The sequence below is a fragment of the Halobacteriovorax sp. HLS genome (genome assembly GCF_004006665.1).
Classification (GTDB): domain Bacteria; phylum Bdellovibrionota; class Bacteriovoracia; order Bacteriovoracales; family Bacteriovoracaceae; genus Halobacteriovorax.
The window spans coordinates 230,686-346,028 of sequence record NZ_QOCL01000002.1 but is presented as its reverse complement, the minus strand read 5'-3'; the positions used below and the strand labels follow the sequence as shown (position 1 = coordinate 346,028).

118 protein-coding genes, 2 tRNA genes and 1 pseudogene (2 of these 121 only partly in view) are annotated in these 115,343 nt (G+C 35.0%); 57 read left to right on the top strand and 64 right to left on the bottom strand.

The window, feature by feature from the left end:
* Positions 1 to 1,746: the 5' portion of a M28 family peptidase gene (locus tag DPQ89_RS04685; RefSeq protein WP_127715713.1), read on the bottom strand. Its footprint begins 42 nt before the window's first position; only the first 1,746 of its 1,788 coding nucleotides appear in the window; its start codon is at positions 1,744 to 1,746; the stop codon falls past the left edge of the window.
* Positions 1,747 to 1,805: 59 nt separating this feature from the next.
* Here DPQ89_RS04685 and DPQ89_RS04680 point away from each other — a divergent pair, with 59 nt between their 5' ends.
* Positions 1,806 to 2,282: a DUF2231 domain-containing protein gene (locus DPQ89_RS04680; protein ID WP_127715711.1), complete on the top strand. Its 477-nt coding sequence runs from the start codon at positions 1,806 to 1,808 to the stop codon at positions 2,280 to 2,282.
* Here the strand turns inward: DPQ89_RS04680 and DPQ89_RS04675 are convergent.
* A complete protein-coding gene (locus DPQ89_RS04675; protein ID WP_127715709.1) occupies positions 2,279 to 3,103 on the bottom strand; it encodes a hypothetical protein in 825 nt (274 codons plus the stop codon). The two genes, DPQ89_RS04680 and DPQ89_RS04675, sit on opposite strands and share 4 nt — an antisense overlap.
* Positions 3,104 to 3,183: 80 nt before the next feature.
* Between DPQ89_RS04675 and DPQ89_RS04670 the strand changes: the two genes are divergently transcribed.
* Positions 3,184 to 4,035, top strand: coding sequence for a hypothetical protein (locus DPQ89_RS04670; protein ID WP_127715707.1), 852 nt, complete (start codon positions 3,184 to 3,186; stop codon positions 4,033 to 4,035).
* 7 nt (positions 4,036 to 4,042) lie between these two features.
* Positions 4,043 to 4,867 (top strand): ChaN family lipoprotein, encoded by an 825-nt coding sequence (locus tag DPQ89_RS04665; RefSeq protein ID WP_127715705.1) that lies wholly within the window; start codon positions 4,043 to 4,045, stop codon positions 4,865 to 4,867.
* Here DPQ89_RS04665 and DPQ89_RS04660 read toward each other — a convergent pair.
* Together DPQ89_RS04660 and DPQ89_RS04655 are read right to left on the bottom strand one after the other, a co-directional pair.
* Positions 4,864 to 5,253, bottom strand: coding sequence for a PleD family two-component system response regulator (locus DPQ89_RS04660; protein ID WP_127715703.1), 390 nt, complete (start codon positions 5,251 to 5,253; stop codon positions 4,864 to 4,866). The two genes, DPQ89_RS04665 and DPQ89_RS04660, sit on opposite strands and share 4 nt — an antisense overlap.
* A gap of 5 nt (positions 5,254 to 5,258) precedes the next feature.
* Positions 5,259 to 5,684 (bottom strand): hotdog fold thioesterase, encoded by a 426-nt coding sequence (locus DPQ89_RS04655; protein WP_127715701.1) that lies wholly within the window; start codon positions 5,682 to 5,684, stop codon positions 5,259 to 5,261.
* 287 nt (positions 5,685 to 5,971) lie between these two features.
* Here DPQ89_RS04655 and lpxC point away from each other — a divergent pair, with 287 nt between their 5' ends.
* Together lpxC and DPQ89_RS04645 are read left to right on the top strand one after the other, a co-directional pair.
* Entirely contained in the window at positions 5,972 to 6,892 is a 921-nt protein-coding gene (gene lpxC / locus DPQ89_RS04650) for a UDP-3-O-acyl-N-acetylglucosamine deacetylase (RefSeq protein ID WP_127715699.1), read from the top strand.
* A gap of 60 nt (positions 6,893 to 6,952) precedes the next feature.
* Positions 6,953 to 7,930 (top strand): substrate-binding domain-containing protein, encoded by a 978-nt coding sequence (locus DPQ89_RS04645; protein ID WP_127715697.1) that lies wholly within the window; start codon positions 6,953 to 6,955, stop codon positions 7,928 to 7,930.
* Here DPQ89_RS04645 and ruvB read toward each other — a convergent pair.
* The 4 genes from ruvB to DPQ89_RS18425 are packed head-to-tail and all read right to left on the bottom strand — an operon-like array spanning position 7,900 to position 10,321.
* Positions 7,900 to 8,904: a Holliday junction branch migration DNA helicase RuvB gene (gene ruvB, locus DPQ89_RS04640; RefSeq protein WP_127715694.1), complete on the bottom strand. Its 1,005-nt coding sequence runs from the start codon at positions 8,902 to 8,904 to the stop codon at positions 7,900 to 7,902. The two genes, DPQ89_RS04645 and ruvB, sit on opposite strands and share 31 nt — an antisense overlap.
* A gap of 2 nt (positions 8,905 to 8,906) precedes the next feature.
* On the bottom strand, positions 8,907 to 9,557 hold the full coding sequence (gene ruvA / locus DPQ89_RS04635; protein WP_127715692.1) for a Holliday junction branch migration protein RuvA: 651 nt from the start codon (positions 9,555 to 9,557) through the stop codon (positions 8,907 to 8,909).
* Positions 9,554 to 10,108 (bottom strand): crossover junction endodeoxyribonuclease RuvC, encoded by a 555-nt coding sequence (ruvC, locus tag DPQ89_RS04630; protein WP_127715690.1) that lies wholly within the window; start codon positions 10,106 to 10,108, stop codon positions 9,554 to 9,556. Before ruvC ends, ruvA begins: the two co-directional genes overlap by 4 nt.
* A gap of 39 nt (positions 10,109 to 10,147) precedes the next feature.
* On the bottom strand, positions 10,148 to 10,321 hold the full coding sequence (locus DPQ89_RS18425) for a hypothetical protein (RefSeq protein ID WP_164848255.1): 174 nt from the start codon (positions 10,319 to 10,321) through the stop codon (positions 10,148 to 10,150).
* A 106-nt stretch (positions 10,322 to 10,427) separates the two neighbouring features.
* Here DPQ89_RS18425 and DPQ89_RS04625 point away from each other — a divergent pair, with 106 nt between their 5' ends.
* The 4 genes from DPQ89_RS04625 to DPQ89_RS04610 all read left to right on the top strand — a co-directional run bounded on the left by DPQ89_RS04625 (position 10,428) and on the right by DPQ89_RS04610 (position 13,371).
* Positions 10,428 to 11,300 carry a bifunctional 5,10-methylenetetrahydrofolate dehydrogenase/5,10-methenyltetrahydrofolate cyclohydrolase gene (locus tag DPQ89_RS04625; RefSeq protein ID WP_127715688.1) on the top strand — a complete coding sequence of 291 codons (873 nt, stop codon included), beginning with the start codon at positions 10,428 to 10,430 and terminating at the stop codon, positions 11,298 to 11,300.
* Positions 11,301 to 11,334: 34 nt separating this feature from the next.
* A complete protein-coding gene (gene gcvT / locus DPQ89_RS04620; RefSeq protein ID WP_127715686.1) occupies positions 11,335 to 12,414 on the top strand; it encodes a glycine cleavage system aminomethyltransferase GcvT in 1,080 nt (359 codons plus the stop codon).
* A complete protein-coding gene (gcvH, locus tag DPQ89_RS04615) occupies positions 12,414 to 12,800 on the top strand; it encodes a glycine cleavage system protein GcvH (protein ID WP_127715684.1) in 387 nt (128 codons plus the stop codon). Before gcvT ends, gcvH begins: the two co-directional genes overlap by 1 nt.
* Positions 12,801 to 13,071: 271 nt before the next feature.
* On the top strand, positions 13,072 to 13,371 hold the full coding sequence (locus DPQ89_RS04610; RefSeq protein ID WP_127715682.1) for a hypothetical protein: 300 nt from the start codon (positions 13,072 to 13,074) through the stop codon (positions 13,369 to 13,371).
* On the opposite strand, the gene DPQ89_RS04605 is transcribed toward DPQ89_RS04610, so the two are convergent.
* From DPQ89_RS04605 to DPQ89_RS04590, 4 genes are all read right to left on the bottom strand, one after another.
* Positions 13,368 to 14,318: an energy transducer TonB gene (locus tag DPQ89_RS04605; RefSeq protein ID WP_127715680.1), complete on the bottom strand. Its 951-nt coding sequence runs from the start codon at positions 14,316 to 14,318 to the stop codon at positions 13,368 to 13,370. The genes DPQ89_RS04610 and DPQ89_RS04605 overlap by 4 nt on opposite strands.
* 65 nt (positions 14,319 to 14,383) lie before the next feature.
* Complete coding sequence (locus DPQ89_RS04600) at positions 14,384 to 17,125, bottom strand: penicillin-binding protein 1A (protein WP_127715678.1); 2,742 nt, start codon at positions 17,123 to 17,125, stop codon at positions 14,384 to 14,386.
* Entirely contained in the window at positions 17,125 to 18,072 is a 948-nt protein-coding gene (locus tag DPQ89_RS04595; RefSeq protein ID WP_127715676.1) for a hypothetical protein, read from the bottom strand. The genes DPQ89_RS04600 and DPQ89_RS04595 overlap by 1 nt, the downstream gene beginning before the upstream one ends.
* Complete coding sequence (locus DPQ89_RS04590) at positions 18,069 to 18,284, bottom strand: exodeoxyribonuclease VII small subunit (RefSeq protein ID WP_127715674.1); 216 nt, start codon at positions 18,282 to 18,284, stop codon at positions 18,069 to 18,071. Before DPQ89_RS04590 ends, DPQ89_RS04595 begins: the two co-directional genes overlap by 4 nt.
* A gap of 251 nt (positions 18,285 to 18,535) precedes the next feature.
* Between DPQ89_RS04590 and flgF the strand changes: the two genes are divergently transcribed.
* The 12 genes from flgF to fliW all read left to right on the top strand — a co-directional run bounded on the left by flgF (position 18,536) and on the right by fliW (position 27,797).
* Positions 18,536 to 19,369, top strand: coding sequence for a flagellar basal-body rod protein FlgF (flgF, locus tag DPQ89_RS04585; protein WP_164848254.1), 834 nt, complete (start codon positions 18,536 to 18,538; stop codon positions 19,367 to 19,369).
* A gap of 8 nt (positions 19,370 to 19,377) precedes the next feature.
* Positions 19,378 to 20,229 (top strand): flagellar basal-body rod protein FlgG, encoded by an 852-nt coding sequence (gene flgG, locus DPQ89_RS04580; RefSeq protein WP_241558782.1) that lies wholly within the window; start codon positions 19,378 to 19,380, stop codon positions 20,227 to 20,229.
* A gap of 3 nt (positions 20,230 to 20,232) precedes the next feature.
* Complete coding sequence (flgA, locus tag DPQ89_RS04575; protein WP_127715670.1) at positions 20,233 to 21,129, top strand: flagellar basal body P-ring formation chaperone FlgA; 897 nt, start codon at positions 20,233 to 20,235, stop codon at positions 21,127 to 21,129.
* Positions 21,126 to 21,881 (top strand): flagellar basal body L-ring protein FlgH, encoded by a 756-nt coding sequence (locus DPQ89_RS04570; RefSeq protein ID WP_127715668.1) that lies wholly within the window; start codon positions 21,126 to 21,128, stop codon positions 21,879 to 21,881. The genes flgA and DPQ89_RS04570 overlap by 4 nt, the downstream gene beginning before the upstream one ends.
* 3 nt (positions 21,882 to 21,884) lie before the next feature.
* On the top strand, positions 21,885 to 22,889 hold the full coding sequence (locus DPQ89_RS04565; protein ID WP_127715666.1) for a flagellar basal body P-ring protein FlgI: 1,005 nt from the start codon (positions 21,885 to 21,887) through the stop codon (positions 22,887 to 22,889).
* 100 nt (positions 22,890 to 22,989) lie between these two features.
* Entirely contained in the window at positions 22,990 to 23,460 is a 471-nt protein-coding gene (locus tag DPQ89_RS04560) for a hypothetical protein (RefSeq protein ID WP_127715664.1), read from the top strand.
* Positions 23,453 to 23,776, top strand: coding sequence for a flagellar biosynthesis anti-sigma factor FlgM (gene flgM / locus DPQ89_RS04555; RefSeq protein ID WP_127715662.1), 324 nt, complete (start codon positions 23,453 to 23,455; stop codon positions 23,774 to 23,776). The genes DPQ89_RS04560 and flgM overlap by 8 nt, the downstream gene beginning before the upstream one ends.
* Before the next feature lie 3 nt (positions 23,777 to 23,779).
* Positions 23,780 to 24,277, top strand: a complete 498-nt coding sequence (gene flgN / locus DPQ89_RS04550) for a flagellar export chaperone FlgN (RefSeq protein ID WP_127715660.1) — start codon at positions 23,780 to 23,782, stop codon at positions 24,275 to 24,277.
* An 8-nt stretch (positions 24,278 to 24,285) separates the two neighbouring features.
* The gene (gene flgK, locus DPQ89_RS04545; RefSeq protein ID WP_127715658.1) at positions 24,286 to 25,749 is read left to right on the top strand and encodes a flagellar hook-associated protein FlgK; all 1,464 of its coding nucleotides are present in this window, start codon (positions 24,286 to 24,288) and stop codon (positions 25,747 to 25,749) included.
* A 4-nt stretch (positions 25,750 to 25,753) separates the two neighbouring features.
* Positions 25,754 to 26,761 carry a flagellar hook-associated protein FlgL gene (gene flgL / locus DPQ89_RS04540; RefSeq protein ID WP_127715656.1) on the top strand — a complete coding sequence of 336 codons (1,008 nt, stop codon included), beginning with the start codon at positions 25,754 to 25,756 and terminating at the stop codon, positions 26,759 to 26,761.
* Positions 26,762 to 26,923: 162 nt separating this feature from the next.
* Positions 26,924 to 27,151, top strand: a complete 228-nt coding sequence (csrA, locus tag DPQ89_RS04535; RefSeq protein ID WP_127715654.1) for a carbon storage regulator CsrA — start codon at positions 26,924 to 26,926, stop codon at positions 27,149 to 27,151.
* An 85-nt stretch (positions 27,152 to 27,236) separates the two neighbouring features.
* The gene (gene fliW, locus DPQ89_RS04530; RefSeq protein WP_127715651.1) at positions 27,237 to 27,797 is read left to right on the top strand and encodes a flagellar assembly protein FliW; all 561 of its coding nucleotides are present in this window, start codon (positions 27,237 to 27,239) and stop codon (positions 27,795 to 27,797) included.
* 292 nt (positions 27,798 to 28,089) lie between these two features.
* Here the strand turns inward: fliW and DPQ89_RS04525 are convergent, their stop codons facing one another.
* From DPQ89_RS04525 to DPQ89_RS04505, 5 genes are all read right to left on the bottom strand, one after another.
* Positions 28,090 to 28,821 (bottom strand): lipopolysaccharide assembly protein LapB, encoded by a 732-nt coding sequence (locus DPQ89_RS04525; protein WP_127715649.1) that lies wholly within the window; start codon positions 28,819 to 28,821, stop codon positions 28,090 to 28,092.
* Between the two features lie 7 nt (positions 28,822 to 28,828).
* Positions 28,829 to 29,569 carry an outer membrane protein assembly factor BamD gene (locus DPQ89_RS04520; RefSeq protein ID WP_164848253.1) on the bottom strand — a complete coding sequence of 247 codons (741 nt, stop codon included), beginning with the start codon at positions 29,567 to 29,569 and terminating at the stop codon, positions 28,829 to 28,831.
* 140 nt (positions 29,570 to 29,709) lie between these two features.
* Complete coding sequence (locus DPQ89_RS04515; RefSeq protein WP_127715645.1) at positions 29,710 to 30,759, bottom strand: AI-2E family transporter; 1,050 nt, start codon at positions 30,757 to 30,759, stop codon at positions 29,710 to 29,712.
* Positions 30,749 to 31,387: a cyclic nucleotide-binding domain-containing protein gene (locus DPQ89_RS04510; RefSeq protein WP_127715643.1), complete on the bottom strand. Its 639-nt coding sequence runs from the start codon at positions 31,385 to 31,387 to the stop codon at positions 30,749 to 30,751. The genes DPQ89_RS04515 and DPQ89_RS04510 overlap by 11 nt, the downstream gene beginning before the upstream one ends.
* 9 nt (positions 31,388 to 31,396) lie before the next feature.
* Positions 31,397 to 32,062: an SH3 domain-containing protein gene (locus DPQ89_RS04505; RefSeq protein WP_127715641.1), complete on the bottom strand. Its 666-nt coding sequence runs from the start codon at positions 32,060 to 32,062 to the stop codon at positions 31,397 to 31,399.
* Positions 32,063 to 32,138: 76 nt separating this feature from the next.
* Here DPQ89_RS04505 and DPQ89_RS04500 point away from each other — a divergent pair, with 76 nt between their 5' ends.
* The 3 genes from DPQ89_RS04500 to DPQ89_RS04490 are packed head-to-tail and all read left to right on the top strand — an operon-like array spanning position 32,139 to position 36,060.
* Positions 32,139 to 33,503 carry an aminotransferase class III-fold pyridoxal phosphate-dependent enzyme gene (locus tag DPQ89_RS04500; RefSeq protein ID WP_127715639.1) on the top strand — a complete coding sequence of 455 codons (1,365 nt, stop codon included), beginning with the start codon at positions 32,139 to 32,141 and terminating at the stop codon, positions 33,501 to 33,503.
* An 8-nt stretch (positions 33,504 to 33,511) separates the two neighbouring features.
* Entirely contained in the window at positions 33,512 to 34,531 is a 1,020-nt protein-coding gene (locus DPQ89_RS04495) for an arginine N-succinyltransferase (RefSeq protein WP_127715637.1), read from the top strand.
* 8 nt (positions 34,532 to 34,539) lie between these two features.
* On the top strand, positions 34,540 to 36,060 hold the full coding sequence (locus DPQ89_RS04490) for an aldehyde dehydrogenase family protein (protein WP_164848252.1): 1,521 nt from the start codon (positions 34,540 to 34,542) through the stop codon (positions 36,058 to 36,060).
* On the opposite strand, the gene DPQ89_RS04485 is transcribed toward DPQ89_RS04490, so the two are convergent.
* Positions 36,057 to 36,572 (bottom strand): hypothetical protein, encoded by a 516-nt coding sequence (locus DPQ89_RS04485; RefSeq protein ID WP_127715633.1) that lies wholly within the window; start codon positions 36,570 to 36,572, stop codon positions 36,057 to 36,059. The genes DPQ89_RS04490 and DPQ89_RS04485 overlap by 4 nt on opposite strands.
* 196 nt (positions 36,573 to 36,768) lie before the next feature.
* On the opposite strand from DPQ89_RS04485, the gene DPQ89_RS04480 reads away from it, so the two are divergent.
* Both DPQ89_RS04480 and DPQ89_RS04475 read left to right on the top strand, forming a co-directional pair.
* Positions 36,769 to 36,843: transfer RNA gene (locus DPQ89_RS04480), tRNA-Asn, on the top strand.
* Positions 36,844 to 36,984: 141 nt separating this feature from the next.
* Entirely contained in the window at positions 36,985 to 38,406 is a 1,422-nt protein-coding gene (locus DPQ89_RS04475; RefSeq protein WP_127715631.1) for an HEXXH motif-containing putative peptide modification protein, read from the top strand.
* A gap of 4 nt (positions 38,407 to 38,410) precedes the next feature.
* Here DPQ89_RS04475 and DPQ89_RS04470 read toward each other — a convergent pair whose 3' ends face one another.
* Positions 38,411 to 39,934, bottom strand: coding sequence for a hypothetical protein (locus DPQ89_RS04470; RefSeq protein ID WP_127715629.1), 1,524 nt, complete (start codon positions 39,932 to 39,934; stop codon positions 38,411 to 38,413).
* Positions 39,935 to 39,944: 10 nt separating this feature from the next.
* Entirely contained in the window at positions 39,945 to 40,286 is a 342-nt protein-coding gene (locus tag DPQ89_RS04465; RefSeq protein ID WP_206611133.1) for an iron-sulfur cluster assembly accessory protein, read from the bottom strand.
* A gap of 132 nt (positions 40,287 to 40,418) precedes the next feature.
* Here DPQ89_RS04465 and DPQ89_RS04460 point away from each other — a divergent pair, with 132 nt between their 5' ends.
* The gene (locus tag DPQ89_RS04460) at positions 40,419 to 41,099 is read left to right on the top strand and encodes an FHA domain-containing protein (RefSeq protein WP_127715627.1); all 681 of its coding nucleotides are present in this window, start codon (positions 40,419 to 40,421) and stop codon (positions 41,097 to 41,099) included.
* On the opposite strand, the gene DPQ89_RS04455 is transcribed toward DPQ89_RS04460, so the two are convergent.
* Both DPQ89_RS04455 and icmF read right to left on the bottom strand, forming a co-directional pair.
* On the bottom strand, positions 41,089 to 41,685 hold the full coding sequence (locus DPQ89_RS04455; protein WP_127715625.1) for a cob(I)yrinic acid a,c-diamide adenosyltransferase: 597 nt from the start codon (positions 41,683 to 41,685) through the stop codon (positions 41,089 to 41,091). The two genes, DPQ89_RS04460 and DPQ89_RS04455, sit on opposite strands and share 11 nt — an antisense overlap.
* Positions 41,685 to 44,840: a fused isobutyryl-CoA mutase/GTPase IcmF gene (gene icmF, locus DPQ89_RS04450; RefSeq protein WP_241558780.1), complete on the bottom strand. Its 3,156-nt coding sequence runs from the start codon at positions 44,838 to 44,840 to the stop codon at positions 41,685 to 41,687. Before icmF ends, DPQ89_RS04455 begins: the two co-directional genes overlap by 1 nt.
* Before the next feature lie 156 nt (positions 44,841 to 44,996).
* Between icmF and DPQ89_RS04445 the strand changes: the two genes are divergently transcribed.
* A complete protein-coding gene (locus tag DPQ89_RS04445) occupies positions 44,997 to 45,419 on the top strand; it encodes a 4Fe-4S dicluster domain-containing protein (RefSeq protein WP_127715621.1) in 423 nt (140 codons plus the stop codon).
* Positions 45,420 to 45,440: 21 nt separating this feature from the next.
* On the opposite strand, the gene lspA is transcribed toward DPQ89_RS04445, so the two are convergent.
* Genes lspA through DPQ89_RS04425 form a run of 4 tightly spaced genes read right to left on the bottom strand, consistent with a single transcriptional unit; the run spans position 45,441 to position 50,142 of the window.
* Positions 45,441 to 45,956 (bottom strand): signal peptidase II, encoded by a 516-nt coding sequence (lspA, locus tag DPQ89_RS04440; RefSeq protein ID WP_127715619.1) that lies wholly within the window; start codon positions 45,954 to 45,956, stop codon positions 45,441 to 45,443.
* Between the two features lie 9 nt (positions 45,957 to 45,965).
* Complete coding sequence (locus tag DPQ89_RS04435) at positions 45,966 to 47,462, bottom strand: sigma-54 dependent transcriptional regulator (protein ID WP_127715617.1); 1,497 nt, start codon at positions 47,460 to 47,462, stop codon at positions 45,966 to 45,968.
* Between the two features lie 17 nt (positions 47,463 to 47,479).
* Complete coding sequence (locus tag DPQ89_RS04430; RefSeq protein WP_127715615.1) at positions 47,480 to 49,366, bottom strand: ATP-binding protein; 1,887 nt, start codon at positions 49,364 to 49,366, stop codon at positions 47,480 to 47,482.
* Positions 49,367 to 49,383: 17 nt separating this feature from the next.
* Positions 49,384 to 50,142 (bottom strand): hypothetical protein, encoded by a 759-nt coding sequence (locus tag DPQ89_RS04425; RefSeq protein WP_127715613.1) that lies wholly within the window; start codon positions 50,140 to 50,142, stop codon positions 49,384 to 49,386.
* 231 nt (positions 50,143 to 50,373) lie between these two features.
* Between DPQ89_RS04425 and DPQ89_RS04420 the strand changes: the two genes are divergently transcribed.
* Entirely contained in the window at positions 50,374 to 51,213 is an 840-nt protein-coding gene (locus DPQ89_RS04420) for a TIM barrel protein (RefSeq protein WP_127715611.1), read from the top strand.
* A 6-nt stretch (positions 51,214 to 51,219) separates the two neighbouring features.
* On the opposite strand, the gene DPQ89_RS04415 is transcribed toward DPQ89_RS04420, so the two are convergent.
* The 3 genes from DPQ89_RS04415 to DPQ89_RS04405 all read right to left on the bottom strand — a co-directional run bounded on the left by DPQ89_RS04415 (position 51,220) and on the right by DPQ89_RS04405 (position 52,996).
* Entirely contained in the window at positions 51,220 to 51,729 is a 510-nt protein-coding gene (locus tag DPQ89_RS04415; RefSeq protein WP_127715609.1) for a hypothetical protein, read from the bottom strand.
* A 64-nt stretch (positions 51,730 to 51,793) separates the two neighbouring features.
* Positions 51,794 to 52,270, bottom strand: coding sequence for a hypothetical protein (locus DPQ89_RS04410; protein WP_127715607.1), 477 nt, complete (start codon positions 52,268 to 52,270; stop codon positions 51,794 to 51,796).
* Positions 52,271 to 52,282: 12 nt separating this feature from the next.
* Entirely contained in the window at positions 52,283 to 52,996 is a 714-nt protein-coding gene (locus tag DPQ89_RS04405; protein ID WP_127715605.1) for a hypothetical protein, read from the bottom strand.
* Positions 52,997 to 53,073: 77 nt separating this feature from the next.
* Here DPQ89_RS04405 and DPQ89_RS04400 point away from each other — a divergent pair, with 77 nt between their 5' ends.
* Entirely contained in the window at positions 53,074 to 53,280 is a 207-nt protein-coding gene (locus DPQ89_RS04400) for a 4Fe-4S dicluster-binding protein (protein WP_127715603.1), read from the top strand.
* On the opposite strand, the gene DPQ89_RS04395 is transcribed toward DPQ89_RS04400, so the two are convergent.
* From DPQ89_RS04395 to DPQ89_RS04380, 4 genes are all read right to left on the bottom strand, one after another.
* Entirely contained in the window at positions 53,277 to 54,182 is a 906-nt protein-coding gene (locus tag DPQ89_RS04395) for a sugar phosphate nucleotidyltransferase (RefSeq protein WP_127715601.1), read from the bottom strand. The genes DPQ89_RS04400 and DPQ89_RS04395 overlap by 4 nt on opposite strands.
* A complete protein-coding gene (locus tag DPQ89_RS04390) occupies positions 54,172 to 55,203 on the bottom strand; it encodes an aminoglycoside phosphotransferase family protein (protein WP_127715599.1) in 1,032 nt (343 codons plus the stop codon). Before DPQ89_RS04390 ends, DPQ89_RS04395 begins: the two co-directional genes overlap by 11 nt.
* Positions 55,200 to 55,976, bottom strand: a complete 777-nt coding sequence (locus DPQ89_RS04385; RefSeq protein WP_127715597.1) for a hypothetical protein — start codon at positions 55,974 to 55,976, stop codon at positions 55,200 to 55,202. The genes DPQ89_RS04390 and DPQ89_RS04385 overlap by 4 nt, the downstream gene beginning before the upstream one ends.
* Positions 55,977 to 56,042: 66 nt before the next feature.
* Entirely contained in the window at positions 56,043 to 56,699 is a 657-nt protein-coding gene (locus tag DPQ89_RS04380; RefSeq protein ID WP_127715595.1) for a LysM peptidoglycan-binding domain-containing protein, read from the bottom strand.
* Between the two features lie 265 nt (positions 56,700 to 56,964).
* Here DPQ89_RS04380 and DPQ89_RS04375 point away from each other — a divergent pair, with 265 nt between their 5' ends.
* From DPQ89_RS04375 to DPQ89_RS04345, 7 genes are all read left to right on the top strand, one after another.
* Complete coding sequence (locus tag DPQ89_RS04375) at positions 56,965 to 57,939, top strand: hypothetical protein (protein ID WP_127715593.1); 975 nt, start codon at positions 56,965 to 56,967, stop codon at positions 57,937 to 57,939.
* Positions 57,929 to 58,120: a hypothetical protein gene (locus DPQ89_RS04370; RefSeq protein ID WP_127715591.1), complete on the top strand. Its 192-nt coding sequence runs from the start codon at positions 57,929 to 57,931 to the stop codon at positions 58,118 to 58,120. The genes DPQ89_RS04375 and DPQ89_RS04370 overlap by 11 nt, the downstream gene beginning before the upstream one ends.
* Entirely contained in the window at positions 58,120 to 58,581 is a 462-nt protein-coding gene (gene folK, locus DPQ89_RS04365) for a 2-amino-4-hydroxy-6-hydroxymethyldihydropteridine diphosphokinase (RefSeq protein ID WP_127715589.1), read from the top strand. Before DPQ89_RS04370 ends, folK begins: the two co-directional genes overlap by 1 nt.
* Positions 58,582 to 58,678: 97 nt before the next feature.
* Entirely contained in the window at positions 58,679 to 59,827 is a 1,149-nt protein-coding gene (locus tag DPQ89_RS04360; protein ID WP_127715587.1) for an acyl-CoA dehydrogenase family protein, read from the top strand.
* A gap of 2 nt (positions 59,828 to 59,829) precedes the next feature.
* Positions 59,830 to 60,618, top strand: a complete 789-nt coding sequence (locus DPQ89_RS04355; protein WP_127715586.1) for an electron transfer flavoprotein subunit beta/FixA family protein — start codon at positions 59,830 to 59,832, stop codon at positions 60,616 to 60,618.
* Positions 60,619 to 60,628: 10 nt separating this feature from the next.
* On the top strand, positions 60,629 to 61,585 hold the full coding sequence (locus tag DPQ89_RS18645; protein WP_127715584.1) for an electron transfer flavoprotein subunit alpha/FixB family protein: 957 nt from the start codon (positions 60,629 to 60,631) through the stop codon (positions 61,583 to 61,585).
* A 64-nt stretch (positions 61,586 to 61,649) separates the two neighbouring features.
* The gene (locus tag DPQ89_RS04345; protein ID WP_127715582.1) at positions 61,650 to 62,822 is read left to right on the top strand and encodes a twitch domain-containing radical SAM protein; all 1,173 of its coding nucleotides are present in this window, start codon (positions 61,650 to 61,652) and stop codon (positions 62,820 to 62,822) included.
* 4 nt (positions 62,823 to 62,826) lie between these two features.
* Here DPQ89_RS04345 and DPQ89_RS04340 read toward each other — a convergent pair whose 3' ends face one another.
* The 4 genes from DPQ89_RS04340 to DPQ89_RS04325 all read right to left on the bottom strand — a co-directional run bounded on the left by DPQ89_RS04340 (position 62,827) and on the right by DPQ89_RS04325 (position 66,295).
* The gene (locus DPQ89_RS04340) at positions 62,827 to 63,999 is read right to left on the bottom strand and encodes a hypothetical protein (RefSeq protein WP_127715580.1); all 1,173 of its coding nucleotides are present in this window, start codon (positions 63,997 to 63,999) and stop codon (positions 62,827 to 62,829) included.
* A 378-nt stretch (positions 64,000 to 64,377) separates the two neighbouring features.
* Positions 64,378 to 64,569 carry a hypothetical protein gene (locus tag DPQ89_RS04335; RefSeq protein ID WP_127715578.1) on the bottom strand — a complete coding sequence of 64 codons (192 nt, stop codon included), beginning with the start codon at positions 64,567 to 64,569 and terminating at the stop codon, positions 64,378 to 64,380.
* Between the two features lie 22 nt (positions 64,570 to 64,591).
* The gene (locus tag DPQ89_RS04330; protein ID WP_127715576.1) at positions 64,592 to 65,128 is read right to left on the bottom strand and encodes a hypothetical protein; all 537 of its coding nucleotides are present in this window, start codon (positions 65,126 to 65,128) and stop codon (positions 64,592 to 64,594) included.
* A 9-nt stretch (positions 65,129 to 65,137) separates the two neighbouring features.
* Positions 65,138 to 66,295, bottom strand: a complete 1,158-nt coding sequence (locus tag DPQ89_RS04325; protein ID WP_127715574.1) for an Mrp/NBP35 family ATP-binding protein — start codon at positions 66,293 to 66,295, stop codon at positions 65,138 to 65,140.
* Positions 66,296 to 66,465: 170 nt separating this feature from the next.
* Between DPQ89_RS04325 and DPQ89_RS04320 the strand changes: the two genes are divergently transcribed.
* The gene (locus DPQ89_RS04320; RefSeq protein ID WP_127715572.1) at positions 66,466 to 67,038 is read left to right on the top strand and encodes a hypothetical protein; all 573 of its coding nucleotides are present in this window, start codon (positions 66,466 to 66,468) and stop codon (positions 67,036 to 67,038) included.
* Between the two features lie 36 nt (positions 67,039 to 67,074).
* Positions 67,075 to 69,132: a lytic transglycosylase domain-containing protein gene (locus DPQ89_RS04315; RefSeq protein WP_127715570.1), complete on the top strand. Its 2,058-nt coding sequence runs from the start codon at positions 67,075 to 67,077 to the stop codon at positions 69,130 to 69,132.
* On the opposite strand, the gene ychF is transcribed toward DPQ89_RS04315, so the two are convergent.
* The 5 genes from ychF to DPQ89_RS04290 all read right to left on the bottom strand — a co-directional run bounded on the left by ychF (position 69,122) and on the right by DPQ89_RS04290 (position 73,817).
* Complete coding sequence (gene ychF, locus DPQ89_RS04310; protein ID WP_127715568.1) at positions 69,122 to 70,231, bottom strand: redox-regulated ATPase YchF; 1,110 nt, start codon at positions 70,229 to 70,231, stop codon at positions 69,122 to 69,124. The two genes, DPQ89_RS04315 and ychF, sit on opposite strands and share 11 nt — an antisense overlap.
* Before the next feature lie 12 nt (positions 70,232 to 70,243).
* Entirely contained in the window at positions 70,244 to 70,813 is a 570-nt protein-coding gene (pth, locus tag DPQ89_RS04305; protein WP_127715566.1) for an aminoacyl-tRNA hydrolase, read from the bottom strand.
* Positions 70,814 to 70,824: 11 nt separating this feature from the next.
* Complete coding sequence (locus DPQ89_RS04300; RefSeq protein ID WP_127715564.1) at positions 70,825 to 71,769, bottom strand: ribose-phosphate pyrophosphokinase; 945 nt, start codon at positions 71,767 to 71,769, stop codon at positions 70,825 to 70,827.
* A gap of 24 nt (positions 71,770 to 71,793) precedes the next feature.
* A tRNA-Gln gene (locus DPQ89_RS04295) sits at positions 71,794 to 71,868 on the bottom strand.
* A 62-nt stretch (positions 71,869 to 71,930) separates the two neighbouring features.
* Complete coding sequence (locus DPQ89_RS04290; RefSeq protein WP_164848251.1) at positions 71,931 to 73,817, bottom strand: transglycosylase domain-containing protein; 1,887 nt, start codon at positions 73,815 to 73,817, stop codon at positions 71,931 to 71,933.
* A 119-nt stretch (positions 73,818 to 73,936) separates the two neighbouring features.
* Between DPQ89_RS04290 and DPQ89_RS04285 the strand changes: the two genes are divergently transcribed.
* A complete protein-coding gene (locus tag DPQ89_RS04285) occupies positions 73,937 to 75,418 on the top strand; it encodes a hypothetical protein (RefSeq protein WP_127715560.1) in 1,482 nt (493 codons plus the stop codon).
* Between the two features lie 27 nt (positions 75,419 to 75,445).
* On the opposite strand, the gene DPQ89_RS04280 is transcribed toward DPQ89_RS04285, so the two are convergent.
* The 3 genes from DPQ89_RS04280 to galU all read right to left on the bottom strand — a co-directional run bounded on the left by DPQ89_RS04280 (position 75,446) and on the right by galU (position 79,380).
* A complete protein-coding gene (locus DPQ89_RS04280) occupies positions 75,446 to 77,371 on the bottom strand; it encodes a hypothetical protein (RefSeq protein ID WP_127715558.1) in 1,926 nt (641 codons plus the stop codon).
* A gap of 127 nt (positions 77,372 to 77,498) precedes the next feature.
* Positions 77,499 to 78,494 carry a hypothetical protein gene (locus tag DPQ89_RS04275; protein WP_127715556.1) on the bottom strand — a complete coding sequence of 332 codons (996 nt, stop codon included), beginning with the start codon at positions 78,492 to 78,494 and terminating at the stop codon, positions 77,499 to 77,501.
* 1 nt (position 78,495) lies between these two features.
* The gene (gene galU / locus DPQ89_RS04270) at positions 78,496 to 79,380 is read right to left on the bottom strand and encodes a UTP--glucose-1-phosphate uridylyltransferase GalU (protein WP_127715554.1); all 885 of its coding nucleotides are present in this window, start codon (positions 79,378 to 79,380) and stop codon (positions 78,496 to 78,498) included.
* Between the two features lie 37 nt (positions 79,381 to 79,417).
* On the opposite strand from galU, the gene DPQ89_RS04265 reads away from it, so the two are divergent.
* The 10 genes from DPQ89_RS04265 to DPQ89_RS04220 are packed head-to-tail and all read left to right on the top strand — an operon-like array spanning position 79,418 to position 89,123.
* A complete protein-coding gene (locus DPQ89_RS04265) occupies positions 79,418 to 80,305 on the top strand; it encodes a hypothetical protein (protein ID WP_127715552.1) in 888 nt (295 codons plus the stop codon).
* Between the two features lie 3 nt (positions 80,306 to 80,308).
* Positions 80,309 to 81,013, top strand: a complete 705-nt coding sequence (locus tag DPQ89_RS04260) for a CFI-box-CTERM domain-containing protein (protein ID WP_127715550.1) — start codon at positions 80,309 to 80,311, stop codon at positions 81,011 to 81,013.
* A complete protein-coding gene (locus tag DPQ89_RS04255) occupies positions 81,013 to 82,119 on the top strand; it encodes an LptF/LptG family permease (RefSeq protein WP_127715548.1) in 1,107 nt (368 codons plus the stop codon). Before DPQ89_RS04260 ends, DPQ89_RS04255 begins: the two co-directional genes overlap by 1 nt.
* Positions 82,119 to 83,741, top strand: coding sequence for a glycosyltransferase family 39 protein (locus DPQ89_RS04250; RefSeq protein ID WP_127715546.1), 1,623 nt, complete (start codon positions 82,119 to 82,121; stop codon positions 83,739 to 83,741). Before DPQ89_RS04255 ends, DPQ89_RS04250 begins: the two co-directional genes overlap by 1 nt.
* A gap of 32 nt (positions 83,742 to 83,773) precedes the next feature.
* On the top strand, positions 83,774 to 84,367 hold the full coding sequence (gene def, locus DPQ89_RS04245; protein WP_127715544.1) for a peptide deformylase: 594 nt from the start codon (positions 83,774 to 83,776) through the stop codon (positions 84,365 to 84,367).
* Between the two features lies 1 nt (position 84,368).
* Positions 84,369 to 85,310: a methionyl-tRNA formyltransferase gene (gene fmt, locus DPQ89_RS04240; RefSeq protein ID WP_127715542.1), complete on the top strand. Its 942-nt coding sequence runs from the start codon at positions 84,369 to 84,371 to the stop codon at positions 85,308 to 85,310.
* A 7-nt stretch (positions 85,311 to 85,317) separates the two neighbouring features.
* On the top strand, positions 85,318 to 85,971 hold the full coding sequence (gene rpe / locus DPQ89_RS04235; RefSeq protein WP_127715540.1) for a ribulose-phosphate 3-epimerase: 654 nt from the start codon (positions 85,318 to 85,320) through the stop codon (positions 85,969 to 85,971).
* Between the two features lies 1 nt (position 85,972).
* Positions 85,973 to 87,517 (top strand): histidine ammonia-lyase, encoded by a 1,545-nt coding sequence (hutH, locus tag DPQ89_RS04230; RefSeq protein ID WP_127715538.1) that lies wholly within the window; start codon positions 85,973 to 85,975, stop codon positions 87,515 to 87,517.
* 8 nt (positions 87,518 to 87,525) lie between these two features.
* Positions 87,526 to 88,740, top strand: coding sequence for an imidazolonepropionase (hutI, locus tag DPQ89_RS04225; protein ID WP_127715536.1), 1,215 nt, complete (start codon positions 87,526 to 87,528; stop codon positions 88,738 to 88,740).
* Positions 88,741 to 88,757: 17 nt separating this feature from the next.
* Positions 88,758 to 89,123: a Kazal-type serine protease inhibitor domain-containing protein gene (locus DPQ89_RS04220; RefSeq protein WP_127715534.1), complete on the top strand. Its 366-nt coding sequence runs from the start codon at positions 88,758 to 88,760 to the stop codon at positions 89,121 to 89,123.
* Here DPQ89_RS04220 and DPQ89_RS04215 read toward each other — a convergent pair.
* Positions 89,120 to 89,674, bottom strand: coding sequence for a TlpA disulfide reductase family protein (locus tag DPQ89_RS04215; RefSeq protein ID WP_127715532.1), 555 nt, complete (start codon positions 89,672 to 89,674; stop codon positions 89,120 to 89,122). The genes DPQ89_RS04220 and DPQ89_RS04215 overlap by 4 nt on opposite strands.
* 35 nt (positions 89,675 to 89,709) lie before the next feature.
* Here DPQ89_RS04215 and DPQ89_RS04210 point away from each other — a divergent pair, with 35 nt between their 5' ends.
* Together DPQ89_RS04210 and glpK are read left to right on the top strand one after the other, a co-directional pair.
* On the top strand, positions 89,710 to 89,973 hold the full coding sequence (locus tag DPQ89_RS04210) for a hypothetical protein (protein ID WP_127715529.1): 264 nt from the start codon (positions 89,710 to 89,712) through the stop codon (positions 89,971 to 89,973).
* A gap of 24 nt (positions 89,974 to 89,997) precedes the next feature.
* Positions 89,998 to 91,479, top strand: coding sequence for a glycerol kinase GlpK (gene glpK / locus DPQ89_RS04205; protein WP_127715527.1), 1,482 nt, complete (start codon positions 89,998 to 90,000; stop codon positions 91,477 to 91,479).
* Positions 91,480 to 91,496: 17 nt separating this feature from the next.
* Here glpK and radA read toward each other — a convergent pair whose 3' ends face one another.
* Entirely contained in the window at positions 91,497 to 92,876 is a 1,380-nt protein-coding gene (gene radA / locus DPQ89_RS04200) for a DNA repair protein RadA (protein WP_127715525.1), read from the bottom strand.
* 116 nt (positions 92,877 to 92,992) lie between these two features.
* Here radA and DPQ89_RS04195 point away from each other — a divergent pair, with 116 nt between their 5' ends.
* The 3 genes and pseudogenes from DPQ89_RS04195 to DPQ89_RS04185 form a co-directional block, all read left to right on the top strand.
* On the top strand, positions 92,993 to 94,426 hold the full coding sequence (locus DPQ89_RS04195; RefSeq protein WP_127715523.1) for a phosphatidylserine/phosphatidylglycerophosphate/cardiolipin synthase family protein: 1,434 nt from the start codon (positions 92,993 to 92,995) through the stop codon (positions 94,424 to 94,426).
* A 66-nt stretch (positions 94,427 to 94,492) separates the two neighbouring features.
* Positions 94,493 to 94,894: a globin domain-containing protein gene (locus tag DPQ89_RS04190; protein ID WP_127715521.1), complete on the top strand. Its 402-nt coding sequence runs from the start codon at positions 94,493 to 94,495 to the stop codon at positions 94,892 to 94,894.
* Positions 94,884 to 95,333 (top strand): annotated as a pseudogene (locus DPQ89_RS04185) (group 1 truncated hemoglobin); the annotation flags it as partial. The gene DPQ89_RS04190 and the pseudogene DPQ89_RS04185, both read left to right, overlap by 11 nt.
* Here the strand turns inward: DPQ89_RS04185 and ligA are convergent.
* The 3 genes from ligA to DPQ89_RS04170 are packed head-to-tail and all read right to left on the bottom strand — an operon-like array spanning position 95,326 to position 99,002.
* Positions 95,326 to 97,203, bottom strand: a complete 1,878-nt coding sequence (ligA, locus tag DPQ89_RS04180) for an NAD-dependent DNA ligase LigA (protein WP_127715517.1) — start codon at positions 97,201 to 97,203, stop codon at positions 95,326 to 95,328. The pseudogene DPQ89_RS04185 and the gene ligA overlap by 8 nt on opposite strands.
* On the bottom strand, positions 97,204 to 98,670 hold the full coding sequence (locus tag DPQ89_RS04175; RefSeq protein WP_127715515.1) for an outer membrane protein: 1,467 nt from the start codon (positions 98,668 to 98,670) through the stop codon (positions 97,204 to 97,206).
* Positions 98,667 to 99,002, bottom strand: coding sequence for a hypothetical protein (locus DPQ89_RS04170; protein WP_127715513.1), 336 nt, complete (start codon positions 99,000 to 99,002; stop codon positions 98,667 to 98,669). Before DPQ89_RS04170 ends, DPQ89_RS04175 begins: the two co-directional genes overlap by 4 nt.
* Before the next feature lie 128 nt (positions 99,003 to 99,130).
* On the opposite strand from DPQ89_RS04170, the gene DPQ89_RS04165 reads away from it, so the two are divergent.
* Together DPQ89_RS04165 and DPQ89_RS04160 are read left to right on the top strand one after the other, a co-directional pair.
* Positions 99,131 to 100,306 (top strand): patatin-like phospholipase family protein, encoded by a 1,176-nt coding sequence (locus DPQ89_RS04165; protein WP_127715511.1) that lies wholly within the window; start codon positions 99,131 to 99,133, stop codon positions 100,304 to 100,306.
* On the top strand, positions 100,294 to 101,658 hold the full coding sequence (locus tag DPQ89_RS04160) for a lytic transglycosylase domain-containing protein (RefSeq protein WP_127715509.1): 1,365 nt from the start codon (positions 100,294 to 100,296) through the stop codon (positions 101,656 to 101,658). Before DPQ89_RS04165 ends, DPQ89_RS04160 begins: the two co-directional genes overlap by 13 nt.
* A gap of 2 nt (positions 101,659 to 101,660) precedes the next feature.
* On the opposite strand, the gene DPQ89_RS04155 is transcribed toward DPQ89_RS04160, so the two are convergent.
* The 14 genes from DPQ89_RS04155 to DPQ89_RS04090 form a co-directional block, all read right to left on the bottom strand.
* The gene (locus DPQ89_RS04155; protein ID WP_127715507.1) at positions 101,661 to 103,778 is read right to left on the bottom strand and encodes a hypothetical protein; all 2,118 of its coding nucleotides are present in this window, start codon (positions 103,776 to 103,778) and stop codon (positions 101,661 to 101,663) included.
* A gap of 133 nt (positions 103,779 to 103,911) precedes the next feature.
* Positions 103,912 to 104,343 carry an ATP synthase F1 subunit epsilon gene (gene atpC, locus DPQ89_RS04150; RefSeq protein WP_127715505.1) on the bottom strand — a complete coding sequence of 144 codons (432 nt, stop codon included), beginning with the start codon at positions 104,341 to 104,343 and terminating at the stop codon, positions 103,912 to 103,914.
* A 43-nt stretch (positions 104,344 to 104,386) separates the two neighbouring features.
* Positions 104,387 to 105,805: a F0F1 ATP synthase subunit beta gene (atpD, locus tag DPQ89_RS04145; protein WP_127715503.1), complete on the bottom strand. Its 1,419-nt coding sequence runs from the start codon at positions 105,803 to 105,805 to the stop codon at positions 104,387 to 104,389.
* A 10-nt stretch (positions 105,806 to 105,815) separates the two neighbouring features.
* Positions 105,816 to 106,682: an ATP synthase F1 subunit gamma gene (gene atpG, locus DPQ89_RS04140; protein WP_127715501.1), complete on the bottom strand. Its 867-nt coding sequence runs from the start codon at positions 106,680 to 106,682 to the stop codon at positions 105,816 to 105,818.
* A gap of 54 nt (positions 106,683 to 106,736) precedes the next feature.
* Complete coding sequence (gene atpA / locus DPQ89_RS04135; protein ID WP_127715499.1) at positions 106,737 to 108,239, bottom strand: F0F1 ATP synthase subunit alpha; 1,503 nt, start codon at positions 108,237 to 108,239, stop codon at positions 106,737 to 106,739.
* Positions 108,240 to 108,257: 18 nt separating this feature from the next.
* Positions 108,258 to 108,797: a FoF1 ATP synthase subunit delta gene (locus DPQ89_RS04130; protein WP_127715497.1), complete on the bottom strand. Its 540-nt coding sequence runs from the start codon at positions 108,795 to 108,797 to the stop codon at positions 108,258 to 108,260.
* 17 nt (positions 108,798 to 108,814) lie between these two features.
* The gene (locus tag DPQ89_RS04125; RefSeq protein ID WP_127715495.1) at positions 108,815 to 109,339 is read right to left on the bottom strand and encodes an ATP synthase F0 subunit B; all 525 of its coding nucleotides are present in this window, start codon (positions 109,337 to 109,339) and stop codon (positions 108,815 to 108,817) included.
* Between the two features lie 10 nt (positions 109,340 to 109,349).
* Positions 109,350 to 109,793, bottom strand: a complete 444-nt coding sequence (locus DPQ89_RS04120) for a hypothetical protein (protein WP_127715493.1) — start codon at positions 109,791 to 109,793, stop codon at positions 109,350 to 109,352.
* A gap of 166 nt (positions 109,794 to 109,959) precedes the next feature.
* Positions 109,960 to 110,298: a polymer-forming cytoskeletal protein gene (locus tag DPQ89_RS04115; protein ID WP_127715491.1), complete on the bottom strand. Its 339-nt coding sequence runs from the start codon at positions 110,296 to 110,298 to the stop codon at positions 109,960 to 109,962.
* 59 nt (positions 110,299 to 110,357) lie between these two features.
* Positions 110,358 to 111,284 (bottom strand): ParB/RepB/Spo0J family partition protein, encoded by a 927-nt coding sequence (locus DPQ89_RS04110; RefSeq protein ID WP_127715489.1) that lies wholly within the window; start codon positions 111,282 to 111,284, stop codon positions 110,358 to 110,360.
* Between the two features lie 10 nt (positions 111,285 to 111,294).
* Positions 111,295 to 112,167 carry a ParA family protein gene (locus DPQ89_RS04105; protein ID WP_127715486.1) on the bottom strand — a complete coding sequence of 291 codons (873 nt, stop codon included), beginning with the start codon at positions 112,165 to 112,167 and terminating at the stop codon, positions 111,295 to 111,297.
* A 38-nt stretch (positions 112,168 to 112,205) separates the two neighbouring features.
* Positions 112,206 to 112,850: a 16S rRNA (guanine(527)-N(7))-methyltransferase RsmG gene (locus tag DPQ89_RS04100; RefSeq protein WP_127715484.1), complete on the bottom strand. Its 645-nt coding sequence runs from the start codon at positions 112,848 to 112,850 to the stop codon at positions 112,206 to 112,208.
* A complete protein-coding gene (gene mnmG / locus DPQ89_RS04095) occupies positions 112,847 to 114,694 on the bottom strand; it encodes a tRNA uridine-5-carboxymethylaminomethyl(34) synthesis enzyme MnmG (protein WP_127715482.1) in 1,848 nt (615 codons plus the stop codon). The genes DPQ89_RS04100 and mnmG overlap by 4 nt, the downstream gene beginning before the upstream one ends.
* A 154-nt stretch (positions 114,695 to 114,848) precedes the next feature.
* On the bottom strand, positions 114,849 to 115,343 hold the final stretch of the coding sequence (locus tag DPQ89_RS04090; RefSeq protein ID WP_127715480.1) for a tRNA modification GTPase. The gene runs 1,008 nt beyond the window's last position; 495 of the gene's 1,503 nt are visible here — the last part of the coding sequence; its start codon lies beyond the right edge, outside the window — the gene reads right to left on this strand; its stop codon occupies positions 114,849 to 114,851.

The following is a 115,343-nucleotide window of genomic DNA, read 5'->3' as shown; positions in this document are numbered from 1 at the left end:
AATAGTAGATCCCCTTTTCCATCCCAGTTCAACTTTATCACCGGCCCTATAATACTTTAGAGCAAATGCTAGATCATATATTGTCTTAATTTCAATATCTCCGATTTGAACAAGTATATCTCCAGAAACAATTCCGGCACTCATAGCAGGGGAATTATCGCTTGCTCTTACGCAAAGAACTCCAATAATATCATCACTTTGACCAAACTCAGGTACGCACCCTAAGTGAGCACCATAGCCCCTTTGTCTACCACTTCCATCGTCATCAGAGTAATCAGGATTAAAAACTGGAGCTTCATTTCTCTCTAGATTTGCCACAAGGCCAAGTGAATACTTTTCAATTAACTCAAGAGATTCGTAATTAATCTTTTCGGCCGTATCGGTACTACGGTGATAATCTTCATGCGCACCAGTAGTTAGAAATAATGAAGGTATCTTATTTTTAATAAAAGAAGCATGATCACTACTTCCAACTGATGAATCTTTGATTTCAAATTTTAAATTACTTCTTAGAGGATTTAACAAAGCTCTCCACTCAATTGACGTGGCCGCTCCCATAACAGAAATAACATCTTTATATCTTCCAATCATATCGAAGTTTAGCATGGCCTTAATACTTCCATATTCTTGCCCATGACGTTGCCACATATCAACAAAGTGAGCAGAGCCAAGAAGCCCAACTTCTTCAGCATTAAATAAAACAAAAATATGCGTTCTTTTTAAGTTCTTTCTAGATAGCTCTTTTGCAAGTTTTAAAACCATTGCAGTTCCAGAGGCATTATCGTCAGCTCCATTGTGAATTTTTCCATGGCCGTGCGGGTCCATAGAAGATTCACCACCAAGGCCTATATGATCAAAGTGAGCGCCAATAACAATAACTTCACTCTTTAGTGTTTCATCTTGACCTGGAATAACTCCTACTACATTAGAAACACGACCTGTTTTCTTCTTAAGATTTACTGCCAAAGAATACTTTCCAGGAAGATAAAATGAATTTGGTCTGCCCGTTTTTACAATTTTATTCTGAGCACTTAATGAGTTTGTTTTTAAAGGTTTCAATATAGAATTGATCCACTTATTAGTCGCATAGCCTGCAATTGCAGAAAACCTATTCCCACCACCTTCAGAAGGATTAAATATTGGGGCCGGTTCAGATGGGTAATTTGAAAGAGATAAAGGGTTTTCTATAACTATGACACCCTTAGCTCCATGGTTTACGGCGTTACTGAACTTATAAAAAAGAGATCTGTAATTAAGATAGTCTGGATGCCTAAATGGTGAGTTAAGATTGCCTATGGCAGGATCGCCAGTCATAACCACGACGATTTTCCCCTCAACATCTACTCCCTCATAATCATCATAAATAAGATTAGGATCACTCTTAGGAATAGATATTCCATAACCTACAAAAACCATATCAGAATGCTCTAAAGAGCCGCTTAAAGAAGAGGAAATAGGCTCAAAAAGAAGCTCATCACCAAGAGAGCTCTTTAAGAAGTTCTCACCCGTTTTAATCATTTTTGTGAAAATGGTGAAGTCTTGAGTATAGCTTCCAGCAAATTTCTCAACTCCAAACTCTTTTAGTTTTGAAATAGAATAATTTGTTGCTTCAATATTTCCTGAAGTACCTGCTCTTCTGCCTTCAAGCTCATCGCTTGCTAAGTACTGAATAGCATCTTTGTAAAAGCTCGCACTAATTGTTTGAGACAAGGATAGTATTAATAAAATAGAAATGATTTTGGCCATTTTCAATTTCTCCTGTATAAAATATAAATATTACTTATAACTAACGCGGTACAAATTCAATGATATTGATTAGAGATGAACTTTTACACCCAATGATTTCTCATTTTCCAATTGCAATGTTCTTTCTTGCAATGATCTCTAAATCTATTGAACTTGCGACCTTTCTTAAATATCGAGAACTTAGTCATAAATTCAATTTTGTAACTAGGTGCCTAGTCTTTAGCGCACCTCTTTTCTACCTTTTAACAATATACCTAGGTGATATTGCAACAGATGCTATTAAAAATGAGTTTTGCGAGCTGGCCCTAATCTCAAAACATGAACAACTAGGATACTATGCTCTCTATCTCATCATTGCTTCCTTAGTAATGGAATCTCTAAGCGAGATTTTCAAAACAAAGAAGTTCATCTTAAGTATCGCAACTCTTTTTACACTTATTTTTAGTAATTACTTTATATTTGAAACTGCTCACTTAGGTGGCCAGTTAGTTTATGAAAAAGGGGCTGCTGTAAAAGTCGCCCCCAAGTGTAATTAATCGATATCAGTCTCAACGACACCTTTTTCATAATTAAATTCACTTCCCTGCATTGAGTGAGGAATTGAGTAAACACAAAATAAAACGATAGAAGCCAGCATCACAGGCCATCTTAATTTCTTTTTAAAAGTCATAGCTACAGCAAAAACCCAAACAAGTACCCCAACAAGTAATTTATTATCTGTTAAGTCCCAATCATAAGGAAAACCTGCCCAGTAAACTCCAAAGGCAAATTTTTGAACTATAGGACCTAGAAACATGCCACCAAACATTAAACAAGCAAGAGTAACCCTACCTATCTTTACAAAGCTTTCCGTTTTAAAGAGGCACTCAAATAATGCAAGAGCAGATAAGAGCATCGAGAGAAACATACAAAATACATGCGGAGCAAGAATATAAGTCGGAACTTCACCTTTATATCGAATGTAAATAGGATCTTCTTTCGAGTTAAATTGCTGAATTTTTCCATTAAAGTCTAGCTCTAAGAAGTAAGTCAGTTTACCGGCCGGTGGTTGATTTGGAAGTTCAGTATAAAAACGATTCGATTTCTCTTCTAAATATACTTCAGTCCACTCATCGTTAGTTGGATACCTTTTGTATGTAAGCTTTACACTCTTTAAACCTTCCATTTTAGGAATTTCTATAGGTGCACCTATATCTCCCCCCTGACTTCTTGGTAACTTAACTCGAATCTGAGACTCTCTATCGAAACCAATATCTATCTTCTTTGGGTAAGTTGGGCCTGTAGCTCTTTGGTAAATCACTGCAATTAGGGTAATAACGATGGCCAGTGGGATTGTTACTTTAAAATTATTTTTCATAGTTTTTATCAACCTGTACTTTTTGAAAATGAATTGATATGAGTTTGGCATATCAAACACAATAAAGAAATAGGTTTTCTATGTTTAAAGCTTTTGTCATTTTCACTTTTCTTACTTTAAAAACATTTGCGGCCCAAAGTACTTCTACAGCGCAACTCGCACCTAGTTCTTCAAAGAAACTAACGGACTTATTTTCCCTAGAATTCGTTTTATCTGCAGAACAAACAAAGAGCTTTGATTCAAAAGAAACTAACGGTCTATACTCTACTTTAAAAAATTCACTTCTTTATAGAGCATCAAAGAATGACGAGTTTCGTCTATATGCATCTCATGTATGGGAACGCTACGATAAAAATATTCGAAATATGGCATACTGGGAACTTGGTGAAGTCATGTATCGAAGAAAGAATATACTTAATCAAAAAGACCACTTTGTTTCCATGAACTTAGAGCTTAAAAACTATTGGGTCATGGACTCAGATATAAAAGAAATGTGGGGCTTTAACGGAGCTTTTATTCCTCAAGCTATTTTTAAAAAGAGCTTCGGAAGAAGACTAGGAACAAAAGTAAAAGTTAGAAGACACTATTATGATCGAAACAGAGCGACAGCTGGAACTTTAGCAAAAGAAGATAGAATTTATGTCTCAGGCTCATTCTTATTCACGAATAGGTTTATGTTTAATGCTGAACTAAAGTATCGTCATAAAATCTATACTGGTGACCACTTCAGTTATAGAAAGTTTTCTTACGAGAAAAAAGATGTTGAGATCACGACTATTCATCCAGCAATAATAGTATTTCTAAATAGAAAAACTATGTTTGAAGTCTATGCCGAAACGGTTATTAACGACTCTACTGATGAGAGAACAACTTCCAATATTATTAAAGACGAACAAGTTTTTGGAGCAGCACTTTATCTAGCAGCATTTTAGGGTTTATATGAAAATATTATTTGCATTTCTACTTACACTTAATTCTTTTGCGGCGATTAGAGCTGTCTACAATACTCAAACTCGAGACTATATTGAATACGAAAGATTCATAACTCAATTACCTGATGCTGGACATATCGTACTTGGGGAATTTCATAATATTAAAGAGATTCAAAGCGCACAAGCAAAAATCATTAAAGACAAAATTAAGGCCGAAGATGCTTACAGCACTGCTCAGATTATGTGGGAGTTTATTAATTTCACTGATCAGGAAAATATAAATTCAACTTATCAACAATTTCTTAAACGCTCAATTAGCGCTGAAGAGTTTGTAACAAAGATATCGGGCAAACAAAATATTTCCTATACTCCAATTTTAGAGCTAACTGCACTAACAGGAAGAGCCCCGATCGCACTGAACTTACCTAGAGAAATAAAGAAACAGGCCATGGAAGGAGGAATAGATTCAATAGACCCAATATTTGTTCCATCTCACCACTATCTTGGAGGAGATGATTATCTTTCTCGCTTTAGAGAGGCCATGGGCGGACACGCACCAGAAGACATGATTCAAAAATACTTTCTTGCTCAATGTCTTACAGATTCAGTTATGTCTGACAAGGCCAATACTTCTCACTTAGGACTGAGCTTTATTATTGCAGGTTCTTTTCATACTGACTTTTATGATGGAACTGTCGCTCGACTTAAGAAAATTAGTTCTGAGCAAGTTACAACAATCAAACTTACAAACACAGAAATGTTTCAAGAAGATTTTCTTTTAGAAAACCAAAACTATGGATTCTACGCTGACTTTATTGTCATTACCGACTAATGATGCTTGGACCAAGTGAATTCGATCTTAGAGAAAAGCTCTTCTTGAGTCCAAGGTTTTACTAGGTACTCACTTGCTCCTAGCTGAACGGCCTCGAGAATCTTTCCAATTTCATCCACTGTTGTACACATCAGATACGGTATCTCTTTTCCTTTAGGATTTTCTCTAAGAAGCTTTAGCAACTCCACACCTTCTCCATCAGGAAGGTTCCAATCGCAAATAATTAAATCAAACATTTTCCTAGAAAGGGCTATTTTAGAGTCTTTTATTGTCTCACAAAGACGTATCTCTCCGCTGAACCCTAATAGTTTTAAATCGTTAATCATTTGCTCGCTAACTGATTTAGTATCTTCAACTAGAAGTATTGAAATCGTTTTATCTATCATTACTACTAGTTCTTTTTGATAATTGCCATCGTAAGTCTGCTAGCACAAACAATTTCGTCTTCTTCATTATAAATATTGATTTCCCAAACATGGCTCTTTTTTCCAATATGAATGGCAGTACAAACTCCCTTAACTTCACCTTCACTTGCACTTTTGATATGACTGGCGTTAATTGATTGTCCTACCGCTGCGAAGAGATCAGTATCAATAATCATATTTGAAGCAATACTTCCTAGTGTTTCGGCCAAAACACATGAAGCACCTCCATGAAGAAGGCCAAATGGCTGTTTTGTCTTCTCAGAGACCGGCATCTCTCCAACAATTCCATTTTCAAAAATACGGGACACTTCTATTCCTAGATTGCCACTCATACTATTTTTTCCCTTTGCATTGATACTTTCTAGATCATATTGACCAAACCAAATTGACATAAACACCTCTAATTATTGGCTATCATAAGCTCTTTTTATTTACTTTATCTGAAATAACGTCTCATAAGCATACATAACTTGGAAAGATTACATAAGCGTTAAATCATAATTCCAATATAGGGTATAATCTGATAAATCCAGTTCTTTCGAATTGGACGTATTTATATCGGCAAATCTTTCTTAATTAAGGTTTCCTTGAACTTGGTCCTGTATTATTAAGTAATTGAGTTGCCATACTTTATGCATACGGTTAAAATGGTTAACTAATCAAATTGGAAAAGTAGTAAATGATCTATCAACGCACAATAGCTAAGAAAGTTGAAGTAACTGGAATAGGGATTCACTCTGGTCGAAAAGTGACTATGAACCTTTATCCAGCTGAGGCTGACTATGGCATTCAATTCAAGCGAGTTGATTTAAAAGACGCACCTGTTTTAAAAGCAGATGCTATGTCTGTTGGTGCGACTGAGAACAATACTACAATTGGTGCCGGTCTTAACGCTGTTCACACTGTTGAGCATTTATTATCAGTTCTCTACGGTCTTGGTATAAACAATGTCTTTATTGAAATTGATGGTCCAGAAGTCCCAATTATGGATGGCTCAGGAGCATCATTTGTATTTCTACTTAAAGAGACAGGGCTGCAAACACTTAATAAATCTAAGAAATTTCTAGTTGTACTAGAACCTGTAAAAGTACAGGTCGGAGATAAGTGGGCACTTATTGAGCCTGCATCCAAGTTAATAATTGATTCTACTATCGTCTTTACGCACCCTCTAATAAAGAGCCAAACAAAGACTTTTGAGTTTTCTTGTGAAAACTACATTAAAGAAATTGGACGAGCTAGAACATTTGGTCTTTTAAGAGATGTTGATATGCTTAAGAGAAAGGGCCTAATTAAAGGTGGATCTCTTGATAATGCTATTGTTTTGGATGATTTTAAAGTTATGAATAACGATGGTCTACGCTTTAAAGATGAATTTGTAAGACATAAAATCCTGGATACGATTGGCGATATTAGCCTACTAGGTCACGAAGTTGCGGCCAAGATCACGACTTATAAATCTGGTCACAATCTACATAATCTACTTTGTAGAAAGCTACTAGAAACTCCATCAGCTTATGAAATAGTATCTGCAAACTCTCTACAAAAAGAAGCTGTAGAAGCTTTTGATCTTCCTCAAAATATTTTCCCTGTTTTTGCTTAATCCTTATTTTTTAGTTTTAAATTAAGTACCATAAAATGGTTTTTCAACTATAATTAACTTATGAAAGTTAAACTTATATTTCTATTCTTCTGCATTTCTTTAAATATCTCTTCAAAAGAGAAAATTTATAAATTTGCGATTATTGCTAAAAACTCTGAACAAAAATTCTATAAAGAAGTTCAAAAAGGGTGTGAAAGAAGAGCTGCTGAACTAAAGAATGTAGAATGTATATTCCCAAAAACAAAATCGGCCAACCACCTAGTTCAAGAAAGAATACTAATGGAGCTATACAATAGTGATATTGATGGAATTGCTATGGCGGTCATTAATTCTGATTACACCGAAAAGTCTTTGGAAAAGTACTTAAGAAAAGATGTTCCTCTCATTACATTTGATGCTGATTTTTCTAAGAAGGTTTTAACTAAGAATCAGACCATTCGAAAGGCCTATATCGGTACCAACAACTACCAACTAGGAAAAACTTTAGCCGAATTATTTTATAAAGATAAACCTATTCCAAAAGAATACTGTGTTCTTAGTGGAAATAGGATTGCGGACAACTTAAATCAAAGAGTGAAAGGTTTTGTAGAAACTCTAACTAAGCTTGATAAAAAGAAATACTATATTCACAATGAAAGATGCCCTGTTTATAGTTATGAAAAATCAGATAAGTCTCTTAGCTTTTTTAGAAAAATATTGCGTCTACAAACTGAGGACAAGCTTGTACCGAGTGTTATTATAATGGGAACTATAGCTCAAGAGGATGAAGCTAAGTTTAGAGCAATGATCACAGAAAGCGGTAAGAAGAAATCTGAATTGAATATATATTCAATAGATACCATTCAAAACCAATTGAATCTTTTAAAGGATGGTTACCTAAAGGGACTAGTTGGTCAAAAGCCTGAAGAAATGGGAAGTAGATCCATTGATTTACTATTCAGTATAAAAAAGGGAGTTAAAGTCAAAGAACTTAATTATACTGACTTAAATATCTGCACTCGAAGTAACTATTTAACTTGCACAAAATCTTCTAAATGATCCTTTGCTTTTTGCGAAATTTCTCTACCTCGCGGTGTACGAATTAGAAATCCTTCTTTTAAAAGGTAAGGTTCATAGACATCTTCAATCGTTGTCCTATCTTCCGAGAGAGTTGCACACAAAGCTTCAATTCCTACAGGACCACCATTATAATACTCGTGAATTACTTGGATAATTTTTCTATCCATTCGATCTAGTCCGTAAGAATCTATATCCATAAGGTCTAAAGACTTCTCAACAGCATCATCACTTATATAATTATTCTTCGAAACAATTGCATAGTCTCTAACTCGTCTAAGAATTCTATTTGCAATTCTAGGTGTACCTCTAGAGCACTTGGCCATATGAGTTTTCACATCACCTTCTAATGAAATCGATAATTTTTTAGCATTATTTTCTACTATCTGTGATAGTTCTTCATGATTATAGAAATCAAAATGAAGGTGTGCCATAAACCTATCTCTAAGAGGACTTGATAATAAACCTGACCTCGTAGTTGCTCCTATTAGAGTGAAAGGGGCAATTCCAATTTGCATTGTTCTCGCCGATGGCCCCTCTCCAATTAGAATATCTAGTCTATAATCTTCCATAGCAGAATATAGTATCTCTTCAACTGAAATATTCATTCGATGAATTTCATCAATGAATAGAACATCCCTCTCGCCAAGATTGGTTAAGATAGCAGCGATATCACCTTTCTTTTCAATTGCCGGTCCTGAGATTACGTGCAATTCACTTCCAAGGGCCTTTGCAATTATCATTGCAAGTGAAGTTTTACCAAGTCCAGGAGGACCAGAAAGTAGCGCATGATCCATGGCCGCGTTACGAATCTTGGCCGACTCAACCATCACTTCAATATTTTGAACAACTTTTTTTTGTCCTACATATTCACTAAAGTCTTCCGGTCTTAAAAAAATTTCTCTTTGAGACTCTTCGCTTGATATTTCATTAGAGACTATTCTTTCATCATTCATAATTATACTTCTCGAAGCACAAGGTGAATAAGTTGTTCAGGCTTAGTTATTTCGTTAGAGCCTAGTATTTTCTGTGCTATAGGAATAACTTTCTCTTCTTTAAACCCTAATTCTTTACAAGCAAGAATCGTATCGTTGAGAATAAGGTGATCACTTGTACTTTCGACTTCAGTCTCCTGAGTAAACATTTCAGGCTGAATACTTACAGTAGAAGTAGCCGCTATAGGCTGAGCTCCCAGTGTCTTATTAGAATACATTTTAATTTTTGACACTTTATTTTGAAGGTCTAATATCATCTGAGCTGCTGCTTTGGCTCCAATTCCAGGAGCTTTGGTCAATGTTTTTTTATCATCCATAGTGATCGCATTAATAATTTGATCAACTCCAATATTGCTTGCCAGACTGAAGGCAGATTTAGGACCAACACCTTTAACTGAAGTTAGAAGTTCAAACATCTTCTTTTCACGAATAGTTCTAAATCCGTAAAGCTCTTCACTGGCCTCTCTAATAACATGGGAGATAAAAATTGATGTGACATTACCTTCGGGCAAAACTTGATGAAAATAAACTTGATACCCTATTCCCGAATTTGTAAGGATTACGGACTCAACTCCATCGCTAAATAAAACTTCACCTTGTAGATGTCCAATCATGTTGTTCTTTCCTTGTGCTTAAAAACACTTTTTAATGTTCGCCCTTTGCTCGGGCGGCCAGTTGTCTTTGTAGATAATTGCTTTCCACTATTTAAAGCATGACATAGAGCAATTGCAAGAGCATCGGACTCATCGTGAGAGCCGAATTTTAATTCTCCAAATATCATTTGAAGAGTTTTATCAATTGCTGCTTTATCTGCATGACCATATCCACTAATTGTAGATTTTATGAGATTAGGTGCATATTCGAAAACTTTTCCCTTTCTTGTTTGTACAATGGCAGCGACCATAGCGCCTCTGGCCTGAGCCAATTTTGCTAACGAACTCACACTCTTTACAAAGATCAATGCCTCAATAGAAACTTCATCAGGTCTATGCTCAAGCATCAAAGTATTAATAGAGTCATAAATAACTCCAAGCCTATCCACAAAATTGTCGATTTTTGCATACTTCAAAGTTCCCGAATCTAGAAAATTAATTTTCCTGCCATTTACTTCTATTAATGCCCATCCGGCGCTTCTAGAGCCAGGATCAATTCCCAAAATTTTCATAATTAATTGTACATGGATGTTAGAGTAATCGTCTAGAAACTATCCTTGGTGTTTTGATCTTACAAATTGTCCCAGATAGAATACGAGAGAGCCTCCAACCAGTTGTAAGAACTCAAGCTGTCCATAATTTCCCTTATTCATTCCAGAAAAAAGGCATAGACCCACTGAAGCAAATCCTATAAGCTGTAGACCTAGACCCATGTAAAAAACCACTTAGTACTCCCACTTCTTGTAAAATCGTACTATATGGTGAAAGAAGAGAAATTTCAAAAAATATTCTAGCTTCGCTCTGCGGTATTTTTTGAGCAGGATACTTATAATGAATAAGAATGAAACTATAATAATGAAGTCGAAGCCTCTAATTAAAGAGTCTGTCGAGAACTTAAAAAATAGATGCTCAGCACTAAAGCAAGAAGGTATAATTCCTACGATGAAGGTTATTCTCGTAGGCGACAATCCAGCAAGCTTACTTTACACAAGAAATAAGAAGAAATTCATTGAAAACCTTGGTGCAGAATGCGAAATCATTAAGTTACCAAGCGATCTTAAAGAAGACGACTTCTTAGATCATGTAGCAGATATAGTAAGTGACCCAAGTGTTCACGGCTGCTTTGTTCAGCTCCCACTTCCTAAACACCTAGCGCATATAAATGTTGGAGAGCTCATTCCTCCCTATAAAGACGTTGATGGATTTAATAAGTTCAATGTTATGAATCTCTACCAAGGTGAAAAAGGTGAAGGAGCGCTTATTCCTTGTACACCAAAAGGAATTGTAACAATTTGCAATTACTACGGTATTGAAATAGAGAATAAGAATATTACAATTGTTGGTAGATCACTAATTGTCGGTAAACCCTTGAGTCTCCTACTTACTAACCACAATGCCACTGTTAGTTTATGTCACTCTAAGACACAAAACTTAAAAGATCATACCAAACAAGCTGACATTATTATCATGGCCATAGGAAGTGCGAAGTTTCTTACTAGGGACTATCTAAGTGATTCCAAATCCCAGGCCATTATCGATGTTGGAATGAATCAAGACGCCGAGGGCAAACTATGCGGCGACACCGATTTTCACAATATTAAAGATCACGTATCCGCAATCACTCCCGTTCCTGGTGGGATTGGACCGATGACGATTCTTTCTTTGGCCCAAAATCTTTTACAAGCTGCTGAAAAGAGCTTATAAAATTATCTAATAATTAAACTTCACAGGAGAATGTATGGGTCTTTTAACGACTTCTTTACACCAGGTTCATTTGGACTTAGGCGCAAAGATGGCCCCTTTCGCTGGTTATGATATGCCTCTTCAGTATTCGTCAGTAAAAGATGAATCAAATGCAGTTCGAACTAATTGCGGTGTATTTGATGTTTCTCACATGGGTGAATTCTTTGTAACAGGAAAAGATGCAATAAAATTTGTAGACTACCTTATTACAAATGACTTTCTGTCAGCTGACTTACATAAAGCCGTTTACTCACCTCTTTGCAGAGAAGACGGGACCACTATTGATGATTTGATAGCCTACAAGCTCGGACAAGAAAGAGTACTTATTTGCGTGAATGCTTCAAATATTGAAAAAGATTGGAACTGGATTTCTTCACAGACGAATTCTTTTGATATTGAACTTGTAAATAAGTCTTCTGAGTACTCACTATTGGCCGTACAAGGCCCAAAAGTAGTTGAAATCTTTAAAAGTATTGAACTTCTTTCGGATGAAGACAATATGGAATACTACAGTGCTAAAGAGCTTAACAAGCTTGGAGAGCAGGTTATTTTGGCAAGAACTGGTTACACTGGTGAAGATGGATTCGAAGTTTTTTGCTCCCATGATATGGCAAAGAATCTTTGGTCTAAATTACTAGATAAAGGAGCGCTTCCTTGTGGACTAGCTGCTAGAGACGTTCTTCGTCTAGAGGTATGCTACCCACTCTATGGTCACGAACTAAATGACCAACTCACCCCACTTGATGCAGCTCTGAAGTGGACTGTTAAAACTCAAAAAGATAACTTCATTGGAAAAGCCGCTCTTATAGAAAGTAAGCCTAAAAAGCGCCTTGTTAAACTTAGTCTTGAAAAAGGTATTCCAAGAGAAGGGTACAATATTCTGAACTCCAAAGATGAAATAATTGGCGTAGTTACGTCTGGAACTATGTCTGTTGCAACAGGAAAAGGTATCGCACTTGGACTTGTAGATTCGGATAAGTTTCCTAAAGATAAAGCATTTAAAATTAATATAAGAAAGAACAATATTGAAGCTATTTACCATGTAAAAGCATTCGTCACAGGAGGACACAAGTAATGTCTAACAATATTCCAGCTGAGCTTAAATACACAAAAGACCATGAATGGGTACTACTTGAGGGAGATATTGTCTCTGTGGGTATTACCGACTTCGCTCAATCATCACTAGGAGATATTGTCTTCGTTGAGTTACCAGAAATTGGTACAGAGCTTTCGGCCGAAGATACTTTTGGAGTTGTAGAGTCAATTAAATCTGTGAGTGATCTCTACTCGCCTGTATCAGGAGAAGTAGTGGAAGCAAATACTGATCTTGAAGCTGGTCCTGAAGCTTGTAACGAAAATCCATATGGTTCTTGGATGATTAAACTTAAAGTTTCATCATCTGATGAATACAACGCTTTAATGTCTTCAGAAGAATATCAAGAACATTGTTCAAATTTATAAAAGCTAAAAAGGGCCGGATTTGTTCTGGCCCTTTTCGAAATCAAGAAAAAAATAAAAAAAATTTGTTTCCAGAAGTCAATTACGCACCCGCTAAAAAATGGCCTATTTTCATGAAAAAAATCACTTAAAAATATGTCTTTTTTTCACAATGATTTTTTTTTCACATTGAGTTTTTTTCCCTTTACGAAAGGCCCTCTGCCAAGCATACTGACGCTCGTTCTCTACTAAGAACCGGCAATAGAAACTCTTAAATCTTAGGTTATTTAAATATATGATTTCTGAAAATCAAGAATCAATTCAATTATTAAATACTGCAATTATCAAATCTAAAGAAAAGAAAATTGATAATACTTTTGAAGATAGACTTGCTGTAGCTTGTAGTTCTTCTGAAATGGAAGCACTTAGCGTGGCGATTTCTCACCTGTCTGAGAAACAAAAAATATCGAGAGATCAAGCTGCAATTGCTCTGATCGAAAGAATGAGAGAACTTGATTCAATCTGGAATGACTATGTTATGATGGAAGGGATTAGCAATCTGAAAGATCTTCTTGGTAAGTCACAAAAGCACTAAGACTTAACAACGAATCCCCATTCAATTTTTGCGTAGCCATTTTTAACTAAATCCGATGGAGGATTAGGAAATGGTCCAGCTTTATTAAATGATTCTATTGCTGCGTCATCAAGCTCATTTATCCCACTTGTAGACTTCACTTTTACTTCAGTAATATTTCCACTTTTATCAATGGTTATTGTTAGTGACGTTATCTTATTTTCATCACTTGCAATAGATCTCCCCTTTTTCCACATCTTCTTGGCCTGTTTGCGAAGAGAATCTCCCCAATGCTGCTCAAGCTTTTGTCTAATTCTAAAGTAGAAACCGTAGTACTTGTATTCTATTGTATTTAGCTTTGTCATGTCGCCTAAAGGAAGGTCCTCAATAAAATCATTATTCTGAGCAAGGCCAAAAGCTTTAATCTGACCATTCTTTAGACCTAACTTCGGAGCACTCTTAGAGGCTGGTTTTTTAGTAAAAGTACTTCCTAAGCCTAGGTCCGTTAGCTTAATATTCTTAGGATCGAATTTCTTAGTCTTAGTTTTCTTTGCCGCAACTTTCTTAGTTTCATTGCTCTTGCCCTTAGAAGACTGAACAACACTCTGAGAAGCTTCTTTTGATCCTGTTCTAATACCTTTACCGGCAGACTTAAACGAACCTGTCGTGGCCGCCTTGGTTTCTCTGTCAACTTTTTGATTTTGCTTACTTAAATATTTTGCGTCCTTCGGATCTTCTTTAACTTTTTTAAGTTCGCTATTCACAATTTGCATTGGTTTAGTCTTAGACTTTCTTAACTTTAGCTTGATTTTCTTAGGGGTCGACTCCGAAACTTTAACCAAAGGTGATTTCTTTAAATCGATTCGGGATATTAGAAAAGCTCCGTGAAATAAAATAGACACTACAATAGGAAGAAAAAGTAATTTCTTAAAATTATCCTTATCTTTATTCGTCTTATTCTCAATCATGCAGGTTTCCTCGGGAACAATTGTCCTTCACAAACCTATCGGAAGATTTTTTTAAATATTAATCTTTATTGATTATTATAATAATCATCTTCTTCCAAAAACCTAGTTGAACTGTCAGACTTTAGCTTTTCAATATCTTCTTCTTTTTGGCTACCAGGCTCTGTCCCTTCAACAAATGACTCTAAAAATGCATCCGGCTGTCCTGGACGGGCCAATCTACCCGTATTCTTGTCGATCTTTACATTTATAACTCCTAATGGAGCTGTAAAGTCGTATTCTCCGCGCTTTTTGAGCCCTTCTCGCATAAACTCTTTCCAAATTGGTAATGCTGACTTTGCCCCAGTTTCGGCCCAGCCTAGTGTCTTATTATCATCAAAACCTGTCCAAACTCCCGTAACAATATTCGAAGAAAAACCTAGAAACCATGCATCTACATAATTGTTAGTGGTTCCTGTTTTACCACCAAGAAAAGGACTAACTTCTTTAGCAGACTTTCCTGTCCCGTGAAGAACGACACCTCTAAGTAGGTTAGTCATAATATAAGCAAGGCGAGGATCATAAACCTGATCTCCTCCAAGGGCTACGTGGAAAGGGTTAATTTCTTGTTTTTCTTGGTTCTCGTCTATATTTGAAACAGCATCGCTTTCAGCTTGGGCCATCTTTTCTAAAGCTTCATCGTCAACAGTGTCACTATTTTGTTGAACAACCTCTTTACGTTCAACCAATTCATAATTTTTTCCAAACCTATCTACAATTGAAATAATCGACTTTGGATGAACTAACTTTCCACCGTTGGGAAAGATTGCATAGGTTGAAACTATATCCATTAAGGTCACACCAAAAGAGCCTAGCGCTAAACTTAAATCCTTATCAAGCTTAGCATTAAAGCCAATTCTATCTGTAAACTCTAAGATTTTTGGTACGCCAATTTCAGATGCAAGTTTAATAGTAGGAATATTTCTAGACTTCTCAAGAGAGTTTCTAAAAGTCATTGGACCAATAAATTTACCATCATAGTTTCGTGGCTTCCAATTAAGAGTCGAGTCTGATCCGCCTAATGCTTCTGGAGAATCAAGAAGTATACTTGCGGGAGTAAAACCATTTTCAAGCCCAGCTGCAAAGAGAATTGGCTTAAACGATGAGCCTGGCTGACGAGTAGACTGAATAGCTCTATCGAACTGAGATCTACCAAAGTCAGCTCCCCCAACAAAAGAGATTATTTCTCCATTCTTTGGATCTAAAGAAACTAAAGCTCCTTCAGCATCTGGAATTTGGTCTAATTCGAAAAGCACATACCTTTCTTTCTTAACAAGATCATAGTCTTTAGATTTTTTAAAACGTGGTAAGAAGTTCTTCCAAATATACTTCTCTATACCTACTGAGTTTCTAAGCATAGAGACATGAATTATATCTCCTACTTTTAAGATAGAAGTTGGTTTCGTTACATACCCATAATAGGCCCTTTCCTCAGTAATAACTCTTTCGTGGGCCCAGCGAAATTGCTCATATGGAATAATTCCATTGATACCTGCGTAGCTTACGTAAATCATTCTCGAAGAGTTATCTATTCTTCTAACAACCGCTCTATAAATTTCATCTTTTGATAGAAACCCTAAGACAGGATCATTGGGAATATTTCCAGGATAGTACCTTTTGCTAATCAACTTCTCGAAAAAAGCAAAGTGGGACTTTTCTCTTTCCTCAATAAGCTCTTCAGTAGATTCAACTTCGTATTTACGAGATAGATCTTCATTTAATGTGAAGTATAACGACTTATCTTTCAGCAATTCGGTTCTTTGTTTTACTAAATATTCCTCAACCTCTTTAGTTGTTTCAAAATGCCCTAAAGCACCTTTAAACCCTTGTCGCTTATCAATCCCTTTAACACCTTCAAGAACTTGTTTTTCAGCTGTTACTTGAAGATCGTAATCAATAGTCGTTTGAATTCTAAAACCATTTGTCAAAAAGTTCTCGCTTCCTACAAGTTCAATCACTCTTTGCCTAACCCAATCAGTGAAGTGACCCGCTTTGAAATCAGAACTCTTTCTTAATCTAAACTTGATCTTCTCAGCTAAAGCGTCCTTGTACTCTTGTTCAGTAATCTTTCCAGTTGCATACATTCGACCTAAAACATATCCCTGTCTCTTAATTGCATACTGAGGATTAATATATGGTGAGTACTTACCTGGCGCAACCAACAAACCTGCAACCATTGCACTTTCAGCAATTGTCGCCTCATCTAACTCTTTTCCAAAGTATCCTTTAAAAGCAGTCGTCACACCATAATAACCGCCACCAAGGTAGACTTGATTTAAGTATAGAAATAAAATTTCCTCTTTTGAAAACTTCTCTTCGATTCTCTGAGCAAGTAGAAAATCTTTAATCTTACGAGCAATTGATCTCTCCTGAGAAAGAAGCAATGACTTTGCAACCTGCTGAGTTATAGTTGACCCACCCTGAACAACCTTTCCAGCTTTGAGGTTTGCGATAAATGCTCTTACTACACCAAAGTAATCAACTCCTTTGTGTTCATAGAAGTTGTCATCTTCTGCAGAAAGGAAAGCTCCTACGACCCTTTTTGGTATGTCAGAAAATTGTGTAACTTCTCTTCTTTCTTTTCCAATCTCTGCTAAGACAGTTCCATCTTTAGCAAGAATTTGGCTAGGTATCGCTGGATTATAATCAGCTAAAGAAGAAATTTTGGGTAGCCCAAATGAAAAATATATAACGACGGTTGCAACGATTAGCCCTCCAAGAAGTGCTGACCCAAGACCAAACCATAAAAGTTTTATTATAACGTTTTTCATTATTTCTTATATCCCTTTTGCATAAATTCTCTTAATGCGACTATAGACTGGTCATTATCTTCTACCGAGTTTCGCATTAATTGTTGTAGATCTTTAACCTTATCCATATATACCTGCTTAAGGTTGATATTAAACCACCGCAGTTTATCATTAATTACTTCTTTATGGTGAATGGCCAATCCTGCGAGCTTACTATAAATTCCAATTAGAAAGTGATTGCCTTCACTTAGACTTAATTCTTCACCTAGAGAATTAACAACGGCCAATCTATCAATTCCCTTATCCATTAAATCACTGATTTGCAAATCTCCTCTCAATAGAGGTGATTGAAAATATTCTGACTCTTCATTAAAATCAAAATTTATAACTAGGACATTATAAAGATTACCACGAGATAAGTAACGTACTTTGCCTAGCTTTTTGTCATATATTGGAAGAATAAGTGCATACTTAAGTTCTTCGATTCTCTTATCTTCAAACTCACTTTTCAAAAACTTGAAGAACACCTTCTTCCATTCACTCGATAAATAAACAGAATCTTTAAATGATTCCATCAACGAAAAGAACTTCCACTCTGCATGGTCCGGTGATATCCCCATTGCGAGCAACGAAGCAATCACGGCCCCCATTCCGGCACCCGAGTAAACATTTGGAGTTATCTGATACTTTTGTAATTGACTGACAATCCTTAAATAGGACAAAGAGTTAAAACCGGCGGGATAAAGATAGAGTCCAATTACATCGCTTGGTACTGATGCCTCAAAAACCTCTTTGGAATCAACTTCCGGTCCATATCCAGATACTGTCTTCTTACCTTCTATAATCGGAATTTTTTTATAACTTTCTTTTTCTAAATCAACACCAATATATGAATAGCTCTCATTTGTAGAATCAAGCTGACTACATGAGCTAAGAGTTATTAATATAAGGAGTAAAAGAACTTTCATTCTTCTAAGTTTACCTCATTTAATGATTCTGTGAGCTTGGTAATTTTTTTTTCGGCTTTGCCTAACTGGTCTTTACAAAATTTATAGAGCTTTACACCTTCCTCAAATTTTTCAATACTGTCATCAAGGCCAAGCTCCCCATGCTCCAAACTGGATACGAGTTGTTCTAAATCATCTAATGACTGCTCAAAGCTTTTTTTCTCTTTCACCATTTAATTATCCCAATTTATTGACACACAAAGTCGTTTCAAAGGAAATTTTGCCACCTTGGTGGTGCAAAAAATTCCATTATTTTCTGAATTATAACCCATAGAAACACTATAAAGATACAATATCAGACACTTACTTTCTATGGATAAATTTGCCGATGTAGAGAAATTGGCACTCTCATTGCTATGATTACTACAGTGGAGGAATATTTTGTCAGGATGACACTACTTCACATATATCCAGGAGGGATAATTTGAAAGAACTTTGGGTTCCATTATCAGGTGCGATTGCTCAGCAAAGAAAAGTTGAGACCATTGCAAATAATGTTGCCAATGCAAACACTCCAGGATTCAAGAAAGAACAAATAGTTTTTAAAGAATATCTAACACAATTCGAAAAAGGCACTGAACAAGATATAGACCTTCCTCATAAAGAATGGAAACCAGAAGACTTCTACAGAAGCTATGGTGCAGAACATGCAAAAGTAAAAGTAGATGGAACTTTCACTGATTTTGAACAAGGACAACTAACTCCAACAGGAAATTCACTTGATCTAGCGCTTCACGGGAAAGGCTTTTTCGAGATTCTTACTCCAAATGGAGTGAGATATACTAGGCAAGGCGCTTTGACTATAAACAATCAAGGTCAGCTCGTCACTCAGAGCGGGAACCCTGTATTATCTAAAACAGAGCAAAACCCAGATCCAGTAGAGGGCGTTCAGGCTCAACTAACTCCTCCACAAGAAAGAATAATTACTCTTCCACAAGGTCGAATGACTGTAAATCTTCAAGGAGAAGTTTTGGTTAATAATCAAAAATTAACAGATCTATCCGTTGTTGAATTTGAAGATATTCAAGGTTTAAGAAAAGAAGGAAATTCTCATTTTATAAATAAGAGTCCTAACAATATCAAACAAGTTGTTAATACAACGGTACAGCAAGGCTTTATTGAACAGTCTAATGTTAATGCCGTTCAAGAAATGTCTGAACTAATTAAAGCTAATAGACAATTTGAGAGTATACAAAAAGTAATAAAAGTCTATGACACAATAAGTGGCAAAGGCGTAAACGAAATTGGAAAATTCTAAGGATTTAAATGTACAATTTAACTAAGGCCCTTATTCTATCTGTATTCCTACTACAATTGCCAAAAGCAAATGCAATGTTACGTGCTCTAAACACCGCTGCAACAGGCATGGCAGCACAGGAGATGAATGTTTCGACTATTTCCAATAATATTGCCAACGTAAATACTACTGGCTACAAGAAGCAAAGAACAGAAATTCAAGATTTACTTTACGAAACAGTCACAGAAGCGGGATCAAGATCAAGTGTTTCAACACTAAATAATGTTGGCGTTCAGATTGGCTCAGGTGCGAAAGTTGCCGGAGTAAGAAAAGAATTCTCACAAGGTGCTCCACAAATTACAAATAATCCGTTCGATCTAATGATAAACGGGGAAGGCTTCTTTGGGATAGTAATGCCCAACAACGAAGTTCGCTACACTAGAGACGGTGCATTTAATGTTGATAGCACAGGAACTCTTGTTAATAAGCAAGGTTATAAACTATATCCATCATTTGTTTTTCCTCCTGGTGTTAAGAGTGTGAACATTGCTCAAGACGGTAGTATGGAAGCTTACATGTCAAATCAGGTTGAGCCTGTAAACCTAGGACAAGTCCCAATTTTTACTTTCATTAATCCTATCGGGCTGAAGTCTACCGGCATGAACCTTTATGCCATGACCAAGTCTAGTGGACAAGCAATTCAAAATATCGCTGGAGAAAATAGCTCTGGCTCAATCAATCAAGGGCAATTAGAAGGCTCTAACGTAAGTATTATGAATGAGATGACCTCTCTAATAAAGGCCCAAAGGGCTTATGAAATGAATTCCAAAGTAATGGGTGTTGCGGATCAGATGCTACAGACTGTTAATAATATAAGGTAACTAATGAAACTAGTTTTAATAACATTAATTCTTTTTACCACTTTTACAGCATGGTCAAAGCCATGCTCTATAACTGTACATCCAAAAATTTACACAATTTCTGAAAATATTAGCACTCTTACTAAGGATGTTATCAAGGAATCTAATTGTGAACGTAATGTTCAATTAGATTTCGTCAGATTTCTAATAACAACCCAAGGTGTTGTCTCTAGTTCTCAACTAGCGAGAATGTTTAACTCTATAGAGAATAAAAAGGTAACAATTCATCCTAAGAAAATCTCTATTAATAAATTAGAAGATTTCTTAACCGAAAGAATAGCCTTTTCAAAAAACTGGTTCGTAAAAAATATTTCTACAGCAGCAAGAACTTCAGCAGTCATCTTAAGCGAAGAGGAAAGCTTACAAGTTGATTGCCCAAGTTGCAGTTTCCCTGGAAATAAAAGTATTCGCATAATTAGTCAAAACCCAATTAGCAATACAAATAAAGTACAAATCATAAACGCAAAGGTTCTTATAAAGACTGTTGCATTAATACCTAGAGGAATGATTCAAGTGAATAATCAATCTCTAAGTTCTTCAATGTTTAAAGAAGAGGAAGCTTTTGTTGATAACCCAGCCCAGGTCTTTACGAACAAAAAGTCATTAGTATTCTACAAAGTTAACAAGCCACTTAATGGTGAAAAGCCATTACTTATATCAGATCTTGTTCCTGTTTCTATTGTTAAAGCAGGAACACCAGCAAGTATTACTCTTTCGCAAGATGGAATTTCACTTAAAAGTACAGCTATTCCTCTGAGAAATGGTAAATATGGAGAAATGATCCAACTAAGATCATCAAGAAGTAAAAAGATAATTACAGGAAAAGTTATAGACTATAACAAGGTTGCAATTGAGTTATGAAGTTTACAAAGTTACTAATCATTATTTCAACATCACTACTGTTTTCATGCAGTAACTACATTAATAAAATGTATAACGACTTAGATAGAGATCAAGTTAGAAGAAATCCACCAAGACAAGATCAGTTTCAGCGCTTCAGAAACCCGACTGCTCAAAACAACTACCACAATCAACTGAGTAGACCTGTGGCAAATAATTACCAAAACGATCGTAACAGACCACCTCAGGTAAGAAGAAACTATAAGCCTCAAAGTTCAATAAAAAAAAGATATACTGCAGATGACTTAACAGACACTTCAAGAAACGACAGCAGTCTATGGGCAGGAAAAGGAAGACAGAAGCATCTTTTCACAGCTCAAAAGGATAAGAAGCATGGTGATATTATTTTAGTAAATGTTAAGAAAACTCTTAAAAATGATATGACTCTAGAGTTAAAAAAAGCATTTCCAGATTATCCTAAGGTTGCCAAGGCGCCAGAGAAAGATGAAAAGAAAGAGCAGTCAGCTCAGCCAGAAAATGACGATCAAGCAAAGAGTGAAAAAGAAGGAAAAGTTTACGACCGAATTTCAAGTGTCGTAATCGAAGAAATAAACGAAGGGCACCTTCTTTTACGCGGGCAAAAAAGTGTTTTGTTTAAAAAGAGAAAAAGGCTAGTTGAAATTCAGGCCTTAGTATCGAGAAGAGATATAACTGATTCTGACACTATAGACTCTGACAAAATGTTAGAAACTAGCGTACATATTTTAAGGTAATTTATGAAAAAACTTTTTGCTATCATTCTTCTTACACTCAGTCTTTGCTCTTTGGCCTCACCATCTAGGCTAAAAGACCTAGTTACAGTGAAAGGTGTTAGAGACAATCCAATTATTGGATATGGACTTGTTATTGGTTTAAACGGTACTGGTGATGGTGGCGGTGAAATTACGAATAGATCCCTCAAAAGGATGTTTGAAAAACTTGGTTTAAACCCGCAAAATGAAGTGTCCTCTAAAAATGTAGCTGCCGTAATTGTAACCGCAAAGCTTCCCCCATTCGCAAGACAGGGACAGAAACTTGATGTAACAATCTCTTCAATTGGTGATGCCAGCTCTTTGGCCGGAGGAACTCTTCTAGTTACGCCTCTTAAGGCAGGTGATGGAGAGATATATGCAATTGCATCTGGTCCGATGTCTATTGGTGGCCTACAAAAGGGTAAAGCATTTGCAACGACTGGTACTATTCCAAACGGAGCAACAGTTGAAAATGAAGTTCAACTCGACTTTGATAAAAAGAAGTCTTTACGCTTCTCTTTAAATCATCCTGATTTTACAACAGCTGCAAGAGTTGAAAAAATAATTAACCAAGAGCTTGGTGGAAAATATGCAAGTGCAAAAGACGCGGCAACAATAGATATTATTATTCCATTTCAATACCAAAGAGATGTTGTTCAATTATTAGCAATAGTAGAAAATTTTAAAGTTAATGCTGACTCTGCTACAAAAATTGTTATCAATGAAAGAACTGGAACAATTGTGGCCGGTGGAGAAGTCAAACTTACTCCAGTAGCGATAGCTCATGGTGACTTAACAATCGAAGTTAAAGGCGAAGGTGACAAGGGCGCGGAGAAGGCAAATTCGCTCTATTATATAGACCATAAAAGTACACTAAATGACTTGGTTAAAGTATTAAATGCCTTTGGAGCGACTCCAGAGGACCTAATTTCAATATTTAAGGCCTTAAAAAGCAACGGATCACTTGTTGGTGTACTAGAATTAATATAAATAGTATTCGGTGCTAGATTTGAGTACCAAATAGTGCTAGAATTAAGTTATAGAGCGGTAGTCGAGGAATGACAATCGCTAAAACAAGGTCAGGATGACTATGAAAAATATCTCTAATTCCCTATCTGTAAATCCATCAAATGGAAAAGTTTCTAAGGCTGAAAGCAAGAAGTTTATTCCTAAGCCTTATCTTGAGGCCGCTCAAAGTATGGAAAAGCAATTCGTCAAACTCATGATTGATGAGATGAAGAAAACATCTCAATCTGACAAGCCTGCTTCAACAGGTATGGACTACTATATGGACCTTGAAAGCGATGAACGTGCTAAGGCCATGGTTCAAAGAGATCAAATTGGATTACAAGATTTGATTTTAGATAAGATTTATCCAGAAAAATATAGAAATATTCATGCGTTCAACGCCTACCAGGAACAAACTGGTCAACAAGTCAGAAAACCATCTGTTGAAATGAATAATTCTAATACTTCAGAATACGAAGGTATAGAGTTGTATAAAGCCAACTCAAATAATAAAGTTCAAAACGGACTAGGTTCGGAGGCACGTCATGACTAATATTGAATCAACTCGATCAAAGTTTTTCCCAGGAACTAAAACAAATGTTTCAGGAAGTAATGCTGCCAAGATTAACGCCTTAAAGCGTAATGATGCAACTAGAACTACTGAACTTAATGATATGGCAAAGAGAGATACAAATGTTGCCATTCCAGAGGCCATTAAAGATTTCTCTAGGATAAGAAAGGCGGTAGATGCAGCACCAGAGGTAGATAACTCTGAAAAAATTGCTCGTCTAAAAGCGCAAGTTCAAAACGGTACATACAACGTTAACTATGAAGCATTAGCTGATAAGATTCTAAGCGAAGAGTTATAAAAGATGGATACACAAAAAAAGGAACTTTTTTATTTTCAAATAACAGATTTGTGGAAAAAGTTATGTGAAGAACATTCCGTACTCTTTGACCAAACTTGTGATGAGTATTCTTTATTATTAGGAAGTCAGATAGAAGAGCTTGAAGTCAAGATCGAAGAAAAGCAAGAAACTATTGCAAAGATAGGCGCCCTAGAAACTATTAGAGAAGAGCTAATCAGCAATGTAAATAAGCATCTAGGTGCTAAAATCACAAATGTTTCAGAGCTCATAATATTCTTTCAAGATTTTGAACATACTTTAAACCAAAAACATTTAAAGAGTTTCAATGCTCTTTTAATCGATATTATTGAAAAAATTCAAGTTCAAAACAAGAATAATCAACTCTTTATTAATAAAGCGCTAGGCTCACTTAAGAGTATTCGCGAAGAAGCGCTCGGTGAAAAGAGCTACTCTACTTATAATAATAAAGGAAGCGCCAAAGCAAGATCGCTTTCGGTATAGAGGTATAGTTGTCAGATTTACTTAATATTGGTCGTACAGGTTTAAATGCTTCAAAGAAGTCTCTAGAGACTACAGGGCATAACATCGCCAATGTTAATACCGAAGGATATTCTCGTCAAAGAGTTAATCAAACAACAAACACACCAATAACAAAAGGTGGGACAATTCACGGAACAGGTGTTCGTGTAAAGTCTGTTACTCGAATCAATGATGACTTCATCAACAAAAGACTTCAAAAAAGTATAACGAACAGCGAATTCTTTGAACAAAGAATGGATCGAATGTCTCAGGTTGAAAGTATTTTCAATGAAATTGACTCAGAAGGTTTAAATCAAGTTGTTAATAAATTCTTCAACTCTTTTAGAGAACTTGCTAACCAACCAGAAAATGAGACCATAAGATCTGTTGTTAGAGATCAAGCCAATTTAGTCGTTCAGGACTTTAGAAGAATCAATGAGAACCTAGACGCAATCTCGTCTGGTATTGATGCCAATATAAAAACTGAAGTTATAGATATTAATCAAACGGCTGAACATATTGCTAGCTTAAACAAGAAGATTCAATCTCTTGAGGCCGTTCATGAGGAAGTTGGAGACTTACGAGATCAACGAGACCTCGCAATTAGAAAACTTGCTGAGTCTTTTGATGTTAATACCTATGTCGACTCCAAAGGGAAGTATGTTGTTTCCGCTAAAGGTGTTGGAACTTTAGTCACAGGAACGTTAGTTCAAAAGCTTGAAGTTGGTACACGTAATAAAGAAGACTCTGCAAACGGTCTTGCAGGATCTGCTGAAATATATTTTGAAGGTAAGCCAGCCTTTCCTCTAACTCATAAATTCAAAGGTGGAAAACTTTCCTCTATGATAAAAGTTAGAAATGAAGATATTGTTGAAGTTAAAACAAAAGTAAATCACATAGCATATAATTTATCTAAGAGTGTTAATGCAATTCATAGAAGAGGTTATGTTAATAGATCCCTTACTAAAGATGAGGCCGGAAATGTTTCATCTGTAGATAATAAAGGGCTAACAACTGGAATAGATTTCTTTAAAGAACCAACAAGTGAAAAAGATGCAGCTTTAAATATGGATCTAAGCTCTGCTGTCAAAGAAGACTTATCTAATGTTGTTACTGCTCTTTCCCCTAACGCTCCAGGTGATAACAGAGTCTCACTGGCCATTTCGAAACTACAACACGAAAGAATTCTTGGTGAAAACGAAACAACACTTGAAGAGTATTATCTACAAACTGTCGGTAAGATTGGTCTAGAAACAGGAAAGGCAAGATTAGATAGTGAGCAATCTGAAGGCCTAAAGGCCCAGGCAATAGGTCTCAGAGAAAGGCTCGTTGGTGTGTCAATTGATGAAGAAGCAGCAAATATGGTCAGGTATCAACATGCTTACGAAGCTTCTGCTAAAATAATGCAAACCGCCGATGAAATGTTTAAAACAGTCATCGGAATTAAGAGATAAATAAATGTCTAGAGTATCTGAAAATAGTTCTACTGCAGCTCTCAAGTTTTCTCTTGGAAAATCCAAGTCAAAGCTTGAAAACCTGCAGATGAAAGGGTCAACCCTTAAGGATATTACTCGACCTTCAGACAACCCTATAAGTAACGTAGAAGCTCTTTCAATTAATTCGAGAGTCAACGACAATAAACAGTACTTAAGAAACTCAGACTACGCCCTACTGCACTTAAATGTTACAGAAAAGTCCCTCGAGCAATTAACAGATGTACTCACAAAGGCTAAAGAAATTGCAATTTCTCAGTCTTCTGATTTCTACAATGAAGATGTTAGAAAGAATGTTGCCAACGAAGTGACTCAATTAAAAAATCTTGCCCTATCGATCTCTAATAAGAGAGTCGGTCAAAAGTATATTTTTTCAGGATATTCAACACTTACACTTCCTTTTGAAAGTACTGGAGAATACAAGGGTGACAAAGGCCACACTACAGTAGAAGTTGCAAAAGACTTCTTTTTACCTATAAATTTAAATGGTTATGAAGTTTTTTACTCTTCTGACGACACTTCGGACAAGAATGTTGACCCACTTAAATATGTAGATCCTAGCAAGAGCCAGGAAAACCAAGAAGCTCCAGTTCAAAGTAGAGAGCTGGCTTCTGTTAATAATGATAAATTTGAAAAACGTGATAATATATTTGCGCAGCTAGAAAGTTTAGCCGTTGCTTTAGAAACAAATGATTCAGGTCTAATTCAAAATCTTCTTGAAGAATTCGATGACAGTGTCTCCAGACTAATTACCTTGAGAACGAGAATTGGTTCTATTACCAGCTCAGTCATGAATTCCAAATCTAGACTAGAATCAGAGAATATAGACAGTGCGGAGCGCAAAAGCAAGCTTGTGGATGCGGACATTGCTGAAGTCTTTTCAGACATCACAAAACACCAAAATGTTCTTAAATCAACCTACCAATCATCACAAGGACTGATAAATCAGAACCTTATGGATTTCTTGAGATAAACCAACGAAGCTACTGATACTCGCAAAACCGGCAGTATAATTATTTTATAAGGTAAAATAATTGAGTCAATTTGAGCGTTTTTACTTGCCTTTTGATTTTGAAGGTAATATATGAAGCAATGCGGATCGAATCAGGAAGGTTCACAAAGTTGAGGTTTATTTATGCTCGTTTTGACAAGGAAGCTAGGAGAAAGCATCGCAATTGATGATCACATAAAAATTGTTGTGGTTCAAATCAAAGGCAAGCAAGTACGACTAGGTATTAAAGCGCCCAAAGAAACGAAAATTCACAGAGAAGAAGTCTACAAGGCCATTCAGGATCAGAATACTGAAGCGTCTATGGCAGATCTGTCTTCAATTTCAGACTTAGCTGACGAATTAAAGAAATAAGCAATAAATTCCTACTTGCACATCTGGTCCTACGACTGATAGAATCCTAAGGCGGGCTATTGTAGCCTGAATTTGGAGGCCATAAGTGAAAATCAACACAACCAGATTTGGTGAACTCGAAGTAGAGAAAAAAGATATAATTACTTTTAAAGATGGACTACTAGGTTTTGAAAAGCTTACTCAGTTCTTCATCGTCGATCCAGGTGATCAGACTCTTATTCTGTGGATTCAATCAGTTGATGACGCATCAACAGCTTTCCCTATTATCGAACCAAAAATATTTAAGCCTGACTATTCAGTTAAACTTCTTCCAGCTGAGCTTACAAGCTTAAGCCTAGAGAACCTAACTGATGCAAGTATCTATACGATCCTTACTATCCCACAAACAGTTACTGAAATGTCTGCAAACCTTAAAGCTCCTATTGTTATTAACAATAAGACTAAGATCGCAAGACAAATTGTACTTCAAGACTCTAAACTAGAAGTAAGATGTCAAATGTACACTGACTTAAAGAGATATATAGTAGCGTATACTTCAGATGACTCTGTTAGAACAAATGTTGAGCTTACTAAGCAAGACACTGTTACAGATACTGAAAACAGTGCCCCAACAGGTGCTAATCAAGAACTCAACTCAGAAGTTTAATATCAAGGTCAGCTTTTAGCTGACCTTTTTTTTTCCTTTTTAAATTTAATTCAGCTAGATGATTTTCCTCCTAAGGCGACTAAAGTGAGGTGGGGATTTATGGCGGGATCAGTAGATTTTTGTTGCGGAGGAAATGGTTTTGGGAACCTTTAATCGCCTTACAAGAACATATTCTCACTAAAGCAATTAGAAGTTGTCAGCTCTATGTCAACTCGCGGCCAATTCTTAAGCACAAAAAAAGCCTCAAACGAGGCCCTTCTAATATCAGCATAATTTTCTAGTTATATAAGGTCTATAGAGATGTCTCTGTCGCTGTCTGAGATAGATTCAGGTACATTGCAGCTTCAGAATTGTGAGGCTCTAAAGAGAGAACCTTTTCCCACTCTGCTTGAGCCTCAAGTATACTTCCATTTCCATACTGAAGTACGCCTAAAGCAATCCTACCATTTATATAATTTGGAGATTCATTTTTCAAAGTCTTAAGCTCATCAATTGCTTTAGAAATAAAGCCTTTCTTTGCATAGACTTTAGCAACCTTTATTCTAACTTCTAAATCTTCAGGGTTTAATGAAGCTACTTTATTATATTCAAATAATGCTTCATCATATCGGTTATAAGTCATATATAGGTCCGCCAGCTCAAGATGTTTAATTGCAAACTTCTTATTTACATGCTGATCATCAATACCCTCACTTCCGTGGGCCCTTGATTTAACTCTTTCATTTGCTTGGTTAAAAACTTTCTTAGCATCTTCATAGTGACCAATATCATTATAAAGAACTGATAAGCTAATTGCAGCATCTGTATGAGTAGGATCAAGAGAGATAACTTTATTAAATGCCTTAATCGCTTTACCAATTTCACCATTAATATGAAAAATATTCGCGAGATAAAAAAGCGCCTCAATAGCTTTTGGATCTATTTCTATAAGTTCATTAAATATCGCTGCAGCCTTCTTATACTCACCACCGTTGTAGCAAGCTTTACCTTTTTCTAGCAATTCATTTGCATTAAACGTTTCCATATAGCTCCTATAGCTTCACACAGTTTTGATAAGCTTTTTCTAGTTTCTTTGCTTCTGTAGCAATTATCTTTTCTTTAAAACTTGCATAGTAAGAATCACACTTCTCTTTTTCTCTTAACTTAGCTGAGCTAATCAGAACTCGAATCATTGAGTGCGCAACTAGTTCATGGGCATTTTCATATTGAGAAATAATATTCAGATAACGATACCTAGCAGCAGCAAAGACTTCTGTTTTATAGTAGAAATCTCCAATATATTTTTCTTTACCTAAAATCATTTTTTCACAAAGCTTAACTTTTTCGATTGCACCTTTTGCATAATCGGAGTTTGAATGAAAGTTAAGCAGTTCTTGATAATACTTCATTGCTTCAAAGGCGGAAGTTAAATCTCTATCAATGGTATCTGGAATTTGCTTATAAAACGATTCAGCAATTCTCCACACAACATAACCTAAGTCTTTATACTTCGGATGGAAATCTTTAAATAAGATATATGCAGCTGCCGCTTCTACATAACTTTCTTGAGCGTAGAGGACGTCTGCCTGTAAAAGTTCTGCATGTGTAGCATAAAAACTATATGGATACTGTGACCTTAAAGTATTAAGCTTTTCTGTTGCTAGAATATATCTTGAGTCACTAATTAACTCCTGGGCCTCTTTATATAATACTTCTGCTTCGGTCTTTCCTTGTGGTCTTTCAGTGGCACAAGAAAATAGAACTAAACATAATGATAAGACTAACCAACGCACTGTAATTCCTTTGATCTAGATTAGTGTCAGCATATCATTCGCTGCGCGATATCGTCAAAAGGAAGTCGTGGGAAACTTAATAATAGTGATGGTAGGACCTTAGATTTAGATCCAAAGCAGGTGCATCATTTATTTATAAACTATTGGGCCTTAGCAGCGTAGAACTCATTATAAACTTCGCTAAAGATAAGTTTGACTGCTGCTGCAACAGGAATCGATACAACCATACCTAAGACACCGAAAAAAGATGAACCTAGAATTACACTAATTACAACAATTAGAGGGTGTAAGTTAACAATTTTAGAAACCAAAATTGGAAAGACTAGTGCTATATCAATTGCATTAGCTGCAATATAGAGAATCGTAATCGCGCCAAAAGTTGAGCCCATACCATACTCTGCCATTGCAAAAATAATTGCAGGAACAGTTCCAAGTATTGGACCAAGATAAGGAATAATATTTGTGAAGCCTGCAACTAATCCTAAGATCAAAGCAAATCTAACATCTAATACGAGAAGTCCTGCTGTAATAATTGTACAAACAATACTTGCTTCAATAAATTTAGCAAATATGTAGTCACCAAGCTGTTTATTAAACTGGTGAGAGAGGTAGTATACTCGTTCAAAAATAGAGTTTGGAACGATTTTTAAGAATTTACTTTTAAACTTACCACCATCTTTGAGCATGAAAAATACAAATAATGGAACAAGAAAAACCCACTCTAATACTGAACCAAGTATCTGAGGAACCTTCAACAAGATATCAGTTGTCGTATCCTTACTATACTTCAAAGTATCAATAAGAAATTCATTACCAACTTTATAACCTGTTTTAGCTTCTATCTTATCAGTAGCGTAGCTATATTCTTTTTTTAAAAAAACCTCTACCTTAGGAAGATAATATTGAAGATTTTGGGCCTCTTTAGTAATTATAGGAGTTACTCTCACTAAAGGGTAAGTAAATAGAAAGAGTATACCTATGAATACAAGATAGACAGAAGTTGACCTACCTAACCCCAGTCGCATGGCCAAAGGAATCCATGGCTTAAAGATCAGGCTAATAACATAGGCCACTGTGATCGGCACAGCAACTCTAGGAAAAAATGAAAGGGAAAGAAATATCAATACCAAGATAGATATAAAAATAACGATTCTTACCTTTTCTGTTTTTTTGTAGGAGTTACTTGGCATTTTTGGATTCCAGATCCCTAACTTTATACTTCAGTCTTCTAACTTCATTAGTAACAGAAAAAAGTCTATTGGCGGTAATAACCGAAACAGCTTGTAGGATCTTCGTTGCTACAGATGGCTTTGAATCAATTAAGTTCTCTAAGTCAGGCTTAAAGATTCCCAATAACTGACATGACTCTCTAGCAATAGCTGAAGCATTTCTAATACTATTTTGTTGCAATAGTGCAAGCTCTCCAAAGTAATCCATTTTATCTAATGAAACTACATGGTTTAATTTTGGAGACTTTTCAGAGTCTTTTATAATTTGGTCTTCTTCTACAATAATATCTACACGCCCTGTATAGATAAAATAGAAACCGACTCCCACATCATTTTGCTTAAATATTCTTTCTCCATCAGAGAAAGTTCTTAAGTGCATTGCAGAAGCAAGTGTTCTTAATTCATTGTCTGTGAAGTTCTCTAAGACTTTAACTTTCCTTAAAAATCTAGGGATAGAGTTTTTATTTGAGGAAAAAAGAGGGTTTGCCTGCCAGAAATATTTAAGAATTGGTATATCTAACTTCTGTGGTAAAGACTTTCCCTCAAGAGAGTCATTACTTATTTTTTTTTCATAACTATCTTCGGACATTCTAACCTCTTATAACAAACCAATATCTTCTTTTTTAACCCAGCCAGAAATTTCAACAGGATAATCTATGTAGAACCAGCCTTTATCAGATTTTCCAGTAATAAACTTTGCACCACCTGGCATTGTTTGTTTTACATCATATATAGCAGAAGGTCCTTCATATATCTTCATTTCATTAATACTAATTGCAAAAGACTTCCCTGTAATAAAGTACGAATGTAGAGCAATGGGGGTTAACGAGAAGAATATTGAAACGGCTAAAAACTTCTTAGACTTTAATAGCTTAACCCTAAAAAGAATTAGTAGCGTTAAAATCAGTACCAATGCAATACTAAAAGAATAGGCCATTGGAATTGACGAAAACGTATTTAATAACTGGTCATAGAAGTGATCTGAACTCGATATATCTGCCACTTGGATTTGAGACTTAATAACATTTAGATTATTTAAGATATCGCTACCCAGGTAACCCTCTTTCATAGCAAGCTCAAACTGGTAACGCCCTGGACCAAACTGTCCCAACTTCGTGTAAACAACACCTAAATTATAGTGAAAATCGATAGGTGAAAGGACGGGTTTATTCTTTAAAAGAAAATCAACTGCCTCTTCTAACTTACCATCTAAATATAGTGTCTCTAATGACTTTGATAATTCATTTATGCTAGTATTCGCCATATAGGTATTATCAGCAAAGCTTTTTAATAATGCAAGTTAGGGAAATCTATACACTTAATATTTTAGAGGAATAATTATGACAACTGGCGTATCAAATGAAGAAATTCACGACCTTTCTAATAAACTATTTTCAAGTATTTTGTTAGAGCAACAAAAGTATATGGCCGTTAAAGGTCCTGACGAAGATAAGAAAAATATGAACGAAGCTGTTTTAACAGAATACGAGCAGCTAAAAGGTAGGGGCTTTTTCTTCAACTACGTATCCTCTGGAAAAGGACATGGTCCATTTACAGAGTTAGTCGATGGTTCAGTAAAGTACGATCTTATTGGAGCAATTGGTCCTAATCTAGTAGGTCATTCACACCCTTTATATATTAAAGCGCATCTCGAAGCAGCAACAAATGACGTGATGATGTGCGGAAATTTATTAACACACAAAGAAGCTTATAATCTTACAAAAGAACTAGTGGACTCTGTTAAAGGCAGTAGACTAAAACATTTCTGGTTTTCTGGCTCAGGGAGTTTTGCTAATGACACTGCTCTTAAAATGTTATGGCAGAAAAAAGATCCTGCTCATAGGCTAATCGCATTTGAAAAAGCTTTTGCAGGAAGAAGTATTGCAACTCAAGACATCACTTATAATCCTGATTATAGACAAGGGCAGCCGCAGACAATTCAAGTTGATCATGTACCACACTTTGATCAAAACGATCCGGAAAACTCTTTAGAAAATACTTTGAATGCACTTAAAGAGCTTGTTAAGAAAAATAAAGATCAATACTGTGCAATCATGCTCGAACTTATTCAAGGTGAAGCTGGTTTCGTATATGGAACGAAAGAATATTACGAAGGTGTATTTAAGTGGGCCAAAGAAAATAATCTCTATATATGGGTGGATGAAGTTCAATCATTTGCCAGAACAACTGAACTCTATGCTTTCCAAATGTTTGGTCTTGAAGAATATGTTGATATTGTAACTATAGGAAAAGCACTTCAAGCATGTGGAACATTCTTTACTGATGAGCTAAATCCTAAACCTGGTCTTGTTGCTGGAACCTTTAACGGATCAATTGCATCATTAAACGCTGGACAAAAAATAGTTCACTATCTTAAAGAAGGCAACTTCTACGGACAAGATGGAAGAATGAAATATCTCGAGGATCAATTCTTAAATAGACTAAGAGTTATGGCAAAAGGACCTCTGAAAGGAAAGATTGGATATAGTGGTGGAGTAGGAACAATGATTTCTTTTGAAGTTGGTGACTCTACAAAAGAAACTACGATCAAGTTTATTAAAAAACTATATGATAACGGAATTCTCTCGTTCATGGCGGGCAAAGAACCAACGAGAGTTAGATTTCTTCTACCTACTTGCTTATCTGATGAACACATTGAAGAAATTTTTAGGATTATTGATAAAACAGCGAATGAAGTGTTGTAGGAAAAGAAATGTTTAATTTAAGACCAGTAAAATTAGCAGATGCAGAAGACTTATTTAGGCTTAGCCAGTTCTATGTATTCATTAGTCTTCCTTCAGATAAGGCAATTATAACAAAAAAAATTAAAAGCTCTATCCAAGCTTTTAAAAAATCATCAAAGGATTTATCTGAAGATACTTTTATATTCGTCTTAGAAGATTTATCTAAAGGGAAAGTAATAGGTTGTTCAATGATTCATGCTCAACATGGAACAGAAGAAGAACCTCATTTCTATCTAACAGTTTCCCAAGAAAATAAATTCAGTGAATCTATTAATACTGGATTCATCCACGGCACACTCAAGCTTGGCTATGATACCGACGGTCCTACAGAAATAGGAGGACTTATCCTAGATCCAAACTATAGAAATAATAACCAAAAGCTTGGAAAGCAGATTTCATTTGTTCGCTTTCTATATATGGCCTTAAACCAAAAAAAGTTCAAATCGACTATACACTCAGAACTTATGCCTCCATTTGATAAAGACGGGCACTCCCCTCTTTGGGAAGCTATTGGTCGACGCTTTCTTAACATGGACTACCAAGATGCCGACCTTCTAAGTCGCAGCAACAAAGAGTTTATTCTAAGCCTTTACCCTTCTGATACTATTTATGAAACACTACTTCCACTTGAAGCTAGAAATGCTATTGGAAAAGTTGGAAAAGATACCCTTCCGGTTAAAAGAATGCTTGAGTCTATCGGATTTAAGTACACTAAAGAGGTTGATCCTTTCGATGGTGGCCCTCACTATAGAGCGAAGCTAACAGAAATTGAACCTGTAAAAAATCTGTTCTCTGGCCCAATTCATTTTAACAAAGAACTAGACAAGAAAGACTGTTCAAACTTTCTCGTTAGTGCAGATGAGCAAAAAGAATTTTGTGCAATTAGAGTTGTTGGAAAAATAGAAAAAGGAAAATTTCTAACATCACAGGAAGAATTGCAAGACTATAACTTAACAGAAAAATGCATTATCAATGCAATTCCACTTTAGGAGAAAATATGACTTATGAATTGAAAGGTAATTTTTTTAATAATGAATTTATTCAACCTCCAACAACTGGTGCCGACTCAGTTGAAAAGTGGATAACTAGAACTTCTCCTGCAAACACAGATCAAATTCTATGGAAATGCCCACTACACTATGGCCATGTGGACTCAATTCTTGAATCGGCCGTAAAGGGATTTGATACTTGGAAAAAAACAAGTATCGAAGAAAGGATAGAATGCTTAAAAAGATACCAAGAAGAATTAAAGAACAAGAAAGAAGAAATCGCTAAGGCCATCTCTCTCGAAATGGGAAAACCTTACTGGGAAGCTTTAACAGAAGCTGGTGCTTTAATTGCAAAGATTGATGTAACTATTAGTGATTCTCTACCTAGAGTGAAATCAAAAATCTATGAAGAAATCATGCCCGCAACAAATGGGTATATTCACTATAAACCAATTGGGCCATGCTTTATAATAGGTCCTTTCAATTTCCCATGCCACTTAGCCAATGGACAAATAACAAGTGCTTTAATTGCAGGGAACTCAGTCATTTTCAAACCTTCTGAAAAAACGTGCTACTCTGCTCAACTCATGTTCGAATGCCTTGCCTCTTCAGGTTTCCCAAGTGGTGTAATTAACTTGGTACAAGGCGATGGAGAAATTGCAAGAAGGCTACTCAAGAGTAAAAGTATTAAGGGTGTCTTCTTCACTGGTTCAAAAGACATAGGTAAAAATATATTAAAACAAACTCATGAAGACTTAGGGAAACTAGTTTCCCTTGAGCTAGGAGGTAAAAATCCTGCAATTGTTCATCATGATATTGATATGGACTATGTCCTAGCTGAACTTATCAAAGGTTCTTTTTTAACTACTGGTCAAAGATGCACCAGTACCGCAATCGTTCCAATTCACAGAAGTATAATGGATGAATTTGTTTCCAAATTTCATGCTCTAGCAAAGAAGATTATTGTCGACCATCCAATTGAGCATGAAGAAACTCCTTTCATGGGCCCTCTAATTGATCAAAAAGCACTCGACTCCTATATTCTATTTGTAGGTATGGCCAAACGTGAGGGATTAACAGAAGTAATGCGTGGAAAGCAACTTGAAAAGAAATATAAAGGCTACTACGTGAGCCCTTCGATTCATATCGCACAAAAATGGGATCCTAATAGTCACTTTTTAACTAGCGAAATCTTCGGACCAAATTGTACATTTATTCCTTATGATGAAATTGATGAAGCAATTGAAATAGCCAACAGCACTGAGTATGGTCTTGCTGCATCTGTATTTACAAACACTCATTCAATTTATGAACAATGCTTAAGAGACCTAGACCATGGTTATGTAAACCTTAATAGATCTACAGTTGGTGCTAGCTCAAGACTACCGTTTGGTGGTGTTAAAAATTCTGGAAACTACCACCCTGCGGCAGTAACTACGATAGATGCATGTGTTTATCAGCAAGCAAGCTTAGAAATTTTAAAAGAAGAAAAAGTTGATCTTAATTCAATTGTAGGATTGAGTTCTTAATACTGCTTCTTATTTACTAGAACTCCGGTATGGGCCGATTGAGATAAATCATCTTTTAAGGCCCTTACCTGATCTACATCGACCGCGGCATTTTGCCTATATAGACCCAAAACTTCTCTTTGTTTTAGCTTAGATTGTGAGTAAGCAAAACGATCCTTCTCATTGAAAATAAAAGAGGATGTTTCAATTTGATTTCCTTCACTATCAACAGCGGTATCAGTAAGCTTTTTACGAATGAAAAATCGCTCTATAAACTCTTGCGATCTTAGACCACAAAATGTTGGGATGACTTCTTCTAAAACTTCCTCATCTTCTTCAGTCTTTTTAAACGGAAGAATTTTGGCCATCTTCTCAGGATCTCCAAAGTCGTGACCTACACCATCTAGTCTTTGATTAATAATATCAGTAAGAGATACTCTTCTGTCACCAGTTGAAGTCGTTGTTAAGTCACTGATTTCCTCAGGAGTTAGCACACGTAGAATGGTACTTAATAGAAAACTCTTTGCTTGCATTATATATCCTTACAAATAGACCTAGTATTCTTATCGGCAATAATTGAACAAACTTGAGTGATATCCTCCACTTCTATGTAAATACAGGAAGTTAACAGATACCCATCATTCCAACTTACTTTATTTACTAGAAATTCAAAAAAAATCTCTAGACAAAAAAGCTGGATACAATTATAAGTATAATACTAAAAAATACTGGGATGTGGCGCAGTGGTAGCGCAGTAGACTGTTAATCTATTGGTCGTGGGTTCAAATCCCTCCATCCCAGCCATTTTTTTCTTAATCAATCCATGTAAATTCATATTAATCATTCTGTACGTTACGTATTTACGTCCAATTTTAACTCTGTAAAATTTCAATTCTATTTACATAATAACGAACGATAGGATACTAAATCTCTATTGGAGACTTCATGATTACACCAGAAAATATATTTTCAAACTCATTTCAATCGACGATTAAAGATAATGTTAAGCAAAGCTACGCGGAACTTTTGCAAGATATTCGAGAAGATTTAAACTCTGGCTATACGAGTGAATCTTTTAGTGAAGGTTTTTTAGATCGCCTAAAGGAGATCATTAACGACAAGGCCTTAAATGAATATACTGATCTAAATTTTTATTGGTCAAACTTAATGGAAAATTCAATTTATCTTATTCAGTTACATGATGAACTATCAGAGACCAATTCAGGGGATCAGGTTGAGTTTAATGAAATTGAAGACGAGATATTTAACTTCTGGAATGACAGTGACTTTGCAGAAAGCTTCTTAGAGCTAAACTCAGATGGTAAGTCATTAGTGGAAAGCTCTAAAATTTTACAACCTCTAATTGAAAATCAAATTATCTCTTTTTTCTATTTAAATATATCTAAGAACCCTCTATTGGGAGAAGAAAGTTATATCTACAAAGCCACTCCTGAAAAAGGCGATAATGAACAATGCCTCTATCTCGGAAAAAGCAACTCATTAGTTAGGCTAGAGCCTGCCTGTAGTACTTTTCCAACTCTACCTGTCGTTGGTGTTAACAAACATGAGAATCTTATTTTTTTAGAAGATGATATTAGATATATTATTACTGAAGGACTACCTCCAATCAAGCGCACTGATAAAGAACTACATGTATTACCGAATTGTGAAAAAGGGTTTAATACTATTAATGAGATCAAAGCTAATATCAACCTAGCACTAGATGTCATCAATGACGTTGCCCCAAACCTCTATAATACATTTGCCAACTTTACTCATACAATAATTCCAATAGATGAGCCTGGCATTGTAAGCTATTCTCAACAACAACTTCCAGGTTACTCATGTATTAATATCTTTGAAAGAGACTTTATTGACTTACTTGATGATCTTCTTCATGAGAATGGACATCACTATTTAAATACATTCTTAAACTTCGAAGAAGTTATCAATGAAGATGATGACAAGATCTACTACTCGCCTTGGAGAAAAGCTCTAAGACCTATTAGAGGGATTTACCACGCAACATTTACGTTCTACTGGGCGCTTGAACTTTTCGCGAATCTAAACAAACAAGAAACACAATTATATAATTTCAGTAACGAACAAAAAAATAAGATATCTCGCCGTTTTGTCGAAGAGTACCTAATGCTCGAATACTGTTTTACAGATTTAAAACATGCATACGAAAACGACAAAGTTACAGACTTTGGTAATGATCTTATTAATGGTGTTATTAAAATTATAAAGTCTTATAAAAGTGATGTTCAAGATACTATTAATAACCTGGATAAAGAGAATTCACTAATTGTTAGTGAGTTGATCGCGACTCTCAAAGAAAAGCGCCAGCATTACGGACCAAAATAAATAATTAAGATAGCTTCATTAGCCGTGCCTGCATTTCGTTTGCAGGCATTAGCTCACCTTTTGCACTAGCTACCTGAATACCTTTCTTATAAACTTCTCGTGCTTCTGTAGTATTATTTAAAAGCTCTAAATTTTTACCTAACAATAAATAGGCCATTGAGTACTTATCATCTTCAGACAAGACAACTTCAAGATGCTTTTTGGATTTCTCATATTCCTTTCTAAAGAAAAAAATATCTGCCATGCCATAATTAGCAATTGTATCTACAGAGTCTATTTCTAACACCTGCTTAAACATACTTTCTCTTTGAAGCATTTGCTCATTCTTTTCTTTGAGGACTTCGTCATCTTGCTTTTTCTTCTTAGCTTCTTTGCCATACATCGCAAATGACTTCACTGTAGCGAGCCCTTTTTCTTCCTCAGCTTCTTCAATCTTGCCAAGGTTCATTAAATAAAGAGATTTATTTGTATGGGCCAAAACAGAATCTTCATCAACCAATAGCAATTGATTCATCAATTCAATCCCCTCTTCAAACTTTAACTGCCTTCCATAGATAACACCTAAAGCTTCGTATGCGTCAGCAAAAGAGGGGGCAACTTTGATGACAGACATCAGATATAAAATCGCCTCTTCCTCTTTATTACTTTGAAATAACTCAACGGCATAGTGATATAGATCTTTTGCAAACTCATCTTTCGTGAATTGGTTTTTATAAGCTTCAAACTCGCACTCAATACTTCTATCATTTTGAGTTAATGTGAATACTTTATTCTCTAATCTAAACTCTCGAAATACTTTTCCAAAGTAAAACCCATCTTCAACAGCGATTATTGCGCCACCTTTTCGACCATCAATTTCAAATGGACCAAGAGATAGACTCGTTGTTGATTTTGAGATTACGCGCATGGGACCGTAACTGGCACCTCTTCCATTATGTACTTTTGCGACAGTCTCTTGTCCCAAAAAGCAGCCTTTATTATAATTTACACTTAACTCATCTAAGCGTGTTTCATTAATGAGCTGACCTTGTAAAACATCTACTCCTAATCTTGGCCATCCTGTAAAGCTTGCAACGCTAGAAATTTCAGAAGCAGAAATTGTTGGAACCTTTGTTTCTAAGTCATTAAGATAAATAAATGCAGGTAACCCAAAGAGAAAACCTTCAAAATGAGAAGAGCTCAAGCTCGAATGCCCAATGGAAAAATATACTTTCTGCGAGTGTTCAACAATTTCAACTTCATCCATTATAATAAATTTATTAAACTCATCAATGGACTCAGAAGCTATAGAGTTATCAAAAATTAAATATAGAGAGTCTTCACTTTTTAAAGTAAGAAAGAAGAATTGAACCTTTCCAGTTCTATCAACTCTAGAATTTAGATGAAAAGATCCATTTTCAAGAGATATAAGATCATTAGTAGTTTGACCTTGAAAAAACTTTATTCTATCTGCACCAGTAACTTTATAAACATTATGTTCACTAAAGAGACCAACACGTCCTTCTACAAAAAGATCAAATATTTTCATTAATTACTCACTAAACGGAGAAGGATTCACCACAACCGCACGTATTTTTGGCATTTGGGTTTACAAAAACGAGGCCCTTTCCATTTAGTCCGTCTTTATAATCTAGCGTTACACCTTTTAGATAAATAGATGATTTAGGGTCAATAAATACCTTAAAAGATGAAAATTCGATGATATTGTCATTATCTTTAACTTGTCCGAAATCAATACTGTAATTCAAACCCGAACATCCACCGCCCACGACACCAAGTCGAAGACCATAGTCTAAACCCTTGTTTTCTTTAGCGAAAATTTCAGCAATATGATCAATTGCCTTATCAGTTAACTCAACTATTTGACTTATTTCACTCATAAAATCACCACTTTATAGTATATTTTAGTTATATCCTCAGTTTTTATCATACAACACTAAAGAATTAAATGCTCATTAATTCAATATTTGTTCAATTTCAAAAGCTGAATTACAATAAAAGTTGGAGATTATATGCCCATAGTATTGATTATACGAGAAGGCGAAACAATAAGAAAAGCGAAGCTTACTTCTCGACCATTACTTCTTGGAAGAAGCAGCAAGTGTGCTGTTCAGATCGCAGATGGTATGTGTTCAGGACAACACTGTGCCTTTATTGTAAATCAACAATCGAGAGTCTTAGTAAAAGATTTAGATTCGACTAATGGTACATTTTTAAATGACTGTAAGATCATGGACTCTCATCTAATGATCGATGATGTTATCAAAATTGGAGAATGTGAAATCTATATTGACCCAAGTGAATTGTCTCCGAAAGAAAAGAAAGTTCTTACAAGGGATGAACCTACATCTCAAATAAAATTTGTAAATTTAACTCCGGAAAAAAAGAAAGGGATTAAACCTTCGGAAGTTGTGAAAGCCAGAAAAGAGCAAGAACAACAGAGACAAGATGCCTCTCACAAAGAAGAATTAGAGCGACCTAAACAACTAAATAGAGAGGAAGCTCTAAAGCAGAGAATCGCAAATAAAGTTAAAAATAGATCCACAGTTTCTAATACACAGGTAGGCCTTGAGTCTGAACGTCAAATTGACCTTGAAGAATCAACAGGCAGTACAAAGATGATAAAAATAGATAGACCCAAAAAAAGCAAGAAGTCTCTTGGGTCTAAAATTAAAGGTATTTTTAAGAAATAGGATTACCGGGAATCCAATAGATCTCTTTATTCTTACTCGTCATATTTACAAAGCGTGATAAAACAAAAAAGTAGTCCGAGAGTCTATTAATATATTTTAATATCTCTTCTGGAAGCTCTCCAACATTATGTGTTTCATAATGTGTTGCCGCTCGCTCAACTCTTCTACAAACTGTTCTACAAATATGGAACTGACTAGAAATGACATGTCCGCCAGGAAGAACAAAGTACTTGAGACCTTCAAGCTGAGAATCTAAACGATCAAGGTTGTTTTCAAGAGTTGATATTTCAAGTTCGCTTACTTTAGGAATAGAAAATTTATCTCTATTTTCTTTTTCGCAAGCAAAGTTAGAACCTATAACAAAAAGGTAATATTGGATTCCCTTTAAGAAGCTAACTTCCTTGCGAACTTCCTCTAATGAACTTTGCTCTATCATAGAAATTGCCAAACCTAAGTGTGAGTTTAGTTCGTCAACTTCTCCATAGATATGAATTCTCTCATCAGCTTTAGAGACACGACTTCCCCCAACGAGTCCAGTCGTTCCCTTATCCCCACTCTTTGTATAAACATTAGATTTCTTAGTCATTACATATTCCTTCTATATTTTCCACCTACGTCATATAGAACATTTGTAATTTCTCCTAACGAACAATAATTAACTGTAGATAAAAGTTCTTCAAAAATATTTCCATTAGATAAAGCAACGACTTTTAAACTTTCTAAAGCTTTCTTAGATTCATTTTTATTTCTTTGCTTAAAATTATTTAATCTATTTATTTGTTCATTCTTTTCTTCATCAGAACATCTTGAAATTTCAATTTCCTGATTAAGCTGAGCATCAATATCATCTGCAATAAATGTATTCACTCCTATAATAGGAAGTTGTCCATTATCCTTCAAAGTCTCATAATACAAAGACTCCTCCTGAATCTTACCTCTTTGGTACATACTTTCCATTGCACCTAAAACTCCTCCCTTATCAGAGATTCGTTCAAACTCTGCAAGAACAGCTTCTTCGACAATTTCACAAAGCTCTTCATAAATATATGAACCTTGCATAGGGTTATCAGTTTTATTCAATCCAAACTCTCTATTAATAATCATTTGAATTGCCATCGCTCTTCTTACAGATTCTTCAGTAGGAGTCGTGATCGCCTCATCATATGCATTTGTATGAAGAGAATTACAATTATCACTTAAGGCCAAGAAAGCTTGTAACGTTGTACGAATATCATTGAAGTCAATTTCTTGTGCATGTAGTGATCGACCTGATGTTTGAATATGATATTTAAACATTTGTGACTTAGTATTAGCACCATACTTATCTCTCATACAAACTGCCCAAATCTTTCTCGCAACACGACCAATAACTGTGTACTCAGGGTCTAACCCATTAGAGAAAAAGAAAGATAAGTTTCCACTAAAGTCATCTATACTCATACCTCTAGATAAATAATATTCAACAAAAGTAAATCCATTAGAGAGAGTGAATGCTAACTGTGTGATTGGATTAGCTCCAGCTTCAGCAATGTGATATCCACTTATTGAAACTGTGTAATAGTTCTTAATTGCAGCTTTACAGAAAAACTCCTGCACATCACCCATAAGTTTAAGAGCAAATTCTAATGAGAAAATACAAGTATTTTGAGCTTGATCTTCTTTCAAGATATCGGCTTGAACAGTTCCGCGAACCTGCCGCATAATCTCCATTCTCTTTTCGTCATTCCAAAATTCATCTTCACTTAAAGCTTGCTTCATGGCCGTATTCATATACATCGCAAGAATAATTGGAGCAGGACCATTAATAGTCATTGAAACAGAAGTCATAGGGTCAATAAGAGAAAATCCTTTAAAAAGATCTCTCATATCATCTAGCGTTGCTATTGAAACCCCGGCTTCACCTATCTTACCAAAAATATCAGGTCTCTCATCAGGGTCTTCTCCATAGAGAGTAACTGAGTCAAAAGCTGTCGAAAGTCTCTTCGCAGGGTCATTTTCAGAAAGATAATGAAATCTCTTATTCGTTCTAAGAGGACCACCTTCGCCAGCGAACATTCTCTTAGGGTCCTCGTCTGCTCTTTTAAAAGGAAAGATTCCTGCAGCGTAAGGAAAGAAACCAGGTAGATTTGCCTTTTTAATAAAATTATATTTTTCAGATATAGACTCTAGTCTAGGAAAAGCTACTTTAGAAATCTTTGATCCTGAAAGGGACTCAAATTTTGTAGGAACTTTAATCTCGCGACCTCTTACAGTATATGAAAAACTACCTGCTTTATATTGATCAACCGTTGATTGAAATAGCTCTAACTCTTTAAAAACCTCAGCTGGAATTTTAAGTTTAACTTCTTCCAATTTTTCTTTTAAATCTTTATTTTCAGGGAGAATCTCACTTGCCTTTAAAATTGCTTCATAATCCTGTAGTAATAGAAAATTTTCCCTGGCACTTTGGTTATAATTTTTTAAAGTAGATGAAATTTCTCTTAAATATAAACTTCTCTCTGGTGCGATTATTTTCGTTTTATTTATTGGAGCTCTTTCTCTAATAATAGAGTCCACCTCACTCATGTCAAATTCAAAAGTTTTTGCAATTTCGTGAAAGAGAGCATTTACTCCAGAGTCATTAAACTGCGAAGCCATTGTTCCAAAAACAGGTAGCTCATCATCAGTAGGAGCCCCCGGATGACCTGCGAATAATTGGTGATTACGTCTATACTGCTTTCTAATATCCCTTAGTGCGTCTTCTGATCTTGGTTTTTCAAACTTATTTAAAACTATGAAGTCAGCTTGTTCAAGCATTTCAATTTTTTCCAATTGAGTTGCCGCTCCATACTCAGGAGTCATTACATAAATACACTTATCTGCAATTTTTGTAATTGCATCTGAGGCCTGTCCAATTCCAGAGGTCTCAACAATTATCAAATCGAAGTCTTGAGTTTTTAAAAAATTAATTACATTTTCAATCTGTGGAGATAGCTCAGTATTAGAGTTTCTTGTCGCTAGTGAGCGAATATAGAAATTATCATAGCTCGAGCTACCAAGACGAATTCTATCCCCTAGTAAAGCTCCCTGAGTTTTTTTCTTTGTTGGATCAACAGAAATGAGGGCAATATTTTTATCCGGGTAATGTCTATAGAATCTCAGTAGTGTTTCGTCTATTAAAGAAGACTTACCTGCTCCACCAGTTCCTGTGATACCTAAAACAGATGTGTTCTTGCTCTTAGCTTCTACAGGAATTTTTCCACTGTCTTCTATATAAGTAATTGCTCTTGCTATTTCGAGCTTGTTAAAACTTGAGTTATTCAATCCTGAAAAGTCATGGTCTTTAATAGTTGAATAAGTTGATCTTGCGATCATATCTTTTATTATTCCTTCAAGACCTAGCTTCATTCCATCTTCTGGAGAATAAATTCTTGTTATACCTTTCTCGTGTAATGCTTTTATTTCACTTGGAGTAATAACTCCTCCGCCGCCACCAAAGATTCTTACATCCTTAGCACCCGCTTCATCTAACAATTGTCTTATATAAGCAAAATATTCATTATGACCGCCCTGGTACGAGCTAAGGGCCACAGCATTTGCATCTTCTTGTAAGCAAGCATCAACAACATCTTTTGCAGAACGGTTATGTCCTAGATGTATAACCTCAACCCCGTTCGCTTGAAGCAATCTTCTCATAATATTAATTGATACATCGTGGCCATCAAATAAGCTGGCCGCTGTCACGAATCTTAAACGTTCCATAAACGTCATCTCCATAAATTATATTTAACACATAGTCAATTTACACCAGAGGGAATATATCGTATAAACCAGAGGTTGCAAAATCTCTTTATACTGATTAGTTTTTAGGCTATTATTAAGGCTTGAAACTGAATATATGATGAAAAGGCGTTTATAATGAACGATGAAAGAACCGTAATATTAGAGAATCCATTTCACGAAGCGAGACAAAAGCCGCTTAGAAAGGGTAAAAAACCACCTAAACTACTTGCTGTAGTGCACCAAAGTGGCTGTACTGGCTGTGAGGTTTGTATTGCAGGTTGTCCTGTTGACTCGATCGAGCTAGTTCCTGGACCAGTGAGCGAAAACCCTGAATTTAGACAAACTGTAGAAATAGACTTAGCAAGGTGTATTGGTTGTCAGAACTGTTCTCAAGATTGTCCTTGGGAAACTATTACAATGTATAACTCTGACGATGCTTTCATAGCTTGGGGTAGCGAGACTTTGAAGTCGGCCCTCTATGTTACTGAAGACAACTTAGTAGAACTTAATAAACTCCACGGAGTTGAAGATGTTGTACAAGAGGAAGTTGCAGAATAATTTTCAAAAACAAAGGAAGCTTTAAGCTTCCTTTTTTTCTACCTGTAACTCTTTAGACTTTCTCATTTTTTCAAAATATATAAAATCTATAATTAACATCACCGCTGCAATACTAATTGCACTATCTGCAATATTAAAAGCAGCAAAGTGCTTAGTTCCAATATAAAAATCGAACATATCAACAACATATTTAAGCGAGTATCTATCTATCAGATTTCCAACCGCTCCTGCAAATATCAAACTATAAGTAGTACACAGCCAAGCACTAGTGTGCCTCGTCGTCCATATAAGCCACAAAAGCCATAAGCATGCAATCGTAGGTAAGATCAAAAAGAAAGTTATTCGAATAAAGTCCCCTGCTCCAGCTCCCATTCCAAATGCAGCACCAGAGTTTTGAACATAAACTAAATTAAAAAATCCAGGAATAACTGCAAGCGATTCTCCAAGCCTAAAGTTTTGTTGAATAGCACCCTTTGTGAATTGATCAAGTAAAATCACTCCAACAATCATTAGAGACATTTTCCAAATTCTATCCATTCTTATTTCCTAATAATACGATTTTGGATTAATTTCATACTTTTCTATTTTTCTAAGTAGCGTTTTCTTAGGAATATTTGCTTTGAGCGCTGTCTGGTTAATTTTACCCTTATTAAGCTTTAAAGCGTGAATAATGAATTCTTTTTCAAAAAGATCCTTCGCAACTTGGAAATCCATTTTTATTTCATTTTCTTCAGTTACAGTTGCAAATGCAAAAGAGTACTTACTAATTTCATTATCTCCAATAGCTCTATCAACTACAGAGTTTTGAATACCAGCAAAGTCGATTTGAACACTTGAATCTTCCGACTCTTCTGCTTCCGCAGCTATATTTGCAGACTTCTTAACAGAATCAGGAAGAGATGAAATATTTATTTGTTCAGAAGACTCAATGATAAAAGCGTGCTCAATAACATTTCTAAGCTCTCTAATATTTCCTGGCCAACTATAATTCGTTAAAGCTTTTAAAGCGTCAGGTACGCAACCTTTCATATCTAAATTATGAATACCATTAAAGTAAGTCACATAATAATCTATTAAAAATGGTATATCAGACTTTCTCTCTCTTAAAGGTGGAAGATAAACAGGTAGGACATTTAGTCTGTAAAATAAATCTTCTCTAAAGTCCCCTTCTTTAATCATTTCTTCAAATGGCTTATGAGAAGCCGCAATAACTCTTACATCAACTTTAATATCTCTATTAGATCCAATCGGTGTAAAAGACTTTTCTTGTAAAACTCTAAGAAGCTTAACTTGCATTGTAGGAGATACATCTCCAATTTCATCTAAAAATATAGTCCCACCGTCAGCGTATTGAAACTTACCTATCTTTCTCTCACTTGCTCCAGTGAAAGCCCCTTTTTCGTGACCGAAAAGTTCAGACTCAATTAAGTTATCCGGAATTGCAGCTAAATTTATGGTTACAAATTTATCATCTTTTCTAGGTCCATTATAGTGAATGGCCCTTGCAACAAGTTCCTTACCTGTACCAGACTCACCACGAATAAGAACTGGAGTATTTACCTGAGCTAGTTTACTTATAACTCCAAAAACCTTTTGCATGACATCGGACTCACCAACAAACTGATCATCACCTTGCCCTAAAGATAAGGTTGGAGCAGAAAAAACTGATGTCTCAACTAAGCTCCTTGCTTTTAATGCTCTCTTAATAAGAGCAACTAGATTCTCAGATGATATTGGCTTTTCTAGATAATTATATGCACCTTCTTTTACGGCTTTAACAGCATCTCCAACATTAGAATATGCTGTGAGAATTAATACAATAATAGAAGGGTCATATTTCTTTATTTCGACGAGGGCTTCAATTCCACTCATCTCAGGCATATTTACATCCATTACAACTAGATCGTACTTTTCTTTATAAACAGCGCTCAGAGCTTCTTTTCCATTATCTGCCGTGTCTACTCTAAAGTGGTGAAACTCTAGTGCTTGTTTGACTGAGTCTTGTAAAACCTTATCGTCATCTACAACTAGTACTCTATGCATTCAAAATCCTTTTTCAATTATTGATTCTTTAATTTTATATTAAATGTAGTTCCATTTCCAAGTTCTGATTCAGCAGAAATAGTTCCACCATGTAACTCTACAAAGTATTTTACCAGATATAAACCAAGACCGGTTCCTTTAATTGAGTGACTTGCGTCATTCTTTACCCGATAAAATTTCTCAAATATATATTCTACTTCCTCAGCAGGAATTCCAACGCCATTATCACTAATTGAGATATAGACCCATTGTTCATCATCAGTAGTTTTAATTAATACCTCAGATCCCTCTCCAGAGTATTTAATAGCATTTTCAACGAGGTTTGAAAAAACTCGCTTCATTAAATTTATGTCAAACTCAATTGGATACAAAGGTGCAAGATCCTGAACAACATTAACATTCTTTGTAGATGCCTCATAACGTAATCCTTCTACAGTACTTTCTAATATTGTGTTTATATCTTTGGAAACCATATTGAGTGAAATATTTCTAGACTCGACTTTTGTTAAATCTAAGATAGAAGATATAAATTTATTTAATTCTTTTGTCGCAACGATTATAGAGTCAAGTCCTTTTGTTAATTCAATATTACTTGAATTCTTTTGCTTCATAACATCGGCCATTCCTGCAATTTTTGCAACAGGTGTTTTTAAGTCGTGACTCATTAATGAGATGAAGTTCTGTTTTAAGTTTTCTACTTTCTTTAATAATTTTGTTTCTTCTTGAATAGCATAGCGTCTTTGATATTCTCCAATGGCCCTAAATGGAACCCAGATATAGTAAACAACAAAGACTGTTAGTACAATATGAGTTATGTATAACCAAAGACCAAGAAGAGAGAACAGAAAATATGCTAGAAATATAATTCCAAACATAATGGATAATGTCATGGCCAAGCCGGTGGTTGGTCTCATCTTAGTTATAATAATAGACAAGAATAAAGCGACAAGAATCGCAATCACATAAGAGACATCTTTTGGAATTTGCAGAACTGTTTTGTTTTGCATAAATGCTTCAATGATAACAGCATGAATAGCAAGTTTTGAGGAAGTATATTCTTCTCTATTAAACGGTGTTAAGACAGTGTCATTAGTATTAGAAATATAACTTGGTCCAACTAAAACAATCTTGTCTTCAAAGAAACCCTTTGGAAAGTTTCCAACAAGCACCCTATGAAAAGGTATTCTCTTTATTTTAGCTTTTTTGGACACAGGACTTGTGTAGTATCTAAATAGCGCGAATGTAGCATCTGCTTCTTGAAGGTAGTAAGAACCTTGAATAGAAGTTGCATCTAGGGCCTCAAGACCTCGTGTGGCCCTATATTTATTAGCCATCCATAAATGAAATGACTCTTCCCCAGAAATATTAATCAAGGCCCTACGGCTTATATCGTCTTTCGCAAATGTTGCATTATCTACATTTAAAAGCGCAAGGGAATACCCAAGGTCTTTTAAGTCAGTAGGTGGTAGATGCTCATCCCAATCATCCATATTGGTACCGAATCTAAAGACCCCCCCACCTGATTGAAAGGACTTTATCTCTTTTTTAAATTTATACAATGCTAAGTCTTCTCTATCAGAATCCGGCTCTAGCATTCCAACCAAATAACCAATTGATCTTGGACTATCCTTTATTAGTTTTTTTACAAGACCTTCATGAGAAGCATAAGTATAGGGATAACTTTCTCCTAAAAACTGGTCACTTTCTTCATCCATTGTAATTAGAACAATTTCATCTTGATGTGATATTCCCCAGTCGAACTTTATTCTCAAGTCATAAAATATCGACTCTAATGATGAAAATGAATATTGGAAAAGCACAATAATAAATATTACTGTAAATATAAAAGGGTATATTTTTGAGTTATCAAAGTTGAGAAACTTCTTTGATTTTTCTTTAATCAATGCTTATCCAAAAGTTATCAAGTTGTTCTTATATAGTATGATAACTTTTCTTTACTCTCTTGTTCAGTAAGGGAAATTGTTTCAATACATAGATCTAATAATAGATTTCCTGCATAGGCCCTATTCTGTTTTAACTTAAAAGTTGCACCACTCACCGCATGCTTCAACGGATAAAGCTTGTAGAAGTCTTCCATAAGTGAAGCCTCGACTTGTTTATTATCTATAACTGAGCTTTTTAATAAGATAATTGGCATCAAGATGGACTTAATAAGAATTGATATAACAGATAATCTCATTCTATCTAAAAAGTCACAAACAGCTAGAGGCAATAAAGCAACTGAAAAAAGAGTTAAGTAAATACTCTTACGACGTATTTCTCCTGATTTAATTTTGAAACAAGCAAGACTGAAAAGAGAGTTAAGCTCTTCTTTGTTTAAAGACTCTACTGTATTTGGATTAATTATAATCGAGGGACTAGCAAAAGAATTATCTAAAACATGCCATCCTGAAACTCTTTTTGAAACATATAGGCTAATTCTTGGAATTGAAAATTTTAGAGCCACATTTGAAAGCTCATAATTAAGATCATCTTGCCTGGTGTTTAACTTTGCCTGCATAAACCCTAGTAAAATCTTATCACCAAAAATAAAAGCGAATATAATGACGAGACTTAATAGAGATGAAGCATAAATCTCACCAAATGCTGGCAACATTATGAAGCCTAAAGCACTTATCACAGAATATAGAAAAACAAGAAGTCCTAGTAAAATCAACATATTAGAATCAAACAAAGAAGCTTTATGCTTACATTATTACACCTTTTACTAGAAATTATAGACAAGAATTCCTATTAGGGATATAACTCACCCAGTCACAACTAACGAATTTCGCAAATAAGGCGGTAAACCCCTATTAATAAAGGGAATTTCGCACAGCGACTTATGTCTGGTTCTTATTTGTGATATGACAACTTTTCGATAAAGTTTTAAAAGCACACAGGAGATATAATGCAAGCTAATAAGCTATTGTTCGGTACTGCAGGCGTTCCTAATAGTACACAAAAGAAAAATAATCCTATTGAAGGTGTAAAGCAGATTCATGCTCTTGGCCTAGACTGTATGCAACTAGAATTTGCTCATGGTGTAAGAATGAAGGAAGAAGTTTCTTCAGCACTTAGAAAAGTTTCTTACGAACTAGGTGTTCCATTAACTTCTCATGGTCCTTACTACATTAATTTAAATGCTAGAGAACAAGACAAGATTGATTCATCTATTGAAAGAATTATTCAAACTGCAAAAATCTCTGATCTTTGTGGTGCTGAATCAATGACTTTTCACGCTGCTTTTTACATGAAAGATTCGCCTTTTGACGTTTTTGACCTTGTTGAAAAGAGTATGAATGTTATTGAAGAAAGACTTAGTAGACTAGATATTCAAATTGAACTTAGACCAGAACTTACAGGTAAAACAAGTCAATTTGGATCTCTTGATGAGCTAATCTCATTAACTAAGAATGTTTCTTCATGTGCTCCTTGTATGGACTTTTCTCACCTATATGCGAGAACAGGACTCTACAATACAGAACCTGAATTTAAAGAAGTCTTAGAAAGAATTAAAGAAGAGATTGGTGAAACAGCACTATCTAATATGCATATTCATATTTCAGGAATAAGTTCTAACTCTAAAGGTGACTTAAAACACCTTAACCTAGAGAAGTCTGACTTTAACTGGAAAGATCTTTTAAAAAGTCTGAAAGATTTTAACTGCGGTGGATACATTATCTGCAACAGCCCAAATCTTGAAGAAGATGCACTGATGCTAAAGAATTATTACGCGTCTTTATCGTAGAATATATTACGCTGCGAGGTCACTTACCTCGCAGTATTTCTTAAGCCAACCTAGAATATCTTGATTACCTTTAGGCAAAAATATCAAAAAAGCTTTTCCATGCCCCACAAAGCAAATAGACTCATAATCATAACGAACAAAATCACTAAATAGATTCTCAACAAATAATTCACTATTAAATTCATTAATCATTGAAAAGTACTCATTTTCTTTTAGCTGAAATAGTTTTGTAAACTGTCCCCAATTACTCGGACATGAAAAGATTTGTTCATTTAGTTCAAAATTAAAGCAGGAAGTCTGTTCACAATAATTAAGAGTAGAGAATGTTACACCTCTTTTAATCATTGTATCTTCGATAATATGATCTTCGAAAGTATCTTCAATACTTCCGCTTTTCATCTCAAAGTATGTGCTAAGGTCTACTTTATTGGCCTGTTCAACGTCTTCAACACCTTTATAAGTCTCTTCAACAAGGGCCCCAAGAATATTTGAATCTTCTATATTTGATAATTTCATAGTAAAAATATCGGTTATAGAAGGGGATAACTTTAGCTTTCTAGTCAGGATTCAGTAATTACGACTACTTAGATGATCCTGAGGTATCCTCAGTACCTTTAGATTCAATATCTAAAGGGTCTTTAGATTCTAAGTAGCTCTTCACATTTGTTACTTTTTCAATCTTCCAGCTATCTTCAACCTTACTCATTTCTGCTATCTTTTTAGAGTCTACTCTAAAGAAATCCTTCGACTCTTTCAGTTGATCATAACTAATAATATATGTGATAAAACACTTATCAATAGAACAGTTTTCATAGGTAACACTGAATTTTTTCTTTTTAAATGAAGAAAGGTCTGAGTACGAAGAGAAATCTTCGTCAGTCATTGCCATTACTCGTTCTTTCATCTCTCCATTAAGAAACTCGGCCACTTCTAAACGATCAAAGTCACCTCTAAAGCGTCCTTCAATATATGTTCTAAGTACTTCTTGAGCGCCTTTTTCTTTGAAGCATCCATAGCTTAACAACAGGGTACATAGAATTAAAACAATCTTAGACATGTGCCTTTTCCTCTACAAATAAGTGGGGGTAATTCCTCTATCCGTGATTATATCATAGAAATCTAACCAATTAAGAGTGGTCTCTTTTTTCTCATTTAAAGTTTTAATTCCAACACCATGAGCATTAGAGGTCACAGTGATGCCTCGAAAAAAGAAGTTTGTATCTTTATACAGTATTTCGACTTCTACCTCTCCACTAAGCCTCTTAACTTCCTCAGTAGCAACAAAGAGTGTATCGACAGTCCAGTTCGTAATTACTCCTGTTGAGGCCCTATCTCCTACGACTTCATGTAGTTTAACACTCACATCATTCAAGCCTAAAGGACGCAATATTTTTTTATCAAAGAAAGAATTGTAACAAGCTTCATTTAGCTCTAATTTCCAAATCATGCAAAAAAAGTATGAAATAACGATGTAGAGCAAATTATAAAGCAATATAGTTTTATTAAAACTCTCAAGAAATAGTAGAAAAGATATAGTCGAAGCTGTAGCTGAAGTAACGATTAGGACTTTTAAAGAGATTTTCTTAACCATGAATATGAAAAGGATATTTATGAGACATAGGCCAATAAAGCTTAGATTTCCCTCTAAAGAGCGATTTATTGTTGCTAGATCCAAAGAAGAGTAACCGTCAACAAGTGAATAGAGAACATGAAGATATATGACTGAAAATAACTGAAAAATTATTATATTAATGATATTAGAATTTCTCTTTAGTATTTTCATATTATTCTCTTTTTACCTAATTAAGCTTATTCTAGTCTTAATGGGGTAATATTTTCAATCACTATTTATAAGTTGAAATGAGTCATAATACTTATATGACACCAGAGTTAGAAATTAACAATAGATGTATATCCTGTGACGCTTGTAGACTAATATGTCCAGAAGATGCAATTTTAAAATATAAGAATACATATGCTGTAGAAACTTGGTCTTGCACCTTATGCTCAATTTGTATTGAAGTTTGTCCTGTTGACTGTATAAAGTTAATAGAAAAGGACGATTAGTAGCTTATAAGCTCTCCCATCACAACACTATCTTTTGGAGCAGGTTTTTTAGAGTTTTCAATAACAATGGCGCCTGTACCTTGAATCTCTTTTCCAGTAAGGTTTATGCTAAACATTTCCCCCTTACAATCATAACAAAGCTTAGCTGTATTTTGCTTCTTTCTGTCATAAGCTTTATTTGCTAGTAGAAAACTTCTCATCTCAAAGCTATCCCCCGATAGAACCTTTCTCATGCTTTCAATATACCTTTTACAGGTTCCAAAATCTGCATACTCTAATTCTTCAGGAACGATAACCTTCACAGCTTCTTTTTCAAAATTAGCTACAGTGTCGAAGAACTTTGAATAGCCACTAGTTTTTTTTAGTAGATTCAAATTAATAATACTAACTCCACTGTACGTTAGATATGTACCTTCAACATCGTTTGGCTTTTCTATAGATTTTAATAAGTTTTCTTCAATAACTAACCTGTTATAGTTTGACCCAGGCTCAACTTCTAGCCCTAGTAGCGTTGAAACGAAAGACTCAGAGCTAGATATCATTTTTTCAATTGCATCTTCATCGGCAAATAAAAATTGATCTCCATTTAGAATTAATAAGTTTCCTTCATATCCAATTTCGTTTGCACAATTATGAATTCCACCACCAATATCCAATATACTTTCTTCATATAGAGCAATTACCTCTAAGTTTTTCTTAGCTATCTCATCATGTATCAAGTCAGCCTGATAGTGAGTATTAATGTAGATATTATTTCTTGCGAATCTTTTTGCAAAATCAACTTGGAGCTCTAAAAGTGATTTTTCAAATATTGGCCAAAGTAGCTTTGGTAACTGTTCACCAACAGGTCCCATTCGTGTTCCAAATCCAGCCCCCAAAATTAAGACATTATCAACTTGCATAATATACTTTCACTAATAATTTATAAAGAGCTTCATACTCTGGAAAAAGTCTGAGTTTATTACGTACTTTCTCAAAAGCATATCCAATATATTTTACGTATCGAATGTCGCTTCTTGTCTCATAAATATAACAAAAGCTTCCTATCGCTTTTAGTGACCTTTGTATTGTCATTAAATCATAAATCCTACTAAATTCTTCATAACTAGTTTGATCCTTAGAGGTATTTTTTAAGAAGGAGTTAAAATAATGCATCTTCAGTTTTTCAATATTTTCTTCTGATATTTGAAAATAGCAATCTTCTAATAATGAAACGAGATCGTACTGAGGAACACCTTGTCTAGCATCTTGAAAGTCAATATATACAAATTCACCTTCCTTAACCATTATATTTCTAGAGTGAAAATCTCTGTGGTTTAGGACCATATCTTTAGAAGTAATTTCATTTATTATCTTCATATTTATTCTTTCGAAAATCACAGATTCTTCACGTGAAAGTTTTGCATTTAAAAATTTCTCAACAAAGAACTTTTTCGTAAAGTTTATTTCAAACATCAGCTTTTCAACATCAAAGCTCAACTTTCCCCAATTATACTCACTCTCTCTTGGAATACTCTGAATTTTAATGAGTGTATCGACGACCTTTTTATACTCTTCGAATATTTTCTCAGTAGAACTTATAGAAGAAATATATGACAAGAAAGTAAGGTTACCCAGATCCTCTTGTAGCATATACCCCTTTTTCGAATTTTGATCGATTATCTGTGGAACTCTAATTAAGTTATGATGTAATACTTTTTGAACAATCGTAAAATCACTTTTCTCAATATCTTCATGAACCTCTGATAAGCATGATACATAATTACAATCTTTCGTTACAATTCTGTAATATCTTCTAGTCGAAGCATCTCCTGTTAATTTTACAACTTCAACGACTTCATTTTCTTTCAATGAATCTATTCTTCTTTGACTATTTTCAAATAGCTCAGTTATGAGAAGTCTCTCACTATCCTCTGGTTTCATCGCGCACCTCTTTTAACTTCCCTTAGAAAAGAATAAAAATTTTGTGAAGAGTTTTTCCTTCTTTCTGAAAACTCAAATTCCTCTGATTTAATCTTTGATATAAAGCTCTTAAAGAGCTGCTCTTCTTTTGTAATATCTTGAGTACTGCCATATAAAATTGAAAAATCGAGTGTATTCTTATTAAGGCTTTGGAGCCAAATCAAATAGGCATAAGGGTCATGTCCAGATCTCTTTATCACATGGTAAGTCCACTTATTCACTTCAGACTTCACTTCTACAGGTAATCTCACTAGGCCTAAAATGTCAGCACTAGTAATGAAACCTTTTGGAATAATTAGGTTTTTTGGATATATATTTCTTTGACTCTTAACCACTTCACTTGCAAAAGAAGCAAAGAACATTTCTTCATTTTTCACATATTTTAGAATTAATCCACTTGAGAAAAAAAACTGCGCCTTAGGTAGTGAGAAATAAAACGGGAGAGAAGAATTTATGACGTAAAACTTTGGTTCATAAAATTCTTTAAGAAGAAGCTTGTTGTTTGAAAGTATCTTTATATACAGAGAGTTTAAATATTTCTTACTCTTCTTAGTTAATCTAATCTTATTTACACCACTTGTTTTCAGATAGACATCAGTTAAAGAAGAGAGCTGACTTATATACTCAGAATCTTTGGTTTGTGAAAGACTAGAGCTAAAAGAGAATTCGCTTTTCTTAAATAGAGCGCAAGAGCTAATTGTTAATAAGGTTAATATTAATAAATATTTTTTCATTCCTAAAGTATATATACTAAAAAGCCCTCTTGCGAGGGCCTTTTTCAAATTATGTTCTAATATGTATTAGATGTCTTCTGATGCGATATCTCTATCTGGAAGGTAATAAAGTGTGAATCCTGCAAAAATTAAATTTGAGTCATGAATCATTTCTTTATTATTATCCCAAATCTCTTTCCATCTTTTTTGTGTACCGTACTTTTCATTTGAAATTGTTCCAAGAGTATCACCAGTTTTGATTAAGTGTGGAAGTCCCTGAGGGTTGTAATTAAACCCAGGAGAATCATGTCTTAGAGTCATTCCCTCTCTTAGGCTTGATTCTGAGATGCCATTATTAATAGATGAAAGTGTTTGCCACTTTCTATAATCACCATAAACTTTAAATGCTATCCACATTAAAGTATCACCTTTTTGTACTGTATACTCACCACCGGCCGCAATTGCGATTGAAGAACTCTCTTCCATCATAGGTGCGCCTTCTTCCATAACCTGTGCTGGTGCTTCAGACGAAGCAACCTCTTCAACAACTGAGTTATTATCGTCAAGAAAATTATCTTCAAGTAAGTTTTCATCTTCAGAATCTACAATGAAGTCTGCATCTTCAGCACTAACTTCAGTTGAGATATCTGCTGTTTTACTAGCATCATCTTTCTTTCTCTTGCTTGAACAACTTACCCCTAGTGTGAGTAAAGCTAGAACAAGTAAAACTTTTGAAATCTTCATATATTCTCCCTTGATATCTAATATACTTTAGAATTATGTACTAAATATCTATTCGGACAATTATATCAAGTAGTTAAATTTTTTTTACATATATCATCGACTATTTTAGACCTATAAATTTCAAGCACTTAGGCGTGGCAAAATTAGCCAACCATAAATAAAATATCTTGTTTCACACATTATATGGGCACATTTTGTAGAAATAGAAATTTCTCTATTACAAATCTCATCATCAAAAGGTACAATTTTATAGATGAATATCACTATGCGATTTATTATTCTTTTTATTCTTTTTGTACGAGTAACCTTTGCGCAATCAGTAATTGATGACTTCAATGAAAACTCTGAAGCTAATCAAATGGCCTCAGAGCTTGTTACAGAGAAAATAAACCGTGTCTCTGCTTCTAAAAGAACATATATAATCACCAATGAAAATGAGTCTTTCTACAAAGGCGACTTTATAACGATAGTTTTAAACGGACAGCTTGCAGCAAGAGCGATTGTAGCTAAGTCTGTTAATAGAGTTGCTGGCATTAAAATTATAAAAATTTATTCTCTAGACTTGTTTAAATTATTTAGAAATGACCTTGAAATTCAAATCATTCGAGGTGATGACAGTATGTTCGGGGCAAAAAAAGCCGAAGAAAAAGAAGAAAGTGATGCAAGCCTGATTAAGGAAGAAGAAGACCTTTATAATGGAACTCTACTTGAGGATGACCTCTCGCTAGAGTCTAACTCTAAAAGGGCGATAAAAACGGATAATATCGTATCATTAAATGTTGGTCTTCTTGAGGCCCTCAATAATGATGGTTCAGCTCAACGCTACACTCACCTAAATGGAATGTGGATGTACCAAGTTGATGATAATATTTGGGCAGAGCTTAGCTATGGTCAAAATTTAATTAATGATTACCCAGCACCTTCCCTAGACACTAAGCTCACAAACCTCACGATAAGAGCTAAGTACACTGTTGCCGCGCCATTCTTTTCCTATGTTCAACCTTATATCGGGTTTCAAATGATAAATGCATCAAGTCCTCAGGCTGGAGTTGATGATCCAAATGATGGATACACTCCGGGCGAAGGTGAACTTGATCGAGAAATTCAATTAGTGGAAGACCTTAAAAAGAATCAACTTGTTTTTGGTGTTAGTGTTTTAAAAAGACTTGTACCAGGGTGGTTTGTTCGTGCTGATCTAGGCTCAGATATTATGAACGTTGGATTCAGTCTTGAATTTTAAAGTATTATTTTTTATTTCTATTATTTTTGTCTGCTCATCATGTGGTGTAAAAGGTCCTCCTAAGGCACCAAAAGGAACGGAGGTACCATCATTTGTCTCCCCTTACCTTAAAGACGGAAAGTTAAACAAAACCCAGATAAAGAAAAAAGAAAGTAATAATCAAGAAGAAGTAGATGATTAATGTCACTCATTATAGCAATAGGAAGTAATATTGGTGAAACTAGAGACAATCTTAGTAACGCTATCTCTCACCTTGAAAAGTACTTCACATTAAAATCAAAGAGCAGAGTCTATACATCAGAAGCAGTGGACTATGAAAATCAACCAGATTTTTTAAATCAGGTTTTAGAGTTTGAGAAACCTCAAATATCTCCAAGTGAGTGCATGAGCATTGCTCTTAAAATTGAACAAGAACTCGGTAGGCTAAGAGGTGTTCCCAAGGGTCCCAGAATAATCGACATAGATATTCTCTTTTATGAATTATGTACAAGTACTGACCCACATATCCTACTTCCGCATCCAAGACTTTTCGATAGAAGCTTTATTGTTCTTCCTTTAATGGAGCTTCCGTACTTCAGTATTCTACAAAAACACTTCACTTTTACTACAAAGTTTAACAACTCAGCTTTTCCGTTAGATTAAAGTAAATTAAACACTTCCCTGATTGACCAGCATCTATATTACTCATATAATTTCTAGCATACTTAGTTAATGCTCACCAATTTGCAAGGACGCAACAATGGCAAGTTTTGAACTTTCTAGTGAACAGAAAGAAATATATGAAATGGCAATGAAGTTTGCTCGAAACGAAATGATGCCTAAAGCAAATGAATTCGATGAGTCTGGAAAAATGCCAATGGATATTCTCACGAAGGCGTGGGAACTAGGACTTGTAAACACATGCATTGCTCCAGAGTATGGTGGAACAGGATTTACAACTTTAGACTCCATGATTATTACTGAGGCCTTAGCCTATGGTTGTTTAGGAATGAATACAACTCTTATGGCAAATGACCTTGCTTTACTTCCAATCGCAATTGCAGGTAATGATGAGCAAAAAAAGAGATTCTTAACTCCATTTACTGAATCTTATAAAATGGCTTCGTTTTGTTTAACTGAACCAGGAAATGGATCAGACGCTGCGGGAATTAAAACAACGATAAGAGAAGATGGTGATCACTATATACTAAATGGTCAAAAGATGTGGATAACAAATGCAGGTTACGCTGATTTATTTGTTATTTATTGCACTACGGACCCTTCTCTTAAACATAAAGGTATTTCTTGTATTGTCTTAGATGATAAAAATGCAGAAGGTCTAGAGATAGGCGCTAAAGAAAGAAAAATGGGTCATAGAAGTTCTGATACCAGGGCCGTTACGTTTAATAATGTGCGAATCCCTAAAGAAAATTTAATTGGAAACTTAGGAGAGGGCTGGAAAATTGCCATGAAAACTCTTGATCACTCGCGCCCGATGGTTGCTGCTAGCGCAGTGGGTGGAGCGCAGTGTGCATTGGACCATGCTATTAAATATGCTAAAGAAAGAGTACAGTTTAATACTGTCATAGCTAATCACCAAGCAATCCAAATGATGGTTGCCGATATGGCCATGAAAGTTGAAGCTGCAAGGTTACTTGTTCACAAGTCAGCATGGCTTTTAGACGAAGGAATGCCAAACACAAAACTGGCAAGCTACGCTAAAGCATTTAGTGCAGACATGTGCATGGAGGTAACAACTGATGCCGTTCAAGTATTTGGGGGGTATGGCTACTCCAACGAGTATCCAGTAGAAAAGATCATGAGAGATGCCAAGCTTATTCAAATATATGAAGGGACATCTCAGATACAGAGATTAGTAATTGCTAAAGAAATTTTTTCAAGGAGCTAAACGTGAATATCTTTGTTTGTATAAAACAAGTTCCGGACACGGAAACAAAAATCACACCTAACGGTGATGGAACATTTATCGAAACAACTTCGATCAAGTGGATTATGAACCCTTATGACGAATTCGCTGTAGAGCAAGCGCTTTTAACTAAGCAAGCAAACAGTGGTTCAACAGTAACTGTTGTTAGAGTTGGAGGTGTAAAAGACACTGAAGCCCTAAGAACTGCACTAGCAATGGGAGCCGATGAAGCAATTCTAGTTGAGTCTGACGACAATCTAGATTCATTCATGACTGCCAAAGCTTTAAAAGGTGCTATTGAAAAGTCTGGAAAGAGTGCGGACGTTATCTTCACAGGTAAACAAGCAATCGATGATGACTGTCTTCAAGTTCCTCAACTGCTTGCAGGAATGTTAAATATTCCTTCAGTATCTGTTGTTGTAGGATGTGAAGAAGCTGGTGGTACCTATACTCTTAAAAGAGAAGTTGAAGGTGGAGCCCTCGAAGTTTACGAAGTAACTGCTCCAGTTTTAATCGCTTGTAACAAAGGGTTAAACACACCAAGATACGCTTCTTTACCTGGTATTATGAAAGCAAAGAGAAAGCCACTTGCGCAACACTCTCTTGCTGACGTTGGTGTTACTAATGAAGACAGAAGAGTTAAATACTCTAACTTCCAACTTCCACCAGAGAAACCAGCTGGGAAAAAGTTTGATGCAATGGATGAAGCTGCGCAAGCAGGAATTGTTGCTGAAGTAGTCGGGCTTCTTAGAAATGAAGCAAAAGTAATTTAAGGAGTTAACAATGGCAAAAGTATTAGTTTTTACAGAAATTACATCTGATAATGTAAAGTCTGTTACATATGAAATTTTAGGAAAGCTCGCCGGTAATGATGTTGATGTTGCTGCTGTTGGACAAGTTCCAGCTGGAGCAGTTGCAGAATTAGCAAAGTTTGGTGCTGCAAATATTCACTCTCTAAAAGGTGATAATTTAGACAAGTATTCTCCAGAGGGTTATGCAAATGCTCTTAAAGAGTTCATCGGCAATGGTGGATATGATTACGTTTTCGCTGGTTCTACTTCTTTAGCAAAAGATCTATTTCCAAGACTATCTGGAATGTTTGATGCAGGGATGGCCTCTGAAGTAACTAACTTTACAATGGATGGTGGAACTTTCGCTGGAACAAGACCACTTTTTGCGGGTAAGTGTTTAGCAAAAGTTGAAATAGAAGGGCCTAAGCCTCACTTCGTTACTGTTAGACCAAACGCTCTAGGAATGCCTACTTCTGAAAATGCTGCTGCTGGTTCAGCTGCAGATGCTTCTGTAAGTGCTGGTGAAATTAGAGCTGCAATAAAAGAAATTATTAAAGGTGCTTCTGAAAAGCTTGACCTTACTGAAGCAAATATTATCGTTTCAGGTGGTAGAGCAATGAAAGAAGCTGCAAACTTCAAAATTCTTGATGAGCTAGCCGATACAATAGGAGCAACAGTTGGTGCTTCTAGAGCGGCAGTTGATTCTGGATATGCTCCGCACTCGATGCAAGTAGGACAAACAGGTAAAACTGTTGCTCCTTCTTTATATATTGCTTGTGGTATTTCTGGTGCTATTCAACATTTAGCGGGAATGAGAACATCTAAGTGTATTGTTGCAATTAACACTGATCCTGATGCTCCTATCTTCACTAAAGCTGATTATGGAATTGTTGGAGATTTATTTCAAATTGTTCCGATCCTTACTGAAGAATTTAAAAAGATCATGTAATACTAAGGCCACCTTCGGGTGGCTTTTTTTTCTATTTACATGAATTCTCTCTTATACTTACATAATGACAACGAATAAAATATCTTATCACTGTAGTGCTCCATGGATATCATTATCCATTAATGTGGATAGAAGTTTTTCACTTTGTAGCAATACAATGAATTCTGTAAAGATTGGTAACTGGAATGAGCAGTCAATTCTTGAAACTATTAATAGCACTGCCCTTAAAAATTATAGACAAGCATTTTTAAATAATGAGTCTATAGAGATATGTAACCTCTGTTCTTCTCAAGAAGTAAGTGGAATCAATAGTAAGAGATTAGATTATAATAGTAATTATCCTTTGATTTCCTTTACTGATGAAGATCGAAAACTGTCTGATATTAAACATCTTGAAATCTCTCTTTCAAACTTATGCAATCAGAGCTGTCGTACTTGCTCCAGCTTCTTAAGTTCTATGTGGAATAAAGATAGTGATAAACTTCGAAGAGAAATCCATACTTATTCAGAAGTATCTGAAAAACAATTTAATGAATTATTGGAGGTTTCTAAAACTCTAAACTCCTTAGTAATTTCTGGAGGGGAACCTCTCATACAAGAGCAGATTTTTACGTTACTAGAAAATTTAATTGGTACTAATAATGAGTGCAATGTAACGATCAGTACAAGTTTGAGCATCCCTACATCTTCAATAGTCAGACTTATAAGTATATCGAAGTCGCTTCCGAACTTAAGTCTCAATATTTCTTTAGATGGAGTAGGTAAAAAGGGAGAATATATTAGAGCAGGAGTTATCTTTAAAGACTATGAAGATAATATCGAATTAGTCTCATCCTCTAGCATTCCTTGTGCATACCAGGTGACTATTAGCATTTTAAATATTTTCGATATAAGAGAGATTTTGACTTATATAGAGAAAAGTCCTCTTAGTATAATTCATGGAATTGAATTTTACTTAGTAACAAACCCAACCTACTACAATATTCAAATATTGCCTAAGAAGCTGAAGGCAATTCTGCAAGCAGAGTTATATTCTCTTGTGCTTGACTTCAAATCGAGTGAGAAAATAAGACCTTTACTTAGGAAAGTTCTTAGCATTAATACGCATCTTCAGATGGATAATGTTAGTGCAAATTTAAAAGATTTTTTTCGAGAGACGAAGAAAGTTGATCGGTTACGTAACGAAGATTTTAAAAAAATATTCTTTAATACCTATCAACTTCTAAAGTCTTATTGATATATTATTTTGAAGCTGGCGCTCTTTTTGGTTGAGTAAAGTCAAACCCTACTTCTTCAGTTATTCTTGCAAATTCTTCTTCTGTTTCTGGTTCTACAATTTCTTCCTCTTCAACTTCTTCTTCACTTACTTCATATATATTTTGTTCACCTTCTACACCAGCTGATCTTGAGAACTCTGCTTCGTTTTGCTCTTCAACAACTTCGATCTGATCAGAAGTTAACTCTCTAGCTTCTTGCTGTAATAATTGTGACTCTTCAAGTTGAGCAGCCATTTGATCTAACTTAGCTTCAGATACAAAGTTTAACATTGCACCTTGAAGAGGCCCTGTCGCAAATCTGATTCTAAACCCATCTTTTCCATTATTAGTTATTATACCTGTAACTTCACCATGATTTGTTTCAGCAGAAAACTGACCTCCGGCCTTAATCTCAGCTCCACCTAAGAAGCTTAGTGGCTGCTCATAGTTCTTACCGATACCAACAACAACGTTTAATTCCTCTATCAAGTTTGTATCTACTACAATATTTCCTGAGACAACTTCACCACGTAAAATATTAGGATCTTTTACTGGGTGAAGAGCACTTTCAATTACTAAGTCTTGTACTTCTGAAATGAGTACTCCATTCTTTGATTCCTTTACTTCTTCTTTAACAGTAGCTTGAGCGATTACTTCAGATTTCTTTTCAACGGCCTTAACAACTCTTACAGCTTCTAAAATTTCATAACCTTTTCCGAACTGTCTAAATAGCGCGATAGTTCTTCCACTCTCATCTAAATAAGATACTCTGAAATTCATTTCTTCTTCACCGCTAATCTTTACAAGTGAAGTACCAATTAAGTTAAAGTTCATTGGTACATATTCTTCAGAACTATTAGCTTCAAAAACAACTTCATTATTTTCATTTTGAATTCTTCTTACTTCCCATTCTCCATTAATTATAGAAGAGTTCTGGTCATTGATTGGTAAGTATTGAACCGCCGGTCTCGCTGCTTCTGTTGAAGCTACATATCTTACAACATCTTGATCATCTAAACGTTGCACAATCTCAACCTTTGTTTGATTCATGAATTCATTTGAATTAAAGTTCGCATCTTGTACGCCTTTAATACCAACTACTACAGTAGTTGCTGTTAAGAATCCTGTTAATGCTTTAAGAGTCAGTAGTGACTTCATAATCTTCTCCCGATGTTCGTACTTATATATAAGCAAGTACCGTGCCATGCATTAAGTATCAATTCTGCAAGATTTTAAGCCACAGGGAGACATAACTAACTGAAAATAGATGAGATAATTATGACTTGAAAATGAAGGTGTAAAAATATTAAACGGCCTGTATAAAAATTGTATGCTTTATTTTCGGCCTTAAGAGAAAATCTAGGGGATTCTAAATAAATAAATTCAGATAGTTACATGAGACTGGGAACTGGTTCTTAGCGGTAGTATTAAGAGGTATTTGTTAGATAGTGACTGTAGTTTTGACGAAAATGAAGGAAATTTGAGCTCAAAAAGAGTAATTAAGGGGTAGAAACACCCCTTAATCGAGACAACTAATTACTCATTAGGCATCTTTTTTCCTTCGAAGTCACTGTGACTAGCTCTAAATCTCTTTAAAGCAATTACAACTAGATCTTCTAAGTTGTAACCAGTGTTCTCTGCCATTCTTTCAAATGCCTCAACGACATCTTTTTCAACAGATACAGATAATTCTTTAAGTTCACCCTTGTTGTGTTCTTGTGTTTTCAAACAATTCTCCAGTTTTATATTTCTAACTATTACTAATTACTTTAACCGCACCTTTCTTTCTTAAAGAAACTAATGCTTGAGTGACCTCAAAATCAAAGAGCTTACAATTATTATAAATATCGGACACTCTTGAATACTCCGTCAAGGTGGCCATTACTTTAAACTCTTCTTCAGAAACAGTATCCCCTTTTGATATAAAATCTCCATTTAAAATTAGCTTTAAGTGAAGAGGTGGCTTGAGAGACTTAGACTCTCTATGCCTCTGATAATTTTTTTGTGAAGTTATCTTAAACTCATCAAACGAAAGGCCAAATTCTTTCTGCTCTTGTGTCACAACTTCTGGTTCTACTATAAATTTTAAAGGTGTATGCTCCATATCGTCAAACAGGGCAACGTATAAAGACTTTTCTCCTGTTAATCCTCCATATCGAGAATCAACAATCAACCCATCCGCTATCAAGACTAAGCCTAAGAATTGTCCAGTGTTACGATTTAGAATATTAATTCTTCCCGTAAATCCGAAGGTTGTCTGTTCTTCAATAGTACCAAGTAATGACAAAGTATAATCCTATTTACCTAAGATCTTGGAAAAAAAGCCTTTCTTTCCCTTTGCTTCCATGTGTTTATGAACCTGTGCCCCAAGCTCCATGTAGGCCTTCCATACCGGTCTACCTTCATACTCGGACTGAGACATATAAGGAACTCCTTCATCAGAAGATTCTCTTAAGGCTATCTCCATTGGTATCTCACCTAGAAAGCTCGTTGATAATTCATCACATGCGGCCTTAACTCCACCGCTTCCAAATATAAAGTATTTCTTATCTAAGTTATCATCAGGGACGAAGTAGCTCATATTTTCAACCATTCCAATGATTGGAATATTAATCTTCTCAAACATTTTGATACCTTTTTTAGTATCAAGAATTGCTACTTGTTGAGGAGTTGAAACAACAATTGCTGCATCTACTTCAGTTGCCTGGACCATACTAAGTTGCATATCTCCAGTTCCTGGAGGAAGGTCAACTATCAAATAGTCTAGCTCTCCCCAATCAACATCAAAAAGAAATTGATTCAAGACCCCACCTAACATAGGACCACGCCAAATAACGGCATCACCCTCTTCAACGAATAAACCGAATGAGATAAATTTTAGGCCGTGAGTCTCGACTGGAACTATTTTCTTATTATCATTTGCAATTGGCTTTGCTGCACGTTGACCAAGTAGCATAGGCAATGAAGGCCCATAAATATCCGCATCTAGAAGACCTACCTTATGTCCTTGATTTTTTAAAGTCATTGCTAGGTTTACAGATACTGTCGATTTTCCAACACCACCTTTACAAGAAGATACTGCAAGTACTTTCTTTACTCCAGGCACTCTCTTCTTGGCCTGGCCTGTAGGACCGTGTCCAGCGTGAACATGTGCTTGCTCTTGCTTAGGTGGAGCTTCTCTCTTAGGACGATCTTCTTGAGTAAGTACATCTTTAGAGTTTTTTGAAACTGTCATTATTGTAATATTATCTTCATCAAAATTTGCTTTTAAAAGACCATAGATAGAATCTTCAATTGTTCTCTTTTGCATTGGAGAAATATCTTCTCGATCATACTTAATTGTTACAGCATCATCATTAACAATAACCTCTTTAACTCGTCCCTCAACGCCAAGCGTCTTACCTGTTGCAGGATTAGCTATTGTTCCAATTAAATTCTTAATATCATCACTCATATAAACCTCATTTTTTGTATATATATTTATATCCCTAAAAATTCGGTTAAGAAAGTTAGAAGTTTCTATTGTTGAGTGTTTTGGTCATATATAAATAATTCTGGTACAGGATGCTAATCTCTTATATCATATATGTACTTTGGCAATTTTCGTTGGAAGGAATCGACTAAATGGCTACACCATATAAAAGAAGTATTATTTTAATAAATCCAAAATTTCAGATTAAATTTAGCATACTTGTGTGCTTATTCTTATTTATCTCTAGTATTTTTTATCCATTAACAGTATTTGATCTCGTGACGAAGCTTGTAGAGCAAGCCTCTGCAAACTCACCTGAAATGGCATTAAAAATGACTACTTACAAGAATAATCTCATGGTTGTATTGGCCCTTTTTCAAGTGGGTTTCACGGCCATAACATTCATTGCTTGTCTATTATTTAGCCATAAAATTGCCGGTCCAATCTATAAGGTGCAGAAATATCTTTCCGCTATTAGAGACCGTGAAGGTAATGGTAAACTATACTTCAGGAACGGTGATTACTTTACGGAACTCGCCGACGACTTTAACGATACTTTTGAAGTGATCCAAGAAGACTATAAGAAAGATATGGTCTATCTGAGTGAGGTCTCTTCATATATCAACAATCTTAGTATGGTTGTTCCTGAAGATAAAAAAGTGGTTCTCGATGAAATCAATCTTAAACTAGATGAGATTCAGAAGAGATATCACACTTTGTATTAATTAAGTCTTTAATACATTAATGACAGGAGGTCATTTGTGTTAAGAATTTTAACAACGCTAATCTTATTATCATTTTCGATAACAAGTAATGCTGCCAAAAAAACAAATCTTGATTTTTCCTTAAACACTAACAAATACGATACTCGTTTCTCTAAATCTTTCTACCAGTTCTACAAAGGAATTAAGAAAAACAAATTCGACCGAGTAGCTGTTAGACTTATGAAAAATAACTTTAAAAAATCTACAGCTTTTAAAGAATATGCTCCTTTAATGGATGAACTAAATCTTTTTTACAAAAATAGAAAACTAAGAGCTGAGACTTTCCACAAAGTATGTCTACCAAAGAGCAAAGGTCAATCTGACAATCCTGATCTCGTTAAAAGAACATTTAAATACTTAGAAAACTACTGTCGTTCTCAGTTTTTGAAGAATGTAACTAACGCTAAAGAAAACTCATCAATAACATTTAAAAATCTAACCTATCTAAAGTTTGCGCTTCCTTATTACCTTAAAGGACAACATAAGAAGGATTTTATTAGGTATTTATCGAGAATTAATCCTCAATCTGAATTTCATAAGCTCATTTCAGAACTTATGACTGAAGAATATTTAGAAAATAAATTTAAGCCTAATTCTGGCCACTTAAAATATATTAAAATTTCGACTGAGCTTACTAACTATGTACAAAGTGCAGGATTAAAGGACTCATCCGAGAAAAACTATTTTACGAAGGAATTTTATGCTATTCGTTCTGACTTTAGAAAATCGGTTAAGACAGGTGATATAAACCTGGCCTACGAAAAAGGACAACAACTCGTAACCTTCTTCGATTCAAATAAAAAATATATTGATGATAAGAGGGCCTGGATATCTATCCTTACTGCTGGAAAAAGTTTTCTCTACAAACAAGACCCAGAAAAAGCTCGCTTCTTCTTTGAGTACGCACTAACTATAGCAACTAACGATCAGCTAGATGAGACAATATTCCAATTACTATGGTCTAATATATTGTTTGGAAAGTTTTCCAAGGCCGTAACTACAATTGAACAATTCAAGCTTATCAAAAATTACGACAAGTATAATTCTAAAGTTAAATTTTGGATTGCCTACACACTTTATAAAAATGGTGAAGAGGAATTAAGTAAGCACTTATTTACGACTTTAACAGAATCCTCTCCATTAAATTTCTATGCCATAATTTCTTATAAGAAATTACTAGATATATTTGATGTTGAAGATAAGAAGAAGTTACTTAACAAGTATTCTGAAGAGAACTCCCCAGAAATACCAAGAAGTAATAAATATTCTCCAAATTTCGTTGCCTCCATGAAGCGTCTTTCATTATGGCTTGATCAAAATTACGACTCTTTCTCTAATAATGAAATCTCAGAAATAATTTCAAGAGACTCCGCGTACGTTTTCACATCTCCTAGCAAGAAGATAGACAATAAAGAACTTAGAAAACATCTCGTGGTTAAACTTGTTAATATGTTTACGAAAGAGAAAAAGTACCTTCACTCTTTCAAGCTCGTGCATCAATCTCTTGATAAGGAACATTTTGAACTTGATGCCTTTACAATAAGAAACTTATTTCCATTTCAATACTTAAATAAAATTGAAAAGATTGATTCTACAATAGATCCTCTTGTGGTTCTCTCCCTTATTAGACAAGAGTCTGCTTTTAATCCAAGAGCGAAGTCACATGTAGGGGCTCGTGGACTTATGCAATTGATGCCGGCCACAGCAAAACAATATAAGAAGAATGTTAAGACCTCTCACCTTAAGCGACCTGATGTAAATATTAGAATAGGAATCAACTATCTTAAGCGTTTATTAAAAATGTATGACGGTAATTTAATTTATACATTATCTGCTTATAATGCCGGAGAAAGTCGTGTAAGGAGATGGAGAAAAGATATCTTTATTACAGAGGATCCAATGGTAACTATTGAATCTATACCTTTTAAAGAAACCAGAAAGTATGTGAAGTTAATCTATAGAAATATTTTCTTTTATAACTTGTTATCAAATAAATCTGTCCTCGAGAAATCTCTCGAAGACAGTTTTTATGTTAGTTTAAATTCTAAACGTTAAATCTAAAATGTATGATGTCACCATCTTTGACATCATACTCTTTTCCTTCAATCCTAAACTTTCCAGCTTCTTTGACTTTTTGCTCAGATCCAAGAGCAAATAAATCATCACAGTGGTAAATTTCGGCCTTAATAAAGCCTCTTTCAAAATCAGTATGGATTACACCAGCTGCTTGTGGCGCTTTTGCTCCGGCTTTAAAAGTCCAAGCTCTCACTTCTTTTTCACCAGCAGTAAAGTAGGTTCTAAGTCCAAGCATTTCGTAAGCGGTCTTAGTTAGAACCTGTAGTCCTGATTGCTCAAGGCCTGCGGCCTCTAGAAATTCACTCTTCTCTTCTTCAGTTTCAAGTGAAGCAATTTCAGATTCTAACTTCCCACAGATAACACTAACTTGTGCTCCCTCTTTAGAAGCAAACTCTTTAACGCTTTTTACATATTCGTTATCATCGCTAACTCCATCTTCATCAACATTACATAGATAGAGAACGTCTTTCATTGTTATCAAGTTCAACTCAGAAACTAGTTCTCTTTCGTCCTTGCTCATTTCAAAAATTCTTGCAGCGAGACCTTCACTTAAGTGTGCTTCTAGTTTTTCTAAAATTGGTTGAATTGCTTTCGCTTTACTCGAAATATCCTTATTTTGATTCTTCATAAGTTTTGGCAAATTTTGTTGCTTCTTAGTAACAACCTCTGCATCAGCAAGAGCTAACTCGATATTAATTGTTTCAATATCATCAGTTGGATCAATTCTTCCGTGAACATGAACAATATCACCATCATCAAAGCATCTTACAACATGAATAATTGCGTTAACCTGTCTAATATGACCTAAGAACTGGTTTCCAAGTCCTTCACCCTTACTAGCTCCTTTAACTAAACCTGCAATGTCTACAAATTCAACAACAGTTGGAATGGTCTTACTAGGTTTAATCAATTTCGTAATCTGATCTAAACGAGTATCAGCGACACTTACAATCCCAACATTTGGTTCAATTGTACAAAAAGGGTAATTTGCTGCCTCAGCAGGTGCTGAAGTCAACGCTTGAAAGATTGTTGATTTCCCAACGTTTGGAAGCCCAACGATTCCACAGTTTAATGCCATATTTATTTCCTTTTAAATTAATTTCTTCTTACTATAACTTCTTGCCGCACTTTGAAAACCTCTTTCAATATAAGTTTCTACGACCTTGGCAGATTCTTCTAAATATTTATCTATGAAGTCTTTATCTTCACCATGGTATCCTGACAATACCCAACTACTTACTGACCCATGAACTGGTCTACCTATACCAACACGAAGTCTCTTAAACCCCTGATTTCCTAAGCACTGAGCAATAGATTTAAGGCCATTATGACCAGCAAGCCCACCACCATCTTTATAAGCAACAGTACCAAAGTCTAAATCCAACTCATCGTGAATGACTAATATATCTTCCAGTGCAACTTTATAGAAATTTACAAAAGGCGCAACCGACTCACCACTTAGATTCATATAGGTTTGCGGCATAAGAAAGATAAACTTCTCACCGTCTATATCTTTTGTAGCGCAAAGACCTTTATTCTTTTGAAGCCATGTTAGATCATTAAAGAATGATAGTTTCTCTAAAACATCCCAAGCAATATTATGTCGCGTATTCTTATATTCTGAACCAGGGTTTCCCAACCCTACAATTAACTTAGTCATTATTCACCTGATTAAATAAATAGAGAACTTACTGAATCGTTATTAAAAGTTCTATGAATGGCCTTGGCCAAAATCTCTGCAGTATCTAACACATGTATTTTATTAATACCTGTGGCTTCATCAACGAGAGGAATGGTATCGGTTACAATTATTCTATCGAGTTCTTCAGAGCTCGCAATTCTCTCTAAGGCAGGGCCAGAAAACACTGGATGAGTAACACAAGCATAGACCTTAGTTGCTCCATTTTCCTTAAGTGCACGACAGCCTTCAATAAGTGTTCCTGCCGTATCTACCATATCATCTATTATGATACATTCTTTGCCATCAACATTACCTACAATATTCATGGCCTTCGCAATATTCTTTCCTGTTCGACGCTTATCAATCATAGCAATATCTGCTTTCAACTTCTTAGCATAGTGACGAACTCTCTCGACTCCACCAGCATCTGGCGATACGAAAATTGAATTTTCATTAAATATTTCTTTCTTGATGTAGTCCAAAAGTACCGGTGAAGCGTAGATATTATCAAATGGAATATTAAAAAAGCCTTGAATCTGGCTCGCATGTAAGTCCATTGTGATCACTCTAGTGGCACCTGCAGCAGTTAAAATATCAGCTATAAGTTTTGCAGAGATTGGTGTTCTTGGAGATGCCTTACGATCTTGCCTAGAGTAACCATAATGAGGAATAACTGCAGTAATTGAAGCCGCAGAAGCTCTCTTTAGAGCATCAATCATTATAAGTAATTCCATAACGTGATCATTTACCGGAGCACTCGTCGACTGTATGACAAATACATCTGCTCCGCGAACATTCTTTTCAATTTCACAATAAATTTCACCATTTGCGAAACGTACTAACTGTGGATCAACTAAGGAGACATCAAGGAACTGGGAGATTTGAGAAGCAAGCTTCGGGTTTGAAGAGCCGGAAACTAATACCATACGCTTCATACTTTTCTCCCATCAAGAAAAAGATGGCTGGGCTGGAAGGGTTCGAACCTTCGCATGTCAGAATCAAAATCTGATGACTTACCACTTGTCGACAGCCCAACATATTTCAGAATTATCAAGAATATACTCACTTATCAAACTTTTGACAAGACCCTATTAGTCTATAATTCACTTTTTTCACAGCCTAACTCGCCTAATCTCCTACCTCTAGACAATAAAAATTCCTGAAAAACCCGAAAAGAAGTCGTTCCACCATATAGCTTTAGGCCTTTTCCACTTCTATCACTATCTACGCCTGTCCAGATGACCCCTAGATTCCATCCATCATAAAAGACAAACCAATTATCATAACCATTATTAGAAGTTCCTGTTTTACCAAAGAAGTTTAATTTACTAAGGTTCGCTGTTATTAACTTTCTAATTGTTGTCTTAGTTGGGTCGCTGAGAACATGGAGAACTGTGTCATCCCAACTCTTAACTCCACTTTTCACAAGTTCACACTCTTTGTTAAATAAAGACTTATACACTTCAAAGAGTTCAAAAGTTGATAATTCAATGGCACCTAGTAATTGTCCTGGATACTGTGCAAGAGGGGTTTTTAATGTAGGCAAATAGGCCAAAGAACTCTCTTCGAGCTTTTGAAAATCATTCTCTTCAGCCAACCTAATGAGAGGTCTATTCAAAGACTCCTGCAAGGCCTTACCAACACTCGTCATTTCCTCACTTACGACATGTGACTCTCTTGGAGTCCAGTCCCCTGAAGCTAGCTTTAATGTAACTGGTCCAGTTTCAACCTCATCATTCCAGCCGACACCAAAATAAGAAAGTAGTGTATAAAAAAGAGGCTTAAGCGTACTACCCACAGAGTGTCTTTCGATACTTGTCGCTTTTAACTTGTCTCTTTCCCATTTCGAATAATAAGTAAATAGGTTCTTATTTTTTAGATTACCCATCACAATCTTCATACCCAAGTCTTCGTTTGGATACCTCTTAGATATTTCTTCTAAAACAGAAAAAGAACTTTTAACTAGAATAAATTGCTCATAGAAATTGAGACCTTTAGATTCATCAGATTGTGAAGAAATATAAGCAAGAGGAGAGAGTCTATTGTTTAGCGTTCTTTCTTTTAACTCACTAATCCACGCTGACCACTCCTGCTCAGACCAAACATTATCTACATTACTGCTAAACAATCCTTCTGATATGAGCTTTTTAAAAACAACATTCGCACGTTGCTTCAGCCTATCGGTATATTTAATAGGGGCATAGAAGTATGGACCCTTCAGTAAACTTATCAAAATTGAAGCCTCATAAGGCTCTATTTCGTTGGGCTTTTTTCCAAAATAAATCATACTCGCAGAATATAACCCTTTAATTCTAATTCCGTTAAAACTCCCCCAAAAAACTTCATTAAAATATGATGATATAATGTCTTCTTTTGAAAACTTCGTTTCTATATAAATAGCAACAATAACTTCTTTTATTTTCCTGCTAAATGATTTTTCGTTTGTATAATACAAATTTTTAACAAGCTGCTGAGTGAGGGTTGAACCGCCCTGGGCAAGCCTCATTTCTTTAATATCTGTTACAATCGCTCTAAAGATAGATTTTATATCAATTCCAAAATGTTCTAAGAATCTAGAGTCTTCTATGCCAATTAGTCCTTTCCAAAAAACGGATGGCATTTGACCAAAAGGTAAACGTCTTTGATAGCAATAGGTATACTCACATTCATTTTTAGCAATTTTTGGTAATTGAACTTGATTCGAAACTAGGATTTTATTTTTTATAACTGAAATTGAATCTTTATTTATCTGAAGAAACTCTTCGAAGCTTAAAGCGCTTTCGGTTAGTTGCCAATAGTCCTTCAAATCTTCTCTATTTATCTGCGTATCACTATCGATTAACACATCACTATTACTTAGTAGAGAAACTTCTTTTATCGAGTTAATTCTAAAAACTGGAATATCTCCAATTGTCCTAATAATAAAAACAGAAGCAATAATAGAGAATATCGTAACAATTATTGATAGAATTAAAAAAAACAATTTAATATGTCGCAGCATTAACCAACTATTCCTCTACATTTTTGACTTCATTTCGATTTTTCATATATTATCATGAGTAATTCATTTATTCATATAATGTATCCTATGGGAGAAATTTAGTGCTACACAATAAAATATCAAATTATTTAAAAATAACTGCTTTTGCTACTCTAGCAACAAGCTCAGCATTTGCTCTGCCAATCGATTGGCATGGTGCCTTTGGTGTCGATACAACAATGATCGATAATTACACAAGAATTAAAGGTACAACACCAAATAAGCCAATGGGCACTGCGAACCCAGGTTCTCAAGAGATGCCTTTTGCTAATGGTACAAATAAAGCCTCTTTTCAAAGTTATATCTTTAGGCTCAATCCTCACTTAATAGTAAATGACTTAGCAAGCTTTAAAGCAGAATTTACTTCTGGTTATGGAAGAGGTGGTTTTCTAGGTGATGATGGCGTTGTAGAGGGAAAAACAAGCAATGGTTTTGGAAACGCTCTATATATTCAAAATAAATCAAGTGGTTCAAATGGACTTGTTATCAACAAGGCATTCATGGAGCTATACTCTGATACTGCAACATATGTTATTGGTCGTCATTCAAGTAACTGGGGACTTGGTGCTCTCGTAAATGCCGGAGATGGTACATGGGACCGTCATACTTATACTAGAGATGGGATCACTGCAAAGATTAAGATTGGAAGTTTTCACCTTGAACCATTTTGGGCAAAGATTGACTCTACAGACTCTTTTTCTAAGCCTGCCAAAGCAACTGAACTTGGAGCAGGTCTTGTTTACGATAACGTAGATAGAGATATTGCTTTTGGAATCCTTTACTCGAAGAAAAAAAGTTATAGCGCTAACAATAGTTCTAATACTGATGCTATTAATAACGGCAGTACTTATTCATTAGGGGAAACAAGCGTTACTATTACTGATATTTACTTTAAAAAGGTTTTTGGAAATTTCAAATTTCAAGCAGAAGTTCCAATCCTAAGTGGTGACCTAGGAAAGGTTTATAATACTACAAATACTAAAATTAACTCTAAGTCATTTATTTTTGAAACAGAATATAAATTATCTGACTCTTGGAAAGTTGCGCTAGACTTTGGATCAGTAAGTGGACATGATGGCTCAACATCTAGTTATGATGCTATGTACTTAAATCCTAACTACCAAATTGCTAATCTTCTTTTTAGATATAATTTAGCAGCAGTAAGTGATCGTTCACAATATTTATATGATTCATATATAACTAACGCGAACTACATCAAGGTTGCTGGTCAATATAATTCTGATAAGTGGTCATGGGTTGCAGCTCTAATTTGGGCAAAGGCCAATGAAACTGCAAAGAGCGGAACAAGTTCGTACAATCACACGAATAACACTATCTTCACAGCGGCAGATACTCAATCAGACGACTTAGGTTTAGAGATTGACTTAAACTTTGACTATCATTGGAATAATGCAGTTACTGTTGGTGGTTCTTTAGGCTACCTTTTCGCAGGCGACTACTATGCTTTTACAAATGATCCTTCTGCTAAAAACTCTGCAGATAACTCATTTGCTCTACAGCTTAGATCTTCAATAGAATTCTAAAAAAAAAGCTCCGAAAGGAGCTTTTTTTTATCTCGGTGTCATTAGTGGAGCCGCAAACTGAGGCATCCCCATATTATACATATCTGATTGGTTACCTGTAGTTCCTCTTAAAATATCAAAACTATCATAAACGCTACCGCCTGGTCCTACTGACGCGATATCTCTATCTTGTTCTGATAAGTACCTTTGGGCACCATCATAGTAAGATTGGTAGTACGAGTACTTCTGATTATAACCTTCCATATCTCTTTGCATGCTGCTCATTTTACTTTGAAACATTCTCTGTCTCTGTCCAGCAGAGTTTTGAAAATATTGACATCTAACAGGGTTCTTCATTCCACCAAACATACTTGAAGCACAGTATTGCTGATACTGCTTTTGCTCATTTTGTTGGTAGTTAGAATATGCTGTTCTCATGCTATTTTGAGAATTATCATAAAGCTTTCTAGTTAAATAAAGTGGCGTCTCTTTACCTCTTGCTGCTTGAGAAACAAAGCTCCAGTCTCTCTTATCTGACTTTTTAAACTTCTTAATTCTCGCGGCTAAAGCATCATCAACATCTTCGAAATCCATTTGTTCTTCACAGTCTAAACAAGCTCTAGATAAGTATTCAGAACCTTTCGAAGCTCTTAATAGTGATTCCCCGGCCTTAGATTTATTATGGATCTTCATAACTTCAACACCATCAACCATATCAACATCACTAAACTCTGCAAGCTTTTCTGTTATTGTTTCGATTCGTGTTTCTAAAACTTCTCTTCTTGGAGAATCAATATCATCCTCACTTAAGTTTTCATATTCTGCATGAGCACTTTCTAAAACTTCACGTGAAGGCTTAATGACTTTCTCGTCATACTCTCTAGATAATGCCGCTATTTCCTTAGCAAGAACTGCAGCTTTTTTCTTATCACCTTTACTAAAAGCATTATCGTACTTTGTTATTTTCTGAAGTTTTTCTTCAATTTTTTCGCGAATTGCATCTGCATCGCTTGCAATGTTTTTCTCAATTAGTTTTAAATAAACTTCTTTAATTTTTTGCTGAAGGTCAGATCTGTTTCCAGTATCTTTATCAATAAGTCTTTTGATTGCGTAAATATCACCGTCTTTAGCAATTTCACATGCGGCTCTAGCTCTTTCCCATTGCTTATCAGCTTCAGAGCGATAAATTCTTCTTGCAGTATATCCTTCTTTCTTAGCGTCTTCGCTACTGTCTCCATAAGCTTGTACAGAAGAACATTTCCAGATTTCATTTTTGTCACTTATAACCTTAGTATCATAGGTGAAGTAATCATTTTTTACATTAGAAGGACTTGCAAATAATATTCTAGAGCTTTTATTCTTATCTAAATCAGAGTGTAGACTCATGAATGAAGTAGAGTTTGATAGCTTTGAACTATTCATATCAAATTTATACTTTCCTGATGAAGGATCCTTTTCACCGTAGTGTTTTTTCAAACAACTTGCAAACTTGCCTTCCATTGTCGTCGGAATATTAGATTTTCCTTCAATGAAATCTGATCCATCACTGGCATAGTCTTTCGTGTTTACGAATCTAAAAATGTGATTATTATCTTCATCAAGTATTCTATTTACCTGTAGAGTGACACACTTTGCAGGAAACGATTCTAGTGAAATTTTAAATTGCTTATCGTTATGTGGAGTTATTTTTGGGAGAACTCCTCCACTCATATACTTGAGTACTCTCATACTAAGTACATTATTCTTTTCTAAAGTCTCAGGACAATTTTTATTTTCAACGCTTGAAGAATCTATTTCAGAAACTTCAATATTGCTTGTCGCTGAATCATTATTTACTGTACCAGAGCTTCCAGAACTCCCCGAGCCTGCAGAGTTTACAATCTCAATATCATCAAGAGCCCCTGCATTAGCGAGCTGCCAAGGTGACGCCATAGAAATAGCAAGTAGAAGTAACATTTTTTTGTTCGATTTCATAAAAATTCCCAATTACCTTTACGATAAAATAGTTCTATCTAATCAAACTAATCGGTGAATTTTATTTTTACTTGAATAAAAGGCTTAAAGGCCTGTCAAATCAAACACTTAACAGGCTGTTTTTACTCTAGTAGATGATAATAGGTCTAGACTCTGGTTGCTGTTTTTCTTGAACCTCGGCCTCTGGTTTTGGAGCATTTTTCTTATTTTCTAGTTCTATTTCTTTATATTGGAGCGCTCTTTTAGAGAAAGTTTCATTTGTGCTATTCAACACACTGTAACCAAGAAATCTAATTCTATAAACAGCCTTACTTTGGTCTTTAAGTTGAACAAATTTTGGTAGTTCATGTCTTCCATTAAAAAGAATATAGTCAGAAAAGTGTGTTTCAACTTCACTTGTTCCCTTATTTACTTTTAAGCTCAGGAGTCTATGTTCTTCGTTAGTAAACTTTGCACTAACTCCATCAAGCTTTAGATTTAATACAAACTCCCTTCCTTCTTTTTCAAGAGATAGAACATCATTATGCTCATACATACTCTTAGACTTTATTTCAGAGATTTTTTTCTTTTCTTCTTCATCCTCACTTTCCATTGGTGAGTTCAACTGATCCTTGATTGTTTCATCATTACGAATAGCGAGAAGATATCTCTTATATCTATCATAGAGTTCCACTTTATCTTTATTTAAAGAGTCTTTATTAGAAATAAAATTAGACGAATGTTTTTTTAAAACTCCCGATATTCCATCAGACTTATTGAGGCCATACATCATAAGTAATGAGTAAAAAATATTTCTTTCTAATAATTCATCATTTTTTACTTTATCTAAGAAGTTCTTCAAATAAAGAGTGCTCACTACATTCTTTTTATCCATCTTGCCTTCGGAGTACTCAACTTGTAGAAATTGAACTTTCTCTTCTTCAAGTCCAAACAAGAATTTTAGATACTTTGGCGCACTTTGAGTTTCCTCTTCTTCAAGCTTTTCTTTTTGTATCGATGCCGTAATCACAACAAGATTTCCATCTATATCTTGACTATTAGGATTTCTAAATAGTCCTTCCACACTTGGAACACTTGCAAAAGTATTAACAACTAAAAAGAAAAAAACTAAAAACACTTTCATTTTATATTCCATATTTTGATACTTTATCTTTAATAATATTTATCATCATTTCTTTTGTTGCCTCGTCTCTTAAAGCGAACTCTACAGTGGCATTTAGATAGCCTTCAATATTTCCAGTATCAAATCTATCACCTGTAAATATATTAGCATAAACCTTATCTTGTGCTGCAAGCATATTAATAGCATCAGTTAGTTGATATTCACCACCAACACCACGAGGGATACGGTCTAAGCAATCAAAGATCTCAGGTGTTAAAATATAACGGCCAGGCGTCGCCAAATTGGTTGGAGCGTTCTCAGGCAGAGGTTTCTCAATCATTGCCTTCATATGCAAAGTTCTAGCGTCACTACTTAAAAAGTCACCATCAACAATACCATAGCGAAATGTTTCACTATTTGGGACTTCCATGACACCAATTACAGATTTATTATCATTTTGAGCAGAGATTTTTGCTAATTGTTTCGTTACAGGTTCTTCACTTAGAACAAGGTCATCGCCTAAGATGACTGCAAATGCTTCGTTTCCAATCACACTTCTAGAACAGTTAATAGCATGTCCAAGTCCTAACTGTTCTTTTTGACGAACAGTAATGACTTCAATCTTAGTGCCAATATCCTTAATAAGCTCCAATTCCTTTAACTTACCATTTTTCTCAAGAAAGCCTTCAAGTTCCATATTTCTATCGAAGTAGTTCTCAATAGATTCTTTACCAGTAGAGGTAACAAAAACGAGCTGTTCAATACCTGACTTAACTGCTTCCATTACAGAGTAGTGAATCATAGGAATATTGATTATTGGAATCATTTCTTTTGGTATTTGTTTTGTTGCTGGTAAAAACCTAGTGCCTTTCCCTGCAACAGGGATGACGGCCTTACGAATATTCATTATACTATCCTTAAGTAAACATTATACTGGAAAAAATATGACTCTAAGATTATCACAATTACCACTCATGTCCATCTGTCTTCTCTTTGTATTTAGTGCACAAGGAAGAATTTTAGAGTATGAAACAACAAGATTAAAGTCTACAGCTGGTGCTGGTGTAGGATCATTATTAGTTGAGGAATCAATTTTTCTAAATCCTGCTGCTATAACATTCTTTAATGTATCAACATTCTATTTTCAAAAAGTAAATACAGAGCAAACACAAGACAATCAGGGCACTTCTAAGTCTGATGCAATGAGCTTTATTGCTGCAGACACAAAAGGTGCCCTTAAGGGTGCTGTTGCCTATACTAAACAAACGAAAGGACAAGAGTATAGACAAACTATTGGTGGTTCAATGGCTTCAGCGATGGGAAAAACGTCGTCGTTTGGAGTAAGTTATCAACACATAGAAGAAGAGGTGTTAGACGAGAACCTTGTTGCGACGAAAGAGAAGTATAAGAAGTTTACTCTAGGAGTAACTAGACTTTTATCTCCAAGTTTTACAATGGGAATTGTCGCTATAGACCCATTGCGTGAAAGACCACAAGACTCAAAAGTCTTATTAGGATTTCAGTATGTATTCCAAGATATCATTTCTCTAATGTTAGATGGTGGTGCCGATTATAAAACAGGTTTATCTGAGTCATTAGTGTGGAAAACAGCAGCTCAAGTTAAGTTTCTAGACAGCTTTTTCCTTCGATTTGGTACTTACCGTGATAAAGCACTAAAAGAAAGAGGGAGCGGTGCTGGAGTTAGCTGGGTTCAACCTAAACTAACTGTAGATGTTGCACTAAAAAACTCCAAGCTCGAAGAAGATGACTTTTTGAAGCAAAAAGGTGAAAAAATTCAAGAAACATCATTTTCACTTTCCTACAGGTTTTAATTAATGGTCAACAAAACACCAGAAGAAACGCCTGAAGAGAAAAGACCGGAGTCAATACTTAAGGCATATCGCGAAAGACTAAAATCACTTAAACAAGCTCGTGATTACGTTGCCAAGGGAGATATTCCTAAAGCAGTTGAGAGGTACTCAATGTATCTCAATATTCTTGCAAATTATTTTAAAACAACTGAGGACAAACTTTCTCCAAGTCTATTTGATGCTGAGAAAGAAATCTCAGAGCTACTCTTAATAAGCCATTCTTATTGGGACTTAGCAAAGGCCTATGATAGGTCCCCTAATCTTCAATCAGAGTCTCTTAGGTGTCTTGATCAATTTGTTAAATTTTCTACAGGTTATAAATATCAGCATATAAATGCCCAAATGATGAAGAAGTTTATCAAGAGAAAACAAGCCCATAACCTAAAGGCTTTTCAGAATGCTTACCAAAGAATTCAAGTAGACTCGAAAGGGTGTTTTATCGCAACCTATAGCTTTGGAACCGATCATCCTGTTACAAATGAGCTGCGTGAATTTAAAACTAAAATTGTAAAAACTAAAATAGGTTATGCATTCACAGAGTATTACTATACTTTATCGCCACTACTAGTTGATAAATTTGAGCAATATCCAAAAACCTCTAATTTTATAAATACTTTAATAATTAGACCTCTACTGAAGTTTATCACCAAAGTTGTAAAGATTATTTAATGAATATTATACGGAAGTTAATTTTAAAAGAATGGTTTCGTTTTTTCGCAGGTGCAGTGATTGCACTTTTTTTACTAATCTCTGTTGCGAATTTAATCTCAGGCTTTCTGCGAGGTAATGTAACAGCTCTTGAAGTCGTAATAAATCACTTTATTGAAATCCCTGATTACTTAAATAAAATATTTCCTGTTTCCTGCCTTATGGCATCACTTTTTAGTATCAATAAGTTAAAAACTAGAAGCGAACTAACAGCAATCTTCGCTGCCGGATACTCTCGTAAGAACTATATAATCGACCTCACTCTTGCTTCACTGCTGGTAACCTTTATACAGTTTGCAACGACTTCATTTGTAGGGCCTTTTGTTAAGTCTCATAGAGAAACATTTATTCAGGGCTCATCTCATAAATTTCGAAATCTACGTAGTCAGGGCCTTAAATCATCAACTATCGGCTCTGGAAAGATGTGGTATAAATCTGACGATTACTTCATCTCTTTTACAAATTATGACTCGGTAAAGAAGGAGATTTTCAATGTTAGTCTCTATAGACTATCAGTTGATTCATATTTAGAGGAAATAGAAACTATTAATAAAGTTTCATATCAAAATGGTTTATGGGTATCTGACAAACAATCTAGTTTAAAGAAGCTCAACCAAAAATCATTTCCAAAAATTGAGAATCTTTCAAAGATTCCAGTTAATATTAATGAGACACCAGATGACCTTAGTCAGATTGAAGCCGATATTACAATTTTGAACATATTCAATTTATGGCAATACATCAAACAGCTTCAAAGTAGTGGAATAAACATAAGTGAATATATGGTTTTATTTTATGATAAATTTTCTAACTCAATCATTTGTATTATTTTTACCATCTTAGCATCTGTATCAATATTCAATCCAAATAGAAGAAGCAGCTCTTTTGGAAATAATATCGCTCTTGTCTTCTTTTTTACCATTTTATACTGGCTTATATATTCATACCTACTAGAGCTTGGGAATAATGCAAAGTTATCTCCTTTGGTCGCAACATTCTCAGTGCCTGCTCTATTTACAGTCTTACTTATAATTATTTTTTCAAAAAATAGAAAATTGGCCGGTTAATGAAAATTAAACATGAAGATCTCTTTAAATATATTATTCTATTTATCGTATTCATGCTTTATTCTTGGGGTATTGGTAATCTAGATGCCATTCGCCAGGGAACTGAAGGATTTTATCTCCAGATCGCCAAAGAAATGTATGAGATGAAGTCATTTCTTGTTCCTCAATATAATGAAATGGACCACTGGTCCAAGCCACCTCTGCAGTTTTGGATGGCACATATTGGATATCTCTTTGCAGGTGGTCCAGGAATATTCACATCTCGTCTAATTATAGTTCTTTTTTCAATTTCAACCATCTTCTTGATTTCTAAGAAGGTATCTTCACTTATTAGAACTCCATTTCTAAATATCTTTATTTTTATTTTGGCGACAGTCGGTATGTTTAAGTATTCAAGAATATTTATGATGGAGATGCCCTTAACTACTTTAACTACCTTAGCGTCACTTTATTTTTACTTATATCTTAAAGATGAAAAGTATTCTTTATGGATAGGTTCTATTTTCTTAGCATTATCGATACTTGTTAAAGGTCCAGTTTCTCTAGTCATGGCCACAGGAGGCTGCGGACTATTCTTAATTGTAGACTCATACTTAAATGGAATAAACTTTATAAAGTTTAAAAAGGTCTTTAACTGGTCTTTCGTCGGATTACTTCTTGGTTCAGTCTGGTTCTTTATTTGCTACTTGCAATATGGAAATGCATTCTTTGACTACTTCTTTCTTAGAGAAAACATGGGTAAGTTTCAAGCTAGGCCATATCCGATGAGACACGTTTTTCAAGGATTGCTTATATTTTCACTGCCTTGGTCACTCTACTTACCAACAACTATCTCTCAATTTAAAGACCACTTTCAAGAAATAAAGAAAGACTCATTCTTACTTTTTTCAATATGTAATTTCCTTGTCTTCTTTTTATTATGGTTAGTTCCATCTCAACGTTCACATCACTACGCGATGCCGTCTCTAATATTTTTCTTAATTATTAATTACATCTTGCTGACTAGTTATGCCTTAAATTCAAAAAGAAAAAGTATGATTAGACTAGCTAATATAACTTTATCAACACTTATGGTTATCACCTCAGTAGCATTTGCATGCCTACTCATTTTCAAAGAAGTGAACTCTTCAATAAGTCTTACTATTAAAGTCATCACAACATGTGTTCTTCTATTAATTGGATCTTATTATTTTCTTCGCAGTAAGAAGCTATTAAATAAGTATTTAATTAGCTTCTTTATCATAGGTAATGTTTGGAATATTTTCATTCCATCTTTCATTCTTCCATATGTTCCTGAAGCTGTAATAAAAACAATTGGTAATAAACAAGTCGGCGCATTAGTTAGAAAGCCCTACTTCATAGAAGAAGCCCTAGAAAGAAAGGTCGACTGGCTTAATGATCAAACAATTAGACAGTATATTATTGAAAATAATCACTTCTATATTGTTCATAGAAATACTTATGAACAACTCAATTTGAAAAAGTTAACTGATGTCGTAACTACCTGGAAAGTATGGAAACGTGGCTCTAAGGCAAAAGATATCTCTAAGGCCTTGAAAAATAATGATATTGCCATACTTAAAGACACTGTTTACCTCTTAAAAAACAAGCCCTTGAAGTAGACTTACGCGTCGCACCCATGCTATAAGGGCTCATGGAAAATTCAAATATATTAGAGAACTACAAACTAGAAGGTGAACTCCTTCAAATAAAAACCTATCCAGCTCCAGTTTTAAAAAAAGTAGCACTACCAGTTACTGAATTTAATGATGAGCTAAAGCTCCTTTGCAAGAATATGCTCTATACCATGTATAAAGCTCCAGGCATTGGTCTAGCGGCACCACAAGTTGGAGAGAGCATTAGATTATTTGTTATGGATATCGACTATGATAGAGAAGAGATTACCAAGGCAGATGACACTGTTGAGTATAAACTCTCTAATTTTAAACCAATGATATTCATCAATCCTGTTATTAAAAATACTCAAGGTGAAACCCTCTATGAAGAAGGGTGTTTAAGTGTTCCAGGAATATATGAAGAAGTTAAAAGATTTGAAACAATAACTGTAGACTATCAAGATATAGATGGAAACCATCACTCAATTGATGCTGATGAGTTATTATCTATTTGTATTCAACATGAAAATGATCACCTTGAGGGAATTGTTTTTCTTGAAAGACTGAGCATGCTAAAACAAAACCTACTTAAGAAAAAATTTCTGAAACAGAAGAAGAAAAAAGGTCTCTAATATGAAAAAACTTAATATCGTTTTTTGTGGAACACCTGATTTCTCTGTTCCAACATTAGAAATGCTATTGAATCATCCAAGTGTGAATATTGTCTCGGTTATAACTATGCCAGACAGACCTGCTGGCCGTGGCCAAAAGCTCCAATCCCCCCCTGTTGCAGAATTTGCGAAGAATCATAAATTAGAGCTTATACAAACAGAAAATATTAATAAGGACGAGCAAGCACTAGAAGCCCTTTCGAAATTAAAGATCGATGCTTTTGTTGTACTCGCTTTCGCACAATTTTTAGGCTCTAAGGTTTTATCATTACCTACTCTGGGCTCTTATAATATTCATACTTCATTGTTACCTAAATATAGAGGAGCAGCACCAATTCAATACGCTCTACTAAACGGCGATAATGAAACTGGTGTTAGCATTCAAAGAATGGTCAAACAAATGGACGCTGGAGATCTAGTTCTTTCTGATCCTATAGAAGTTAATGAGAATGAAACAGGTGGACAACTTTACACCAGACTAAAATTTCAAGCAGCGCTCTCTTTAAATAGATTCATATATGACCTTCAAAATAATAACGTCACTTTTGAACAACAAGATCATAGTAAAGCAACATTTGCACCTACCCTTAAAAAGGAAGATGGCTTTTTAAATTTTTCTGAATCGAATTATGAAGAGATTCACAATAGAGTTAGGGCCCTAATTCCTTGGCCAGGAACTTGGTGTAAGTTAAATGGAAAGAGATTAAAAGTATTTAAAGTACAAAAATCATTAAAAGACTTAGATTGTGGAGTGGTCGATACCAGTGAAGGAAATCTTGTTATTGGATGTAAAGACAGCACACTTAGACTAGTCGATGTCCAGCTCGAGGGGAAGAAACGTTGTACAGACTCTTCTCTATTAAACGGGTTAAAGAACTCAACAACTGAATTTACGATAAATTAGGACTAATATGACAACCATATCTCCATCATTACTAGCTTGCGACTTTTTAAATATTGAAAGTGAACTAGGACATTTTTCAAATTTTAAGAATATTTGGTTTCATCTTGATATAATGGACTCACACTTTGTTCCAAACTTAACATTTGGTCACCCTATTGTTGAAAAAATTTCTAAGAAAACAAAAATTAAGCTAGATGCTCACTTTATGGTTAGCAATCCTGAGTTCTTCATCAACACCTTCAAAGACTTTGAAATTCATAACTTCACGTTTCATTTAGAAGCAACAACAGACCCACTCTCTCTTATCAAAAAAGCTAAAGAGTACTACCCTAGCGTTGGTATTTCTATTAAGCCAAACACAGAATGCTCATTGATTACAGATGAAATTCTAAGAGAAATAGATCTCATTCTTATTATGTCTGTAGAGCCTGGTTTTGGTGGACAGTCTTTTATAGAAGACACCTATTCCAAAATAAAATATTTTAAAAAACTTAAAGATTCATCACACCCTAATTTAGTTATTCAAGTAGATGGTGGTGTTAATAAAGAAAACTCTCATAAACTAATTAAAGCTGGTGCAAATAATCTCGTTGCTGGATCTTATATCTTTAAAGATGGTCCATCTTCATACTCAGCAAAAATAGAAAGCTTAAGGAGCTAAAATGCCTATTAACGAAATCGTTTTAAACGGACAATCATTAACGATAGAACAAGTTCATCACATTGCATTTGCAAAACCAAAAAACACACAGGTAAAAATATGTGACAAAGCACTCGTGAAAATGAAAGAAGCACGTGCCTATGTTCATAGTATCGTTGAAAAGGGCGACCCTGTTTATGGTATAAATACAGGTTTTGGCGCGCTTTCGAATATGCATATAAAGAAAGAGCAGCTTGCTACTCTACAGATAAACCTAATCAGGTCCCATTGCACAGGAACTGGAAGACCTTTTTCTCGTGAAATTACTAGAGCGATAATGGTACTTAGAGCAAATTGTTTAATCTCTGGTTTCTCTGGAATCCAACCAGAGATTGTTCAGCTTCTAGTTGATTTTATTAATAACGATATAATTCCTATAGTCCCTGAAAAAGGATCAGTTGGAGCATCTGGTGACCTTGCTCCACTTTCACATATTGCTCTTGCTCTTATCGGTGAAGGCGAAGTTATTTATGATGGGAAACACGTAAGCTCGGCATTTGCAATTGACCAGATCTCAAAAGCTCCTGCAGTACTTGGACCTAAAGATGGCCTTGCACTTATAAATGGAACTGCAGTTATGGCGGCTTTAGGAGCTTGCGCCGTTGTTGAAGCTGAAAATATAATGAAAACTGCTGACATTAGTGCAATCATGACTCTTGATGGAGTCAAAGGAACAAGCAGAGCATACCACCGTGGCATAACTATGCTTAAGCCTCACCCTGGTCAAATCGAGTGTTGTAACAACTTAAATAATTTATTAGAAGGATCAGAAATTAAAGATTCTCATGATGATTGTGGAAAAGTGCAAGACCCTTATTCTTTGAGGTGTGTTCCTCAGGTGCATGGAGCTTGTAGACAAACCCTAAAGCATGCAAGAGAGGTTATCTCTATTGAGCTAAACTCTGTTACAGACAACCCTCTCATCTTCTTAGAAGAGGATGATGTCGTTAGCGGCGGAAACTTTCACGGTGAAGCACTTGCTTTTGCAATGGATTATCTTGCAATGGGTGTAGCGGAAATTTGTAATATTTGTGAACGAAGAATAGAAAAAATGATGAACCCTACGTTTTCAGATTTACCTGCATTTTTAACTAAGAACTCTGGATTAAACTCAGGTTTAATGATTGCTCATGTAACTGCTGCTGCACTAACCTCTGAAAATAAATACTTATGCCATCCAGCTTCGGTTGACAGTATTCCAACCTCTACCGATAAAGAAGATCATGTTTCAATGGGAGTAACATCTGGAAGAAAGCTTCACGAGGTTATTGATAATGCAAAAACTGTTCTTGGTATTGAACTTCTTTGCAACACTCAAGCTATGGACTTTCAAAGACCTTTAAAATCATCTCCTGCGATTGAAGCTGTACACAAACTTATTCGTAAACACGTTCCTCCAATTGAAGAAGACCGAATCTTTTATAAAGACATGGAAAATATAAAGAAGCTTATCTCTTCGACTGAGATTACACAGGCGGCCTCAGAACATATAAAAGAATTATTCTAGGATATCAAATGAGTTTAATGGCATTTACTAATTTTTCTCAAATAGTCACTCTTCAAGGAGCACTTGTAAAGGATGGTAGAAACCTTAGCAGCGAAGATCTATCTATTATTGAAAATGCATCCATTGTCTTTGATTCAAATGAAATTAAGTGGGTTGGTCCTCATACAGACCTTCCAGCAGATTATGCTGGAATATCAACAGAAGACTTTACTGGAAAAGTCTTACTTCCTGAAGTTGTTGACTCCCACACTCACCTTGTATTTGGCGGTGATCGCTCGAATGAGTACTCAATGCGACTAAATGGTGCTGACTATCAAGAGATTGCAAATGCTGGAGGTGGAATACTTTCAACTATGAAATCTACCAATAATTTAACTCAAAAAGAGCTTCTTGATCTTGCCATCTCAAGAGTTGAAAAGATTCACTCTTATGGAGTTGGCACGATAGAAGTAAAGAGTGGATATGGCCTAAATTATGAAAAAGAAAAAGAATGTTCGTTGATTATTGATAAATTAAAAAGCCATTTTAAAGGAAGAGTACAAATAATAAATACATTTATGGCCGCTCATGCTGTTCCTGCGAAGTATTCAAGTTCAAACGAATATTTAAATAAAGTAGTTATTCCTCTTCTAAAAGAGCTAGCTCCATTGCACATTATTGATGCTGTTGATATTTTTCACGAAAGTGGATATTTTGACGAAGTTGATACTCAACAACTTTTTGATGTTGCAAGTATTCTAGGAATTAGAGTTAAAAGCCATGCTGATGAGTTTCAAGACAATAAAGGCGCTATTCTTGCGGCTAAAAATGGTGCTCTTAGTACTGACCACTTACTAATGACTTCACAGGATGGAATCGAGGCCCTCGCCAATTCATCAACTGTTGCAACTCTCTTACCGGGAACAGGTTTCTTTCTTGGAAAGCCACAAGCAGATGCTAAAGCTTTTTTTGACGCCGGTGTTAAGGTTGCTATCGCATCTGACTATAATCCTGGATCATGTCACTGTGATAATGTTATATTGATCGCTTCAATAGCAGCACCACACTACAAAATGAATATTGCTCACCTATGGAGCGCAATTACACTCAACGCTGCTCATGCACTTGGGCTCAAAAATCAAGGCGCTATTCAAGAAGGCTTAGCCCCTCGCTTTAGCATCTTTGATGTAAATCATATTGATAAGATTACTTACAACTGGGGAACTAACTTTAGTATTAACTAATTAGAGTTTAATGATCGATGAGTAAGAACTACTTCTTAATAATACTATTTCTTCTCACTTCCTGTTTATTTAATAGTGAAATAAAAAAAACTTCTAGTGTACAGTCGCAATGCAATTGTACCTTTGAATTCAACCCTGTTTGTTCAAACGGAACTACTTATGACAATCCTTGCCTCGCAAAGTGTAAAGGAGTCTCCACTTTCGAAATAGGAAAGTGCGAATGTAATCCTAACTCAGGTCCAGTATGCGCGACTCCTCCTATGCAAGCTTGCCCCGAAGGTATGCTTTGTACACAAGTTATGCCCATTCCTAAACAATATGATAATGAATGTGAGATGAATAAAGAACGCGCGACTATTGTAAAACCTGGCGCTTGTCCTTAAAGTTTAAGTAGAGAGTTAAATTTCTCAATGACCTCTTCAGAAGAGTAATCTTTGGCCCCATTAGACACTTCGATTACTTTGCCATTGTGGTAGATAATAGAAACTGGAATAGCAGAAATCATAAATTTCTCTAATATCGATCCGTTAACATCAGCAATATTAGAAAAATTTAGATTAAACTTCTTAACTGCTTTTTTTATATTTATTATTTGCTTTTCGTCATCTTGATTAATTCCAAGAACACGAACTTGATCTTCAGTGTATTTATTTCTTAATGCCACAATTGATGGAAACTCTTCTAAGCATGGCTGACACCACGTGGCCCAAAAGTTCAATATTACAATAGGACTCTTTAACTCTTTTAGCTTAATTTTTTCGCCTGAGATATCAGATAACTCTAATTGAGAATAAAGAGACTCATAGTGGGAAAAAACTTTTTTCTCAACATTTGTTGACCCGGCCTTTAAATCAAGCCAGTTAAACATCATCTGCCCTACTGTAACAACAGATAAAGTGATGAATAATAGATAAATTGGAAAAAATTTCTTCATTGTGACTCCGGCCCACCTACACTAGCATTATTATAATGCATAACTCAGATATATTTAAGCAAGAATTCCATGCCCAGCAACTAGAGTTGGAACAGTCTGTTGAAGCCAATATGGCCAGTACGAATCTATTAGTCAATGATAATGGTCAAGCATTCATAGAGTTTCTTTTCATCCTATTAACAATGGTTCTACTATCATTTGGTATGCTCAAAGGTATGAATAATTCCATTGCACAGAGATGGCTAGGAACTGTAAAGGCCATTGCAAAGCCAACCCCAACTAACATAGAATTAAGATAAACTCTTTTAAATAAGGAAGATCTTATGAGTTATATACTCTCAATTGACCAGGGTACTACTGGTACAACAGCAGTATTGATTAATGCTGATTCATTAGAATTTATTGACAAGGTTAACTGTGAATTTACACAACATTTTCCAAAACCAGGTTGGGTTGAACACGATCTTAATGACATTTGGAACACAATAAAAAGAACAATAACAGATGTCTTAACAAAGAACTCAATTTCTTCAAAAGATATAAAGTGTATTGGTATAACAAATCAAAGAGAGACAACTTGTGCCTTCAACAAGGCAGGACAGCCTCTGGCAAAAGCTATTGTATGGCAAGATAGAAGAACTTCGTCATTTTGTGAATCACTCTCTTCTAAAGAAAACTATATAAAGGAAAAAACTGGATTAAAAATTGATTCATATTTTTCTGGAACAAAAATGAGATGGCTTTTAAATCATAACGACGCTGTTAAGATGGCATCAAAGAATGATGATTTATTATTTGGAACGATAGATACTTTCATTCTTTATAAGTTAACTGGTAACACATCTCATAAAACTGAAGCTTCAAATGCTTCAAGAACACTACTGATGGATCTAAAAACCTGTCAATGGGATAATGAACTATTAGAGCTATTTGAGGTTCCAAAAACTACTTTACCAAGCATATGTGATTCTTTTAGTAATTTTGGACACACACAGGGTTTAGACTTTCTTGACGACGGGATACAAATCTCTGGAATCTTAGGGGACCAACAAAGTGCTTTATTTGGACAAGCCGGACTTACAAAGGGTGACATGAAATGTACTTATGGTACTGGAGCATTCATGTTGCTCAATACAGGCAATGAAATTAAATATTCAAATAATGGTTTGTTAACAACTGTAGCTTACAAAGAAAATGGAAAGGCCTATTATGCACTTGAGGGAAGTACTTATATTTGTGGAGCTGCTGTTCAATGGCTAAGGGATAACTTACACTTATTTAAAAATAGCTCGGACATTGAAGGCCTAGCTGCTCAAGTAAAAGACCTAAGTCAAATGGAACACGTTATGTTTCTTCCATTTTTTACAGGTATAGGGTCCCCACAATGGAATTCTGAGGCCAAGGCAGCAATAGTTGGCCTAACAAGAGATACAAGTGATAAGCATATCGCGAGGGCCTGCCTAGATGGAATGTGTCTATCAATAAATGACTTAATAACTGCCATGTCAGCAGACACTGGCCATAAGATTGATGAGCTCAGAGTTGATGGTGGAGCTGTTGCAAATGATTTACTGATGACAATTCAGGCAACAGTTTCTGACTTAAAAATAATAAGGCCAAGAATAATCGAAACGACAGCATATGGCGCCGCCTTAGCAGCTGCTATTGGTTCAAAAATTATTGATAAATCTAAAGTTCTCGATATGTGGAAGGAAGACAAGTTTTTTCAACCTAAAGCTGATGAGATAGAGCACTACAAAATGAAAAAAGAGAAGTGGTCTAAAATAATTAAAACTATTTATTAAATAAATATCTCTATGATCTATTCTTTAAATAGATCATAGAGTTCAGTAACTTTTTTAATGCCAATAATTTTTACTTTAGACTTTGACTTATATTCTTTAGCCAGTTTTTGAGAAGTTACTAATTTTTTATAGTTTAGTTGCTCCATCTCTTTAAGTCTTTTTTCAAAGTGGCTTACACTTCTAACTTCACCTGTAAGTCCTACTTCTCCCAAAAAAATTGTTTGATTATCTAAGGACGAGTTTTTGAAAGAGCTCAATAGTGAAGCAATAACACTTAGATCAGTATCTCTTGTTTTCAACTTCATTCCTCCAACAACATTTACGTATATGTCATTAGCGCTCATTGGTAAATTCATATATTTTTCGATTACAGCAACTAGCATTGCTAATCTATTATTATCAATTCCTTGAGTAGTTCTTCTGCCGTTACCAAAATTATTCTCAACTACTAGTGCTTGAACTTCAACAAATAATGGTCTTGAACCCTCATTAATACAGCTCAGACTACGTCCTGCTGTCTTATCGAGGTTTTCATCTAGAAAATACTGAGCTGGGTTAGCTACTTCTTTCAACCCATTCTCTTTCATCTCAAATATTCCAACTTCATTTGTATTACCAAATCTATTTTTAATCGCTCTTAGCATACGATAGTGACCAAACTGATCTCCTTCGAAATAGACGACAGTATCAACCATGTGTTCAAGGATTTTAGGTCCGGCAATTGAGCCCTCTTTTGTAATATGACCAACAATGAAACAAGTAATTCCATTTGCTTTAACATGATTCATAAGCTGATAAGTAACTTCTCTAATTTGAGACACTGTTCCTGGAGCCGAAGGAATATCAGAGGAAGTAGTTGTTTGGATCGAATCTAAAACCATAAATGTTGGTTTAATTTTCTTAATTTGTTGATGTACACGTTGCCAGTTAGTTTCATTATAAATGTAGTAATTAGCATCCTTTAGGCCCAACCTCTTAGACCTTTCGGCAACTTGTGAAACAGACTCTTCGCCAGAGACATACAAAATTCCATCTTTAGGATTTATATTTGAGAGTTTTGCAAGAAGTTCAGTTAGCAATGTTGATTTACCAATTCCTGGCTCTCCTCCGATAAGAATTAAACTTCCCGGTACTAGTCCTCCACCTAAGACTCTATCGAACTCACCAATTCCAGTTTTATTTCTAGAATATGTCTCAGTTTCTATTTCTGATATCTTCTTTGGTGTTGCACCATCTTTCATTGAAACTGTAGTCATCGCCTTCATTTCGGCCTTTGAAGCGTAAGTTTCCTCTTCAAAACTATTCCACTCTTGGCAATCTGGACACTTCCCCATCCATTTAGCCGTCTGATAACCACATCCAGAGCACGTATAAATAGTTGAATTCTTTTTGGCCATAGGTAATTCCTTCAATATTCAATAATATTTTTTGCCATATGCAGCAAAATTATATAGAAAAACAGCGTTTATTATTAATAACTAATATTACTATATTGCGTTTTAATAGGTGAAATATGAAGACATTAATTTTTCTTTTTATATGTACATTATCTCTTTCAAGTCTTGCTAAAGACTTTTATTCAAAGTTCTCTCCGCATGAAGGTACAGAAGCATTTGAAATTATTTATGACAAAGTAAAGTCTTCTAATAAATCTGTATACGCGACAATCTATTCCTGGTCTGACAAGGGAATAACAGACTCTTTTAAAGAAGCACTAGCAAATGGTAGTGAAGTTAAAATTGTTCTACACCCTAGTCTAGCTAAAAAAGACTCGATAAAGAAAGTAGCCACTGAGCTTGAACAGCTAGGCGCACACCTTAAAATTGCGAAGATGAATATGCATGAGAAATTTTTCATTATAGATGGAAGTTTCCTAGTCAACTCTTCGGCCAATATGTCTAATGGAGCAAAGTCTAGATATAGTGAGAATTTTATTTACCATGATAATAAATCTCCTCAAGGTAAAACTCTATTAACACAATTCAATAAGGAGTTTGTAATCCTTTGGAACTCAGCAAAGGATATTTTCACGGCCCAAGAAGGAATTGCTCCAAAAATGGCTTCTTCTTCAAATACCAATCTTCCTGCAGATACTGAAACACGACTATATAGTAGTTCTATGAACTTCAGCATTAAAGAAAATAAGCCAACTTCAAGTGCCTATAAATCAGGAAAGTATATTTCTCTTAGTAGGATAGGTGGAACCTCTAAGCAAACATGGCAAGTTAGAGATGCAATTATTGGTAAAATTGATAACGCTAATAAAAATATACTTCTTTCATTAAATCATTTTAATATTAAAGCGATTTCTGATGCTCTTATTCGCGCAGTTAAGCGTGGAGTAGAAGTTAAACTCGCAGTAGATAATCAAGAATTTAAAACGAATATTAATAATAAAGAAATGACTCCACAATTTGTAGCTGACTGGAAATCACTTCCTGGCAATTCTAAGCTTACACCTCCAGTGAGAGTTAAGTTCTATTCAATCTCACCATCTCCAAGACACTGGTTACTTAATCATCATAAATTTATTATCGTAGATTATGACGAAGAAGACTTCTCTAAAACTACTCTAATCTCAGGATCATATAACTTAAGTAAAACAGCTGAGCACAACCAATTTGATAACATGGTTTTCTATAACGGCCTAGTAAACTCCAAACTATTTAAAGAGTTCAAATTAGAGTTTGATAATCAATGGAGCTGGAACAGAACTGAACAGGATTTACCAGACCAAGAAGTACTCAATCTATTTACTACACTTAAAGGCGACTCATCTATCCCACTTCACTCTAAAGAAGCTATTTCACTAAGTTGGAAAGAGGTTAAAGCATTAAGATCTAAGATTTCAAAAGTTGCGTCGGGCATTTTCAACGGCTTATATAGAAAAAGAGACTGCCTCTACTATGACTTTGTAAAGAAAAGCTTCTGGGGTTGCCCAAGATAATTCTCAATTTTTTCTAAAGAAAATCATCTACGCTAATTTTACAGGCCTATTTCTCGATAGGTCTGTATGAACCTTAATAGCGACCATTTACTTCAAAATTTAGACCTCTTTGTAGAATTCTTCTATGATCATTTCTTCGAACAAACATTTGAAGTTTCACATATTTTTAGAAATACAGAAATTGGTAAACAAAAATTTGAGTTTAAGCAATCAATCCGAGCTATCTTAGAATATAAGAATAATATCTCAGATCTTGATCCATACTTTGAAGACTTAGGCGTACGACACATGTGCTACGAAGTAACAAATAGACACTATCAACTTGCTAAGAATTCCTTCTTGTACGCATTAGAAAAAACCTATGCTCAACAATGGAATTCTGAAATTGAAATGAATTGGAATGCAATAATAGACTACATTTCTAAACAAATGAAAAGAGGAGTTATCAATTATGAACGAGCCTCTTAAGGACCAATACCCTGAGTTTGAAAAACTTGGTGGTAAAGTAATGTTAGAGAAAATTGCAAAGATCTTCTACGATAAGATCTATGAACATGAATGGATTGGAAAGTATTTCATGCATATAGATCAGAAAATTATTGAATCTCAGCAAGTAGACTTTATGAGTTCTGCTCTAGGTGGCCCAAAAGACTATTGCGGAAGAATGCCAATACCAACTCACAAAAATATGATGATTTCAGAGGAGTTATTTGAATTAAGACACAAGCTCCTACTCGAATCACTCAAACAAGCTGATGCTTCTCAAGAACTTATTGATAAGTGGACAAAAATTGATGAGGCCTTTAAAAGTGGTATTGTTAAAAATAGTATTAGTGATTGTGAAAAAAGGTATTTCACAGACGTCATACTAGATTTTAAAGATCCAAATTATAAAAAGGTCAGTTAAGAATCTTTTTTAATTCCTCTTCATTGATTATTGTTAAATTAAGCTCTAAGGCTTTTTTTAATTTGCTCGAGTTAGTTGTTTTATCATTTGTTAACAAAAAGTCAGTATTCTTTGAGACAGAGCTTACAACTACACCTCCACCATCGCGAATACTTGCCTCTATAACTGATCTTTTCTCTGAAAGAGAACCTGTGATACAAATTTTCTTATTCGAAATCTCAGTTTGCTTTCTTTCCACCTCTTCAAATACAAATCCTACTTCTTCTAATTGCTCAATTAGATCTAGTTTCGAGTTAAGAGATGTTATAAACTCAGTTGCAGACTTATTTGCAAAACCATCAATCTGCTCAAGCTTTTCAACCGTTAGAGACTTGATCTTTTCAAGTGTATTATAACCAGCAAAAATAACTTTCTCACATTTATTATACGCACCACCACTTATGCCTAATGCTGCTAGAAAATTAACTAGTTCTACATTCTTGCTTTTATTAATAGAAGATATCAATTTATCGGCCAGTTTCTGCTGAACCTTATCAAGACTCATTAACTGTTCTTCATTTATGGTGTAAAGATCTGATATTTTAGTAATAAGCTTAGAGTTAATTAATTCATCCAATCTTTTACTACTAAGATCATCTATTCCAATCTTTTGAATAAAATTTAAGATGCTTTCTTTTATGATTGCAGGACAGGTTTCATTTTTACAGACAAGTCTTATATCTTCAACGGTAACTGATTCATCACAACTAGGGCAATTTTCAGGAACCTGAAATTGATTCTCTGCTGATGTGACTACTGATAAAAACTTTGGAATAACTTCACCAGAGCGAATTATTTCAATGGTATCGCCTTTCTTAAGTTCATACTGTCGGACAAGACCATAATTATGTAGAGTTACTCTTGATATTGTAGCTCCACTTAGTTCTACAGGCTCTACATTCGCTACTGGCGTCAATATACCATTTCGAGAAACACCCCACGCAATCTCATTAATCTTTGTCTCTTTTGATTCACCTTGAAACTTAAAGGCCATTTTGTAACGTGGGTGATGGGCAGTTTCTCCCATTTCACGATGCCATTTTAAATCATCAAAACTAAAAACAATTCCATCAATAAGATAATCACCTTCTGCCATGAATACTTTTGCATCTTCTATCGTCTCTTTAATCGTACTTTCACTCTTATGAACGACATAGTCTAGAATATTGAAACCAAGCTTTTTAAGAGCCAGCATTTTTTCATGTTCTGTATTTATATTATTTTCATAGATTGATTCAAAAGCGGTAAAAGATAAGTGTCTAGAGAGCTCAACGTGATCTTTTCTAGAGATTATACCGGCAACTATATTTCTCTGAGATGTAGGCTTGTCTAAACCTAGCGATACCATTTCATCTGATAAATGGAAAAAACTTGCCTCTTCACAATAGATCTCGCCACGAACTTCAATCCGCTCCTTCAAATCAATTGCCTTAGGAATTGAGCTTAACCATTGTGCCTTGGCCGTAATATTTTCACCAAAGGTACCATCACCTCTAGTCTTGGCCATTACAAGCTGTCCTTTTTCATAGATTAATGAACAACTCATCCCATCTATTTTATACATAGAAATAATCGTTCTATTTTCGCTCCAAGCAACTAAGTCATCATATTTATAAGTCTTATTTAAGCTCAACATCTTATGGTCATGCTTCACTTTGGCATTGCCAGTAGTAACAGACCCAACTGCTTGAAGTATTGAACTATTTGGTTTTAGTTCACGTAACTCATCTTCTAGAGAGTCGTAAACGTGATCTTCTATCTCGGCTTTACCTTGATAGTATAAGATCTTGTGCTTTTCTATAAGTGCTTCTAATTCTTCAACTCTATTCATTTAAAAATTAAACCTTACACCTGCTTTAAAGTTAGTGTCTTTGAAAGATAATGATTCACCACCAGCAAACTCTGCTTCATTACTATTAAAGTCAACTCCACCTTCGATCGCCATATTTGGACTATAAGCATAACTTGTTCCAAGTTCAATGCTGTAATGCTTACTACTTTCATCTTGACCATATAGAAATACTTCCTCTGTATAGCTAGACGTGAGCATAAATTCAATACCTAGATAGGCCCTAAATTTTTTCATTATAGGTATTGAGCCTCTTCCTCCCAATAATAATCCGTTAAATGAAACTTCTCCGATCCTGTCTCCAACTTGAGAGTCAACACCATAGTTATATCCTGCGTAGCCTACATAGCCATCTAACTGTGGCCCATAAAAGAAACCTAATGGAAGATATTTATATCCTACTTTTAACTTGAGAATTCTATTTGCTGCGGAGTTTTCATTCGTTGTTAAATTACCGCTACTTTTAGAATATGTTCCAAACTTTGCTCCCAATTCGAAACTAGTCCAAATATTACGCGTGGCCCACACTTCCACATCAAGATTCACTCCAAAGAGAGTACCACTCATATTACGAGTATCTGAACCAGTTGAACTAGAAATCTTACCACTACCAAGTGTCGCAAATATCGCTGCTGTCCCTAGCTTACCAAATTTAAAATCATTTTTTGAATCTTGGTCATATGGAAGGTTATTTAAGTTTTTAGTATTAGACTGATCTTTTTTTACAATAACCCAATCATTTATTTCTGCTCTTTTTCTAGTAACATATTTATCAATCTTTCCTTGTGATTGATTTACAGAAACATAAAATATCTTTCCATCTGCTAACTTCTCTGTTTCCCAGTCTACTATTTCTTTAAACAAAGGATGCTTTTTCTTTTTAATTGGTCTAAGTATTTCAACATCATCATTTTGAAATACGCCGTAACCTTTTCCTAAATCAACCGTAAATTGGTTACCTAGCACTCCAAGAATTCTTCCATCGTAAGGTATATTCTTCTCATAAAGATCCAGCCAATTCATTATTGTTTGCGCAATCATTACAGGGTCGTTAGTAGTTAGTTGTAATTTCTCTTTAAAGTATACATCCGTTCCGTTATCACCTAGGACTTCTAAGCTTACGTTTACACCTTTTCCTACGCTTTCAACTGAGGCCTTAATTATACTTCCGGCCTTTGTTTTTTGAGCAACAATTTTAATAACCTCAGGATTCGCTAAATGCTCATCAAGGTTCTTTTTATAATTACCCAATATATTGATTATTTCAGAATTATGCTTGTAGTAGCACCACTCTGATCTTCTTAGATATTTTTCAACTCTTTCATAAACTTTGAAGCCTATTGCTCCTCCAACCGAGTCTTTAATTGGAAGAATCATACATCGTCGCATACTTTCGTTTGCATACGTATTTATTGAAAAGAGTAATATTATCAATGAGAAAATTTTCATATGAGTACCGGTAGTTCAGGAAGATCAGTTTGAGATTGAGTATTCTCGTAAATTTGCACAAGCATCTTTAGTTCGTCATTCTCAAGTTGAAGAGCTTTATTTTTTAACTCTAATTCCTGAATTTTTAATTTATGAGCTAAAATTTCACTTTCTTCATCATTATTAGACTTATAACGAATATAATTTTCTTTATTCATAAAAATTATAAATTTTCCATTTTCTTTTTTGAATTTTACTCTATTTGCTTTTATGTACCGGCGTACTGTTGAAATAGATATATCTTTGAGTTGTGAATACTCTAAAATGGATAGCCATATTCCGTCATTCTGCATAATCACTCCATGATTTATTGAATACTCATTTATTTTATTAAATTATAGCAAATTAATCAAAGGGAGAATCATTACCTGACTAAAAAACTTTATTTATTTTAAACGAAGACGAGTCTATACTGTATTCTATGCAAAGAGTAGATATATCAAATTTTAAAAATAAAAAGACTGCCTTAGTAATGTCTGGTGGTGTTGTAAAAGCTGCTGCTTGGCATCTGGGGGTCGCCTTGGCCCTTGAAGAGCTTGGATACAGTCTCAAGAATAATGAGTCTGAACCTAGTGAGTTAGAAATCTCAAGTTATATAGGATCAAGTGCAGGATCTCTAGTTGGACTTTATTTTGCCAGTGGACATCGTCCTATGGATATTATTGAAGCAACTATAAATAAGAACAATAGTAAAATTCGTGCCATAAATTATAAAGATATGCTTAGTTTAAAAAAGCCTATTATTAATACTGACACAGCAGGATTTTATGATCCTCTCGAAGGTTTTCCGGGGCTACTCAAGAGATTTCTCAAGCCTATCGTTTCTATGTCTGGTCTATTTACCACTCAAGGCCTACATAACTATATTAATGAAAATGTCTTAACTGTTAAAACATTCGAAGAGCTCAAAGCTGATCTTTTTGTTGTGGCCACTCAATTAGATCATTCAAGAAAGGTAATATTTAGTAAGTATAATTATCCGAATCCTTCTCATGATAATACTGCTAATTACTATACTGGAATTCCTCTTGCTGAAACAGTCACGGCATCTATGAGTGTTCCACCATTCTATAGTCCATATCCAATTAAAAATCCTCTAACTGAACAAACTGATTATTATATTGATGGAGAAATTAGAGAGACACTTTCAACGCACGTTGCTTTTGATCATAATTGTGAAGTTATAATCTCTTCTTGGACTCATACACCATATCACTATCATGATGAAATAGGTTCACTTGTGAACTATGGACTTCCTGCAATAGCCACTCAAGCAATTTATCTTATGATTCAAAAGAAGATTGTTGCAAATAGGGCCAGAAGACATTCAAGTGCTGATATAATAAATACTGTGAATGAATACCTTAAATCAAATAATATTGAGGTACGTCATAGAAAGCAGTTAACATCTATACTTGAAAGAAAACTTGATTATAAACCAAATGTTCATATGGTGGATATTTTCCCAAAACATGAAGATTATAAGCTATTCTTTAGAAACTCTTTTTCTTTAAATCCAGATAAAACATCAGAAATGGTTTCTGCTGGATATAAAAGAACAATAAACATTTTCAAGCGGCATGAATGGGAAAGTTAGCACTTATATTATTATTTCTGAATCTTAACTCTCTTGCATTGGTTCCTGAGAATTTCTTCCAAGATGATCTTACAATTATTGAAAGTATTGCTCTTAAAAAGAAAGTCACCTACTTTGATATAGGACCAATTTATAAAGGTGATCAATTTCATTATTATGCAAATGATCCAGACAATAGAATTTCAGATGAATTTCCAGTTCCAAAGTACTTTTACAATAATATTCATTTCTGGTTCAATATCTATACTTTATACAATTCTAATTATTCTGTTTTACACGACAAGAAGAATCTAAAACTTATATACGATATTATAGACTATACTTCTTTAGCCGAATCAGGACTTAACCATCATACGAAGTTTGCACTTCAGTCCAAACTTACTTTAAACAAGGTTAAAGTTTTAAAAAAGGCATTCAATAATTTAGGTAAAGGTAAAAATCAAGGGCTACAAGAACAGAATATTATCAAGGCCCTAAAGCACGCAAGCATAAAGATTCCACGTGGCAAAAGTAAAATAAAAGCATTTTATAAACAGCTAAGCAATAACCTCAGAGCTCAAACCGGTCAAAAAGATAATATTCAAAAAGGTCTTTTTAATATTTTACCTTATGAAAAATCTATGGATAGGTATTTTGAGCAGTTTAAGTTACCCAAAGAACTTAAGGCCCTACCATTTCTAGAATCATCTTTTAACACAAAAGCAAAGTCTAAAGTTGGTGCTACCGGTACTTGGCAATTCATGAAGCACATAGGAAAACACTTCATGCCTGTGAATACTTATATTGATGGAAGATTAAACCCACTTCTTTCTACAATCAGTGCACTTCATCTTCTAAAACAAAATAAGCAGATTCTCAAGTCTTGGGATTTAGCGATAACGGCTTATAATTCTGGCCCTAAACATTATATACGGGCCAAAAGAAAACTAAAAAAGAGTGATGCTGATCTAGAATATATTCTAAGAAATTATAAGCATCCCCATATTGGTTTTGCATCTATCAATTTTTATTCTGAATTTACTGCTCTTGTTTACGCATTAGCATACAGAGACTATTTCTATAAAACACCAAAAGGTAATCCACACACTAGAATGAAGATTTTCCTAACAAAGTGTACGACATCTCCTGCTACATATTTTAAGAATATAGATTCACTTGAACCTGACTCAAGAGAGCTAAATCTTCACTTTAAAAGAAGGAAGTTAAAGACGAAACTCAGAAAGGGACAAATTCTATTTTCAGATGTAAATTTAAATCCCAAAAAATATTACGAGCTACCTACCAAGTATATAACTAAGAAGTATCCCAAAAATTGGAAGAATTTAGTTAGCAAAATGCGCTGTAATAAATGATATTACAGCTGCTCAACTAAGAATGTGTTTCTTGAACAAAATGATTGTAAATAGTCTTTTGAATTGTCTGCATACTCAACTTTGATATTAACTGAGCCTTGCGTATCACCAACTAAAAATATCTTTTTCGCAAAGTCACTAGGATCAGTATTAAACATCCCATCTTTGTCTAAATATAGAACTTCAAAAGCGATTGGTCCCTTTAAGCTTTCACTGGCATAGGTGAGATCTACAATAGGCTTATTAAAGTTTATTTGAATCATACATTGATTCTCTAAGCTGGAGATATCAAAAGTATCCATAACGTAGTTTAGATACTCCTTACTTGGAATATGGATTGCTTTATTATCTTGGTAACCAGCATATATTGTTTCACCCATATGAGACAATTCAAGATACTTTCTCATTCCTAGAGGCATTACAGGGATATCAATCTCGTATAGATTTAGGCCAACAGACTTACTTTTAATTCCGCTATTAAAAAACTTCATGCTATCTGAATCGATATCTAATTCAAGATCTTTTTTCCCAAGAACCTTTGTCTCATATAGCTCAATTTTATCCTTTGTACTTTCCATAAATGTATTCGATTCATAAAGAATATGATCTTCTACGAGATGTACTATTTTTTCACCTATTTCTTCATTAAGTGTTAGATACTGAATTAAAGTATTTCCAGGTTCAACACCTAGAAATAAAATAAATCTGTAGTTTGATGCTTCATCAACTTCTTTAAAATTTTCACTAAGATAAATTCTTTCAACATACTTATGATCAATATCAATACTATCTGTATTTTCATCTAATTCTACTAATAGCATCGCTCCTCTTAAACCTTCAAATCTCTTGAATAAGTCGTCACGATCAAGAAGAGGAATATTCATTAAATAATCACCATATTCTAGAGGTAACTCCACTATTGTTGGATATGTATTACTACTTAAAAGTGTTCCTCTTATTGTAGAAACACGCTCATTAATCTTTTCTTCAATCTCTATTGCCCCTATAGAACCACTCGATATTGGCTCTCCAAAACTAACATCACTTATGAATTGAAATTGACTTGTATTTGCAACAAGACTTTTTCCGATCATTCCAACAGATGTCTTTATAGTAAGTTTTGCATTTCTAGGATAATTACTTTTTTTCTGACTACTCATAAGTGCTTTTACAGCAGGGTCAGCTTGCGCAATTACTGGATAGTCATTTTCCTTTTCTACTTCTTGTCTTTGTGGTTGATGATTATCTTGAGTAGTCACTTTATTTTTTGGTAACTTATTATCTAAGAACTTAAGAGCATCACTTTGCTTTCTTTCTTCTTTTATAGTTTCTTGAATATCCTTTTTTGCATCTTGAAACATTGAGATAATTTGAGGCGTAGTATTCTTTTGCTCAATAATAGAATTCACTTTCTTAGGTGCTTCGACCTTCTTCTCTGAATAGTCAAAAAATAAAAGATCATCTTCACTTTCAACTTTCTTATTTTCTTTTGTGACTTTCTTATCAATATTGATATTATTTACAAGTTCATTAATCATTGCTTCTTCACTAGCATTTAATTTCTCAGTCGAAGACATTGCTGTCTTTATTACATCTTGTTTAACATCTTTCTTTATAAGCTTTAATGGCTTTTCCTTGCCACTTTCTTTATTAACTTCTTTTGCTAACTGGATTTCTTGGTCAAATACTGGATTTTCTACTGGAAGCGTAAACCCATTCAACATACTAACAACTGCTACTGTTTTAATCATTGGAACCCTCATTGCGCTCAGTGATATTAATTCTGAAGAATTAATCACATATCTTGCTAAGTTTTCTTCATTTGTCTTGCGAGTAAACTTCTTACTTTTCTTTTTAAAATAGAAGCTTCTTAAGGCCATTTTGTTTTTCGTTATAATATTGTTCTCGATAATCGAGATACGTTTATCAGAATTAGCCTGTGAGACTTCTTGTGAGAGCTCTTTCATTGATGTCGAGCTGATAGTGCTTAATGCTTTTTGAAGGCCAGAATAGTCTATAATTGTGACTGTGGTTGCATGTTTAAACACACGAATCGAAGCTTCGAACGAAGCCGCTGTTAATAAGGCGAATATGGATAAAAATAGTAAATGTTTTTTCATTGCAATTACTTATATTTTCACTACTTATAGCAATTAAATAAAGCAATAAAACTTTGCCTAGTAAGTTTTTGAATGGCCAAAACAAAAAAAGGCCACATAAGCGGCCCTTTGGATATCCATTTGAATAGTCTTCTTAAAGATTTCTATTTTTAGTGAATTCAGAAAGTTGAATTCTAAGCTGCGCTCTTTCAACTTTACGTCTGTACTTAGTAATTTCTTCATCAGTAAGACCATCTGCTGTCTTAAGTTTGCTCTGAGCATTCTTAAGTGCTTGCTCTGCTCTTTCTTTGTCGATCTCATGTGCTTCTTCAGCAACATTAGCAAGAATTGTGATTTTACTCTCAAGTACCTTGCAAATACCACTCGTTAAAGAAAAGTATCTATCTGGATCATCAGCTCCACCAAAGATAGACATCATACCAGTACTTAATTGAGTCACAATATGTGTGTGATCTTTTAAGATATTGATCTGACCTCTCTCAGTAGGAACAAGAAGATCTTCAGCAGGAACATCCTTAGCAATAATTGCATATGGAGTTAAAATATCTACTGTATAATTATTCATAATTATCCCAAAATTAAATTATGAGGGCTAGGCCCTCATAAAATTAGTTCTCTTTAGCTATTTGAGCTGCTTTTTCTTTAACCATATCAAGTCCACCCACTAGGTAGAAAGCTTGCTCTGGAAGATCATCACACTCACCTGCAAGTATTGCTTTAAACGCTGCAATTGTGTCTTCAATCTTAACGAATTGACCAGCAAGACCAGTAAATTGTTGAGCAACGAAGAATGGTTGAGAAAGAAATTTCTGAACCTTTCTAGCTCTTGCAACAATAAGCTTATCTTCTTCAGATAGTTCATCCATACCAAGGATAGCAATGATATCTTGAAGTTCCTTATATCTCTGAAGAATCTGTTGTACAGCTCTTGCAGTATTGTAGTGATCATCACCTAGAATATCTGCTGAAAGGATCGTAGAAGAAGAAGTCAGTGGATCAACCGCTGGGTAAATACCAATTTCTGAAATCGCTCTTGAAAGTTCAGTAGTCGCATCAAGGTGAGCAAATGTAGTTGCTGGCGCTGGATCCGTATAATCATCCGCAGGAACGTAAACGGCCTGGATTGAAGTAATTGAACCATCTTTTGTTGATGTAATTCTTTCCTGCATAGCACCCATCTCAGTACCTAAAGTCGGTTGGTAACCAACGGCAGATGGAATACGACCAAGTAGTGCAGAAACTTCTGAACCAGCTTGAGTAAAACGGAAGATATTATCAACGAAGAAAAGAACGTCTTGCTTTTCAACATCTCTGAAGTATTCAGCAACAGTAAGACCTGTTAGTGCAACTCTAGCTCTTGCCCCTGGTGGCTCATTCATCTGACCATATACAAGTGCAGTTTTCTCGATAACTCCTGACTCAGTCATTTCGTCAAAAAGATCTCTACCTTCACGAGTTCTTTCACCAACACCAGCGAATACAGAGAAACCACCGTGTTGAGTTGCAATATTGTTAATCAATTCCATGATAAGAACTGTTTTACCAACTCCCGCACCACCGAATAGACCAATCTTTCCACCCTTTAAGTAAGGAGCTAGAAGATCGATAACTTTAATTCCTGTAAAGAATGCTTCTTTTGAAGTTGATTGTACTTCGAAAGATGGAGCAGCTCTATGGATTCCCCAAGACTCTTTCGCTGGAACTGGACCAGCTTCATCAATAGCTTCTCCAGTAACATTGATAATACGACCAAGAACTTCTTTACCAACAGGTGCTTGGATAGCTTTTCCTGTGTCACGACATTCAAGACCTCTCGCTAGACCTTCAGTAGCATCCATCGCAATTGTTCTTACGATATTGTTACCTAGATGTTGAGATACCTCTAATACTAGATTGTTTTCTTTTTCAGAAATAACTTTGTTTGTAAGTGTTATGGCATTGTAGATTGCTGGAAGATTTCCACTTGGGAATTCAACATCAACAACTGGTCCCATAACCTGCTTAACGTAACCAATGTTCTCAGACATTACTTGCTCCTTAGCCATTTAATGACTCAGCACCTGATACAACTTCGATTAGTTCAGTTGTAATTGCCGCTTGTCTTAATTTGTTCATTTTAATTGTTAATTTATCAATTGCTTCTTTACAGTTAGAAGAAGCAGAATCCATTGCACTCATTCTCGAACCGTGCTCAGCTGCAATCCCATCTAGTAAAGATGTGTAAATTGCACTGATATAAGTCTGAGGAATTAGCCCATCAAGTATTTCCTTTGGAGTTGGCTCATACTTAAAGTCAAATGGAAACTTATCTCTTAATTCTTCTTTTTCTTCTTCAGCTAATGACATAGGAAGAACCTGCTTAACAGTAGGTTCAAATGAAATTGCTGATTCAAAAACATTATAAGCTACATAGATTTTACCAATCTCACCCGCCTTAAATTTTTCAGCAAGCTCGTTAGCAACATCTACCATTTCGTTATATGTAGGCTCAATTCTATTGAAAGAAAACTCCTTAACAACTTCAATATCTTTCTTTATGAGATCTTTAACTTTCTTACCTATAAAGTATCCATCAAGCTCTTCACTTGAATCAGATATAAAGTTCTTAACTTTCTTTGCAAGTTGAGAATTATAACCAGCACATAGACCTTTGTTACTAGAAATTACCAGTAATGCAGCCTTAGTATTTTCACTTTCTACTAAATACTCGTGTGTGTAATTTTGAACAAGAGCAGAAACAGTCTTAATCGTTTCTTCTAGTTCCTTAGCATAAGGCCTAGAAGATTGAATTGCGATCTGTGCTCTATTCAACTTTGCAGCCGACACAAGCTTCATTGCAGAAGTAATTTTTAAAGTACCTTTTGTACTTTTAATTTTCTTCTTAAGATCTTTAATATTTGCCATTATGGCCCCTTCTTAAAACTGACCTGTTTAACAGGTCAGCGATAATCTTATCAACTAGTACTTAAGCCCAGATACGAAATCTTTAATGATTTCTGTTAACTTAGCTTCATCTTGAACAGCTTTTTTCTCAGTGATCTCTTTAACGATATCCGAGTGCTTACTATTCATAAACTCAATAAGTGCTTTCTCAGCATCACCAATATTTGCAACTGGAACTGATCCAAATAGACCTTTAGTTGCTGCAAATAGACCGATTACCTGATCAACAACTTCAACTGGTGCATACTGCCCTTGCTTAAGTAGCTCAACAAGTCTCTCACCTTTTGAAAGCTGTGCTTGAGTAGCTGCATCTAAATCAGAACCGAATGCAGCGAATGCAGCAAGCTCTCTAAACGAAGCTAGATCTAGTCTTAGTGTACCTGCAACTTTCTTCATTGCTTTAATCTGAGCAGAACCACCAACTCTTGATACCGAAATACCAACGTTAACAGCAGGACGTACACCAGAGTTAAATAAATCTGACTCTAAGAAAATCTGACCATCAGTAATCGAAATTACGTTTGTAGGAATATATGCAGAAACGTCACCTTCTTGAGTTTCAATAATTGGTAAAGCTGTTAATGAACCATTACCTAATTCATCAGATAGCTTACACGCTCTTTCAAGTAGTCTTGAGTGAAGATAGAAAACATCCCCAGGGAATGCTTCACGTCCTGGTGGACGTCTTAGAAGAAGTGACATTTGTCTATATGCTTGTGCTTGCTTAGTTAAATCATCATAAACGATAACAGCATGCTTTCCACTATCTCTATAATATTCACCCATTGTACAACCAGTATACGGAGCTAAAAATTGTAGAGGAGCTGTTTCTGATGCAGTTGCAGATACGATAATTGTATATTCAAGAGCACCAGCTTCTTTTAGTTTCTGTTGTACTTGTCTTACTGTAGAAGCTTTTTGTCCAACAGCTACGTAAATACAAACAACGTCTTTACCTTTTTGGTTGATAATCGTATCTAGTGCAACAGCTGTCTTACCAGTTTTACGGTCACCAATAATAAGTTCACGTTGACCTCTACCAATTGGAATCATCGAATCAATCGCTTTAATTCCTGTCTGTAGTGGCTCATGAACTGGCTTTCTAGCAATAATACCAGGTGCCTTAATTTCAACTTGCTTGTAGTTACTTGTAGCAATTTCACCTTGACCATCAATTGGCTCACCAATTGCGTTAACAACACGACCAAGTAGAGCGTCACCAACAGGTACTTCTACAATTCTTTCAGTTCTCTTAACAGTTGAACCTTCTTTAATGTTGTTGTCATCACCAAGGATAGCAACACCAACGTTGTTCGCTTCAAGGTTAAGAACCATACCTTTAGTACCAGTTCCAAACTCAACTAGTTCTCCAGACATAACGTTCTTAAGTCCAAAAACTCTGGCAACACCGTCACCAACTGTTAGAACTGTACCAACTTCATCAACTTGTAATTTAGTTTCGAAATTAGCAATTCTACTTTTAATAATGCTCGTAATTTCTTCTGGGTTCATCGACATTAGATACCTCTTTAATATTTATTCACTTAATACTGAATCTTTAAATTTTGCTAACTGATTATCTAGAGAAGCATCCAACTGTAAGTCTTCTACTGTAACTCTATATCCTGCAGTTATATCGTTATTTTTTACATAAGTTAGTTCTGTAGTTAAACCCAGTTTATCTTTTAGATAATTTGTCATCTTAGCTTTAAACTCAGCAGATAACTCTGAATCACTACCTTCAATAGTACCTCTTAAAAAACCTTTATTGTGGTCATCAATAACGATAACTTCTTTAAAGATTAAAGGTAAAATACCAATTCTTTTCTCATTAACTAAAAAGCTAATAAAGTTTTTTACAATTGAAGAAATCCCTAATTTTGAAAGTACTTCTTTCAAAACAGTTTCTTTTTCTTCTACTGTGAAAACATCCAAGAAAAGAACATTCTCAAGATCATTACTCTTATTAATAAGAGCAGTTAGATCTGTTAACTCTTTCGCCGCATCGACCTTTGCTTCTTCAGCTAATTCGATAAGTGATTGAGCATAAGCTTTTGCTACAATTTGTTCTTTCATTCTACAACCACCAACTTTTAAATTTCAGCAACAAGCTTTTTAGTAGCCTTGTCTTTGAAATCTTTATTTTCATTTATTTTACTTTTTGCTTTTGCAACAACTTCATCAACCAGACTTGCATTGATATTTCTAACGGCCTGACTTTTTTCATAAGCGACCTTAGCAACTGAATCTTTATTCATTTTTTCAATTATTGCTGCTGTCTCTTTTTCACTTTCAACAGAAATATTTTCTGCATCAGTTTTTGCTTCAGACATTAATCTCTCAGTTTCTACTTTAAGAGAATTCATTTTCTTTTCATACATATCAAGCTTGATTTGAGCTTCTTTATCTTTTTCTTCTGCTAAATTATAAAGAGATTCTACGTCCATAGCATTCTTTGTAAAACCTTCACTAATTGGCTTTTTTAGAAGTAAAAGCATAACAATAAATAAAGGTACAAAGTTCCATGCAGGAAGAATAAGATCTGAGATGTGACCATGACTTCCACCAGCAGCGTAAGTATCAGACACACAAAGAATTAAAGCGATAAACTTCAACATTATAAATTCCTTAATTAGTTAATTTATTCACAAGCTCACTTGATAATGAGTCTGCTTCTTTTAAAATATTTGTTTTATGAACTTCAAGTTCGGCCATAAATTCTTTTCTCTTTTCATCAACTTCAGAATTAAGTCTTGCTTCGACTTCTTTAACTTTCTTTTTTTGAAGAGTAAGTGATTCATTTCTTTTTTGAGATACGATTGAATAAGCTTCTTGATTAGCTTTATCCAATTCTGTTTTATACTTAAGTGAAAGCTGTTCAGCTTCTGCAAATTTCTTATTCGCATTTCCGTCAAGCTTTGTTGTCTTATTTTCTCTTAGATCTAACACTTCCTGTAGCTTAGAAAACAAAGACATTTTCAGTGCAAAGTAAAAAATAATAACAAGTGCTAGTTGATAGAAAAAAGTTATATCAGCACCTAAACTTTTAAAAATGTTAAGAATAGTATCCATTCTTAAAGACTCCTAATTTTACTCACTTCATGAGGTGAATAAATTCTTACGTTTCAAGGGATTAATTGACCTTTATGAATACTTTTCTAGGCGTATAACGTCAAGGAATTTAAGAAGTATATATAGATTTTTGAATGTGTATAATTTATTTATTCGAAGTGCGTTACTATTCCTGATCGCGCATTTTAGTAGTACCGTGGAATATAACACCCTCCTCAACAATGAGGCTTGGAGTTGTGATAGTACCTTCAAACCTAGCTGGCTTGATTATTTCAACCCTGCTCGATGCTTTAACATTACCTTTAACAGTCCCTGAGATTAAAATAATATTTGCATTAATATCTGCGTTAATAATTGCACCCTCAGAAACTATAACCGTATCATTTGAAAAAATGCTTCCATTAACAATACCAGCAATTCTGGCGACTCCATTGAAAGATAGATTGCCTTCAAATTTACAACCTTCTTCAATAATTGCTGATATATCTTTTTCGCTTCGTTGCATTATAACTCATTGTGGTTCTATAGGACCAATTTATAAAACTGGTCCTATGGGGGCATTAATTATCTATTCATTAAATATTCAAAAATATCATTAAACTCAGCTTCGTTGGAAAACTTTAGTGAAACTTCTCCACCACCGTTCTTCTTAGAGTTAATGTTGAAATGAAATCCAGTTTTATTTTCAAGCTTCTGCTTCAACCCATCTAGTTTCTCGTCAAAAAATGGATTTGTTTCCTTATCAGCTTTAACTGATAATTTCTTTTTAAGTTGTTTTTCTAACTCTCTAACAGAAAGGTTTTCTCTTACTGCTAAGTTAGCAAATCTTATCGCTCTTTCTCTATCTTTTTCTGATGCAAGAACCTTAGCATGACCAAAAGATAATAACTCTTTTTGTAATAATTCTATTACATCTCTTGGTAATTTTAAAATCCTTAAAAAGTTTGCAACAGTAGAGCGCTCTTTACCTAACTTCTTCCCAACTTCTTCTTGTGTTAATTTATATTCATCCATTAACTGATAGTAAGCAAGAGCCTCTTCAACACAGTTTAAGTCTGAACGTTGAACGTTTTCAATGATTGCCATAATCATTTTTTCACGATCAGTTGCTCTCTTAACCACAACAGGAATCTTAGTTAAACCAGCTAATTTCGATGCTCTTAATCTTCTCTCACCTGCCACTAGTTCAAATCCATTATCAGTTTGAACTACGATCACAGGCTGAATAACACCATTTTCTTTAATAGAGTTTGATAATTCTTCAAGCTCTTTATCTTTAAATATTTTTCTTGGTTGATTAGGATTAGTTTTAATTTGTGAAATCTCAATCATTGATGGCTGAGTTTCAACAGAAGTATTCTGAACGGCACCGCCAGCACCTTCTTGTCCCTCTATGGCCATTCTATTTTTTAAATTCCCTAAAACTGATTCGTTATTTGCACCAGAAATAAGAGAACCAATACCTTTACCTAAAGCTATCTTTTTTGCCATCTAATACCGCCTACTGTAGTTGATCATGTTGTTGATTTAAGCTCTCTTCTATAACTGGTACCTCAGGAAGCTCATCTGCTGCTGCTTCTGTTGTAGGTACTTCTGGAAGATCACCCATTCTTTCTTTCAAAATCACTTCCTTGGCTAGAGCTAAGTATGCTTCACTACCTTTTGATTCGATATCATATAGAATTATTGGTTTTCCAAAACTTGGACATTCTGCTAGTTTTACATTTCTAGGGATCGCTGATTTAAAAACTTTCTCCCCAAAGTGCTTTCTAATTTCTGATGTTACTTGCTTGTGTAAGCTTGATCTCTTATCAAACATTGTTAAAAGAATTCCATCCATTTTCAGATTAGGATTTAGGTTAGTTCTAATCAACCTCACAGTGTTTAATAGTTGTGCTAGACCTTCCATTGCAAGATATTCTGTTTGCATTGGAACTATGAACGTATCTGCTGCATTTAATGCATTCACTGTTAGTAGACCTAAAGATGGAGGACAATCAATTAATATATAGTCGTAATCTGCTCTAATAGTTTCAAATGCAGCCTTCAGCTTAGCTTCTCTTGCAAAAAGGCTTACAAGCTCAATTTCAGCTCCTGAGAGGTTATTATCACTTGGGCATATATGTAAAAATGGCAACTCTGTTTGATAGATACATTCCGATATTGGAGCCTGACCTATCATCGCATGGTAAATATTTTTTTCAGCATGATGCGACGCATCTAGCCCTAGACTTATACTTCCATTCCCCTGAGGATCTAGATCGATTACTAAAGTTTTTTTCTCAGCTACTGCTAAGCAGGCCGCAAGGTTAATGGTAGACGTTGTTTTACCAACCCCACCTTTCTGGTTCATCATAGCAATGATTTTAGCCATTTAGGTCTCCCCTAAAAAAGTTTGTGTGCACTTAAAAATTAGATTAGTTCTGACAAATTGACAAGATTTTTCGCTTCTTTTTTTGACTTTGTTCCACGTGGAACTTTCCTATTCTTCAGACCGATAAGCATACGACCATCTGTTCCCTCTAAATCATAAAAGCACTCTTCCACAATCTTCCATCTATGCTCAAGCCTTTCGACTTCTTCTAGTTCGTAAAAGCTCGGCCCCTTATAAAAGAATACATTGATATCGTTTTTATAATTTAGCTTTGGGACAAAATCTTCAAGAGTTCCTACGGCCTTGAATGTAATCACGGCCGGTAAATCTATTACCACATTTTCAATTCTATGGTGATAGCATTTAACATTTTGAAGACCGAGCTTAAGAGCGATCTCTTGAACAACCTTTGCTTTCTTTGCTCGTGCTTCAAATCCAATGAATGTTTTGTTCGGATACTTTGCGGCCATAGGAAGAAGTGGAAAACCACCACCAAATCCAACATCAACCATAACATTTACACTTTCCAGTTCTTTTTTAAAAACCTTACTAACCTCAAGGGGCAAAACTGAATCTACAATCTGTTTTTGATAAAAGTCTTCAAAGGTAGTTATTCTCGTCAGATTTATTCCGGCATACTCACCTGTTAGTAAATCTAGATATCTTTTTGCAAATTCCTTCATGAGATAATATTTCCTGCTACATAAACAAGAGTCGCTGGCCTAATGCCATCAATCCTCTGTAATTGTGAAAATGTTTTCGGTTTTATATCAATTATACGCTGTCTACATTCGTTTGATATATTTCCTTCGACTATAGTTTGCCAGTTAATCTTCTTCCTACCTAATCTATATATTCTCGCATTTTCTATGGTTGATCTATTAATATAGCCTTCGTACTTAAGAGAAATTGCAACAGTATAAACTACCTCATCGCTAAACCAAGTACCTCTCTTTTTCAGTTCACGAACTAGAGTATCTACTGGATCGACCTGAGATCTTTTAATAAGTTCATCCATAAAGATATTCTTTGATAGTTCTCCATATGAGTGCTTTTCAAAGTAATCTTTATTAGATTTAGTGGCATAAATTTTAGATTTCTTAATCAAATTCCATAGTAGCTCAAATTCTTCAAGGAAACTCTCTTGAAAGTAGTCGATTTCTAGGTTTAGACCTAATTGCGCTCGATACTTCGCCATTCTATTAACAGCATTATCCTCACGAACATAAAGTCTATTCTCTGACCTTGCGGTAAATAACCTATAAGGCTCATCTCTCTTGTTTGAGATCAAATCTTCGATCATTACACCTATATAAGACTCGGATCTATCTAAAACCAGCTTCTCTCTTCCTAAAAGGCTTAAACAAGCATTAATTCCTGCAATAATTCCCTGACCAGCAGCCTCTTCATAACCAGAAGTTCCATTAACTTGACCCGCAAAGTATAAACCTGGAATATCTTCATACTCTAGGCAATCGTTTAATCTTGCAGTATCAACAACGTCATACTCAACAGCATAACCATAAACTAGAATTCTGCATGATTCAAAACCTTCAATTGTCTGAAGAAAACTTTCTTGGACTTCTCTTGGCAAGCTTGTTGATACTCCATTTGGATAAATCGTTTGCGCTGTTAAGCCCTCAGGTTCTACAAATACATGGTGGGAATTTCTATCAGGATATCTAAAAGCTTTATCTTCAATACTTGGACAATACCTAGGACCAATACCTGTAATCTGACCATTATAAATCGGAGATCTTTCTTTATTAGCCCTAATTATCCCAAGTGTTTTATCGTTAGTATGAGCAATGTAGCAGGATTTCTGCTCTAGCGCTCTTGAGTACGGTGAATTTAATGAATGAAAATTTTTAGTCTTTGGATCACTCTTTTGCTCAATAAACTTGGAGTAATCAAGCGAGTCCTTATCTAATCTAGCAGGTGTACCAGTTTTAAACCTCTTTCCAAGTGTAGCGACATCTTTAAAAATATCCCCCATACCCTTGGAGCTCAAACACTCAACTCGTCCACCAGGAGTTGTTACATCTCCAGTATGTAGCTTACCATTTAAAAATGTACCTGTTGTGACAATTACTTTTCGAGCATTGTAAGTTCCACCTGATGTAGTAATCTGAAACAAGTCATTTTTCGATACCGCTTCAACCTTCTCTCGAATTACTGTTATATTCTCAACAGACATAATCATCTGTTCTGCATTTTTTGTATAAATGTCCTTATCAACCTGAACCCTAGTTGACTGGACAGCGTACCCCTTAGATTCGTTCAATATTCTATACTGAATCCCGGAACTATCGGAAAGAATCCCCATCAGTCCGCCAAGGGCATCAATTTCCCTAACAACTTGTCCTTTACCTACTCCACCAATAGCAGGATTACAAGGAGCAGAAGCAAGACCAACACCGGGCATACTTACAATGGCAACATTAAGTCCAAACTGCGAAGATATCCATGCAGCTTCACAGCCTGCATGACCACCACCTATTATTACGATGTCGTACGAATGACTCATTTACTTCCCTACTTTGTTCCACGTGGAACACAAGATTTGAAAGTTCCACGTGGAACACAAGATTTGAAAGTTCCACGTGGAACAAATTAATAGAGTGATTTAAGCATTTTGAGAGAAATTGTCCATAAATAATTGAAAATATTATAAAAATTCCCTATTTTCCAATACAAAAGTTCGAAAATATATTATTTAAAACATCATCTGGTGAGATAATTCCTACCAACTCTGAAACTTTAGACCCTAAGATATTGATTTCACTAGACAGTATTGCAATATCAGTATTATTTATTGAAATATCCTGAAAATCTTTAAAAGATAAATATATTTCATTTACCTTTTGTCTATGTCTATCAATTAGCAGAGGTTTGTCAGCCGTTAACTTAGTAAATTTATCAACAATTAAAGAGGATATATATCTTGAAAGTGGTTCTATAGGACCATTACCTACTGGTTCTATAGGACCAAATTTTGAAATTGCCCCCATAGGACCAACTTTATTAACTGGTTCTATAGAACCAAATTTACTATCTGCCCCCATAGGACCAATTAAAATATAATCGCGGTTATCACTAGAAAGGCATGTATTGATCGAGTATTCAGCACTTTGAAGAATTTCCTCATACAATGAAAAGTCTATATCAAGCTTCTT

Coding starts and splice junctions, on each gene's coding strand:
- DPQ89_RS04680 (WP_127715711.1), top strand. CDS start 1,806: ATGATATTGATTAGAGATGAACTTTTACACCCAATGATTTCTCATTTT.
- DPQ89_RS04675 (WP_127715709.1), bottom strand. CDS start 3,103: ATGAAAAATAATTTTAAAGTAACAATCCCACTGGCCATCGTTATTACC.
- DPQ89_RS04670 (WP_127715707.1), top strand. CDS start 3,184: ATGTTTAAAGCTTTTGTCATTTTCACTTTTCTTACTTTAAAAACATTT.
- DPQ89_RS04665 (WP_127715705.1), top strand. CDS start 4,043: ATGAAAATATTATTTGCATTTCTACTTACACTTAATTCTTTTGCGGCG.
- DPQ89_RS04660 (WP_127715703.1), bottom strand. CDS start 5,253: ATGATAGATAAAACGATTTCAATACTTCTAGTTGAAGATACTAAATCA.
- DPQ89_RS04655 (WP_127715701.1), bottom strand. CDS start 5,684: ATGTCAATTTGGTTTGGTCAATATGATCTAGAAAGTATCAATGCAAAG.
- lpxC (WP_127715699.1), top strand. CDS start 5,972: ATGATCTATCAACGCACAATAGCTAAGAAAGTTGAAGTAACTGGAATA.
- DPQ89_RS04645 (WP_127715697.1), top strand. CDS start 6,953: ATGAAAGTTAAACTTATATTTCTATTCTTCTGCATTTCTTTAAATATC.
- ruvB (WP_127715694.1), bottom strand. CDS start 8,904: ATGAATGATGAAAGAATAGTCTCTAATGAAATATCAAGCGAAGAGTCT.
- ruvA (WP_127715692.1), bottom strand. CDS start 9,557: ATGATTGGACATCTACAAGGTGAAGTTTTATTTAGCGATGGAGTTGAG.
- ruvC (WP_127715690.1), bottom strand. CDS start 10,108: ATGAAAATTTTGGGAATTGATCCTGGCTCTAGAAGCGCCGGATGGGCA.
- DPQ89_RS04625 (WP_127715688.1), top strand. CDS start 10,428: ATGAATAAGAATGAAACTATAATAATGAAGTCGAAGCCTCTAATTAAA.
- gcvT (WP_127715686.1), top strand. CDS start 11,335: ATGGGTCTTTTAACGACTTCTTTACACCAGGTTCATTTGGACTTAGGC.
- gcvH (WP_127715684.1), top strand. CDS start 12,414: ATGTCTAACAATATTCCAGCTGAGCTTAAATACACAAAAGACCATGAA.
- DPQ89_RS04610 (WP_127715682.1), top strand. CDS start 13,072: ATGATTTCTGAAAATCAAGAATCAATTCAATTATTAAATACTGCAATT.
- DPQ89_RS04605 (WP_127715680.1), bottom strand. CDS start 14,318: ATGATTGAGAATAAGACGAATAAAGATAAGGATAATTTTAAGAAATTA.
- DPQ89_RS04600 (WP_127715678.1), bottom strand. CDS start 17,125: ATGAAAAACGTTATAATAAAACTTTTATGGTTTGGTCTTGGGTCAGCA.
- DPQ89_RS04595 (WP_127715676.1), bottom strand. CDS start 18,072: ATGAAAGTTCTTTTACTCCTTATATTAATAACTCTTAGCTCATGTAGT.
- DPQ89_RS04590 (WP_127715674.1), bottom strand. CDS start 18,284: ATGGTGAAAGAGAAAAAAAGCTTTGAGCAGTCATTAGATGATTTAGAA.
- flgG (WP_241558782.1), top strand. CDS start 19,378: ATGTACAATTTAACTAAGGCCCTTATTCTATCTGTATTCCTACTACAA.
- flgA (WP_127715670.1), top strand. CDS start 20,233: ATGAAACTAGTTTTAATAACATTAATTCTTTTTACCACTTTTACAGCA.
- DPQ89_RS04570 (WP_127715668.1), top strand. CDS start 21,126: ATGAAGTTTACAAAGTTACTAATCATTATTTCAACATCACTACTGTTT.
- DPQ89_RS04565 (WP_127715666.1), top strand. CDS start 21,885: ATGAAAAAACTTTTTGCTATCATTCTTCTTACACTCAGTCTTTGCTCT.
- DPQ89_RS04560 (WP_127715664.1), top strand. CDS start 22,990: ATGAAAAATATCTCTAATTCCCTATCTGTAAATCCATCAAATGGAAAA.
- flgM (WP_127715662.1), top strand. CDS start 23,453: ATGACTAATATTGAATCAACTCGATCAAAGTTTTTCCCAGGAACTAAA.
- flgN (WP_127715660.1), top strand. CDS start 23,780: ATGGATACACAAAAAAAGGAACTTTTTTATTTTCAAATAACAGATTTG.
- flgL (WP_127715656.1), top strand. CDS start 25,754: ATGTCTAGAGTATCTGAAAATAGTTCTACTGCAGCTCTCAAGTTTTCT.
- csrA (WP_127715654.1), top strand. CDS start 26,924: ATGCTCGTTTTGACAAGGAAGCTAGGAGAAAGCATCGCAATTGATGAT.
- DPQ89_RS04525 (WP_127715649.1), bottom strand. CDS start 28,821: ATGGAAACGTTTAATGCAAATGAATTGCTAGAAAAAGGTAAAGCTTGC.
- DPQ89_RS04515 (WP_127715645.1), bottom strand. CDS start 30,759: ATGCCAAGTAACTCCTACAAAAAAACAGAAAAGGTAAGAATCGTTATT.
- DPQ89_RS04510 (WP_127715643.1), bottom strand. CDS start 31,387: ATGTCCGAAGATAGTTATGAAAAAAAAATAAGTAATGACTCTCTTGAG.
- DPQ89_RS04505 (WP_127715641.1), bottom strand. CDS start 32,062: ATGGCGAATACTAGCATAAATGAATTATCAAAGTCATTAGAGACACTA.
- DPQ89_RS04500 (WP_127715639.1), top strand. CDS start 32,139: ATGACAACTGGCGTATCAAATGAAGAAATTCACGACCTTTCTAATAAA.
- DPQ89_RS04495 (WP_127715637.1), top strand. CDS start 33,512: ATGTTTAATTTAAGACCAGTAAAATTAGCAGATGCAGAAGACTTATTT.
- DPQ89_RS04490 (WP_164848252.1), top strand. CDS start 34,540: ATGACTTATGAATTGAAAGGTAATTTTTTTAATAATGAATTTATTCAA.
- DPQ89_RS04485 (WP_127715633.1), bottom strand. CDS start 36,572: ATGCAAGCAAAGAGTTTTCTATTAAGTACCATTCTACGTGTGCTAACT.
- DPQ89_RS04475 (WP_127715631.1), top strand. CDS start 36,985: ATGATTACACCAGAAAATATATTTTCAAACTCATTTCAATCGACGATT.
- DPQ89_RS04470 (WP_127715629.1), bottom strand. CDS start 39,934: ATGAAAATATTTGATCTTTTTGTAGAAGGACGTGTTGGTCTCTTTAGT.
- DPQ89_RS04465 (WP_206611133.1), bottom strand. CDS start 40,286: ATGAGTGAAATAAGTCAAATAGTTGAGTTAACTGATAAGGCAATTGAT.
- DPQ89_RS04460 (WP_127715627.1), top strand. CDS start 40,419: ATGCCCATAGTATTGATTATACGAGAAGGCGAAACAATAAGAAAAGCG.
- DPQ89_RS04455 (WP_127715625.1), bottom strand. CDS start 41,685: ATGACTAAGAAATCTAATGTTTATACAAAGAGTGGGGATAAGGGAACG.
- icmF (WP_241558780.1), bottom strand. CDS start 44,840: ATGGAACGTTTAAGATTCGTGACAGCGGCCAGCTTATTTGATGGCCAC.
- DPQ89_RS04445 (WP_127715621.1), top strand. CDS start 44,997: ATGAACGATGAAAGAACCGTAATATTAGAGAATCCATTTCACGAAGCG.
- lspA (WP_127715619.1), bottom strand. CDS start 45,956: ATGGATAGAATTTGGAAAATGTCTCTAATGATTGTTGGAGTGATTTTA.
- DPQ89_RS04435 (WP_127715617.1), bottom strand. CDS start 47,462: ATGCATAGAGTACTAGTTGTAGATGACGATAAGGTTTTACAAGACTCA.
- DPQ89_RS04425 (WP_127715613.1), bottom strand. CDS start 50,142: ATGTTGATTTTACTAGGACTTCTTGTTTTTCTATATTCTGTGATAAGT.
- DPQ89_RS04420 (WP_127715611.1), top strand. CDS start 50,374: ATGCAAGCTAATAAGCTATTGTTCGGTACTGCAGGCGTTCCTAATAGT.
- DPQ89_RS04415 (WP_127715609.1), bottom strand. CDS start 51,729: ATGAAATTATCAAATATAGAAGATTCAAATATTCTTGGGGCCCTTGTT.
- DPQ89_RS04410 (WP_127715607.1), bottom strand. CDS start 52,270: ATGTCTAAGATTGTTTTAATTCTATGTACCCTGTTGTTAAGCTATGGA.
- DPQ89_RS04405 (WP_127715605.1), bottom strand. CDS start 52,996: ATGAAAATACTAAAGAGAAATTCTAATATCATTAATATAATAATTTTT.
- DPQ89_RS04400 (WP_127715603.1), top strand. CDS start 53,074: ATGAGTCATAATACTTATATGACACCAGAGTTAGAAATTAACAATAGA.
- DPQ89_RS04395 (WP_127715601.1), bottom strand. CDS start 54,182: ATGCAAGTTGATAATGTCTTAATTTTGGGGGCTGGATTTGGAACACGA.
- DPQ89_RS04390 (WP_127715599.1), bottom strand. CDS start 55,203: ATGAAACCAGAGGATAGTGAGAGACTTCTCATAACTGAGCTATTTGAA.
- DPQ89_RS04385 (WP_127715597.1), bottom strand. CDS start 55,976: ATGAAAAAATATTTATTAATATTAACCTTATTAACAATTAGCTCTTGC.
- DPQ89_RS04380 (WP_127715595.1), bottom strand. CDS start 56,699: ATGAAGATTTCAAAAGTTTTACTTGTTCTAGCTTTACTCACACTAGGG.
- DPQ89_RS04375 (WP_127715593.1), top strand. CDS start 56,965: ATGCGATTTATTATTCTTTTTATTCTTTTTGTACGAGTAACCTTTGCG.
- folK (WP_127715589.1), top strand. CDS start 58,120: ATGTCACTCATTATAGCAATAGGAAGTAATATTGGTGAAACTAGAGAC.
- DPQ89_RS04360 (WP_127715587.1), top strand. CDS start 58,679: ATGGCAAGTTTTGAACTTTCTAGTGAACAGAAAGAAATATATGAAATG.
- DPQ89_RS18645 (WP_127715584.1), top strand. CDS start 60,629: ATGGCAAAAGTATTAGTTTTTACAGAAATTACATCTGATAATGTAAAG.
- DPQ89_RS04345 (WP_127715582.1), top strand. CDS start 61,650: ATGACAACGAATAAAATATCTTATCACTGTAGTGCTCCATGGATATCA.
- DPQ89_RS04340 (WP_127715580.1), bottom strand. CDS start 63,999: ATGAAGTCACTACTGACTCTTAAAGCATTAACAGGATTCTTAACAGCA.
- DPQ89_RS04325 (WP_127715574.1), bottom strand. CDS start 66,295: ATGAGTGATGATATTAAGAATTTAATTGGAACAATAGCTAATCCTGCA.
- DPQ89_RS04320 (WP_127715572.1), top strand. CDS start 66,466: ATGGCTACACCATATAAAAGAAGTATTATTTTAATAAATCCAAAATTT.
- ychF (WP_127715568.1), bottom strand. CDS start 70,231: ATGGCATTAAACTGTGGAATCGTTGGGCTTCCAAACGTTGGGAAATCA.
- pth (WP_127715566.1), bottom strand. CDS start 70,813: ATGACTAAGTTAATTGTAGGGTTGGGAAACCCTGGTTCAGAATATAAG.
- DPQ89_RS04300 (WP_127715564.1), bottom strand. CDS start 71,769: ATGAAGCGTATGGTATTAGTTTCCGGCTCTTCAAACCCGAAGCTTGCT.
- DPQ89_RS04280 (WP_127715558.1), bottom strand. CDS start 77,371: ATGAAATCGAACAAAAAAATGTTACTTCTACTTGCTATTTCTATGGCG.
- DPQ89_RS04275 (WP_127715556.1), bottom strand. CDS start 78,494: ATGAAAGTGTTTTTAGTTTTTTTCTTTTTAGTTGTTAATACTTTTGCA.
- galU (WP_127715554.1), bottom strand. CDS start 79,380: ATGAATATTCGTAAGGCCGTCATCCCTGTTGCAGGGAAAGGCACTAGG.
- DPQ89_RS04265 (WP_127715552.1), top strand. CDS start 79,418: ATGACTCTAAGATTATCACAATTACCACTCATGTCCATCTGTCTTCTC.
- DPQ89_RS04260 (WP_127715550.1), top strand. CDS start 80,309: ATGGTCAACAAAACACCAGAAGAAACGCCTGAAGAGAAAAGACCGGAG.
- DPQ89_RS04255 (WP_127715548.1), top strand. CDS start 81,013: ATGAATATTATACGGAAGTTAATTTTAAAAGAATGGTTTCGTTTTTTC.
- DPQ89_RS04250 (WP_127715546.1), top strand. CDS start 82,119: ATGAAAATTAAACATGAAGATCTCTTTAAATATATTATTCTATTTATC.
- def (WP_127715544.1), top strand. CDS start 83,774: ATGGAAAATTCAAATATATTAGAGAACTACAAACTAGAAGGTGAACTC.
- fmt (WP_127715542.1), top strand. CDS start 84,369: ATGAAAAAACTTAATATCGTTTTTTGTGGAACACCTGATTTCTCTGTT.
- rpe (WP_127715540.1), top strand. CDS start 85,318: ATGACAACCATATCTCCATCATTACTAGCTTGCGACTTTTTAAATATT.
- hutH (WP_127715538.1), top strand. CDS start 85,973: ATGCCTATTAACGAAATCGTTTTAAACGGACAATCATTAACGATAGAA.
- hutI (WP_127715536.1), top strand. CDS start 87,526: ATGAGTTTAATGGCATTTACTAATTTTTCTCAAATAGTCACTCTTCAA.
- DPQ89_RS04220 (WP_127715534.1), top strand. CDS start 88,758: ATGAGTAAGAACTACTTCTTAATAATACTATTTCTTCTCACTTCCTGT.
- DPQ89_RS04215 (WP_127715532.1), bottom strand. CDS start 89,674: ATGAAGAAATTTTTTCCAATTTATCTATTATTCATCACTTTATCTGTT.
- DPQ89_RS04210 (WP_127715529.1), top strand. CDS start 89,710: ATGCATAACTCAGATATATTTAAGCAAGAATTCCATGCCCAGCAACTA.
- glpK (WP_127715527.1), top strand. CDS start 89,998: ATGAGTTATATACTCTCAATTGACCAGGGTACTACTGGTACAACAGCA.
- radA (WP_127715525.1), bottom strand. CDS start 92,876: ATGGCCAAAAAGAATTCAACTATTTATACGTGCTCTGGATGTGGTTAT.
- DPQ89_RS04195 (WP_127715523.1), top strand. CDS start 92,993: ATGAAGACATTAATTTTTCTTTTTATATGTACATTATCTCTTTCAAGT.
- DPQ89_RS04190 (WP_127715521.1), top strand. CDS start 94,493: ATGAACCTTAATAGCGACCATTTACTTCAAAATTTAGACCTCTTTGTA.
- ligA (WP_127715517.1), bottom strand. CDS start 97,203: ATGAATAGAGTTGAAGAATTAGAAGCACTTATAGAAAAGCACAAGATC.
- DPQ89_RS04175 (WP_127715515.1), bottom strand. CDS start 98,670: ATGAAAATTTTCTCATTGATAATATTACTCTTTTCAATAAATACGTAT.
- DPQ89_RS04170 (WP_127715513.1), bottom strand. CDS start 99,002: ATGCAGAATGACGGAATATGGCTATCCATTTTAGAGTATTCACAACTC.
- DPQ89_RS04165 (WP_127715511.1), top strand. CDS start 99,131: ATGCAAAGAGTAGATATATCAAATTTTAAAAATAAAAAGACTGCCTTA.
- DPQ89_RS04160 (WP_127715509.1), top strand. CDS start 100,294: ATGGGAAAGTTAGCACTTATATTATTATTTCTGAATCTTAACTCTCTT.
- DPQ89_RS04155 (WP_127715507.1), bottom strand. CDS start 103,778: ATGAAAAAACATTTACTATTTTTATCCATATTCGCCTTATTAACAGCG.
- atpC (WP_127715505.1), bottom strand. CDS start 104,343: ATGAATAATTATACAGTAGATATTTTAACTCCATATGCAATTATTGCT.
- atpD (WP_127715503.1), bottom strand. CDS start 105,805: ATGTCTGAGAACATTGGTTACGTTAAGCAGGTTATGGGACCAGTTGTT.
- atpG (WP_127715501.1), bottom strand. CDS start 106,682: ATGGCAAATATTAAAGATCTTAAGAAGAAAATTAAAAGTACAAAAGGT.
- atpA (WP_127715499.1), bottom strand. CDS start 108,239: ATGTCGATGAACCCAGAAGAAATTACGAGCATTATTAAAAGTAGAATT.
- DPQ89_RS04130 (WP_127715497.1), bottom strand. CDS start 108,797: ATGAAAGAACAAATTGTAGCAAAAGCTTATGCTCAATCACTTATCGAA.
- DPQ89_RS04125 (WP_127715495.1), bottom strand. CDS start 109,339: ATGTTGAAGTTTATCGCTTTAATTCTTTGTGTGTCTGATACTTACGCT.
- DPQ89_RS04120 (WP_127715493.1), bottom strand. CDS start 109,793: ATGGATACTATTCTTAACATTTTTAAAAGTTTAGGTGCTGATATAACT.
- DPQ89_RS04115 (WP_127715491.1), bottom strand. CDS start 110,298: ATGCAACGAAGCGAAAAAGATATATCAGCAATTATTGAAGAAGGTTGT.
- DPQ89_RS04110 (WP_127715489.1), bottom strand. CDS start 111,284: ATGGCAAAAAAGATAGCTTTAGGTAAAGGTATTGGTTCTCTTATTTCT.
- DPQ89_RS04105 (WP_127715486.1), bottom strand. CDS start 112,167: ATGGCTAAAATCATTGCTATGATGAACCAGAAAGGTGGGGTTGGTAAA.
- DPQ89_RS04100 (WP_127715484.1), bottom strand. CDS start 112,850: ATGAAGGAATTTGCAAAAAGATATCTAGATTTACTAACAGGTGAGTAT.
- mnmG (WP_127715482.1), bottom strand. CDS start 114,694: ATGAGTCATTCGTACGACATCGTAATAATAGGTGGTGGTCATGCAGGC.